The following is a 115343-nucleotide window of genomic DNA, read 5'->3' as shown; positions in this document are numbered from 1 at the left end:
CTTGTCAGTCCAACTTTATCAAACGCATCTATAATGGCCTCTATTGGATTTACGTACAAGCTTGGTCTTACAAAAATCAATGACAAAAATACCTATCTCTTAATACAAACCGGCTCTGATGTAGGAATAGATCCATTTGCCAGCGATTTTTCTATACTTGGACACATCTCCAGAAAGGCAAATACAGACGACAAAGACCAATTTAATCCAACAGAAAACAAACTTAAATTTGATAACAAAAGAAGTACCAATTTTGCATTTTCTGTAGGAACAGGTATCGGTTTAGCTTGGAATACAGATGACGGTGAACAAGAATCATGGTCAATTAGCGGTGATAATTCCTATAATACAAGAATATTTGGAACACAAAACAAAAAATCAGGAATTGGACTTGGAATTACCTATGGAAAAAACCTATATAAACCTACATCTTCAAACAAAATAATACAGGATATCGCTGCAAAATCATTCCAAACTTTTAATGCCGAAATTTCAACTTACGAAGACAACACAAAAGGAATTATTCCTGGTCTTGGATGGATAGCTTCACTTGGAATTTATGATCTACTAAAAGAACAACCTCAATCAAATGATATAATAACTATTCTTACACCAAAGACTAATACTCAAACTCAAACTCAAACAGTTGCATTTACTGAAGCGACTAAGATTGGGGGTGCTTTATACATCGATTACGCAATACCTGTAGAATCCATATCACCAACAACACATATAATCCCATATGTAGGTACCCATATTTTAGGCTCATTTAAAGGTTCAGATAAAAGCATATATCTAAAAGCTGGAGTAGAATTAGACAATTTAATCAAATTGACCAAAATATCACTTGGATGGGATTCAAACAATCTTTTCGCAACAAAAGACCAAATGGGAAGTGTTTTCTTACAATTTGCAGTGGCTTTTAACGAATAAACAAAAACAATCGTTTAAAGGATAGATTTCTACTCTTTAAACGATTTATCAAATCTATTTCAAATAATAAAATCCTATTAATCAAATAAAACTTAATAAGCTAGCTATTTTAAATTTCTCTCTTTGCAGATCTTTTCATAAGCATCTTGAATCTTAATAAATTTTTCATTCGCCTCTCTTTGTTTAATAGGTTCACTTGCAAATCTATCTGGATGGTATTGTATAACCAATTTTTTATAAGCCTTCTTTATGTCATCATCACTAGCATTATATCTTAAACCCAATACTTCATAAGGATTAACAATCTCTATATTAATATTTTTGTAAGCATCATGATTTTCAAAATCGATCTCAAGAAATGCACTAACATAACGAATAAATTTATCCCCTTCCAAGTTTCCATATCTAGCTAAATTATTAATCTCTTTAAGAACTGAGACAAGCCAAACAAAAAGATCTCTATGCTGAAAGTACCCAAGCTTCAGCGTATATAATATTTTGTCTGCATTTCTATTTTGAGTAACAGAAAAATGAAATACATTATAAAGTTCCGTCTTATGTTTTTCGGATAAATTTAAAGAATTAATTATAAAATTAATATAATTTAATTGCTCGCCAGTCATTGACCCCAAAATAGAAATCAATTTGGCCATCAATAAACAAGATAACTTATAAAATTCAAGTTCCCTTGACTTAGAATAAAAGTAATCTCTTGTTGTGTACGTCCTAAACCCACCTAAAATACTGGTGATTATAAAAAAAACAAAAAATATGAAAAACATACTTAAAATAAAGGGACTAAAAATCAAAATAAATGACAATAACAAAAAGAAAATTTGAAACAAATTAGACACCTAAATAAACAAACTGCAAATCAAAATTAAGGCATATTAAAACTACTAATAAATTCTACGACTTCGCATTTTATTTTTTTAAGCTCATAATCAGACTTAGTCTTCAAAGCCCTAATAATAAAACGAGCAACCTCAATAGAATCATCTCTATTTAAACCCCTTGAAGTAATAGCAGCACCACCAATTCGAATACCCGAAGCTACAGAAGGATTTTTTGAATCAAAAGGAATTATGTTTTTATTAAGAATAATGTTTACGCTCTCAAGAACTTTCTCAGCATCAGCCCCTGTAATACCCAAAATACCAAGGTCAACTAAAAATAAATGATTATCCGTTCCACCACTAACTATTCTAAAACCTTCTGAAACAAAATACTCAGCCATAGCTTTGGTATTCTCTATTACACTAGAAATATAATCCTTAAATTCATCCATCAAAGCTTCTCCAAAAGCCACTGCTTTACCGGCAATAACATGCATTAAAGGCCCACCTTGGGTTCCTGGAAAAACACAAGAATTAACAGCATTCTCTAGTGTTCTCTCTTTATTATTAAAATTCACTATCATACTAGATTCCTTACCTGCAAGAATTAATCCTCCTCTAGGGCCCCTTAAAGTTTTATGAGTAGTACTTGTAGTTAAATGTGCAACATCAATAGGAGAGTTATGAAAACCTGTAACAACAAGACCTGCCGTATGAGCAATATCACACAAAAGATAAGCTGAAACCTCATCCGCTATTTCACGAAATTTTTTAAAATCAATTTCTCTTGAATAAGAAGAAGCACCAGCAATTATTAAATTAGGTCTACATTCTCTGGCTATTCTCCTAACATCATCATAATCAATTATCTCAGAATCCCTTGACACACCATAAGAATATGCATCAAAGAGCATTCCAGAAAAACTGACCTTACTACCATGAGTTAAATGACCACCATGAGACAACTCCATTCCAAGAATTTTATCCCCAGGTTTAATAAGCGCCATTATAGCAGCCATATTAGCTTGAGAACCACTATGAGGTTGAACATTTGCATAACTTGCACCAAAAAGCTCTTTCGCTCGTGATATAGCTAAATTTTCAATATCATCAACAACAAAACATCCACCATAATATCTCTTTGAAGGATAACCTTCGGCATATTTATTAGTCAAAATACTTCCAACAGCCTGCCTTACTCCTAATGATACAAAATTTTCTGAAGCAATTAATTCAATATTTTCTCTCTCCCTTTTAGCTTCCCTTTCAATTAAATCAAATAAAATACTATCTATCATTAATATTTTCCTCCAAAGTAATCCTATAATTCAGAGAATAATTACTATTCGTCAAGCTTTTATATTTCAACAATAGTAAATCAAAATAATCATCAAATAGCAAATCATCATAATCTTCCTTATATCCATACTGGATATAATTCTCTGACATACTCAAAAAATAATTAGAGCTATCTCTAAATAATACCGCATTTACTATATCAAAATAAATAAATCCAATATGCTCTAAAAAAAATTCACACCAAGTATGTTCTTTAAGACTAGACGACCTAGTATCAAAATAAAGTCCAACAGCATTTCTTAAAGGTATATTGTTTCGTAAAAATAACAAATTCGTAAGTAAGATTAAATTATCAGCTGAAATCTCCCTCACCTTAATAGATTCATCCAAAGTTAAATCATTATCTATAACCGTAAAATGCAAAATTAAAGCATCAATAATAGATTTTGCCAATTCATAAGCCGAATCTTTGTTGTTTACATTCAAATTAATTGAACTTAAATCAAGTGAATCATAAGATAAATAACGATCTCTCTTATTTAAAACATATGTTTTAAATTCATACATATTACTATCCGTATTTACTTTAATACTCTCCAAAGCTTTTCTATCAAAAATATCTAAATCCAATTTACAAGTCTCAACTTCAAATTTTAAATGATATGTATTTGATTTTAGGCTTTTAAAAAATAAATTATCTAGATCCAATATAGCCCCATTATTATCTGAAAACTTAATTTTTTGTCTTTCATTTTCAATTGGATTTAAATAAAAAACATTAAAATTAATGTCATCTGATGTCAAACTAAGATCCTTACTATAAGCCTGAACGAAATAAATTTCATGAGATATTTTAAAATTTCTAGTTCTCTTTAAATTCCACTTAAAAAAATTTATATTAAAATTAAAAGGAATTTTATTGCTTTCAACCCCGTCAACCTGCAAAAAAATCTCACCATCAATATGCAAAGTCTTCGGCGGAATAAATTTTATTTCTTCTTCACTCAATTTCAATATATCTCTAGGAAGGACTTTATAAAGTTCATGTTTTGTTTGAATAAATATTTCAACACCAGCAAAATTTGACACTAAATTTTTGCCTCTTAATATAACAGGAACATTTGTCATTAAAACCAACTCATCAGTAACAAAAAGAAAAGGTTTATTTTTTTTCTCAAGTTTAATTGGAACTTGTCTACTAATTACAAGAAAAAGTTCGTTACTAATCCCTTTCTCGCTTTTTATAAAAACAAGACCGGAGTTAATTTCATCTGTAATTTTAAAAACTATCTTCTCATTGCTCCAGCTAACAATACTACTCTTCATTAAATAATGATCATTAATATTAATCTCTCCAATCTTATCACCTAAATTACGTCCCTTAATCACAATTACATTTTCATGCGAAGCAGGCATTGGTGATATTTCATAAATTACAGGCTTTAAATAAAACAAAAATCCAGAAAAAATAAATAAACTTAAAAATATTAAAAACACTAAGCTTAAAACAAAATATTGACTCTTAAAAAATACTGCCAAAAATTACCCTCTTTTAACCTTAGTCCCTTCTTCAGTATCAATTAATACAAAACCTTTAGAATAAAAATATTCTCTAATCTCATCAGCACGCTTAAAATCTTTTCTTATCTTGGCTAACCGTCTCTCTTCCAGCAAAGAATTCATAGCATCATCAATATTTATCCTATCCTTCTCAATCTCTCTAAACACTCCTTCTTTTAAACCAAGAGATAAAACTTCATCAAATTTGAATGTAAGTCTAAGTTTTGAGAGAGCACTTAAATTATCATCCTTAATAATATCCCATAACAAGGCTAATGCCTGAGGAATACTTAAATCAAAAGCTATTTTTTCCAAAAAACTGTCATAATATCTTTTCTCTAAAACAGATTCAATATTCTCATAATTCTTACTAAGTAATAACAGATCAAATTGATTTAATGAAGAAAAAACAGCTGTCAATTTATTAAGCATATTTTTTCTAGCCACCTTGCAAGCTCTCAAATTATTAAACGTAAACTTAAGTTGAGTTCTATAATGTGCAGTTAAACAAAAATATCTAAAATCTAAAGGCGAAAATCCATTTGTTTCTAAGTCTTGAATGGTAATAAAATTATTATTTGATTTTGACATCTTTTCATCTTCCATAATCAAAAACTCACCATGAACAAAAATATCACACCACATTCTATTTAAATAACATTCTGCTATCGCTATTTCATTTATGTGATGAACCCCAATATGATCAACTCCTCCCAAATGGATATCAAGAGTACTCCTAAAACAATCTAAATTCATTGCCGCACATTCTAAATGCCAACTTGGATAACCAAATCCCCAAGGTGAATCCCATTTCATTTCCTGATCTTTAAATTTTGAATTTGTAAACCACAAAACAAAATCTGACTTATTCTTTTTTGAAGGATCTACCTCAACTCTGGAAACAGAAGAAAACTCAAAATCATTTAGATTAATACCAGCCATCTGGCCATAACTCTTAAAAAGAGAAGTATCAAAATAAACATTACCATTAACAAAATAAGTAAACCCATTTTGCTCAAGAACTTTAATCACCTCTATCATGCTTGCAATATATTCACTTGCAATAAGTACTTTATCAGGACGCACTATATTTAATTTTTCACAATCACAAAAAAAAGCTTCTGTAAAAAACCTGCTAATTTCATAAACCGTAAGGCCTCTCTCTCTTGCAGCCTTAACCACCTTATCTTCTCCCTCATCAAATTCACCTGTTAAATGACCAATATCAGTAATATTCATTGCATAATTAACATTATATTTTAATAACCTTAGGGACTTAATAAGCAGATCTTCAAAAATATATGTTCTAAAATTACCTATATGGGCATAATTATAAACAGTAGGTCCACAAGCATAGACCTTAATATCACTAAAATTTTTTACTTCAGATAAACTCTTTGTTTTTGTATTATATAATCTAAGAAGCATACACCCCGTGAAAAAACTAACTCTAGAGATTAAAGATTAAAAATGTCAAAATAAATTATAATTAACATAATCTCTACATAACTTATTATACAAGTTTATTATATTTAAAACAATTTGACAAATTTAATAATAATTAAAACTACATATCACTTAAAAAGTTTACTTCAAATTTGAAAAAAATAATAATCCAATATAAAATTAGAAAACATGTTAAAAAACATAAATAATTTTCTTGAAAAGATTAATATTAAACCTAAAACAGAAAACCTTGCAAACCATACAACTTATAAAATAGGGGGAATTTCCAAATTATTTTTAACACCTAAAACAATCAAAGATGCAGAACATATATTTAAAGTAGCAATAAAAGAAAAAGTTAAAATATTTATTTTAGGAGGAGGCTCCAATCTGCTAATAAACGACGAAGTAGAAATCGATTTTCCTATAATATATACTGGGCACTTAAATAAAATTGAACTTCAAAACAATCAAATTACTGCTGAATGCGGAACCAATTTTGACGACCTATGTCATTTTGCATTGCAAAATGAATTAAGCGGATTAGAATTCATATATGGACTTCCTGGAACTCTTGGAGGTGCAATTTGGATGAATGCCAGGTGCTTCGGAAGCGAAATCTCTGAAATATTAGATCGGGTCATTTTTGTAGATGAAAATGGACAAACTATCTGCAAAAAACTTGAAAAAAGTGAATTCTCATATAAAATTTCTCCTTTTCAAAACAAAAACACTGTAATACTAAAAGCAACCCTAAATCTAACAAAAGGCAATAAAAAACATATTGAAGAGATTATGAAACAAAACAAGCAAAAAAGAATAGATAAAGGACATTATCTCTCTCCAAGTAGCGGGAGTACATTTAAAAATAATAAAAAATTTTTAAAACCTACTGGACAAATTATTGAAGAATGCAACTTAAAAGGACTAAACATTGGGGGAGCAACAGTATCACACTACCACGGTAACTTTATTATTAACAAGAATAATGCCAGCTCTAAAGAGATTAAAACACTAATTGAGAAAGTAAAAACTGAGGTTCAAATAAAAACAGGATTTTTACTTGAAGAAGAAGTGATTTATATCGGATTCAACGACAAAAATTAAATTATTTATCCCAAAATTCATTATTAATATTTTCCACAACATCTTTCATTTTAGCAACCTTTTCTCTACATTCATTAACCAATGATACATGTTCACGTAAAGGTTCTAATGCATCTAAACTCATCTTAGAAACCTCAAATTCACTTAAATCATTATTTAAATTATTAAACTTTCCACTAATAACAAAATAACTATTAAATATCTCCTTACACATGTTCTTAGTATCTTTAATCTTAATATCATAAGATAAATATTTATCTTTAAATTCTTCAATTTCTTTTACATGTTTAGCAAGGGTAATATTAATTCTCTCATGCTGTACAGCATTATTATGAATATTTTCCTGGATGTCAATAAAATCCTTATAAATAGCATCAATCTCTGAACTCACAACTGAAATGATATTATTAACCATTTTAAGCTCATCTTTAATAGTTGTCGAATACTTTCCAGAATTAATAGCAAGTTTTCTAATCTCCTCTGCAACAACAGCAAAACTCTTACCAGCATCTCCTGCCTTGGCTGCCTCAATGGCTGCATTCATTGCAAGCATATTAGTCTGAGCCGATATTAATACTAAAAGCTTATTTGCACTCTGAAGACTATTAGTCTGAGATAATAGCTCCGAAAAATTTTTATTAACATTCTCAAAAATAGAATTCAACTCAAAAACCTTATTTTTTACATCATCAATACTTGTAGAATTTAATGCAACAACTTTACTAAAAATCTCTAAATTTTTATCTATTCCATAAAAAGCATTGGCATTCTCTTCAAATTGAGTAGCAATATCCAATATATTCTTATTGTGATCACTAATTGGATTAGATATTGATTCAAAATCCTTTAAAATATTCACAATTGACTTCTCAAATTTAGAAAAAGCATCCCCTATTTTATCATAAGTAGTAAGACTATTATGCACTTTTTCTATATTTTCTTCAGGAATATTTATCTCAGTTAAACACTTTCTTAAGTTTCGTACATAAACCTTAATGCTATCGACAATATTAGTAGTTTTTGAAAAAAAATTATCAAATTCAGCACTAATATAAGAAAAAATAAAAGATTTATATTGAACCTCTAAAATAGGATCAAGACTTAAAATATCTTCTCTTTCCTTTTTATATTTAAGAAGCATTCTAAAATCCCCAATAAAAGGCAAAATAAACCTATTGTAAAGATAAAATATAATGAGATAAGCAAAAAATATAAACCCTAAGAAAAATATTGCATTCGATTGAAATTTAAAGGGAAGATAATCCATATTCAAAATAATACCTTGGACCACACTTCCATCAATCTGAGCAGTACTTAAAACATAAGAAGAAGTCTTATGTTTTAAAATATCTCTAGAAATATTAGGATTGTCCTTAACATGAGATATAACCCTGCTTAACACACTACTTGCATAATTTTCTGCAAAATTATCAGTACTTAAATCATTAAGACTCATCAATAAAGGATTAAACTCCCTATCAATCATAAAAAACTCATAATTTTTATTACTAAACTTGAGATAAGAATCAAATTGATTTGCAATATCAATAAATAAATTATCAAAACAAACTAAAAAACAGATTACACCTAAGATTGCAGAACTATCATTCATAACTGGAATACTTACAACAGAATAGAGCCTATTTTTTATTCTCTTATAACTTGAATAATACGTAACATGCTTCTTTGCAGGAACAAAATAAATCGGATCTTCAATAATGTTATTTATACCTAAAAACGAAAAGTTTTTATTTGAAATCAAAACATTTTGCCCAACAGGAATATAGAAAATTCCTTCTAAAGAATTTTCTTCAAGAGGTATATGCTGAAAAATTTTACTTACCTCATTAAATCCCTTGGAACTTAAAAACAGAGCAATACTTGTATCTAAATCTATGAACCGTAAATCAACACTTGCAATAAAACTATTTGAAACATTATGTAAAACATTTAAAACCCTATCATTCTCAACGAGATTTTTTAAAACACCAACAGCACCATCATATTTATTTTTTATCTGAAAAGCCACATTATTTGAAAAGAGTTTAAAATCAGACTCAACACGCTCTAAATACCCACTTTTATAGTTTAAATAAGCCTGCCCTAAAAACAATAAACCAAAGCAAATAAAAATAAAAAGTATGAAATAAAGCAGAAAACTCATATTTTTTAATTTAACATTTACCAAATCCTCATTCATAAAAAAATTTCTCCAAAATTAAACCCATAAAAACAAATTTTCAAGCTGTGTTAAAATATTACAATATTAATAGTATTATATAAATAACCAACAAATATTCAATAAAATATACATTTTTATTATTCCAATATATGTATATTATTATATAATAAAACATATATAATACTAGTTAGTTATAATGTTTTGTAAAAAGTTTTGTGAGGATTCAAGTGAAAAGAAATCATTCTAGTTCCACTCTTTTTTATAAGTTTAATATTGTTATTGTAATTTATACAATGATTATTGCCACAACCATTTTCTTACTATTAGATCACGGATATAGGAAAATAATAACAAAAGAACTTCAAAGCTTTACAAAATTCGTCAATAATATCATGATAAAAAGCTTCTCTAGAGATACAAGAAACATGTTAATCGCTATTGATGACTTTGTTAAAAATTATAACCAGAATTTGAACACACAAAAAAGTGATCATTTAAATAATGTAATATCTATCGACCAGTTAAGCTTATTCCCATCCTATATAAAAATAATAGAATACACAAATAAAAACGGCAAAATATTGTATTCAAGTGATGAGAGAAGATTAAATACCTACATAAATTTACAAGAAATGAAAACGGATAGTAATATAGATAACTACCACACAGTTATACTAAACCAAGATTTAACAATAATAAATAATAAATCCTATATACCAATGCTTTACAAGATCCCCCAACAAGATCAAAACGATTTGTATAATACAAGTAATGCAAACATAAAGTCAGAAAAAAATATGAGTATAAATCATGATGGATATGTTGTTTTATATGCAGACATACTAGAACAGATAAAACAACTAAGAAAAAACATATTTATGCTTTTAGAAAGATCCTTACTAGAAAAAGGAAATCAACACAAAAGCTCCCATTACTTTAAGATATATGCTATTAACAGTCAAGGAGATATTTTTGGTGAACAAGACGAAGAAACACTTAAACCTATAAAATTATCCTTAAACAGCCTGTTTGAAAACAATCCAAAAATAACAACTCCATTACTCAATGCAATAGCTCAAAGAAAAAGTAATTATAATACTAGCTACAACAATAACATAATCTCCATAACAAGACTTACATCTTCATCTTGGTATTTAGCAATACAAATGAATTATAACAATATATTTTCAAATGAACTCAACAATATCAAATTGATGTCAATATCAACAATAATATTACTCGTAATAATATTTATATTAATCATGATAATTACAATCAAAAAACTAATCATATCAAAAATAGAAAAACTTAATAAGATCATTCCAAAAGTCAAAGAAGGAGATCTCACAATCAAGATTGAATCAAAAGGAAAAGATTCAATAAGTGCCACAATAAATTATTTCGGGTATTTCATTGAAAATTTAAAGAACGTAATAAACTCGCTACAAGGCAGAGTAAAACTATTAAAAGAAAACGGTGATCTACTCTTTAATGAAATAAATAAAGCTTATGATACAATAACAAACTCAAATAAGTACATAGAAAAAACACAAGGGGAAATAGAAAAACAAGTTGAGTTTATTTCAAATACAACAAATACAATTGAGAATTTATCTAAAAACATCGCATCACTTGACAATTCAATTGAAACTCAAGCTGCAAGCGTTGAAGAATCATCTTCAGCTATTGAAGAGATGATAGGAAGCATACAATCAGTCACAGAAATAACACAAAAAGCTGCAAAAAGCACAGAAGAACTTAAACTATTCTCCGATGATGGTAGAAAAAAACAAGAAGAGATTATCATGCAAATTAAAGATATTTACAAAAATTCAACAAGACTACAAGAAGCTAATGCACTAATATCATCCATTGCTAGCCAAACCAATTTACTATCAATGAATGCTGCTATCGAGGCGTCTCATGCGGGAGAAGCTGGAAAAGGTTTTGCAATTGTTGCAGAAGAGATTAAAGACCTTGCAGAACAAGTTACTTCACAATCAGAATCAGTTGCAGCATCAATAAATGAAATCATGGATTCAATCAATCAAACAGTAAAAACATCAGAATTAACAAATAAAGCTTTCAATCAAATATTTAACTCAATCAACCTCGTAGTTCAAGTCATAGAAGAAATCAATCACACTATGCAAGAACAATCAATTGGTAGCCAAGAAATTTTAAAAGCTTTAAACACAATGAGAGAAATAACATATGAAGTAAAAATAGGTTCAAATGAAATGTTTAGAGGAAATAAAGAGATAATTAATACGGTTTCTGTTTTAGAAGAAATTAATGTCACAGTTTCAAATTCAATGAAAGGACTAAAAGAAGAAATCAAAAAACTAATAGAAGCTGTTGAAAGCATCAAAACTTTTGGAACAACAAATTCAAATCACATTACAGAAATTAATACAGATACAAATCAATTTAAAACAAAATAGCTAAAGGTAAATCTTATGAATAATAAAACATTTTATATCACAGATAGATATCTAAAAACATCCTTAATGCTATTTCCAATTTTTGCCTATACAAAAAATTTTTTAGAAGGAACCATAATATCAATTTGGATTTCATTGTGTATTTTACTTCCAGCAATAATTATTAAACAAATAGAATTAAGAAATCAAATATTAGGAATTTACCTATTAATAATAGGAATTGTTGTCAGTTTAACTTACCTATTCATGTACTACATAACTCCTATTCTTTATGAAAATTTAAGATTTTCAATCCCTATTTTAACAGTGATAATAATCTCATTTCACAAAAATGAACCTTTTAAAAGTGTAAAAGACTCATTAAGCATATTGCAATATTCCAAATTACCGATAATAACATTCATATCACTAAGCGCAACAATTTCACTATTTAGAGAAATACTAAATACTGGGGGCTTACAGCTTTTCAATATTAAATTATCAATAATTAAAGATGGTAATATAATAAAAACACCTGTTTATAGCTCAAATATTTTTCTAGCAGCATCCTTAATCTTTCTCTTAATTAACATACTAATAAATATTAAAGGGAAAAAGAATGATCAGTAAAATAAAAAAAGATTTAGAAAATAAAATTAGCAAAACAATAAAAGAACTTGCATTAAAACAAAACATTACATTAGACAAAATAAATATAATCATGAAAAAACCTCCAAAAAGTGAACTGGGAGATTTATCAATACTAATATTCGAATTTAGTAAAATCTTAAAACTCAGTACATCTGTGATTATTGAAGAGATAATTAAACAGATTGGAAAGAAATACACAACCAAATCAATGGGAGCTTATTTAAACATAAAATTCAACAGAAAAGAATATATTAAAGATATAATCAAAAAAGTCAATGAACAGAAAGAAAAATATGGAATAAATAATGTACTTAAAAACAAAAGGATAATAATAGAATTCTCATCACCAAATACAAACAAACCATTGCATGTAGGACATCTTAGAAATGACATTATTGGGGAAAGCTTATCAAGAATACTAAAAGCTTCTGGTGGCCAGGTAACAAAAATAAATTTGATAAATGATAGGGGAACACATATCTGCAAAACCATGCTTGCTTATAAAAAATTTGGAAATAATACAACCCCTGAACTTTCCCTAAAAAAGGGGGATCATTTAATCGGTGATTTTTATGTAAAATACAACGAATATGCTAAAAATAATAAAATGGCAGAAGACGAAATACAACAGTTATTATGTAAGTGGGAAGAAGGAGATGAAGAGACTGTTAAACTTTGGAAAAAATTAAATAAATGGGCAATTGAAGGAATCAAAGAAACTTACAAACTTACAAACATTACATTCGATAAAATTTATCTTGAAAGTGAAATATTTAAGATCGGACGAGAAATTATACTTCAAGGATTAGAAAAAGGTTTATGCTATAAACGAGAAGATGGGGCTATATGTATCAATATACCTATAGAAACAAATGAAATGACCGATCAAAAATTTAAACAAAAAGTACTCCTAAGAGCTAATGGAACCTCCATTTATTTAACACAGGATCTAGGAAATATATTAACTAGAAAAAATGAATTTGATTTCGATGAAATGATTTATGTAGTTGGAAGTGAACAAATTCATCATTTTAAAACTTTATTTTACGTTGCAGATAAATTAGGAATTACAAAAGAAAATAATCTAGTGCACTTATCATACGGCATGGTAAACTTACCTACAGGTAAAATGAAATCAAGAGAAGGTCATGTAATTGATGCTGACAACTTAATTCATGATCTAAGCGAATCAACTATGATAGAGATAAAAAAGAGACATTCAAATGAGCAAGATTCCAAAAAAATTGCATTAAATATATCACTAGGGGCCATTCACTACTATCTACTCAAAACGGCAATACACAAAGATATATTATTTAATAAAGAAGAAAGCTTATCATTTACTGGAAACTCAGGTCCATACATTCAATATGTAGGTGCAAGAATTAATAGCATACTTGACAAGTATGATGAATTAAATTTACCCAGCAAAAATATTAATTTCGACCTCTTAATAAATGAAAACGAATGGGCAATAATCAAAATTATCTCTGAATTTGAAGAATATATAATTAAGGCTGCAAAAGATCGTAATCCTTCAATAATAGTCAACTATTCTTACTTACTTGCAAAAAGCTTCAGTGCATATTATCAAGACACAAAAATAATAGATAAAGATAACCCTGAACTTACACATGCAAGAACTGATTTATCAAAAGCAGTTCTACAAACAATAAAAAATTGTATGCATTTACTTAACATTCCCTACATGAAAAAGATGTGAACTTCTCAAATTCACATTTCAAGCCTATAATCATAATAATTCACAGTCATCCTTATTAAATATTGACATTATCTTCTTATGATATTTTTCAAATATGTAATACCTTTTAAGCTTAAGAGTATTAGTAAGTTCTTCGCCCACAACAAAACTATCTTTTAATAAAACAAATCCAACAATCCTCTCAAAGCTCTTAAATCCAGACTTAAGATTAACTATATCTGAAATACATTTAGAATAGAGTTTGTTAACAGATTCATTAGATAATAAATCATCATGAGAATCAAATATTATTTCATTAGAACCAGCCCATTTCTCAAGAACTTCAAAATTAGGTACAATAATAGCTCCTAAAAACTTTTGATCTTGACCGACAACTACAACATTTTCAATAAATAAAGACTTTGATAAAGCTCTCTCGATAGATTCAGGCTCAATATTTTCTCCACCTCTTAACACAATCGTATCTTTACTTCTTCCAACAATTGAAATCTCATTATTAATTGTTGCACACACCAAATCACCTGTCTTAAACCAACCATCTCGTGTTAAAACTTCCCTTGTTGTAGTGTCATCTTTAAAATAACCACTCATAACTTGAGGGGATCTGACCCAAAGCTCACCCTTTTCACCAGGAGATAAAAAATTACCATCATTACCGACTACTCTATATTCAATATCTGGAAACAAAGGCCCAACAGTATTTGCAACAGGACTCTTAAAACGTCTTACACTTAAAACAGGTCCCGTTTCTGTAAGACCATAACCTTCAAGCACCATAATCCCTACAGCTTTGAAGAAATAATCAACATAATTTACCAAAGCTCCTCCACCAGAAACACCAAATTCAAATCTTTTCCCAAGTGCTTTCTTTATCTTTCTAAAGACTAAAACATGTCCTAAAAATTTAAAAGGCAAAATAAAAATTAATCCAGTAAGACAAGCAACCTTTATAAAAATTGAAACTAAAAAATTTGACCTCTTGTAAACAGGAACAAGTCCCAAAAATTTTTCCTTAAGCTTTATATAAAGAATTCCTATCTTTAGGAAAAAATTAAATAAAAATCTCTTAAAAAAAGACTCCGATACTCTTTTCATAATGCCAATCCTTATTCCTTCCCAAATTCTTGGAACAGAAATAATTGCATGGGGATTTAAAGCTGCAAAATCTTTAAGTAAAACGGGCCCAATAGGCTTTGAATAAGCAATTGCCATACCATTAAGAGCAACTATATATTCACAAGTTCTCTCAAATGAATGCCACAAAGGAAGAATAGATATCATTATTTTCCCTGGTTTAATTGTCGGCAAATAATCACCAATCCTATCTACTTGAAAAATAAAAGATTCATGACGAAGTACAACACCTTTTGGCAATCCTGTTGTTCCTGAAGTGTATATTATAGTAGCAATATCCTTGCCAGAAACTTTTTCAAGTTCAGAATCAAACATCTTAGGATTATCTTTTAAATAATCATACCCCAAACTCAATAATTTTTTATAAGAGATTATTGTAATATTTCCCAATTTATCCTCATAAAGTTTATCATCATCAATAACAACAACATGTTTAACAAATTTAAGCTCATGTTTTTTAGAAATGATTTTTTGAAGCTGTTTAGCATTCTCCACAAAGACAAAACTAGACTCAGAATGATTAATAATATAAACCAACTCATCTTCAGACGAATCATTACCCTTTGGAACATCAATACATCCTAAACTCATAACAGCAATATCAATAATTATCCACTCTTTTCTTGAATCAGAAATAAGAGCAACCCTATCACCTTTCTTAATTCTATAATGCAAAAGACCAGAACCAATACTCTTAACTTCATTCCAAAAATCAGAATATATCTGTCTCTTAAAATCTTTAGACTCATTCTCTTTATAAATAAAGATATCAAGATCACCATAAAGCCTCACAACTTCATTGAAACGCTTAGGTATAGTATCCAGCATAGATCCTCCTTAACTAATTTAACAAAAAGAGCAAAACACTAACAAAAATATTATAAAAACTATGAACAAAAATTGAATAATATATATTTTTATGTATTAAATATATATAAGACAAAATTCCCCCAAAAATTAATGCAAATAAAAATCCAACAAATCCATAATAAAAATGTCCATAAGCAAAAATAAAACTACTAAGCAAGGCTGCAATCAATGAAGTAATCCCTATCTGTTTAAGTTTGGTAATAATAAAAGCCCTGTAAAACAATTCTTCAACTCCTCCTGTAAAAAGAGAAGTAATAACCATTAAATAAAGTGATTGCTTACTGCCTATATTCCACATAAAACCAGAGTTACCTACTTCAACCCACACTCGAACTGATTCTGGAAGACAATACAAAATAAAACAAAAAATAATCAATAGCAAAAAAATACAAATAAGTAACTTAACAAAAATTAAAAATGCTTGCCAAATAAAAATAGGATTAAATTCAGGAATAAAAAACTCATCTCTAAAATTATAAGAACTTGTTAATTTAGAAAAATATACAACAAAAAGAATTAAAAAAGTACTATACAACCAATAATAATAATGATTTTTATCAAAATTCCAAAGATCAACATCAATACTGTCAAAAGGAGAAATACGAGTAACTATAAAATAGGATAATAGAACCTCCAAAAAAACATACCTTAAAGGGTATTTATTTAACAATGTCATAATAAATTATAGATATATAAATATAAGATTGTCAAATTTTGTGATAATTAATCCAAAACTGATTCGATACATTTTTGATATATTTAAAATATACTTCTTAAAAAGAGATTTTCAGTGATTTTATTGTTTATAGTAAGTGCATTAAATTTATTAACAAGATATTACTTAAGACTAAATCCAATATATTTAAATTTAATCTTAATGTCAATTTTTTTAATAAAAAGAAATGCTCATTTGTCACTCACATTCATGATTAGTACAAGTTTGCTAGTCATTTTTGAAATTAGCCTAAACTTTAAAAGACTTGAGGATAATTTTTATCAAATAACAAATATTACCTATTTTGCAAAATATTCAAATACCAAGATTGAATCAATAGATGGATTTGGTAAAAAATATAAATTTATATTCAAAAATATTGAAAATAAATATAAAATCGGAGATATCGTCAAAATTCAAAATAATAAAATGCAACTTATCAAAAAACCCCTGCTAGTAAATATTAGAGAAAAATATAATAAACTAATAAACCGGTTTTTAAACTCAATCAGTACCAAATATTCTCACTTTTCAAAAGCGATTTTAACAAACAATAAATCAGATATAACAAAATATGAGAGTAATTTATTTCAAAAAGCAGGTATATCACATATATTAGTGGTATCTGGCCTACATTTTTACCTAATTTATATTATTTTCTATTATTTACTTCTTATAATCAAAAATGAAAAACTAAAATATTTAATTCTAAGCACAATACTACTCAATTATCTAATCTTAACAGGCTTTTCACCATCTACTCTAAGGGCATTCATCATGATAAAAACGCTTATAATTTACAAATCAACATATGGAAAAATCAATTTGCTTAGTACATTAGCAATTAGCTTTATAATAAATGCCATAATCTTACCACACACACTAAATTCAATAGGATTCAAGTTATCCTATCTTGCAGTACTTGGAATATCAATCTCCCTTGCTCTTAATCAAAGATATAATTTAAATAAACTCATATATCCAATTTTTACAACCCTTATGATTCAAGTTTCAACAGCTCCCATTTTTTATGTTAATGATCTCAACCTTCAACCAATCTCAATACTATCAAACCTAATAGTTACTCCCCTAATGCTAGTATTTTTAATAATAACGATATTAAGCTTAGGAAGCTACATAATCAACGCACACTTATTTTTATTACTTGATCTAATGAACACTTATATCTTTAAGGCAATAAAAGAAACAGCCATTATCTTTAGCAAATTTCCAGTAATTCAAAATTATAACGTAAAAATATTTCTAGTCTTAAGTATTTTAACGATACTTTATATAATCTATAAATTAGAACAAGAAAAGAGATATCTCAACAAAAACATAAAACACCAATGATAGTAATATGCTATATTTTTATTATCTATGAACATAAATTATAACAGCATAAACAGTATAAAAAGTGCACTTGCGAGCAAAAATATAGCTCCACGAAAAATATGGGGACAGAATTACTTAATTAATGAGCATATAAGAGAAAAGATAGTAGACACGCTTGAAATTAAAGAAAATGAAAACATTTGGGAAATAGGTCCAGGGCTTGGAGCAATGACAATCATTTTGCTGAAGAAAACAAATTTTCTGACAGTTTTTGAAATTGATCCTAAGTACTCAGAAATTTTAAATGAACAATTTGGACAATTTAAAAATTTCAAGCTAATAAAAGGTGATTTTTTAAAGACATATAAACAAGAAAGACAAAATATTAACAAAATATTTTCAAATTTACCTTATAACATTGCATCAAAAGTAATATCAATGCTTATTGAAGATGGAATCTTAACGCACATGGTATTTACAGTACAAAAAGAACTGGCGGACAGAATGCTTGCAAAAGAGGGAAATAAAAATTACTCATCATTCACAGTACTAGTTCAATCACACTTTAATGTAATTAAAATAATGGATATTGATAAAAAAAATTTTTATCCAATTCCTAAAGTAAAATCAACAACTCTTAAACTCATTCCTTGCAAAAGAGTAATTAAAGACTTTAAAGCATTCAACAAGTTAGTCAGAACAGTATTTATAAGTCGCAGAAAAAAATTAAAAAATACAATCATTAACTTTACCAAAGACGGGAGCATTCTTGAAGAAGACTTCTTAAAAAGATTTTTAGATAAAAGACCTGAAGAGATTTCTGTCAAAGAATTCATTACAATCTCAAACAAACTAACTACCAATCATCAAGGCACTCGTTAATACGATATCATCTAGAGAACACCCCCTTGAGAGATCACTAACAGGATTTTTAAGTCCTTGCAAGAAAGGTCCATAGGCATTAGCAAAAGCCAATCTTTCAACAAGCTTATAGCCAATATTACCAGACTCCAAACTAGGGAAAATAAGTACATTTGCAGCACCAGCAACCAAGGAATCACCGCACTTTTTCTCTGCAACACCTTTAACCAAAGCTGCATCAATCTGAAGTTCCCCATCAATAAGTAAGTCTGAGCATTTGCTTTTAACAAGCTCTAAAGCACCTTTCACCTTGTCAACTTCTATAGAATTAGCAGACCCCTTTGTAGAAAAGCTTAGAAGGGCTATTTTTGGCTCTGCATTAAAAATATTCTTAAATGAATTTGCACTCTGTATTGCAATTTCTGCAAGCTGAAGAGCATTAGGATTGATTATTACAGCACAATCAGCAAACATTAAAATTCCCTCATACCCAAAACAAGTTTCAGCCCGACCAAGATCATTACCAGTATCCATAATCATAAAAGAAGATATAAAATTAGTCTCTTTAAGCTTAGGAAGTATTTTAAACACACTCCTTAAAACTTTAGCTGAAGACACTAAAGCACCACAAACACAGGTTTTAACTTCACCAAGTCTCACCATCATCATAGAAAAAGCAATTTCATCTAAAAGTTCTTCTCTAGCTTGCTTCAAAGTTAATTTCCTATTATGTTGTAAACTAAAATATTCATCTAAATATCTATTAAAATCTTTAAAAGAACTGGGATCTACAACTTTTACCATTTCTAAGATATCATCTCTAGAACCTGACTGTTCTTTTAATCTTCTAAAAACCTCATCTCTACGCCCAATAAGCACCACAAGTCCTGCGAGTTTTTTCTTTAAAAGATCAATAGTTGCTTCTAAAATTCTAACATCAGTACTTTCAGGAAAAACTATACTGGCCTTATCTCCCTTTTCCCTCACAATTTTTTTTGCTCTATCACATACATAATTTTTAAAATTAAAAGAACCCATATATCCTCCATATCACATTCATCATTAATAAAAGCATAAATTATTTAATAAACAAAATGAACAAAATAACCCATATTAGTATTAAAATATGAATATAATACAACAAAAAAGGAAAAAATAAATCAAGTGAAAAAAAAGAACTTAATTACAGCTGCATTGCCATACGTTAACAACATACCTCACCTTGGTAATTTAGTACAAGTATTATCAGCAGATGCTTTTGCACGATATTCAAGAATGATGGACATAGATACGCTTTATGTCTGTGGAACAGATGAATACGGTACAGCCACAGAAACTAAAGCTTTAATTGAAAAAACTACCCCTGAAGAACTCTGCAACAGATATTATGCAATACACAAATCAATTTATGAATGGTTTAACATTAAATTTGACATTTTTGGACGCACAACCAACAAATCCCACAAACAAACTGTACAAGATTTATTCTTAAAACTAGAAAAAAATGGCTATATCACAGATAAAGAAAGTGAACAATTCTTTTGCCAACAAGATCAAATGTTCCTAGCCGACAGATATGTAACAGGAGAATGCCCAAATTGTGGAAATAATGCAAAAGGAGATCAGTGTGAAAATTGTTCTAAATTATTAGCCCCAATCGACTTAATAAATCCAAAATGTATAATTTGCAAAAATATTCCCATTATAAAGACAACTAAGCATCTCTACATTAACCTACCAAAGATAAAAAATGAACTTATACATTGGATGCAAACAACTGAACACAATACAAACTGGAATACCAATGCCATTAAAACAACAAATGCATTCTTAAGAGATGGTCTTAAAGAAAGAGCAATAACAAGAGATTTAAAATGGGGCATACCAGTACCCAAAAAAGAATATGAAAATAAAGTATTTTATGTATGGTTTGATGCACCAATAGGATATATCTCAATTACAAAAGAAATTTCAAAAGACTGGGAATCTTGGTGGAAAAATAACAAAGAGACTAATTTAGTACAATTTATTGGAAAAGACAATATCTTATTTCACACAGTAATATTTCCTGCCATCAAGCTTGGAAGCAAAGAAAACTGGACAATGTTAGGTAAACTAGCTTCAAGCGAATATTTAAACTATGAACACTTAAAATTTTCAAAATCTGCAGGAATTGGAATATTTGGAAACGATGTCATTACCACTGGCATATCTGCTGATATTTGGCGATTTTACATATATTACAACAGACCTGAAAAATCCGATTTTCAATTTATGTGGGACGACTTTATGGAAAGGATAAACAGTGAACTTATTGGAAATTTCTCAAACCTTGTTAACCGAGTATTAACATTTTATAAAAAATTCTTTGGGGACAAAATAGACACAATAGAGATAAAAGAAGATTTCTGGAAAGAAATCAATCTTAAATATGATAAAACTTTAAATTTCTTCAAACAAATAGAACTAAAATCAGCTCTAAAAGAGATTCTTGATATCTCAAGAATAGGTAATAAAATATTTCAAGATAAAGAACCGTGGAAAACAAAAGACAGTACACCTAAAAAAACAAAAGAGCTATTATTAAACCTAATATATTTAATAAGGGATCTATCCATCTTAATCTCACCATTCATACCGCACACAAGTGATAAAATAAGAAGATTCTTTGGAGAAAGTTATGAAATTTCCAACAAATTTTTAGGAACAAATTTAGGTCTAAATACAATTCAGTTTACAGAAGTATTATTTACAAAGCTAGAAAAGGAATTAATTGATAGTTTAAAATTAAAATATTCAGGGGGCAAAAATATGCAAGATGAACAAACAGAAAATCCAATAAATTTATTTAGCGAAAAAGTATGCTTAAAAGTTGTACAAATAAAAACAATAGAGAGAAATCCAGACGCAGAAAAGTTATTCATTTTAAAGCTTGATGACGGGACTCCTGACGGGAAACAAATTGTAAGCAGTTTGGCAGATTATTACAAAGAAGAAAAATTAATTGGAAAACACATAATAATAGTTGATAATTTAAAACCTGCCAAATTTAGAGGGATCAAATCTGAAGGAATGTTAATTGCAACTGAAGATGAGAATAAAAATTTTAAAGTAATAATTGTAGAAGACTTTAAAGATAATCCCATCCCTGGAGAGCGAATAATACTTGAGAGTGATAGTGATAAGAAATTAAAATTACCATCAAAGATCAGCATAGATAAATTCCTTAAAACTCAAATTGTAGCAGAAAATGGGGAACTTAAAGTAAACGGTATTAACCTTATACTAGAACATTCTAAAGAAAAAATACTATCTAGAGAAATTCCAAATGGAAAAGTATATTAAGTCTCAAATCAAGAAAAATCAATGAATATTAAAAAAATTGAAATAGAAAATTTAAATGAAAATTACCTTCAAAGCAAACTATGGACAACTGTAAAAAAAGTTTCAAGCAATAAAAGTCCATGGAAAGCCATAGCATTTAGTAATAATCATTTCAACAAAATTCTCGTGATGCAAAGAAAGATCTTTGGAAAATTTTACTTAAGCTACATCGCTCATCCAGAATTTTCAAATAAGAAAATCGAAGAAATTAATGTAGACGAGATCAATATCCAAATCAAAAAATTTAGTGAAAATATAAGGCAATATTTACATAAGAATACCATATTCGTACGATATGATTTAATGTTTTATACTTCAAGGGGCTTAAAAGAAGACTATATTCCACTAAAACTTAAATTTAAAAACCTACAAAAATCATTCGATGACATACAGCCAGCAAATACAACAATACTAAATTTGAATGACTCATTAGATGCCATTAAAGCTAAAATGAAAAAGAAAACTAGATATAACATAAATCTTAGCAGCAAAAAAAACATCAAAGTTATAATAGATGATGACTTTAAATATTTTGATGAATTTTACGCACTTCATAAAGAGACAGCCCAAAGAGACAAATTTGCTATTCACTCAAAAGACTATATAAGAAATCTAATAAAAGCATTCAGAGAAGATAAAAATTCCAAAATCAAATTAATAATTGCACTATATAATGAACAACTAATATCTGGAATCATTGTTGGTATATATAAAGATAAGGCCACATATCTTTATGGTGCTTCAAGCAGAGAAAATAGGAATCTAATGCCAAATTATGCGGTGCAATTTAAGACAATACAAATGCTGCAAAGTCTTTCAATAAAAGAATACGATCTTTTAGGAATTCCTCCAAACGCTGATACAAAACACCCTTTATTTGGTCTCTTTCAATTCAAAACCGGATTTGGAGGAAAACTTATCCACAGAATTGGATGTTATGACTTTGTGTACAAAAAATTTTCATATAAAGTTTACAGCATTCTTGAAATACTAAGATACATTTACTATAAAATTATTAAAAAAAGATTTTAAGCCATAATACTCACTAAATTTTTAAATTGAAGTCCTCTATCAAATTCATTCTTAAAAAGTTCAAAAGAAGCACTGGCTGGAGAAAATAAAACTATATCATTCTGAACAGAAATTTTTTTAGCATAACAAACACATTCTTCTAAAGAAGAGAAAATAAAATAATTAATATTATTATCTTCTAAAAATTTAATAATTTTTAAAGTAGCACTTCCTTTTAACAAAATCCAGGTTTTAACTATGCTCAAAATCTCACCAAAAATTGCAAAATCAAGCTCTTTATCAGTCCCACCAGTAATAAGATTAATCAATCCTCCGTAAGCTCTTAAACTTTTAACAGACAAAATTGTAGAATCAGGAATTGTTGACGCCGTATCATTATAATATTTAACACCTTCAAATTCTCTTACAAATTCTAATCTATGCTCAATGCCATCAAAATCAGTCACAATCTTAGATACAACACTCAAATCCAAGCCTAAATAACTTGCAATAAAAATAGTGATCATTTTAGAAATCAATAGCACAATCCTTGACTCACTAAGAGTACCCACTACTTTGTTATTCAAATAAATTTTGCCCTTTTTAAAATAAAAAACATCATTTTCAAAATTTAAAGGCACAGCTTCTGAGAATAAAATGCTCTTAAGCTTAGATTTAAATCTAGAAAAATAATTATAATAAGCTTGATCTTGAGAGATCAAAATTCCCGAATTTTGATTTATAAAAATTCTTGACTTATCTTCTATATAGCTATCAAAATTTGAATAATAATTTTGATGATCAGAGTAAATATTTGTAATAATGCTAATTATAGGACATAAATTCCTAAGATCATGCAATTGCCAAGAAGAAAGCTCTAAAATAATAGGCGATACTCCATCAAGCTCATCTAAAAAACTTAAAGGAGATACCCCAATATTACCTCCAAGCTTAGAATTTGGATACTTAATAACCAAAACCTTATGTAAAAGAGATGCAAGTGTCGATTTTCCCTTAGTTCCTGTAATAGCAATTATTGGATTTTGATTAAACATTAAAAATAAACTAATATCGGTCTCAACCCTTTTTGCAAGTTTTAAATATTTATTATCAAAACTTACACCAGGATTTTTAATAACAATATCTGCCCTCTTAAAATCATCCTCATCATGATATCCTAAAACATATCGAATTTTATCTCTAAATTGTTTCAAGGCCTCAATACTTGGGATTAATTCTAACTCATTCTTTAAATCAGTAATTACCAAATTACCACCATGTTTTAACAAAAACTTCGCAACAGCCAGACCTCCTCCATGAAGCCCTAAACCCATAATCAAAAAATTTTTACCTCTTATCTCATCTAAATACACAGCACAAGTATTATAACAAAATAATTAACCTGTTTTAATAGATTTAATCCACTTAGTACTATAAAAATAAGGGAGAGAAATACCAAATTTAATTACATCTTCAAGAGTTGGAATAAAAACAATAAGTTCAAATGGAGTTTGAGTATAATTTGCCAAAAAGTATGCAACAGGAATTGTATAAATGAAAGTCACAGAACATTCCATAATAGCTCCAAAGTTTGGAGCTGCACCTGCACGAAAAAACCCAAATAAATATTGAAACGCAAGGGAGGTAAAAAAAGCTGAAATAGCATAATATCTTAGCATAACTCCCATAAGATCTGCATGCTCTAATTTATAAAAAATATGGGGCACTATAAATGATAAAGCAAATATTATAAGAGAAGTCAAAAAAGCCAAAACAAAACCTATTTTGCCTAGATATACTGCAACAGACATGATTTCCCTTTTATCATTATTCATCTCATGTCCCATCACAATATTAACAGCAAAGCAAAAAGCATAAGTTATATTAAGCCCGATAAAATAAGTAGAAAAAGTTATACTATAAGCTGCATATTTAGCCGTATCAATTCTTGAAAAGATTGCAATTAAACCAAAATATCCCAAATACCAAATAAAATCATTTAAAAAAATTGGAACAAAGACCTTAATTAGCTCAGAAAATATCACAGGATTGATTTTTAGATTTTTAATCTTAAGGTAAAAATGTGAATTTATATTAAAAACAGTATAAAGAAGATAAAAAACAAGCTCAATCAATCTAACCAATGTAGTTGCAATAGCAGCACCAACTACCCCCATATTAAGCACAAAAATAAATAAATAGTTAAAAACCACATTTAAAACAACTGAAATAACAGAAGTAGCAATTTGAATTTTGGTTATTTTAACAACTTTCAGTGAATTAGCAATAATTCCCTTAACAACTGCAAATATAAAAGAATAAACAGCAATATTAAGATAAGATACTCCATAAAAGATAGCTACTGGATCATCAGATAACAACCCAAGAAAAAAATATGAATAAAATAATGAAATTACTATAAATAAAAAGGAAAAAAATAAAAGAATTAAAATGCTAATAAAAAACGTATTTTTAAAATTATCAATATCACCTTGGGCATATTGTCTTGTTGCCAATATGTTATAAGCTCCCATTACGGTAAAGGCAATAGTACTAAAGAGTTCAAACAATTTATTTGCAAGAGAAACTCCAACAACAGGATAATCACCAAGGTAAGACACCATAATATTATCTGTAAATGCAACAACATTAAATAAAAAGAATTCAATGGCTGTTGGAACTGCAATATTTAAAATATCTTGATACACACTGTTTTTCTTGGATTTGCTTAATGAATACATAACCTCCTACTAAACATAAAAACAGCAAGTTTTCAAATTATCAAAAAAAATAAACAAATTCAACTTAAACAAATACACTATAAAAAAGTAGCGAGAATTCCTTTATTAAATAAAATCAAAATGAATTTTAAATCCACATTGCTCATACAATATCCTAATTGTCATTATAATATATTTTAAAAATTAAGTCAGTTCTTCATAATGAATGTCCTTTATCCAATTATTTTTAAAAAACTCTATTAAAATAAATATATTCTTAAAGATCTCCTCAAGATTGACAATAAAAACTATTAATGGCAATCTAAAATTTGTAAAAAAAACTAAAAAATAAGCAACTGGCAATGTATAAAAAACAATAACTCCCGCCTCAATATAAAAACAAATATTAGGAATTCCACTGGCCCTAAAAACACCAACAAGTGTCTGAGCTGTAAAACCCTTAAAAACAACAATACTTGCAAAAATAGAGATAAAAGTGCTAACAAGCTCAGGAGAATCCAAATTACTAAAAATAATAGGAACAATTTTAGATGTTAAGCAAAGAATAAAGGCCACAAAAAATCCCAAAATAAATCCAATAACTGACAAAAATATTCCCAATGCTCTAACCTGTTCCTTATCATTTACCATCAAATGCCCAATAATAACACCAGTTGCAACTCCCATCCCATGCATCACAACAAAGTATAAATCTAAAATATTAGAAGCTACTGCAAAAGATGCATATTCACTACTTCCAAGCCGAGCATAAAAAGCATGCAAAATAGTTATGCTTAAAACCCAACAGATTTCATGTAAAAAAACAGGAATCAGTATCTTTAAATAAGCCACTTTAACACTATTTGAAACAAAGAAATCACTTATTTTAAGATGATAATAAGATTTTACATTCAAAAAGTTATAAAAAAAATAAAAGACAAATTCACTAATCCTAGCAAGCAAAGTAGCATAAGCGGCCCCCCTTATTCCCATATTAAACCCAAAAATAAAGATATAATTTAAAATAATATTCATTAATACAACAAATATAGTAACAACTAAAGGTACCTTTATATCCTTAATACTCTTAAACCCCATAGCAGATAAAAAAGAATAAGACATAAAAATGTAAGAAATAGAAACAATTTTTAAATAATCCATTCCAAAATTTAAAGACTCATTTTCTTCTATGAATAGCTTAATAAGCTCCTTTGAAAAAACAAAGGACATACAAAAAAAAATAATTCCAATAGTAATTCCAATTATCAAAGCATAAGCAAATGCCTGCTTAACATGTGTAAATTTTCCCTTAGAAAATGCTTGAGAAGCATAAGCACTAAGCGTAGTACCCAATGCAAATATAACAATAAAACAAAGAAAAGTTATCCTATTAGCAAGAGAAGTCCCTGTCACTTGCGCAGATCCTAAATAAGCAATCATATAATTATCAAAAAATGTTACCAATTGAAATAAAAAAGACTCAAAAACCGTAGGAATAGCCAATACCAATAATTCTCTTAGTATTGAACGATACTTGTTAAACTTTGTCAGCATATCTTATCTAGTTTATCACTTTTATCAATAAAAATTACTCACACGACAAAAACAAATTATAATATATATAATATAATTATATTTTTATGAGATCATTAAATATATTTTCACTAATACTATTAGTTAATAACTTAACTTTACAAGCAAACACAATATCAAGAAAAGACTTTAAAAGTTTATTTAAAATTATAAAAATTTTAGATAAATCTTATCAAAAACAAATAAAAGAAAAACCTATTCAATTTATCAAAGAACTTAAACCACTGCTTGAAGCAGAAAAGAATGACCTCTTAATACTTGTAAACAAAAAAATCCCAATTCCTAAAGGATATAACCCAACTGATTTAGTTTATTTGAAAGATTTCAAAGAATTAAAAAATATTGGAAAAAAAAACTTAAAGTTAAGAAAAATATTAATAGACGACTTAACTAATCTTGTAAAGGCAGGAAGAGAAAATGGCTTACAAATAAAAATAGTGTCAGCATACAGAACAAGAGAATATCAAAAATTTTTATTTGAACATAATGTAAAAACTTACGGACTTAAGCTAGCAAAAATCCAATCAGCAATTCCTGATCACTCACAACACCAACTAGGAACAACCATAGATTTCATCCAAATAGATGATAATTTACTAAATACAAAAGCGGGTAAATGGCTTTATGAGAATTCATTCAAGCATGGATTCTCATTATCGTATCCGAAGGATCATGAAATAGAAACTGGTTATAAATCAGAGCCTTGGCATTACATGTATATTGGTAAACAAGCATGCATTTTGCAAAAAAAATACTTCAACAATTTACAGTATAAACTTTTCAAGTTTTGGCATGAACATAAAAAAGAACTTTCAACTTTAATTCAAAAATATACAAACTAATATTAATTCTCTTTACCAACAAATCTTAAATATGAGACCAAAAGACTATCAAGTAATTCAATATCTGCTTTATCATAAAAAGCCTTATTTAAAAAAAACATAGTAAGTTCTTCTCTAATCAAACTTATGACTTCTTTATCTTCAACAAAATCAGCTATCTTAAGTTTCAAATAACCAGTTTGCTCAAGACCAAATAAATTGCCAGGACCTCTTAATTTAAGATCTTCTTCTGCTATTTTAAAACCATCTATATTCTCCTTTATAGTTTTAAGTCTAAATTTTCCCGCTTCTGTTAAAGGTTCCTTATAAAGTAAAAATAAAAAAGACTTTAAGCTACCCCTACCAACACGCCCTCTAATCTGATGCAAAGCAGAAAGTCCAAAACGCTCAGCATGCTCTACTACGATGCAAGTTGCATTTAAGCAATCAATACCAACTTCAATAACACTTGTTGAAACTAAAATATCTATTTTTTTCAAATAAAAATCACGCATAATTTCTTCTTTAACATGAGATTCAAGCTTAGAATGAATCATTGCAACAGAATATTCAACAAAAATATTCTTAAGATTTAAACACATACTAGTAACATCTTTTAAATTAAACTTCTCTGAAGATGATATTAAAGGATAAACAAAATAAACCTGATGTCCTTTTCCAAGCTCATTGTTTAAAAATTCATATACCTTATCCTCATTTCCATGCTTCGCTAAATAAGTAGTAACAGGTCTTCGACCTGCAGGACCTCTCTTAATTAAAGATACCTCAAGATCACCAAAGAGAGTCAAAGCTAAGCTTCTAGGAATAGGGGTTGCTGACATTAAAAGCATATCAACTTCTTCTCCCTTATTTTTAAGCTTCTCTCTCTGCTCAACACCAAATTTATGCTGTTCATCAATAATAACATAAGCTAATTTTTTAAATTTTGTTCTTTGAGAAAAGATAGCATGAGTCCCAATTACTAAACTATAAGTGCCACTTTGAATTTTTTCTAAAACATCATTTCTATTTTTCGTTTTCAAACTACCAGTCAAAAGAGCTATTGAAATATTAAAATCTTTTAACATATTTGATAGATTATTATAATGTTGCCGTGCCAAAAGATCAGTAGGCACCATCAATGCAACTTGATACCCAGCTTCAATTAGAGGAATACTAGAGAGAAACGCAACAAGAGTCTTGCCACTTCCAACATCACCTTGCAATAATCTATTCATTGGCTTATTACTTTTAAGATCATCAATTATTTCACTAATTACAACTTCCTGATCTTTTGTAAGCCTAAATGGCAATTTTAAAACAACTTGATCAAGCAAATTCATAGGTAGATGCTTTTCTTTCCTTAAAAAAACCAAAGAACTTTTCCCTCTTGAAAAAAACTGAAGCAAAAAAATTTCTCTATAAATCAAAGTCTTTTTTGCTCTATCAAGCATTTCAAGAGAAGTTGGAAAATGAATTTCATTTAAAGCGTCATGAAGGGACAATAATGAATACTTATTTATCAAAAAATCAGGGATGTCTGACTTCCCAAACTTTAAAAAATAAATAAGAGCTTCTTTTACATAAGACGATATCTTTTTAGAAGTCAGTCCTTCACCAAGAGAATAAACCGGCATAATTTTTTTAAATCTTTCAGGATTATAACTAAACACTTCACTATCAAAATTAGAACAACTCCACATTTGAGTATAATCACTGTAATTGAATTTAGAATAAATATAGAATTTTTGACCTACCTTAAAAACCCCTTCTAAAAATCCCCTATTAAAAAGAAGAATTTCAAATATTTCATCATTTTCACTCTGAGCTATAATTTTTAAATTTTTCTTAGAATTACTCCCAAAATTTCTATGTTCCAAAACAACAAAAACTGTCATGAGTTCACAACTTCTCACTTCCAGTGGATCTGGAAAAGTTTTTATATTTTGACGATCTTCATATTTTTTAGGAAAATATTCTATAAGTTCTTTGATATTTGTAATGTTCAGATTATGTAATCTATCAATTCCCTTATTACCAAGACCACTTATACCCTGTAAATCATATTGAAATTCATGTAAAAACATGAACAATCCCTAAAAAGGCAAATAAAAGCCCAGAATACTAATAGCCCATATAGCTTGCTCACAAATGATTATAAATGCCAACAACAATGCTCCTGCCACAATTAAATTAATAGTATAAGACATATTTTTATCTGTAACCATATTGCTTATCTTAACAGACAAGGGCATTAAAAATGAATCAACGCTTCTCATGAAATCAGTACCATCAAATAAGTGTAAAAATAAAAATATGAATCTCAAAACAAAGAAAAAGATAAGAGCAAAAAAAACACTTCTCAAGATCCCCCAAACTTCAATAATAAACAATATAACAAATGTAGAAAGTTTATAATCACCGTAAGATAACATTCTCTCAACTATTGAAAGAGTAATTAAAGCTGCAATTGGTGAAAAATCATATATACCAAACCGAAAAAATCGAATCCTTCTAAAAATCGATAAAAATGGCTCTGTTGAATTATATATAAATCTAAAAAAAGCACTAGTATTAATTCCTGAGGATACAAGCCAACTAAGAAAAATTCTAATCAAAATTAAAATTCTATAAATGTTTAAAAACAAAATTAAAGTCTCTATTATCACAACTAATCCTCCTAATCAAACCAAATATCCTCCACTATTTCATGACATCTTAACTCATTAAGTTTAAACTCATCAGGCTTAAAATTTAAGGTTAAATCCATTTTAAGTTTCAAGCTTTTATCATCATTTTTTAAATAAAGATAAACATGTGAAAACCCGGTATGATCTTCAAGATTAAAGATTTTATCCTTTAGAGAATAAAGAAGATGAGAATCACCGAGTCTTTCATTAGAAAATTTAATATGAAGATTATTAATCTTATTCTCATTATTTACAGAAATTTCTTCAATACTTAAAACTTTTTCAACAATTATTGAAAATTTATCTCTCTCAAATCTAAGCTTACCTATAACACCAATCACATCACCTTCAATCAATAAATGATTATATTTTTCATAACTTGCAGCAAAAACTATAATGTCCATCTCACCTTTAAAATCTTCAATAACTCCAAAGGCCATCCTAGCATTATTTCTCTTAGTACGAATAACCCTTACCACATTTAAACTACCAGCAAATTTAACAGTAGTATCTTTTTTCACAGCAAGATCTTCTAAAACATTAAAGTTTGTAAAGCGTTCTAGTTCGGGTTTATAATGGTCAAGAGGATGCCCAGATACATAAAAACCTAAAAGTTCTCTCTCAAATCTTAAAAGTTCAGGATAAGAATATTCCTCAAATACATGATAATTAAAACTTTGCTGAATAGCGTCTTGAGAGCCAATAGAGCCAAACAAACTATTCTGACCAAGTTTTTTATCATTCCTATCTTTTATTACAAAATCTATTAATTTATCAAGATTTTCAAAAAGTGTTTTTCTATTTTGACCAAGACTGTCAAAAAGTCCAGACTTTATTGCAGCCTCAAGAAATTTTTTATTTATAACCTTATCATCCACTCTTCTAATAAAGTCTTCAAAAGATTTATATTCACCATTTTCTTGCCTCTCAGTAATTATAAGATCAACTATTAAACCACCGATATTCTTAATCCCATTAAGACCATAAGAAATATTCAATCCCACTACACTAAATTCTTTAAAAGACTGATTTATATCGGGTTTTAAAACATTGATCCCCATCGACTTCGCTTCTTCAATATAATAAGACAGCTTTTCAGTATTATTAATCTCATTTGTCAAGTTAGCAGCCATAAAATTCTCAGGATAATTGGCCTTAAGATATGCTGTTTGATAAGCTATTAAAGAATACGCAGCTGCATGAGATTTATTAAAGCCATAACCAGCGAAGGGTTTTAAAAGCTCAAATATGTCATTTGCAAGAGTTTCATCATAACCTTTACTAAGAGCACCTTTTATAAAGTCGACCTTCATTTTGTTCATCTCATCTTCTTTCTTCTTCCCCATTGCACGTCTTAAGATATCTGCTTTTCCAAGAGAAAAACCACCAATAATCCTTGCAACTTCCATTACCTGTTCTTGATAAACAATAACTCCATAAGTTGGCTTTAAAACTTCTTTTAAATCTGGATGAGGATATCTAATCCGCTTAGTCCCTGTCTTAGCCGCAATAAATTGAGGTATAAACTGCATAGGACCTGGTCGATAGAGTGCATTTAAAGCAATTAAATCTTCAATACTGTCAGGTTTTGCCTCCCTTAAAACTTGCTGCATACCTTCAGATTCAAATTGAAAAACAGAAGCACTACGTCCCTCAGAAAGCATTTTGAAAGTCTTAACATCACTATCAGAAATATTAGCAATGCTAAAATTAGGATTAGTAATCCTAATAAGATTTTCTGCATTCTTTATTAAAGTCAATGTCTTAAGTCCAAGAAAATCCATCTTTACAAGACCACAATCTTCTAACAAGTCCATGGTATACTGTGTAGAAACTGTGTTTTGCTTATAATCCTTATAAAGTGGAACATAATCTGTTAAAGGAGTTCTAGCAATCACAATACCTGCCGCATGAGTTGAGACATATCGATTCATGCCTTCAAGAACAAGCGCCGCTTCCATCAACTCATTATAAACAACTCCCTTATTTAAATATGCCTTTAGAGCTTTATCTTTGAAAACTTCTCTTAAAGAAACTTTTGGACCATCGGGAATAAGCTTAGTTAGTTCATTAGATTCTGTAAAAGGAATATCTAGCACTCTGCCCACATCTTTAAATACAGCCTTAGGCTTTAAGGTTCCAAAAGTAATTATCTGTGCAACCTTATCCTCACCATATTTTCTTGTAACATACTTTATAACTTCATCTCTACCTTCAAAGCAAAAATCAATATCAAAATCAGGCATGGACACACGTTCAGGATTTAAAAATCTCTCAAAAAGTAGATTATATTTCAAAGGATCAATATCAGTAATTCTAAGAGCATATGCAACAATAGAACCAGCCCCAGAGCCACGCCCAGGACCAACGGGAATACCATTATCATGTGCAAATTTAATAAAATCCCAAACAATTAAAAAATACGCTTCAAATCCCATCTTGATGATTGTTGAGAGTTCATAAAAAGCACGATCTTTAATACTATCAGTTACATTTGCATATCTAAACTTTAAACCTTCAAGTGTTAAATACTCTAAATATTGACTAAGAGTATCAAATTCACTAGGTACTTGATATTCAGGAAAAATAGGACCTGGAAATTTAATCTCAAACTCATTACATTTTTCAGCAATTTTTAAAGTATTTGCTAAAGCTTCTGGCAAATCCCTAAAGAGTTTACACATCTCCTCTTGGGTTTTAAGATAAAACTCATCAGTCTCCATTTTAAGTCTATTAGGATCACTTCTCTTAGCACCCGTTCCAATACAAACAATAATATCTTGAGCTGTTGCATCTTCTTTATTCACATAGTGAGAATCATTAGATACACTCAGTGAAACATTAAGCTCTCTAGAATAAGCAACTAATTTTTCATTAACTATATCCTGTTGTTTAATCCCATGACGCTGAAGTTCAAGATAAAAATCATCACCAAAAACACTCTTAAACCAAAGAATTTCATTCTTTGCATCATCAAATTTATTTGCAAGAATCAATTGAGGAATAATCCCACCAATACATGCAGACGTACAAATAAGTCCTTCAGAATATTTTTCAATATCTTCCTTATCAATCCTTGGACGATAATAAAATCCCTCAAGATAAGAAACACTTGTCAATTTCAATAAATTCTTATAGCCTAATTCATTCTTTGCAAGAAAAATTAAATGATAATAAGGTCTTCCAAGCTCATCATTCTTTTTTATATGCTTTGAGGTACTTGACATGTAAGCTTCCATACCAATGATGGGTTTTATTCCTGCCCCTTTTGCTTCTCTATAAAACTTCATAGCACCAAAAAGATTGCCATGATCTGTTAATGCAATATGGGACATATTACATTTTTTCGCCTTCGCCACAATATCTGTAATCTTGGCCGCTCCATCTAAAAGAGAATAATCTGAATGTACATGCAAATGAACAAACTTAACTTTTAAATCCATACTTACACTTATTTTACCAAAATAAAACTTGATTTTTAATAGATATACCTTAACCTAAACCAAAATATTAAATATAATAAACCTTTAAATATTAAACTTAAACCACTTAAAAAATAAGATTAAAAAGAATAATGAATTACACAATTATTCAAAAATACTAATACCCTGATTTTCACATTCAACCACTATTTTTTTAACAGATTCAAGTTTACTAACAATTTCATCTGATAAACCTTCAGCTTGTACCAAAAAATCCTTTGCGCGCCTCAAATCGATATCATCAGAACTATCTTGTGCAAATACTTTTACTATCTCAACAACAAGTTTATGAATATTTAAATAACAAGAATAAATATCTTCCCAAACTGCTCTAACTTTGGAAGCCCTTGGAATAAGTCCCTTATAAAACAATCCAAATCCATGTTTCATAGGATCAGTTTGAATGGGCATTCTCTTTTGATTTTCAACAATTGCTCTTACGATACTCATCCAAGACATCTGTTCTGAAATGCTAAATTCCAATTCTTTTAAAAATTCATCATTAGAATACATAAAAATTTCAGAACTAGACAAAGAATCACAATTCCTTGCTAAATAAGAAACACTAGCTTCAACATTCTCAAGCTCACCAATTAACGTTGAAAATTCATTTTGCTGACTAATAAAATGTTTAAATAAATCTCCAAGAGAGATAAGCTCTCCAATCAAATTTGAGAAAAAATTATCAATATCTAATTGTAACTCCTTAATATTTTTAGAAATTAAATCCTTAGATACTTGTTCAATTTCCTTAACAGAAATCATACTCATAACACTCTTTGCCTGATCTGAGAGCCGTTTAATCTCATCAGCAACAACAGAAAAACCTTTTCCATACTCTTTTGCTCTTGCTGCTTCAAGCTTAGCATTAAGAGAAATCATATTAGTTGCACCTAAAAAACTATTGATGGTCTCCAAACTTCCTTGCACACCTACAATAACAGCACTAACTCTTTTCAATTTTTCTTCATTATTCTTCTCAATATCTTCAAAAATAACACTCACTTGACTACGAGCATTATTTGTCTTCTCAATAAGCGATTCAAAGATCTTACCAATATTCTCAAAGTTAAAGAATAAGTTTTTATATAAAAATTCAATACGAACTAATACATTACTAATAGAAGACCTAGCATGATAAAATCCTTGTATCATCTCTTTAACAGGAACCTTATATTCACACATATTTAAAGATTGATTATCATTTTCTATATTTTTCAAAGATTCATTCTTAAATGAATTAGACATATCAGATTTTTTCTTACCAAAAAATGAAAATTTATACATGAAAAGATTTTACCACAAAAAATAATTTTCTAACAACATCAAAACAACTTAATTTAATGATCCTTTAAAAGATAATAAATTAAGAAGAAATACTGACAAAAAATATTTTATCACGAATTTTTAAAATTAAATTTAATATATAAATTATATTCTCCATATCTCCAAGAAAATTGCATATATTAAAAAATAACAAATTTTACTTATTTTTAACTAAAGAATACTTACCGTGCAGTTTATTATACTCAAATAAAACATCTTCATAAGAGAAAAATTTCATAAAAATATTAATAAAATTTTCTAACTTCTCTTTAATCACTGGCAAATAAAAATCATTATCAAGTTTAAAAATATCATCTGCATCTAATATAATTAAGTCTCCATCTTGCTTTAAAATAGTTCTTTTGGGTTGCCAAAAAAGAACATTAACCTTACCACTTCGAATCACAAACCGCTTAAGTTCATACTCAAGATCAACATGCTCTGCTCTTGCCTCAATAATACCAGTAATAACACACCTCTCATAATCTAATCTCTTAATAAGAACTGCATCTGTAAGTATGCCTTTCCCTGAAATATCAAGGGGAAATTGTTCTTCAATTTCATATTGTTTATTAAATGGCAGATTAGCTATTTTTCTTAAAAGATTAAGAAGTATATACTTTTTACTCATACTTCTACTATTTGGTCTAAGACAAGGTATTTTCATTCTATATTCAAGCTCATCAAAGAAATATTTAACTAATCTTTTCATCGAAATTGCCTTTTTAATATCACTTTCCTTCATCTTATCCCCCTAACAAAATATCTTAAAAGAATTCACATACCAACTATACTAAATATATGAAATACATTAAATAAACCAATCAAAATAAAATGACTTAAAAATTAAAGACATGCTTTTACTAAACCTACAAAAAGCTTAGACGGATTTTCCAATCTTGTAATAAGCTCAGGATGAAATTGACAACCCACAAAAAACTTATTCTTTGGTATTTCCATTATTTTCACTATTCGAAAATCTTCAGAAAATCCAGACACAATAAGTCCATGATTATTAAACGAATCAAGATAATCATTATTAACTTCATACCTATGCCTAAATCTTTCAACGATCATCTCACTTCCATAAAGTTTAAAAGCAAGGGTATCTTTCTTTAATAAAACAGAATAACCTCCAAGTCGCATTGTAGCACCCTTATCTGTAAATTCCTTTTGCTCAGGCAATAAGTGAATAACAGGGGTTATAGAACTGCATATAGAATTACCTTCAGATAAAATCTCTTCAGTATCAGCATCAAATATTCCACAAACATTACGCGCAAACTCAATTACTGCAAGTTGCATGCCAAGACAAATACCAAGAAAAGGAATATCATTCTCACGAGCATATTTAATTGCACGAATTTTACCTGCATATCCTCTCCCCCCAAATCCACCAGGCACTACTATACCATCTATACCCTTTAACATCCTTTCATCAAAATTAGTACTATCAATTACAGTTGTTTTAACTAAAATATCTAAATTAGCAGACACATGGGTTAAAGACTCAAATATTGATGCATAAGAATCACCAAGCTCAGTATATTTACCACAAATAGCAATATTTACAATCCTTTGAGGAGAAACAAGATTCCTCTTTATTATACCTACTAATCGCTCAAGCCCATCCACCTTAGGCTTAACATTTATTTTTAACTTTGAACCCAAAATTTCGTGTAATCCCTGTTTATAAAAAGATATGGGTATTTCATAAATAGTTGAAACATCAGTATTATCAATAATGGATAAAGTATCAACATTACAAAACATTGCTATTTTTTGTCTCATCTGTTTTGTTAAGAGTTGAGAACTTCTTGCGATAATTAAATCTGGAAAAATTCCAGCTTTATTTAAAGTCTTTACACTCTGCTGAGTAGGCTTAGACTTTTGCTCATTTATTCCAACAGGACTTGGAATATAAGTTAAGTGCACAAAAGCAATATTATCACTCCCAATCTCATATCTTATCTGTCTCATTGTTTCAATAAACAAAATATTTTCCATATCCCCTACAGTACCACCAATCTCAATTACTAGAAGTTCACTGCTCTCTTCTTTGGCAATTTTAAAAATTGTCTCCCTAATCTCATCAGTAACATGAGGAATAAGCTGTACAGTTCTCCCTAAATATTTCCCATGCCTCTCATTTTCAAGAATATTCTTATATATTTTACCCATAGTAATATTCCAATTAGACTTAGAATTCAGATTTAAAAATCTTTCATAATGACCAAAATCCATGTCAACCTCTCCACCATCATCAAGAACAAAAACCTCTCCATGCTCAACAGGATTTATAGTACCAGGGTCAGTATTTAGATAACCATCGCATTTAATTGGTGTTATCTTCAAATTATCCTTAAATAACCGTGCGATACTTGCAGATGTAACTCCTTTACCTATTCCAGAAATCACACCACCTGTTACCACCAAAATTTTTAAATTATCTATCATTAAAATCCTCCAAAAAAAATAAGTTTAAACAACCAATACCAATGATTAAAAATCACATTAAATCAAAATCTTTAACACCACAACAATCTTGTAAGGTTAATGTATAATTACAAAAAAATTTATAAATTTAAGAATAATATTCTCTTTATCCTTACAAAAATAAATTTCCCACATAATACAATTTATGAATAAACAAAAATTACTTTTAAAATATCATTTTAATAAAAAATAGTAGCTATGAAAATCAACATTCACTCAATTCAAATAAATATATAACTACTAAATCTTAAAAACGAAATACGTACACAAAAATAGTTAAAAATGCCAACAAAAAAAAGAACAACACTGCAAAAAAAGATATGACTCCCGCTAAAATGCTCAAATTAACTTTAGTATTTAAGTTTCCTAAATTTTTAAGAATGAAATATGCACAAAAATAAATAAATCCTGCAAAAAGCATACAAATAAATTTAATAAAATAATACTCACCCCAACCACCAAAATCGTTCCCAACTTTAAATAAATAGGTATTAACAAAAAATATAACAAAATAAAAAAAGACAACCAATAATGTAAAAAACAAGCTTCCAATGACAATAGCTCTAAAAAAAGGATAATTTTTAAATATAATTCTAGATAACAAAAATATAGGAAATCCGACGAAATAGATAACACAAGTCTCTTTAAAAAATGAAAAAACAAAATATAAGGAAAGATAATTTATTTGATTTCCCACAAAAAAATTCTTATCCAATAACACAGTTAAATTTAGACTTATATAACAACAAATAATTAAAAACAAAGGTAAAATAAATAAAAATTTAACCAAAACAAACAAATATCTCTCTAGAGTAGAAACAGGCAGAGATAAATAAAATACATCTTTAAGCAAATCATGAATCGGCTTATAATGATCAAACATATTGTATATTGACACAATATACACAATACAAAACAAAACGAAAAAAAATAATTTGCTATTAATAAAGACAAAATTAATTAAATTAGTAAATCCATAAATTTTTAAAAAAAAATAAATTAAAGGAAAAACTAAAAAAATTGAAAAAACAAAATACAAATATAATTTTCTATGATAGACAAAATCAAAATTAAATAACAAAAAAAATCTTTTTAAACTAAACATTAGCTAAATCCTTTAATTTATTGCTAGTGATATATAAAAAGAAAAACTCAAGGTCAACATTATCATCGCAAAAACCACTCTCAAAATAAAGCGCCTTAAAACCACCTTTTACTTTCTCATAATAAAGCTCTTCCCCTTCTAATTTATCTACAATCTTAACTTTATAGCTATTATTAATATAAGAAACTGAATTCGAAAAAAGAATATTATTATTACCAATAATGGTTAAATGATCTACAATATCTACTAAATCTCTAACATTATGCCCTGTAACAAAAACTATTTTGTTTTTAAAATTACTTATAATATCTCTAAAAACATTCTTTGAAGCAATATCAAGACCATTTGTTGGTTCATCAAATATCAAAATAGGAACATCTGTAGCCAAAGAAAAAGCAATAATACTCTTTTTTCTTTGGCCGTAAGAAGAAGAGCCAAACTTTAGATTAATATCTATCTCAAATTTCAACAAGTACTCTTTAAAATCTTTTTCACTAAAATTTGGATAAAACTTACACAAAGACCTATAATAATCATTTAAAGAAACACTGGGTAAATCAAATTCTTCAGGCACAAAAAACAAATTCACTAAATTTAAAGGATTTCTTGGAAAAACTTTTAAAGAATTAAATAAAACTTCTCCTTTTAATGGGTTTAAAAGCCCACTAATAAGCTTAAGTAAAGTAGTTTTTCCCATTCCGTTCTTGCCAAGAATCAAGTAAGTCTGTGGCTTTGAAAAAGCTAAATTCAAGTCCAAATAAACTTTGATCTTACGATAAGAAAATGAAACATCTATAAATTCTATTTTCAATAAAAATTCTCCTTTATGTTAAATTGTAAAAAGAGTCCATAATAAATACAATAATAAAACACTAATTTTTCAAAAAAGATTTATAAATAAATAGAGAAAAATTAACATAAAGTCTCGCGCTAAGATGCCAAACTTTTAACATAATTTTTGGCAAAATCTGAATCTCACTAAACCTAGCTCCCTTAAGACTTGCATAATAAATTTGAAATTCCTTAGAATTTTGAACCTCATTAAGAACAGAAATAAGTTTTGCTTTATGCGCCTTATAAACAAGTCGATCTTTAATGTGCCAACCTATAATATAAATCTGCTTAAAAGAAATATAATAATAAAGCTGCAAATAAAATCTTTTATAATATTCAAAATACTTCTCAAAAATTCCTTCTTCCTTTAAAAAACTTTCCACAACCTTAAATGATAAAGAAACCTTACTAATTACATTAATTGATGAACTGGCACTTCTCATCCACTGAAAGTTAGTATAAAAATAATTATTTACAAAAGAAACTTTATCTGCCTTTAAAAAAACATGAAGCATGAAAACTATATCTTCTAATATTATATCATTTACTATGATATCATTTTTTACAATTAAATCTCTTCGAATCAGTTTATCCCACAATGTACCCACAACAAAATTTTTCTTAGAAAAGCTAGCAAAAACAGTTAATAATAAATTTTTAAAAGCCTCTTCCCCAGTTATTGGATAATTTGGAAAAGGAAGTGCAGATCTTCTTTTAATATTTCTTGCAATAAAGTAAACGTAAAATTGAGAACAAACAACATCTGAATTATCGGCCTTTGCCCTATTATATAATACCTCAAGCATAGTATTCTCAACAGAATCATCACTATCCCAATAAATTATATATTCTCCTTCTGCCTTTTCAAGGCCATTATTCCTAGAGGCAGCTATTCCTAGATTTTTTTGATTAATAATTTTCACACAATCATACTGATCAGCATATTTTTGAGCTATCTTTAAACTATTATCGTAAGAACCATCATTCACAAGTATAATTTCTTTATCTCTTAATGTTTGATTAAGAGCACTCTTTATCATAACTTCAAGGGTACTATCAGAATTAAAAAAACAAATAATCACAGAGACCTTGTACTTACACATAAAACCCTCCAAATAAATACCAATCTTAACAAAAAGCCTGGATTAATAACTAAATATACTAAATATTCTTAATTACAAGATATAAGGAAATATTGCATAGTATAGTTAATAAGCTTACATGATTTTAAATATATTTTCCAACAAATTCGATATAAATACTATATAATACAAAATACAAATTAAAGAAACAGATAATCGACTCAAAGAATAAGGAGTTTAAATGCTAAAAATAATTAGCCTTGGAGGTGGAATAATCAATCCTGACAAAATTAACATAGAATATATTAAAAATCTTAAAAATCTTATTTTCAAATGGGTACAAGAAGATAATAGAAGAAAAATTATCTTAATTACAGGAGGAGGAAAAACGGCAAGAGAATATCAAGATGCTTATAAACAAATTAATCCTAAGTTTAAAAATCATGAACTTGATGAGATTGGAATAATGGCAACCAAACTAAATGCCAAACTTATCAGCAAAGCAATGCAACCACTCTGCATTGACAATATTGTAAGCGATCCAACTCAAGATTTTCATTTTAAAGGACAAATAGTAATTGCATCAGGATGGAAAGCAGGATTTTCAACAGATTATATTACTGTAAAGTTCGCCGAAAAGTTTAAAGCAGATGAAATAATTAATTTAACCAATGTAAATCAAATTTATGATAAAGATCCAAAAAAATTTGATGATGCAAAAGGATTAAGCAATATTACTTGGAATGAATTACAAAATATTGTTGGAAAAAACTGGGAGCCTGGTTCAAATTTACCGTTTGACCCAATAGCAACGAAGCTAGCACTAAAGCTTGGTATCAAAGCTTACATATTAAATGGAACTGATCTTCAAAACTTAAAGAAAGTTTTTGATAAAAATGATGATTTTTTAGGAACTATTGTAGTAAAATAAAAACTATTGCCGGTATGGCGGAATTGGTAGACGCGTCAGACTCAAAATCTGATGAGGGTAACCTTGTGTCGGTTCGACTCCGACTACCGGTATTAATTTATTTTAATAAGAAACAATATTTACCAGCGGAAAGACTACAAATAAAAACCAGCTGCTAAATAATATTAATAAATCTAATAAAATAAACCTGAATTATTGATACTAAACCTTTTAAAGATAAAATTTTAAGTATTAAGTCTCTTAATAGCATCCTTATAAATTAAAACAAGATTCATAAGTTCACTCTCATCAATATACTCATTGGTTTTATGAGCTGTATTATCTGAGCCTTTAAATAATGGACCAAAAGCAACGCAATTTTTTAAAGCTCTGGAATAAGTTGCACCACCAATAGCAATAGGACTAACATTACTCTCACCTGTAAAGGCTTTATAAACTTCAATCAAAGACTCAATAAACTTTGAATCAGAATCAACATAAAGAGGATCAAGAAAAGAAACTTCATGATAATCTAAAGAATATACATTTAAAGTTCTTTTTATCAAATCCACTAATTCTTCTCGTCTACAACTTACAGGATATCTCATATCAAAAGATAAAATTTGATTAGATGTCTTAGACAATTTAACCTTTGTCAAGCAAAGAGTAAGTTGTCCAGATTTCGAATCTTCTAAAACTTTACCGAATAGTTTCTCACCATTAATAGTAAAACTGATCCTATCTTCAAAAAAGTTAATAAAATTGGCTTTTACACCTAAAGATTTAATAATCTTTAGTGCATAAGGAGCAACATTAACACCAAGTTCAGGTAATGAAGCATGGGCAGAAATTCCATGAATTAAAACACTGTTCTCAAAAAATTTATATCTAATCTTACCACCAAAACTGTCAAGTAAAATTCTAAAATCATCTTTATTAAAATCACCAAGCTCAAAAGAACACTCATCAGGAATCACATTATATCCAGTTCCAATCTCAAAATCCATAAAAAACTTCTCATCACTAATAATATCGAATTGCAATAACCCTTTCTCAGCATTAACAACAGGAAAATCACCATCGGGTGTAAAAGCAAAATCAGGAATCTCTTCCTTAATTTTATATTGCTCAATACAACGCCATGCCACCTCTTCATCTGTTCCAAAAATTATCCTAAACCTTTTATTAAAAAAAATCCCCTCTAAGACTAATAATTTAAAAGCATAAAGAACAGCCATCAAAGGCCCCTTATCATCTAGAATACCCCTAGCATATATTTTGCCATCTCTAAAATCAAGTTTAAAAGGATTTGAATTCCAATTAGACACATTGCCAGCATCAACAATATCAATGTGGGCTAAAATACCTATAAGTTCATCACCCTGCCCTATATCAGCAAAACCATAATATCCATCACGATCCCTATAAACTTTAAAACCAATATTTTTAGCTATTTCCAAAACTTTATCTAAACATAAATCAATTTGTTCCCCAAAAGGCCTATTTTTCAAAGCAGAAGCGTTAACACTATTAAATTTTATCAACTCTCCTAAATGGAAATAAAATTGTTTTTCTAACTTAAAATCCATAAAACTAAACCTTGAGCACAAATTTAAGACAACTTAAAAATAAAAGCTAAAATATTTTTGATATTGTTCGCATAAGAGTGTCGGGATTGAAAGGTTTAACAAGCCAACCAGTAGCACCAGCTTTACGCCCCTCATCAACTTTTGACTGTTCAGATTCAGTAGTTAAAACAAGTATTGGAACAAAACTTCCAAACTCCCTTATCTGTTTAATCACCCCTATTCCATCCAAGTTAGGCATATTGATATCCGTAATAATTAGATCAAAATCTTTATCACTCTGTCCAACGGCTTCCTTAAACTTAGATACACCCTCTAACCCATCTTGAGCCTCAGAAACTCCAAAACCATTCTGCTCTAAAATGTAAGCAACACTTTGCCTAATGGCCCTATTGTCATCTATAACCAAAATCCTTTTTTGCATGTAACGCTCCTAAAACCACATAAAAAGTATACAAAAGTTAGAATAAAATTACACTACCCTCATCAAATGAATGAACATCCTTTTCATCCTCGATAAGAGACAATAAATATTTTTTATGAATAAACAAAGTAAACCTATTAGCAATTCTGCGAATAAATTCCTTATCTTCAATTTCAACACACTTAAGACCATTTTTCAATAACTCTAAATCAAGAGTACTATTAATATCATTGTCCATTTCCATTAAAGTCTTTTCAAGATTTAAAAGATCCATTCTCAAATTCTTAATATTATGAATACCTAACTTTACTTCTTCAAATATTTCTAAAAAATCAACTGGAAAGATTTCATAGGATAATACCTGATCAAGAGCAATCTTTTTTATCTCAAAAATATTATTCTTTATCTCCATAAAAAGCTTTTTAAATTTGTTAAAATAATTTCTTTCAAGATAAAATCTATTATCGCAATCTTTCACAACTTTTTCAAAGAAAAATATTATTTGGGACAAAAACTCTCGTCCTTTGGTAATATTTAGCTCAATATCACTAATAATTTTTGACATTTCAGAAATATTACCTTCCATATCCTCAAGTTCAACCCTCTTTACAACCTCTATTTTGGAAGCTATATTAATATTTTGAAACCTAGAAGAGATAGCTGAAATATTTGAAAACATTAATTCCAAAGATTTAACAAGCTTAATCTGTTCATAATAAAGATTTAAAAAATTAGAATTATTTTTTTCAACATCATCAATCCTTTTAAGTAAATTCGATAAAATCACGGAAAAAGATTCAACTGATCTTGAAATATCAATATATGAAGAATTATCTGACTTTAAATCATTAATGACCTGAATAGAAGAAATCGATGTGTCAATAAATTCTTCAAAAGCCCTCAAATTTTCATCCAACTTAGCAATAACATCTCCAACTATCATTTTGGATGAATTTGTAAAAACAGATAAGACTTTTAACTTCTGAACCTCACTTGTATCTCTAAACTTAAAAACATCAATGCTTGAATACATAATATTTAGATGATACAAAGACTGAGTAAGTCTATCTTGAAACTGTAGATAAGACACAGCATTTACAAACTTAAATTTAAACTCACTAAGTATACCTAATATGTTATCATAAAAGGCAATAACTTCGCCAATACCCCCTGAAAATTCATCTATATTTTTAATCAAATTATCTTTAAATTCTTCAAGAATTTTATTCTCAGCCGTATTATTTTCAAGTACCTGATCCTTAGCACGATCAAGTCCAACTTTAATATCTCTACCCCTACTAGTTAGCTGATCTGCTTGCTTAATCATAGATTGAGTTAAAGTCTTAATCTCATTTGTAATATAAGAAAAAGCACCTCCTGCTCTCCCAGCCCTCATGGCAACAGTCAATGTATTAATCGACATTATTTCCATATCAATAGAACTTTTTTTCATCTTTTCAATTACATCTTCAAGAATCTCTATATCTTTAACCTTATCTCTTATCACGCCAAACTGTGCTTCAAGCAATTCAGTTGAAGAATTAAAATAAGATACAAAATCATTCAATACCCTTATTACTTTAGAGATAAAGTTATTCAAAGAATAATCATTATCAATATCAAGATTAGAAATAAACCCAATATTAAAAGATAAATCTTTAATATCTTTGGAAAGTTTTTCTATTAATTTAGGAATTGATTTACTTAAACTGGCATAAACTTGCCTTGAACGACTATCAAAAGCCTCAAGTTCAACAAATAATTTATTAATATGCGGATTAATATCCAGAAATTTACCATCATCTTCCATTAAGATCTCCTTAAAATATATTCAGATATTTTATTTAAAGGAAGAACCTTATCTACAGCACCTATTTTTATTGCCTCCATAGGCATTCCAAATACCACAGACGTTACCTGATCTTGCGCGATGTTATATGCACCACTTTTCTTCATCTCAAGCATACAACAAGCACCATCATCTCCCATTCCCGTAAGCATAACCCCAATAGCATTTTCTCCAGCATACATAGCCGCAGAACGAAACAAGACATTAACAGAAGGCTTATGTCTACTAACTAAAGGACCATCTAATAAATTAACAAAATAGTTCCCATTAGCATACTTCACAATTAAATGATAATGACCATTGGCAATTATTACAAGACCAGGCCTTAAAATATCTCCATCTTCAGCCTCTTTTACATCAATTTCAAGCTCATTATTCAAACTCTTTGCAAAAGATGTTGTAAAACCCCCTGGCATATGCTGAACAATAACAATTGGAGGAGAGTCTCTTTTAAAAAACTTTAAAAATACTCTTAAAGCCTCAGTACCACCAGTTGAAGAACCAACAAAAATAACTTTTCCGGTTTTATTTTTATTAATAACACCTTGATATTTCAGAATAACATCTGGATCATTCTTAGGAGCAACATTAATCACATCGGCAACCTTATAGCTTCTTGTTATACCAGAAATACTACCTTCAGATTTTTTACTCTCAGACTTAACAAAAGAATCAGGGGCTTTTATTCTCTTAGTCTCAAAAGAAACAATAAATTTATTACCAGCTAGTTTCTTGATCTCAGATTTTATTAAATCCAAATAATCACTTCTAAATAAATTAACTGTAAGTTTAAAGTTAAGTTTATTTATTATTAGTTTAATTTTATCTCTCTTAGATTCAAGAAAACCAAATTGTGGATAAACTTCATCTTCTGCTATAAAAATAACAGGAAGTGAGATATTATTAAGAACATTATTAAGAGCATTTCCAAAATGAGACTTGGCAGAATTTTCATCAACAATAACCAAATCAGGAAATTTTTGTAAAAAAACATTAATAAGGTTTAAAGAATTAGAACCTGGATTTAATATCTCAACATTTAAATCCTTAGAAAAAGCTCTAACAAAAACCTGTCTTATAAGACCTTGAATATCAATGATCAATATTTTCATTATAAAAGCCCAAAATATATTATGTTAAATATATTATGTTCAATCATATTACCTTATAACCTTGGTTATTGTATCAATATCAACTACTAAGGCTAGACTACCATCTCCAAGTATTGTAGCTCCAGAAACCCCTTCTACTTTAGAATAAATTTTACCTAAAGTTTTTATAACGGTCTGATGTTGTCCTAATACCTCATCCACTACAATTCCTATTTTACCACTATTTGCATTAACAACAACAACATGCTCACTATCACTTTCTTCATCAGATATTTCAAAAAATTCTCGCAAACGTATAAAGCTAATCATGCTTCCTCTATAATTCATAACATTACTATTATTTTCAAACCCACACACCTTAGACATCAATTTATCAGCTTCAAGACAAGACTCAACACTAGAGAGAGGCACAATAAAATGTTCATCTCTTACCCTCACAAGCCACCCTTCAATAATTGCCAAAGTCAAAGGAAAAATTAACTTTATGCGAGTATATTTGCCAAATTCACTCTCAAGAATCACATTCCCTCTAAGAGACTCTACCTGTTTTTTAACAACATCCATTCCAACACCACGACCTGATACATTTGTCACAACATCAGCTGTTGAAAATCCCGGTTCAAAAATTAAATTATAAATATCCACATCTGATAAAGTCCTTGAAACAGCATCAGATATTATATATCTCTCTATAGCTCTCTTAATTATTTTACGCTTATTAAGTCCTCTACCATCATCTTCAATAATAATAATCACAGAATCACCTGATTGATGCGCAGAAAGCTTAATGACACCTTGCGGATCTTTTCCTGCCTCTATTCTCTCTTCTGCCGGTTCAATTCCATGATCAATTGCATTCCTTATTAAATGCACTAAAGGTTCATTTAATCTTTCAATAATACTTTTATCAAGAACAGTATCACCACCTTGTGAATGATAACGAATTGATTTGCCAAGTTGAGCAGATAAATCTTTAACTATTCTTTGAAATTTGACAAATAAAATCTCAATAGGAACTGTTCTAAGTCCTGTGGTATAATCTCTAAGCTCATTAATAAGCAAAGAAAATTCAGCTGAAATTGAATTTAAAATATTATTATTACTACTCTCAGCTTCCTTTGCAAGCTTAGATTGAATCGTAACAAGTTCACCAACAAGATTGACCAAATGATCCAATTTTTTTGAATCAACCTTAATACTTGCAATGTTTACTTTACTTTTAGCAGTATCATCATTAAAATTAGCTCCACCCTTAAGAGCCGTTTTATTAAATATCTCTTCTGTTTTTGATGAATTCTGTTTTTCTTTAGAGCAGACTTCATCAACACCTTTATCTAAATTATTTACTAAGGAATCAAGCTCAAAGGCCTCAGGCATATCATAAGATGAATCAACTTCTTCAACAACAAATTTTGACTGTCCATCCAAAAACATAAAAATATCTTCTATAGAACTTTTACTCTCTTCTGTCTCTAGCTTGACTTCCCACTCAACATAAACATTATCAGGAGACATTAATTCCAAGTCGGGAATGTTTTTTACCCTAGCCCTAACTTGTCCATTTCCTAAATTTAATAATTTTTTTAAAAAATTGATTGGTTTGTGCCCATGAAATAAAATTCCCCTTGAAGGCGAAAAAAGAATTTTATAAATTTTAGTCTCAACATTTAAAGCTTCATCCTCAAATTTACCTTGCTCCAAAGATGCATCCAAGAAAGCTCCTTGTGAATCCAAATCATTAGATAAACTTATCTGATCTCCTCCAGTAGAACTTAAAACTGAATCAGTATTTAACCCAACATCAACACCAAGTCCAAATCCTTTTTTGATTGTATCTATCAAAATTTTTTCACGATTTTTATATGCACTCTCATCAATAGCCTCATCTCCTTCAATTAGTTCACGAATAAAATCAACTGCCATTAAAGTAGCATCAACAGTATCCTGATTAAATTCATCAGAACCTTCCTTTATAGGATCAAGAACCGTTTCTATTTCATGAACAAGAGAAGCTGTTAAATTAAAACCAAACATTCCTGCACTACCCTTGATTGTATGAAAATTTCTAAAAATAGAATTGACAACCTCTTTTCCCGATTCAAACTCAATATTAAGAAGTGCATGCTCAATATCTGAAATATTCTCTATAGACTCCTCTTTAAAAGAATCTTTAAATTTATCTATCATATCACTACTATTCATAAATTGCCCTTAAATACATAAAACTAAAATTCAATTAAACTAAGGCCTAAATCTAAGTGATCAATATCCTCAATATCATTTAAAAATCCACCATATATCAATGAACTTAAAACTTCATCAGATGGATATTCTATCTTTATAAATAAATTTCTATCTTTAGCATATTTATTTGAAGCATACAAAATTTGTATAAAAGTAACATCTATTTTCTCTACATTTGAAAGATTCATTACCAGCGTCTCTTCTTCTTTCATCTCTTTAAGAATATTTAAAAGATCTTCTTTAACTTTAAAGATGCTGTTTACTACAAGTTCTCCTTCTGGATTATAAATCATAACACGTAAAACTCCTATTGATCACAATCAGGATCATATATTGTAGTATTTTTAAAACTGGAGAGTTCTTTAATATCAAACAGATTCTCTACATCAAGAATAATAATAAATTTATTATTACGCTTACCAATTCCAGATATAAATCTCGAATTAAATCCCGTACCAATCTTTGGAGCCTCATCAATATCGGATAAATTTAGTTCAAGAACCTCATTAACATAATCTACCAAAATTCCAAGATTCAATTCATCACCTTCATATATCAAATTTAATATAATGATATTCGAAATATCAACGTCTTTTTTCTTAAGCCCATCATCACTAACTTTACGATCTTGCATACCAAATTGCTTTCTAATATCAATTACTGGAACTATTTTTCCTCTATTATTGATTATCCCTGCCATATAATCAGGGGTTCTTGGTATTTTTGAGATTTTAGTATACTCTAAGACTTCAACAACATATTTAATTTCAATCGCATAAAGCTCATCTAAACTAAACAAAAGATACTGATTTAATGTACCCTGTAAATCGGTTTCTAATTCCATAAATGCCTCTTAATAATATAACTAATAATATAAATAGAACACTCCATAAGTTTTATTCAAACTTCACATATCTCACATATTCACATGTATCAATTATAAATCAAAAATTTCAATACTAAACAAATATAAAACAATGTTCAAACATCATACATAATATAAGTAAAAATATAAATGTTCATCACTTTAAGTTACTAGAAACAATAATACCTGATAACTTGGTTTCTATAAACAACACTCACAAAAGGACATTTGAAACAATCCAAGCAAAACCATAATCAAACTTTCACAATGGTCATGAATTATTAAAATTCACTCTTATTAGTCAAATAATAGCAATTTTCCATAAAAGGAAGACTTGGGTATGGACAACAATTGGATAAACAATAAATGATAAGAAACGCTTTCTATTTATTACAAACCTATTGAATTACATCAATCCAGAATTAAAATTTATATTAAAATTTATAATAAAGGAAAACAACTTATGAAAACAAAGAACATGCTTGCTTTAATGTTTATGTTAGTATCAATATCTGCTTTTGCAAATTCAACATCAACAGCAAGAAACAAATTTGGTATGGGAATTTTACTGCCATTTCCAATTGCATTAGAATTCAATATTGGAAATTTTGACATAGACTTAGGTGCCTACAGTGGGACAAACAACTTTTTTAAGGATTGGAAAACTTTATTCCTTGCAATAGACTACATCTTTTATATACATACTTTTGCAGGAGCAGATAACATGCTAGACTTTGCTGTTGGAGGCGGTGGATATGGAACAATATGGTTCTCAAGATGGAGCAATAATAAAATAAATAGTGGACCAATGAGCTTAGGAGCAAGATTACCACTGATCCTAAATCTTGCAATAGCCAGAAAAAAATTTGATATATTCTTAAAAGTAGCACCTGGTCTTGGATTAAATATTTGGAGTAGAGGAGTTGGATTTAGATGGGAGGTATTTGCCGGACTTGGTATGAGACTTTGGTTTGCATAAAAATAACTGCTTATCACATCAAGAGAAGTACTTAAGTATTTCTCTTGACAAATTAAGTAAAATATCAAAATAAAATTTCAACATATGCTCAAAAACATCAAATGATCCCACTCCCAAAAAACTGATATTATCCCAAAACCATACACGATTTAAATAATATGTATATTGAAAATCATCAATAACAAATTTCATTTCATAACTTAAAACCAAACTGAAATTATAAAGATTATTGACATTAGAACAATATTTGACAAAACGCTCACAAATCATAAATATTTAACTTACTGAAATTTTTAAATATATAATTTGATTTAAAAATGACAATTCATACTATTACTTCCCTTTAAAAACAATCGAGTATATACTTAAAAAATGAGAGGATTTATCAGTACATGAAAAAAATAATCTTAATCTTATTACTAATAAACTACTTTAATGTTTCAGCAAAAGAGTCTCACACAAATAAAGGCTATTTCGGAATTGGAATACTAGGGCCATTATCAAACGCATTTCAACTAGTTTTAGGTAAAAACATCACAATAGAAATTGGAATTTATAACGGATTAAAAAATTTATTCAACAATTTCAATACATTATTTGCTTCCCTAGAGTTTACTGCACTCTCATCAGATTCGTCAGAACAATCTAAAGCGATAGATGCTTCACTGGGAATCGGAATTTATGGGTTATGGTGGATACCTGAATGGCAAAATACCCGCAAAACGTATAATTCGACAAATATAGGAATTAGAATATCGCTCACCCTAAATTTACCAATTATCAAAAAAAATTTTGACATATTTTTAAAAACAGGACCGGGTATCAATATTTGGGGTATTGGTGGTGGAAATCCAAAACAAAAATGGGAAGCATTTGCTGGGCTTGGTATGAGACTTTGGTTTGCATAAAAATAAACAGAATTATAAACACTTCAAATTTTAAATAAAAATTAAATCAACAGAATTCATCCTATAAAATTTTATTAATCATCAAAAATCAAATATAATGATATAGAAACATTAATTATTGGAGATTTAATGCAGAAATTAGTGCTAATAGCAATACTAACACTAAACATATGGGGCGGTGCATTTGGAAAAAGCTCATATTCAGATAGAAAAATAGGATTTGGAGGAAGCATTGGAAACCCAATATTTAATTATATTATGTCATTCCCATTTATAGATCTTGAAATAGGTTATGGAGGAACTAATGGTATTAATCTGTCAGAAGACAAACTCAAATCAAAAAAATATGATTTTAACATATTTGTACTCTCAGCCTTAGATCTAATATTAACAATACCATTAATAGAAAAATTATCTATTGGTACAGGAATTGGGGGAAACATACACATATCATCTAACAAATCAAATTTCATAAACATGGAAATAGGATTTGGATTTCGAATTCCAATAGCTATTTTTTATGATTTAACAGAACAAATAGAAGTAGGTCTTAAAATAGCACCTTCAATAGAATTTGTATCAAACGCAAAATCCATTGCATATCACTACCTCTATGCAGGACTTAAAACAAATATAATAGGTGGAATATTCATTAAATATTATATTTAAACACCAATCTCAAATTATTCCCAAGTACTATGAAAAAATTCACCTCTCTTTGAATCAATTCTTTCAAAACTATGTGCACCAAAGAAATCTCTTTGGGCCTGAATTAAATTGGCTGGTAAATAATTAGTAGAATAAGAATCTAGAAAAGACAGACTTGCATAAAATGCTGGCAAAGGTATCCCAATTTCACTAGCCCTTGAGACTATTCGCCTTAAAGACTTATGATAATTTCTTATTATATCTAAAAAATAATCATCAAAAATTAAATTAATAAGATGTGGATTCTTATCATAAGCCAATTTAATCTTCTCTAAGAAAACACTTTTAATTATACAACCCTCTCTCCAAATCAAAGAAATCTTTCCCAAGTTCAAGTCCCAAGAATAATTAACAGATGCACTCTTAAGCATCATAAAACCCTGAGCATAAGCTAGTATTTTGGAAACCAAAAGAGCATAATAGAGATCTAAAATCCAATCACTCAAATCAAATTCAACAGAATCCACGTCCATTTTAAGAATGTCACTAGCAATTACTCGTTCATGTTTTAATCCCGACAAAAACCTTGCAAACACAGACTCAAAAATTAAATTTGCTGGCACATTTAATTGCAAAGCTTCAATTGATACCCACTTCCCAGTACCTTTTTGATTTGCAACATCTAAAATCTTATCAAGTAAATATTCATTATTTTCCTTATATTTTAAAATTTTAGATGTTATTTCTATTAAATAACTAGAGAGATCACCTTCTCCCCACTTGTCAAATACTTCGGAAATTTTTAAATTATCTAAATTAAAAGCTCTCTTCATAAAAAAATATGACTCACAAATAAGTTGCATATCTGCATATTCAATTCCATTGTGAACCATCTTTACATAATGTCCAGCTCCACTCTCACCAACATAAGCAGAACAAATATCTCCCATATTTGTCTTAGCAGCTATCTTATTTAAAATAGGCTCAATTAATCCATAAGCTTTTTTGCTCCCACCATACATCAACGAAGGTCCAAATCTTGCACCCTTTTCACCACCTGAAATTCCAAGTCCAACAAAATAAACATCCTTAGAAGATAATTCTTTCTCTCTCTTTATTGTATCTTTATAATGAGAATTTCCACCATCAATAATAATATCGAATTTTTCAACTAAAGGTAAAATTTGTTCAATGACTTCATCAACAGCTGAACTTGATATCATTAAAATGATCTTTCTAGGTTTTTTTAAACTTCCAATAAAATCCTCAATATTTTTAAATCCATTAATCTTTTTATGAGCATCGTTTACAAGGAAAACTTCTGTTTTATCATTATCTCTATTATAAACAGAAACATTAAAACCGCTATCAGCAATATTTAACGCCAAATTACTTCCCATAACTCCTAGCCCATAAATACCAATATCCATTGCACTATCCTCTACCCTAATTTTTTTATTACAGACAAATTTACTTTATTCATTATTTTTAGATTATGTTATATTATAAAAAAAGTAAAGATTAAAACAAATGCAAGACAGGAGAATTCTATGAAAAAACAATTTGATACAGAGGTTAATGATTTACTTTATTTAATCATACATTCTCTTTATTCTCATAAAGAAATATTTTTACGAGAATTAATATCAAATGCCTCTGATGCCATTGATAAGCTTAAATTTTTAAACTTAACAAACGAAAAATTCAAGGATATCAAACTAGATCCAAAAATAGAAATAAGCTTTGACGAAAAACTCATTAAAATAAAAGACAATGGTATTGGGATGAACAGAGAAGACCTGATTAATCATCTTGGTACAATTGCAAAATCAGGAACTAAAGAATTTATAAAAAACCTAAAAAAAGATGAGAAAAATACAGCAAGCTTAATTGGGCAGTTTGGAGTTGGATTTTACAGTGCTTTTATTGTCGCAAACAAAGTTGAACTTGTAACAAAAAAAGCATTGGAAGATACTGCCTATCTCTGGTCTAGTGACGGCAAAACAGGATATGAAATAAATAAGGCAGAAAAAGATGAATATGGAACTGAAATAACCCTTTATCTTAACGAAGAAGGAATTGAGTATACCAACAAATGGAAAATCCAAGAGATTATCAAAAAATATTCAAATCACATAAGTTATCCTATCTTCATCAAGTACAAAGAACCCTTGATGAAGGATGGTAAACAAGAAGGATTTGAAGAAAAGGAAGATAAATTAAATGATACAACAGCAATTTGGATAAAAAATAAAAATGAAATCACTGATGAAGAATACAATGAATTTTATAAAAATCTAACCTTTGATTATGAAAATCCATTAATTCATATTCATACAAAAGCAGAAGGAAGTATTGAGTATACAAATCTTTTTTATGTTCCAAGCAAAGCTCCCTATGATCTGTACTACCCAAACACTAAACCTGGTGTAAAATTATTCATAAATAGAATTTTTATCACAGATTCTGCAGACAGCTTACTTCCAAATTACTTAAGATTCATAAAGGGAATAATAGATTGTCAAGACTTGCCCCTCAATGTAAGTAGAGAAATTTTGCAGCAAAACAAAATATTAGCCAAAATAAAGGCATCTTCTGTAAAGAAGATACTTAGTGAACTTGAAAAGCTAAGTGAGTCAGATAATTCTAAATTCAATGAATTTTCCAAAGAATTTGGAAGATGTTTAAAAGAAGGGGTTTATTCTGACTTTGATAACAGAAGCAAACTTATATCCTTAATTAGATTTAAGTCTTCTCACGTAGATGGACTTGTATCTTTAAGAGAATACAAAGAGAGAATGCCTGAGGAACAAAAAAGCATATACTATATAACCGGAGGGAAAGAAAATATACTTAAAATCAATCCAATTGTAACTGCTTACAAAGAAAAAGGATATGAAACTCTCATTATGGATGATGAACTTGATGAGGCAATTTTAAATTTCATCACAGAATATGATGGCATAAAATTAAAAGCAATAAACAAAAACGAAACAAGTGACGAACTAAAAGATGAAAATTTCAAACAAATGGAAGAAGAATTCAAAGACATCCTACTTAAAGTAAAAACAATACTTAAAAATCATGTCAAAGATGTATCACTATCAGCAACGTTAACACAAGAACCATCAGCAATAATAATTGATAGTGCTGACCCCACTTATCAAATGCAAAGAATTATGATATCAATGGGACAAGAGGTTAAAGAAATAAAACCTATTCTTGAACTCAATCCAAACAATAAAATCATTCAAAATTTAAAAAATCTAGATGATATAAACTTGGAAAAAATAAGCATTATTCTTTTTGAAGAAGCAATGATAACTTCCGGTCTACAAAGCAAAAACCCACGTCAATTTATAAACATAATAAATGAAATGTTAGAACAAAACATATAATGAGAGTAAGTTCGCAAGCATAAGCTTGCGAACTTACTTTTTAACTCTAAGAACCAAATCTTTGCCTGCCTCAACAGGATTAGTCTGAGATATCTTAGTTTTAATGTCCTCAGTTAAAGTAGTAGAAGAAGGTACAATATATTCAGAACCATCATCAAGCTTTCCAAACACATACTCAATGCTTGAAACTTCATCAGAATTTGCAATAACAACAGGCGTAACTACTGACTCTGCATGAGCCTTTAAATACTCAAGGTCCAATCTAATAATAACATCACCTTGTTTGACGCTCATACCCTCCTCGGCAACTCTTGTAAAACCCTTACCATTCAAATTAAGAGTATTAATACCAAAATGCACAAAAATTTCAACACCCTCTTTAGTTTCAAGGCTAAAAGCATGATTAGTTTTGAAAATTTTACCAATATTTCCATCACAAGGTGCAACCAACTCACTTCCAGTTGGCATAATTGCAATTCCGTCGCCAACTATCTTCTCAGCAAAAGCTTCATCTGGCACTTTATCAATTGAAACAACTTTTCCACTAACAGGCGCTATTAAATCCAAAGTAGCGGACTTTTTAAAAAAACCCAAAAAACCCATAAACTAATCTCCTATATATTTATCTAAAAATTTTAAAGTCTCTAATTCTGACTTACTATTTAATACCTTGCTTGCCAATTCACTTAAATCAGACATTGTATATTTGCTTAGCAAATACTTAATTCTAAGTGAAGCACTAGGAACCATACTTAAAGATCTAAATCCAAGCCCAATAAGAATTAAAGCTCCAGCCTCATCTCCCCCAAGCTCACCACAAACAGAAACATCAATATCAAAATTATTACCAGCATCAAGAACATTCTTAATCAGCCTTAATACAGCAGGATTATATTTATCGTATAAATTTGATATCTTTTGATTACCCCTATCTACAGCCAAGGTATATTGGGTTAAATCATTAGTACCAATACTAAAGAAATCCAATTTGTCAGCAAAGTCAGATGCCATTAAAGCCGCTGAAGGAACTTCTATCATACAACCAACTTCCAAATTTTCATCAAAAGGCAAATTCCTAGACTTTAAATTTGTTTTAGCTTTATTTATAAAATAATTCACTATATCAAGTTCCTCATATCTAGTAAGCATAGGAACCATGATTCTTATCTTGCCATAATGACTAGCCCTAAAAATCGCATTAAATTGACTTTGTATTAAATCCTCATAGTCCATATACATCCTAAGAGCACGATACCCTAGAAAAGGATTATCTTCCTTTGGGAATTTAAAATATGGAATCTCCTTATCTCCTCCAATATCAAGAGTACGAATAGTAACAACACCTTTTTTCTCAATAGTGTCTACAACTCTCTTATAGGCCTCAAATTGTTCATCCTCCGTTGGAGGCTTTACAGACTCCATATATAAAAATTCTGTCCTAAAAAGCCCTATACCATCAAGCCCATATTTATTAACATAAAAAACATCTGTAGGAGTTCCAATATTAGCCTTCAGAGATATTTTAATACCGTCTTTTGTCTTTGCATCTTGGTTTTTTAATGCGAAAAGCTCTCGCTCATACTCATTATACTCTAATATCTTATGTGCATATTTATCTAGTTCACTGGATGAAGGATTACCAATAATTATTGAAGACAATCCATCAATTATCAACTGCTCACCTTCTTTAATTTTAGCAATATCCAAAGGTGTCATCACAAGAGCAGGAAGTCCCATTGTCCTTGCCAAAATAGCAGCATGAGAAGTCTCACCACCAACTGTAGTCACAAACCCCTTAACATAACTTAAATCAACCTGCATTGTATCAGAAGGCGTCAATTCTTCAGTAATCAGAACCACATCTCTTTTAACCTCAGAGAGATCAGTCACCTGATCTAAAATATTTGAAATAAGCCTATTTCTAATATCTTTAAAATCAGAAGCTCTCTCTTTTAAATAAGCATCTGTATATTCTTCTACACTCGCAATTAATTCTTTAAAAGACATATAAACAGCATAAGCAGCGCAATAATTTTCATTCTTAATAAAACTTGTAACAGAATCAGAAAGTTCATCATCCTCAATCACTAATATCTGTCCTTCAAAAATACCTTCCTTATCAGCACCAAGTTGAGCCACAGCCTTCTTTGTAAGCTCTTTAAGTGCAGATATAGCTTTTGATTTAGCATCATTAAATTTTTTTATCTCATCATCAATTTGTAAAGAAGCAATTTTTGATTTATCAATAAATTTATCAAAATCCTTTTTAATAAAAAGAGCCTCTCCTACACCTATTCCTTTAGATATTCTTTTCCCCGATAAAGTCATATAAACCTTCCATACCTATTCTTTAAAAGATTCAATGAGCTCAACAAGTTCAGTAACAGCCTTTTCTTCATCATCACCATCAGCACAAACCACAAGCTTCTTACCAGAAGATAATTCTAGTGTTTGTAATCGAAATAAACTTTTTCCACTAACAGATTTTCCATCAGCTTCAATAGTTATATCACTAGCATACTCCTTAGCTTTTTTGACAAACGTTGACGCTGGTCTAACATGCAAGCCATTAACGGCATTAATTGTAGCTTCTTTTTTTACCATAAACTTAAGCCCCTTATTTGAATAATTATTTTTTGATTAAGTTATTAACAAATAAATATTATAATGCATAAAAACAAATTGATAAATTAATTCTATTGCTTTTACATTAAAACTATGCCAAAAAACCAGCAATTATTTAATAATGCTAACTTTTACAAGACTAAAAACTAGATAATATATCGAAATAAAAATTTTTTATAAGTCTTAAACTTCTCTCCCCTAAACTAAAGTTTTTAACATCACGAATATTTTTATCCAGCATCTTAAGAGAATCTTCAATTTCAATTAAAGATAAAGGTAAAGATTTATTAAGAAGTAAAACTTGAAAATCCCTTAAAGTAATAACCTTGTCATTATAAAATATCTTCATCAAAAAATCACTTATAATATCTCTTTTAATATTTAAAAGAACGCAAATAAAAATAATGTTTGCCTCTTCTAAAATATCAAATGAAAAAGTATCAACAAATATTCTGCTACAAAAACTCTTATTCCATAAATTTGTGATTGGAAATTTTAATTTACTTAAAAATAAAGTATGGCGACTTTGTATATAATCATCCCTGTTAATACTGTAAGCATTATAAGTATAAGTTTTTTTGGTTAAAATATTTTTAAATTCAAGCTGAGCATCAAGACTTAACAATAAAGGATATAAATCAAATACTGTGTTTTTATAATAAAATCCATTAGCAATATTAATACTATTCAGATATATCCTATCATTTAGTCTTGAAATAAATTCATAAAACAACCTTGGAATATTTCTCTCTCCAAACTGCAATATTGTATCATAAGTAACACATGGCCCCATTTCTAAAAAATTACTCTTAAGAGAAACTTTATTAAATCTTTCAAAGTTATTAATTATAAAAAAATTATCAGAAATTTCATTTTTCATAAAAATTTCAGCATTTTTATGAAAATCAATCTCATTATAAACTATATAATTGTTTGAATCTTCCTTAAATAAATTAACAAGTGTATTAAAATTTTCTGGATAATATACCTTCACACCTCTCATTTCCTCTCTAACTCTTCCAATCTCAAATAAAGATCTAAAAAAGTATTAACATCAAGACAATTACACTTTAATGTATTATAATACCCTAAAATATCAGCCCTAATTATAACTTTACGTTTTAAAAGATAATAAAATAATAATGCATTAGATGAAAAACAATTTGTACAAAACCCAAAATCATTTTCTAATAAAACCTTAACTAAGGTTTCATAAAAAGTTGTATTTTGCAATCCCTCAACAGTAATGATGCTACGCCCATTTAACATAAAGGCTGAAACTAAAGACGAATATACAGGCTTTAAGTCTAAGAGCACTAATGAGAATTTTTTATTCATATTTTCAATAAAACTTTGATTGCCTGAATAAAAAATACTTATCAAAAGCTCTTTAGTACTTAAAGGAAGCTTAATACTTTTTGAAAGAGTCTCTCCATTTAAATTAAAGCTAATTAGTATCAATTCGTATACTCCAATTATCTAAAATATCCTTAAGATCAATAGGGGTCTTACAGATATTGAAGTCAAAAGCCTGGATTAAAGCTGTTTTTATTGCACAAACAGATGCAATAAATAATATTCTAAAAGAAAAAACAAATTCACCATCTTCAATAAACTCAAGATCCACAGAATCAACAATATCATAAGTAATATTTCCAAAAACATAATCAACTGCCAAACTAAAAATTGAAAATATACGCTTATTATTTATCCTAAGTTTATCAAACTTACCGTTTTCAACAAAAAAATTCACATTACTAAACACAATATTAAAAGAATATATTTCTATATCAATTTCAAGAGAACAAGCAACATTAAATTTCTTATCTATATCCATAACAAAATCTTGACCAGCTACAACAGGATATTCTCCCCTAAAATTCTCACCGATCATCATGACAAGCACATCCTTAATAGCCAAAACTTCTCTTTCAATAATGTAAGATTCTTTAATCAACGTACTATAAAGTCCAACATCATCTATAAAAACATCACTAACAATAAAATTTACATTACTATAAGATAAGCTAAAAGTCCTAGCTAAAGTATTCCTTAAATAGTTCATTAAGTTGATATCCATAATTTTATAAGGAATAAATACATCTAATTTATCCTTATGTAAACTCATAGAAACAGTTTGATTCCCACCTAAGAGAGCAGAATCTCGATAAGGGTCCAGATTTAAAAAGGCAAATCCTATACCTTTTCTTCTCACATCAAAAATATTATATTCATTCTTTAAACTTATAGCAGATGACTTGCGCATGATAGAATTTTTCAAATCCATCTCTTTAAAAAGTTTGAAAAAAACATTATATTCACTCTTAACATAGCTGAGTAAATAACTAAGAGGTTCAATTGACAAACTAACTGCAAGATTATAAAAATTTGAATAAATAAAATTATAAACAGCAATTCCAAATAAAAAATAATTATCATAAAAAAACACAGCATTACTTGTAGTCGATATAAAATTAAAATGTATACACACATCAAAAAATAAATTATCAAAAATATGCCTGAGGTAATCAAAATAAAATTTATATAAAAAGTGTAATGGTCTGTTGATTTCAAGATCTAACATAATCTTATCAAGCTTATTTTCTGATGATAAATAATTAACAGCTGAAAACTTTAAGTTTAAAGATTGTGCCATTAAAAAATGTCTCTTATAATAAAGAACATTAACCTTCAGCCCAAGTTTTTTAGCAATTATTATGCCTTGTAAGACGGCATTAAACGAAACTGAAAACAAAACATTAACACAATTATTATTAATAGGATTGATAATGATCTTATCTTTAGCAATACAAAAATTATCACTAATAATTTGCTTTACAAGTGCAATATTATCAAGGTCTGCATCAATGACTAAACTATCATCCTTAAAGCATACTTTAACTAAAATAACATCACTGCAATAATTCAAACAGTCTGAAAACTCATAATAAGAATTATAAATTTTAAACTCACCCAATTCTTTTAATCCTGAATCAAAATAAACACCGTTTTGCTCAATGACTTTTAATTCAAAAACAACACTTGCTTCTGCTTCTACTAAAGAGTCTAAGCTATCAGAATATAAAACCAAAGGAATTTGTCCTTCAAAATTTATTTTATTATCAAAAAGTTTTAAATCAAATTCATTAGAATCAACAGCATCGATGACTTTTAAGGTAATATCATCTTTATAACTTATATTAAAAACCTGATCTTTATATTTATCTAAAATCTTAAAATCTTCAATGATAGAATTCTTGATATTACAACAAACTGGCAAAGCCCAAACTTCTTCCATATTCTTTAGCTTCATAAATAATTAAATAAAATAAGGAGGCAAAAATTCATAATTTATCTTCTATTTGTATCATTATGGCACAATACCAACAAAATTACTATTGAAACCAAAACATGATGTAACAATTTAATTTACTCAATTAATGATATCCCAGAAATTAAAGTATAGGGCTCAACGATTATATTATTTTAATGTTATTATATATATATATATATTTTCTTTTGATAAATTTTATAAAGTATGATAATATCAAAATTAAGAATGAATATCAAATAATATTAACAACAGGGTGTTTATGAGTAAAAAGATACTTTCAATGCTCTCTAAAACTTTTATGTTGCTCTCTTGTACATTACTTTTTGGGGAGTCCAAAAAAAATATAACTCACTATATAATGAATCACTCAAAGGTTTATATTCCCAAAGAAGACTTAAGTGAAGATTTTGACAACGAAGAAGAGATAATCTATCATAAGAAAAATGAAATTTCAAAAGATAACAACTCAAATGCACCAAGTAAAAAATCAAATAAATTTAAAGTTTCAGATAACAGAAAAACAAGAAATAATATCTTAACAAATGAAGAGTTACAATATCCACAAAGTTTAAACACAAAAAATTTTTACTCAGAACAAGAAAATATAGACGATTGGTTCATAAAAGATATAGATAACTTAAAACTTAGAATTGAAAACTATGAGAAAAAAATAGAAAATATAGAAAATCTTTTAAGTCACACAAATATAAAATCAATAAAAAACAAGAATGAAGAATACGAAATTTTAACAAAAAGCTTAAAAGAAATCATTGAAAAGATAAAAAATCTAATTAACACAAAAGAAAACTTATTTAATCATGCTCCTCAATCAAAAAACAATCATTACAACAATGATCAAGAATATGAAGAAAACCAAAATGAATATATATCAAATGAAGAATATAATTATCCACCTGAAAAAAACACATATGATATGCATGCTCAAGAACAGGAATATTTCAATTCAGAAACCCAAATCCTAAGTGAACTGGACAATAAAATCAATAATAACAAAGATACTCTTAACAACAATACTCACAAATTAAGTGAACTGGACAATAAAATCAATAATAACAAAGATACTCTTAACAATAATACTCACAAATTAAGTGAACTGGACAATAAAATCAATAATAACAAAGATACTCTTAACAACAATACTCACAAATTAAGTGAACTGGACAATAAAATCAATAACAATAAAGATACTATTAACAACAATACTCACAAATTAAGTGAACTGGACAATAAAATCAATAACAATAAAGATACTATTAACAACAATACTCACAAATTAAGTGAACTGGGTGATAAAATCAATAACAACAAAGATACTCTTAACAACAATACTCACAAATTAAATGAGCTGGGTGATAAAATCAATAACAACAAAGATACTCTTAACAACAATACTCACAAATTAAGTGAACTGGATGATAAAATCAATAATAACAAAGATACTCTTAACAACAATACTCACAAATTAAGTGAACTGGATGATAAAATCAATAATAATAAAGATACTCTTAACAATAATACTCACAAATTAAGTGAGCTGGATGATAAAATCAATAATAATAAAGATACTCTTAACAACAATACTCACAAATTAAGTGAGCTGGATGATAAAATCAATAACAACAAAGATACTCTTAACAACAATACTCACAAATTAAGTGAGCTGGATGATAAAATCAATAATAACAAAGACACCTTATTAGCATTTCAAAAAGAATTAATAGACTTAAAAAATAATCATGATACTAGCTTAAAAAATATAGAAAACAATTTATCTTCAATAGAAAAAGTAATCAATGCACTAAAAGACAAAATTGATAAAAATGCAGAATTATATGAAGAGAATAAAGATACAATTCAACAAAAGCAAGACAAAATAAATATATTAAATGAAAAATTAATGAATAATGAAAATGCTATTTTAACACTTAAAGAAGAATTTACAAAATACAAAAACAAAGACCTCTTTACACATGACAACGGAGAATCACAATATACAAAAAAAGAATTTTATCCTAACAATGAAAAAAAAATACACAAAAGCAGTGTAATAAAAACTGCTGAATTTACAATATATCCAGATACACATTCAAACAATTATAATTTTAAAGATCAAAGCAGTGAGTTTGATTTTAAAAAATCTAACGGATACTACATTGAAATAGAACCAACAAAAAATTTATATAGAGCACAAGAAATTTACAAACTAATCCCAAAATATAATGTTAAAACCCATTTCATTAATCCATCACTCAAACATAAAGAAAAATTTTTCAGAAACTTAATAAAAATAGAACATGCAAATGAGATAGGAACTCTATACAAAAACCTAGCATCCGAATTTAAAAAGATAAGAATAATAAAATAAATTTAATTATCTAAATCCACAAAATCTTTAATATCAAAAAGACCAAAGGTTTTAATTCCCAAATTATTAGCCTTTTGCAATTTTAATCCGGGTTTCTCTCCAACAAGTAAAAAATCTAAACGCTTAGTAACTGCCCTATTGAAAATAGCACCTTTTTTAGTAATCTTTTCAATAAGAACATCTCTAGAATGCCCTTCAAAAGAACCTGTAATACAAAATTTTTTGCCAAACAAAAAAGAATCATCCACAACATAATTAGTATTATATTCTTCCAATTTAAACCCTAATTCTTTAAAAAAATTAAACTTATCAAGAATAATCTTATCATTAAACGCTTCAATAATATTTAAAGCTATCTTCTCACCTATTCCCTTAATCTTTAAAAGTTTGGCAAGAGCAGCCTCTTTATTTTTACAAAGAGTACTAATTATATCAAACGAATTTAAATTATTATTAATTAAAACCAATATTGTATTTGCTCCAAGCTCCTTAATTCCCATACCAAGAAGCAACTTTCTAAATGGCCTACCTTTACTATCGCTAATTGAACGCTTTAAATTATCTATTCTCTTAAGATCAAAACCCCTTAAATTAATAAGTCTATCAAAATTAAAAGTATAAAGCTCAATCTCCGAAGATATAAACTTCATTTCAAAAAGGAACTCTATTGTTTTTCCTGAAAGTCCTACAATATTCATGCATTTTTTACTACAAAAATACTTTATCTGTTCAATTATTCGATAAGGACAATGTTTATTTACACAAAAAAGATGTGAACCCTCTTTAATTAAAGCCATTTTACATGAAGGACAATTACTAGAAATTTTAAAACTACCAATCGAAAGCTTTTCTACCACCAATTCAACAGCAGGAATTACATCTCCACGTCTTGAAATTGCAACAACATCTCCAACATTTAAGCCAATAGAGTCTATATAATCTTGATTATGCAGACTTGCATTAGTAATAAAAGCCCCCGCAACAAATACCTTCTCCACATGTGCAACAGGAGTAATTTTGCCACTGCGGCCAACCTGAACAACTATGTCAACAATTTTGCTTACGCCTGTGCAAGATTCAAATTTATAAGCTACTGACCACTTCGGATGATGAGAAGTATATCCTAAAATATCCCTTAAAATAAAGCTATCAACTTTCAACACAACACCATCAATCTCATATTCTAAAGAATTTCTTTGCATCTCTATCTTTTTAACATGATTAGTAATTTCTTCTAAGTTTTTACCACCAAAAAATTTACAAAAAGGATTAATTTTAAATCCAAATTTCTTAAGTTTATCAAACGCATCATGATTAGTACTCAATCCAAAACTAGAATATAAAATATCATAAACAAAAATATCTAAAGGAAAACTAGCAACTTCTCTACTATTTATTCTTCTCAGTATACCTGAGGCTAAATTTCTAGCATTAAGGTAAGGATTCTTTAATGTGTGATTTATTTTCAAAAAATTTTCCTTAGTAATATAAATTTCACCCCGCAATACTAATTCAACCTTTTCATCAATAGACAAAGGAACATTTTTAATTGTTCTAACATTCTCAGTAACATCATTACCAACCCTTCCATCTCCCCTAGTCAAAGCTTTCTGCAATATCCCATCTTTATAATAGAGAACAATTGAACACCCATCAATTTTGGGTTCAACTGAGATACCAGTATAAGATCCCAAACTAGAACCTTCTAAGACCATTTTCTCAATCCACAATAATAATTCCTTAATATCATAAGCCTTATCCAAACTTAATATAGGAAAAGAATGTGTAACCTCTTCAAAATTATTTAAAAGATCGCTTCCAAACTTAAGAGTGGGAGAATCCAAAGTTTTATATTCAGGATACTTACTTTCCAAATCTTGAAGTCTTAAAAGAGCTTTATCATAAGTCAAATCACTCACACTGGGTGAGGAATCAACATAATACTCTTTATTCCATTTTCTGATATTATCTCTTAAACATAAAATTTCATCTTCTATATCTTTGATCATAAATTTAACATTGAATCTACCCAAAATTTACATTATATTTTAACAAAATAATGTAAATAAAAATATAAATTTTCAGGGATAAGTTATTGAGTAATAAACTCATTCATTTTAAAATCTAAAGTAAAATACAAAATAGATAATTATGCATGATATCTTTATTTATATTAAATGATATTTAATATGTTATCATGTTAAAATTAAGTAAGGAGTGGGGTTTGGAAGAAAATAAAAAGGCCTTAATAGTTGATGATTCTATTTTTATGCGAAAAAACTTAATCAAGATATTGAAAAAACTAGGCTTTAACGAATTTCTTGAAGCAGAAGATGGAATACAGGCTATTAAAGAATTCGAAAAACAGGAAGAAATCCATCTGATAACTCTTGATATAACAATGATGAGCATGGATGGCATTACAGCCCTTGAAAAAATAAATGAAGTTAACGAAAAACTTGCAAGAAAAATGAATGTATTGATGGTTACAGCACTTGGAAAACAAGAACTCATTGCAAAAGCTTTAGAACTTGGAGCAAAAGGATATATTACAAAACCTTTCAAAGAAGAGCAAATAGCAGAACAAATAAAAAGATTAAACTAGGAAAAAATCCTTGATAGCAAAAGAAGAAATCTATAAAAAAACACAAATCAATACATCAAGTCCTATATCAATATTGGTAATGCTTTATGAGAAAGCAATACAAGATTTAGAGCTTGCCAAAGAATTTTATAAAAGTAAAGATCCAACTAGTACAGCAAAAGCAGATGAAAAAGTTTACCATGCACAAGATATCATCATTGAATTAATGTCTACACTCAATTTTGAAGATGGTGGGGATATTTCAAATAACTTATTCTCAATATATTCTTTTTTAAACAAAACATTAGAAAATGTTATATTAGAAAAGAATAGGGATAATATTCAAGAAGTTTTAAAACATCTTAAAAATCTGCACACAGCTTGGAAAGCATTGCTTAAAAAAGATAATAATATTATTAACAAGAAATTAGGAATCAATATTGTCAACTAATAGAATATTAAAAATATATTTAAAAGATTTAATACTTGAACTAAAAAAATTAAAAGCTATTCTAGAATTTGAAAATGAAGAAATCAATAAAGGAATGCTAAACATATTAAATATTACAAATCCTGCAAAGGATTTAATCTTAAATTCAATCAATAATTATTATATAACCATAAATTCATGGCTAAAGGAACAAGAACAAATGCAAGAAGAAATTAAAAAATTAATTGAGGACACTTGCTTGTTAAAAGAAAAAATATGCATTCAATATCACAATACACACAAAACTTTAAAAAGGCTATTTGCTCAAAAGACAACAATACCAAAGACACAATTATCTAAAACTCTCTTTAAAGACAATAACCCACTTTTAGTAGATGTAAAAATATGAAAGAAATTTACCTAATTGATGCCTTAAATATAATATTTAGAAACTATCATGTAATGAAAAACAATCCTTTAACAAATAAAAAAGGAGAAAATGTCAATGCATTTATTGGATTTTTCAAAACTCTTTTTTTCATAATAAAAGAGAAAAATCCAGAAAATCTAATTGTAACTTTTGACTCAGAGACACAAACATTTAGACAACAAAAGTATCCAAGTTACAAAGCAACAAGAGATGCTCCTCCAGATAATTTAATTCCACAAATTTACTGGATCAAAGAAAGTCTAATAAAAGCAAATATCCCAATGTTCGAAATACAAGGATACGAAGCTGATGATCTTATAGCCAGCTTTGCAAAAAAAGCAGAAATCAACAATTACTTAACTTATATCATTTCTCCAGACAAAGATTTATTACAACTGATGTCGGCTAAAACCAAAATACTTAAAATCGAGAATAGCAGCTTTGTGGAAATGGATAATGATTATGTGATGAAAAAATTTGGAGTAAATAAATCCCAAATCAAAGATTATTTATCCATTGTTGGAGACAGATCAGATAATATACCGGGTATCAAAGGAATTGGGGAAAAAGGAGCTGCTAAGCTACTAAATGAATTTCAAACATTAAATGGAATATACGATAATTTAGATTCTATCAACAATAAATATAGAGAAATATTACTAAAAGAGAGAGAAAATGCCTTTTTAAGTTATGAACTTATCAGTCTTGTAGAAGATCTAGAATTGCCAGCACTTGAAAAATTTAAACTGGAAAACTTAAAAGAAGACATCCTTTTATTATTTGAAGAATATTCTGCAACAACCCTAATTAAATCTTACAAGACTATATTAAAAAAAAGATATGCTACAAATCAAACACAAAAGTCGCTCTTTGAAACCAATATAAATCAAACAGACACAGAGATTTTACAAACAACAACATCACATTCAAATGCTCTTAAAACAATACAAGAAGAAAATATCAAATATGAAACAATATTAAAAAAAGAACAACTTGACTTACTAATAGAAAAACTAAAACAAGCAAACTATGTAGCAATAGATACAGAAACAACTTCTCTTAATGTCCATGAAGCGCAAATAATAGGAATTTCGGTTTCATTTAAAGAATTTGAAAGCTACTATATTCCTATAGAAACTAAAGAAAAAAAAACTATTGAAAAAGCATACATAATCCAAAAATTCAATGAATTTTTTAAAGCACAACCTAAGTTAATTGGTCAAAACTACAAATTCGATTACAAAATACTTAAAAAACATGAATTTAATGTAATCCCACCTTACTTTGATACAATGATAGCAGCATATGTTATCGATCCAAACACAAAAGTATCTCTTGATTTCTTAGCAGAAAAATATTTAATGCATAAAAATATCAGGTACGAAGAAATAGTAGCACAAAATGGCACTTTGAAAGATATACCACTTGAGATGGTCTCCAATTACGCTGCTGAAGATGCTGATATTACTTTCAGGTTATTTAAAATTTTTACAAAAAAACTCAAAGAAGACAACCTTGAAAATCTAATGACAGATATAGAAATGCCATTTAGCAATGTCATTACAGAAATGGAAGAAAATGGAATTTATCTCGATAAAGATTATCTAAGACAATATGGCTATGAACTTGATAAAGAATTAAAATTAATTGAAAATGAGATAATAAAAAGTATAGGTATTGAATTTAATCTAAATTCAACGAAACAACTACATACGGTTTTATTTGAAAGATTAAATCTAGTACTACCCCAAAATGTCAAGCAAGATTCAACAGACATTAAGGTACTAGAGACAATAAAAGAGCAACATGAATCTATACCAAAACTCATACAATATAGGCAAATCGCAAAACTAAAAAATACATATACAGATAATTTAATAGAGTTTGTAAATGAAAAAACAAACAAAATACATACAAATTTTATACAAACAAAAACAGCAACGGGTCGCATTTCAAGCACCTCACCTAACCTACAAAATATTCCAATTAAAGATGAAAAAGGACGTAAAATAAGAGAAGCATTTAAACCTGAGAAAGGCAATATTTTTATTTCTGCTGACTATTCACAAATTGAACTTGTCATACTAGCCCACCTCTCAGAAGACGAATCATTAATTGAGGCATTTAAAAATAAAAAAGACATTCACATAAAAACAGCATCACAACTCTTTAAAGTAGATGAGGAAAAAGTAACATCTTCCATGAGAAGAATAGCAAAATCAATTAATTTTGGAATAATTTATAGAATGTCAGCCTTTAGGCTCTCAAAAGAACTGTCTATTAAAAGAGAAGAAGCTCAAAAGTTCATCGATTCATACTTCAATCTTTATTCTAAAATAAAAACTTTTATACAAAATCAAATAGATTTTGTCAGAAAAAATGGATACAGTGAAACTCTTCTTAAAAGAAGGAGATATATAAAAGAAATTAATAGTCAAAATTACTCAGAACGCTCAGGAGCTGAACGAATAGCAATAAATAGTACAATTCAAGGCAGTGCATCTGATATAATGAAAATAGCAATGATTAAAGTATATAATGAACTTAAAAGTAAAAACTTAAAGTCAAAAATACTCTTACAAGTACACGATGAAATGCTAATCGAATCGCCCGAACAAGAATGTGAAGAAGTAAACAAAATAATCAAAACAATGATGGAAAATGCCTATCCTTTAAAAATTCCTCTAAAAGTAAATATTGAGACTGGAAAATCATGGGGAGAAATTCATCGATAATTGGCATAACTGGTAGAATATCAACTGGCAAAGATACCGTTTCAAAAATTATTAGCAGTGAATATGGTTTTCACGAAATAAATGTAGATAAAATTGGACACACAGCCCTACAAGCAAAACAAGACACAGTAGTCAAGATATTTGGGAAACAAATATTAAATAATAAAAACGAAATAGAAAGAATAAAACTGAGAAATATTGTATTTAATGACAGGAAAAAACTAGAAAAATTAGAAACAATCACACATCCCCTTATATATAAAGAAGTAGAACAAGTAATATTAAAGAAAAAATTTGATAAAATCATAATTAATGCTGCACTACTTTTTAAATTAAATCTTGCAAAATTCTGCGGACATATATTTATAACAAAAGCAAATGATGAGATAATAAAAAATAGACTCAAATCAAGTCGCAATATTGATGAAAATTTGATTATAAATATTCTTAAGTGTCAAAAAGATATTTTTTTAAATAAAAATATTCTAAATTCAAAAATAATAAATATAATTAACAATAAGAGCTATGAATATCTAAAAAATGAGATTAGAAAAAAGATGAAAGAGGTAACATAGATGAGAGATTTTAATGAAAATAATAACAAAGGATTTTTAGTAGCATTAACTTCAATTGTAACTGTTTGTACAATTATATTTCTTGGAATAATTATTTTCTTCCCAAATAAAAACTTAGCCTCCGAAATCGCAGGTAAAAATATTATTTTACAAGAAACAAAAGATGAAAACGTCATAGAAAGTGAAAATAATGAAGATACTTTAGCAATAACTGATAAGCCAAATGAAATCATAATTGACCTCACACAAGATATCAAACAAGATAAAAGTTTCAATAGTAGTATAAATCAAAATAATAAAAAAATTATTAACAAAAAAGAACCACAAATCATAAATCAACATCAAACTACAAACACACACACAAAAGAAGAAAAATTACAAAAAACACAAACAATTGCAAAGACAAAACAAGAAAACAAAAAAAAACAAAAACACAATAACTTTGAAAACAAATATGACCCTCGAAAAGAATACTACATACAATTTGCATCACTCGCAGATCCAATCTCTGCTGATAACAATATTCAAGAATTGATGAAATATAAAATAAATGCAAAAATCTATTCAGCAACAATAAACGATAAAGACACCTATAGAGTCAGATCTGGACCTTACAAAACCATATCAGAGGCAAAACTCGATCTCAATAAAATATCAGGCTCAAGTGAGTTTAAGGATGCTTACATATTAACTATTAACAAATAAATCAAAATTAGAGACATACTTATGATATTTCTCTAAATAAACATCATGCATACTGGCACTAAAAGATATAACCTGTTTAAATTTAGCAAGCTTTTTAAATGCCTTATCCAAGCTATCGAACTCCCCTAAGCAACAAAAAGCCAAGATTGCATTACCGATAATCTCAGCATGTTTAAATTCAAATATCTTTAAATCTTTACCAATAATATTCGATTTTAGTTCATTTAAAAACAAATTATCTGAATTAGAACCACTCACAAAAATGTCTAAAACATCCCTTTTAAAAGATTTAAGCTGAAGTATTTTATTGTAAAAGGAAAAATAAGCGGCTTCAAGAATTGCAATTCCTATCTGTAAAGGATTATCTACTTTTCCAAAAATACCTTTGTTCAAATTATCTCTTATTTGCGAATCTATTAAAATATGATCAGAAAAAAGCTCCCTCTTGCTTAAATAAAAATAAACATTACCTGAATCATATACTCTAGGGATCTCTTCAAAAAATTCCTCAAACGATTTTTTCTTTTTAAATAATCTATCTTTAAACAATTGCAATAAGTATCCAGAAGGAACTATTCTTCCAATAACAAATAAATTATCTAAAAAATAAGGATACACCAAAGAAAAGTCTGACAAATATGCATCTGAGATAAAATTAAAACCCTCGCTTGTACCTGTTCTATTTGAGACAATTCCAGAAAAGAATGCCCCACTTCCAATAAGAACGCTTAAATAATCCATTCCAGCATTAATTACTTCTATCCCACTATCAATGCCAAATTCAATACTAGCACTATTAGTAACCCGACCAGCAACCTCTCCCATCCTTAAGAAAGGGGGAAATTTATTTGTATCAAGATTATGCTTTCTTATTTCAATATCATTCCAAATAAAAGGAATATAAGACAGACTTGGATAGCTTGTAATCAGATTATCTGTAAGCAAATAAATAAAATACTCAAAACAAGATACAAAATATCTAACCTTGTCATAAACTCCCCTCTCAACTGTGCTAAGCACAAAGGGTAAGAAAGATGATTTCCCTCTAAAGTTACTAACCACCTTAGAAGAATTCCAATGTAAAACTTCCAAAGGAACCAAATTTGAATCAAGAGCTATTAGACATGGAGAAATACCACTAACAGAAATACAATCTATTTTTTTATACTTAAAATTAGAAATTATTCTCTTGAAAGCAAAAAGCCATATTTTATAATCAAAGTTTTCAAAATCAACATTGAAATGATCAAAATAATTTACATCAAAACTCTCTAAAACCCCATGATGAGAATTAATTAAAGCGGATTTTAAAGTACTAGTACCAATATCAATACTGAGTACATCCATAAAATTAACTCTTAGAAATCAAATTTTGAATGTCATGACTTCTATCAAGAATTTTTTGCAAACTAACCCTATTGTGAATGGCAAAAATTGCACCTGCAAAAAGATGTGCAACATTAGCTTCATAATACCAAGGTTTACTTATAAGCCTATCATCATGATACACAGCATTTGTCCCAATTATTTTATAAAAATAGCCTTCCTCATAAGCTTTATCAAAATATCTAATTGCATCTCCATTAAAAAATGGGAGACTTATTGCACATATAATCTTCTTAGCCCCCATACTTTTTAAAAGTTTCACAGCCTTAATTAAGGTTCCACCAGTAGCCAAAATATCATCACTCATAAAAACATTTTTACCCTCAACATCTCCTAAAAGTTTAGTAACAGAAATATTAGAATCGTTAACATTATGCGTTACCTTTGAATAATCTCTTTCCTTATAAAGCAAAGCTAAAGGCCTTTTAAGATTAGATGCAAAAAATTTGTTCCTATTAACAGCACCTGTATCAGGAGAAACAACTACCAAACTTGAATCTCTAATATCTATTAATTCAGCTAAAGCATCAAAAATTTCATAAGACGCATTTAAATTTTCAAAATACGTTTTTCTAAAAACATTTTCAATCGCTTTTGAATGAATATCTAGTGTTAAAATATGTTTAACTCTCAATTCTTCTAAAAATCTCCCAAAAAGACTTGCTGTTAAACCTTCTCTTGAATGCTTTTTATCTTGCCTCGAGTAAGGATAAGAAGGAATGATAACACTAACAGAATTAGCCTTAGCCTGCATGCATGCATCTATTGTGGTCATCAAATTCATTAAATGATCATTAATTGTCATTACTACTTTTTCATTATTATTTACATTAACTGGATAAGTATTAGAAACATCTTGCACGATAAAAATATCTTTATTTCTTATGGTTTTTAAAATTTCTGCCTTAAATTCACCATTAGCAAACTTAACAAAATTTACAGGAATCTCCACCGACTCATCAAATCTTAAGTTAGAAAATTCAAGTCCTTCTAAAAAAGGAGACAAAATTTCTTCAAGCTTCAAGACATCTTCTTTGAAACAACTAGAAGTTTGCGAAATTTTTTCAATAACTTCACTCTCACTATCTAAAAATATTTTTTTAAGTTCTTCCATTATTTTATCTGCAAATACCCTTCCACCGGGACAGGCAATAATTCCTATTGATTTCTTAATAAGCAAACCCAATTTTAAAACTCCCTACTTCAAACAGAAACTCTTTACTTCATTGTACATCAATACAAATAATTCACACAAGATTAAGGAAAATCTCTAAAGTTAAAACAGTAACAATTTTAATCATTAACAAATTAAAACTAGCCAATGCAATAAACTTAAAAACGCAAAAATTTATTTATTATCCACCTAAATAACTCCAAACTCAAAACCTATACCAAGCTTAAAATCAGAAAATTTATTATTCTGAATATTCCAACAATAATATCCCTCAAGTACCAAAAAAGCAAATGTAGATCTTGCACCAAGATCCCAACCAAAAATATCATATTCATCCATGATGGAATCCCTAAAAGCAGTAGCCATATTAACTCTAGGCCCAGTAAATAATGCAACAGATCCAATAAAAAAATCTAACCTTGTATAAACTCTAGATTCAATGGCTGCAATGAATGAAAAAATATCACTCAACCGTCCCTTACGATTAACATACCTCAACACATTAAAACTAAATCCAAGTTCAAAACCAAGTGAAAAAAAATCATCAAATTTTGCTCCCATTTGAGCATATCCCCCATAAGTTAAACCGGTCTTAGCAATGTTAACCATATCTGCAAAATCTGTAACAATTTTTTCTCTAGCTAAATCAGACATATTACTCTCAAGTTCTTCACCAATATATAAAGCTGTATTATAAAAGTTTGAAATAGTACTAACCGGAAAATCCAGGCCAACCCCCAAATTAAGTTCAAAATCAACATCTGAGAAAGCATTACTTGTAATAAATATCAATAAACTCAAAAATAAAATCTTTATCTGCATAACACTTAAGTCCCCCAAAATATTTAAATGAATTTGCACATTAAGATCATTAAAAAACAAATGCCAAAATTATCATAAAACAATCTTTAACCTTTAATCCTCCAAAACGGACGAGACTATCTCACTTGCATTAGAAGGAACTGAATATTTTAATTCCTTATATTTTAAAATATACTTCTTTGCGGTTTCCATGTCCTTCTTTAAATGATAAATATAAAAAACATTAAATAACGCTTCTTGATTAGCAGGTGCGATTTCCAAAGTTTTTAAATACAATTTTAAAGCCTCTTCTAAATTTTCCTTCCTAAAATATAGATAAGCTTTTAAATTAATCAACAAAATATTGTCCTGATCATTTTCCAATAAAGATTCAAGCTTTAATCCAGCTTCATCATATTTCTTCAAATTGATATAAGCCAAAATAAAATTATAAGTAGACGCATCATTCACATTAGAATTAAATTTAATAGCTTGTTCATAAAGTTCAACGGATGCCTGATTATTACCAAGCTCCTCATTTAATTTGGCAAGCTTATAATATTCATCTGAAATAGTTTGATAATCTTTAGCAAGAGTTTTACAAGACAATACAAAATAAAAAAGGAAAAAAAATAACCCCTTATACATTAAAGCAAAACCCAAATACTAGACTAAAATAAACATTATAAATTTCAATCAAACATCAATCAATGTCTAAATAACTACCGGTATCTCAAATCCAAGTCCAGCCCTTAAATCTCTATATTTAAAATCATTAATAGAAAATAATAATGACGATTCAACACTAAGAAAGGCTAATCTCAATCTAAAACCTGTCTCAATAACATTAAAAGGATTGGTTACTCTGCCATTACCAATTAAATTCCCTGTATAAACAGGATCTACAACTAAAGATCTATCACCAAAACCTGAAAATAAAGTAGCTGCTAAATAATAAATATCATATTTTATGAATAATCTCGGAACTATCCCTGAACCCAACTTAACAGGATAGGAAGCCTTTAACAGGTTTAAATTAGGAAACATCATCCTTCCAAGATTTACACCAAATCCAAGTTCAAATCCATAATAAAAATTACTGGTAGCAATAGGAAGACCAATTTGAAAATAACCCTGAAAACCAGTACTAAATAAAGGTGACAATTTTTGCCGCAAAGCATCATTTAAAACAGTCCCTGGTGTAGAAATTTCTTCACATAATCTCAAAAAATCATCTTGATTACTAATTCCAAACTCATTTAATTGACTAAATATTACTTCCTTTAACTCAATAGCTCGTTTTGCCGTTTCTTCTAAATCAACTAAGAGTTTTCTTATACTCGATCCAGTCTCACCTAATTTTTGAAGCGTAACCTTGTTGTTTAACTTACTCAATTCACGCAAAAATTTCTTCAAATCATGAGTACTATTTACAAGTGAGTCTAAATCACTCAAATCCGAATCATCCACATTATCCAACTGTGAATCTGAATTCTTTCTATTCTTAAACAGCCTAATGAGAAGATTTAAATTGTTTTGAAAAGAACTATATAAAACAGCTGCACTGTTCTCAAATTCACTTAAACGATTGAGAAAATTATTTTGAAAATTTGTCAAGATAGTAAATAATTCAAAACTTATCAATTTATCTAAAACTGTGCCAGTTTTTCTATTAAATAAAGAAAATGACTCAAGACTAATTTGTGTACTAAAACCCGCTGAGAAATATACAAACTTGGCATAAGATGTACTAAAAGATAAAAATAATATTATAATAATTAAAAATTTTTTCATATCCTAAGCCCTTACAAGATAATTATAAGATGATAACATTTATTGCAAAAAAATACAATCCAATTTTACTTTTTAAATCAAATTATATTGTCCCCCATTATCAATTTAAAGGAAAAAAATTAAGAAGGATTCCTATACATTAAGAACCCTTCTTAAATAACTAAGTCAACAACTAAAATTAAAGCTTTTCTTGGTCATACTTATTAAATATATGTTCCGTTAAATATTTACCAACTGACCTTTTCTCTTGTACAAGCTTAGATATTATATTAAAGTGTCTTGGTTCAATCTTAAAATATTTATAGGCTCTTCCGTCCTTAAAAAATACAGAAAGTTCAGACAAAGCAGAATCATAATCAACCTGACATATTTTACTCAATTCATGAGATATTGTTAAAGTATTCAAACTTATATCCTCCAATGATTAATTCTTAGGAGTATAAAATATAAAGTAAAGAAAGAGTAAATTCATTAAATATTAAGCATTTTTAATCAATGAAATCAAAATTTACTAAATGATATATTCCTTATAATTAACTGTATATGTTTAATACAATTTAGTCAAGCAAGTCTATAAATAACTGGACTTTCTCACAAGCTACAATTGAAAAATAATTAATTTAATTTTATAAATTCAATACGAAAAAACCCCTGCTAAAAAAAGCAATTAAATATATTACTTAACATTTAGACAATGAAACTCCCTTAAGTCAAAATCGACCAAAACAGTTTAAAATAGACTTTTTTTAAAAAATTATGTAGAATAGTTAGGATAATTAGTGTTCTAAGTATACATCATTCAGGAGGAAAAATATTCCATGGACTATAAAAAATTGCGAAACATAGGTATTAGTGCCCACATTGATTCAGGAAAAACAACACTCACAGAACGTATTCTTTTTTATTGCAACAAAATTCACGCCATTCATGAAGTAAAGGGAAAAGATGGAGTTGGAGCAACAATGGATTCAATGGAACTTGAAAGAGAACGGGGAATCACAATTGCATCTGCTGCAACTCACGTTGAATGGAAAAACCATCCAATAAATATTATTGATACTCCGGGTCACGTTGACTTCACAATTGAGGTTGAACGTTCACTTAGAGTGCTAGATGGCGCGATACTTGTTCTCGACTCTGTTGCAGGAGTTCAATCTCAATCAATTACAGTTGACAGACAATTAAAAAGATATAATGTACCACGTCTTGCCTTCGTAAATAAATGTGACAAAACCGGAGCCAATCCTAACAATGTAAAAGATCAACTTAAAGATAAGCTTGGTTTAAACTCAGTTTTAATGCAAATTCCAATAGGACTTGAAGATAAACACATGGGCGTTGTGGATCTTGTTTTAATGAAAGCCTATTACTTTGAAGGCAAAGATGGAATAGAAATTATAGAAAAGGAAATTCCTGCTGAGTTAATCAATGAGGCTGAAGAAAAGAGAAAAATAATGCTTGATGCTTTATCTGATTTTAATGATGAACTTATGGAACTTCATATGGAAGGAGAAGATATAGCTGTAGAGACAATATATGATGCCATTAGAACAGGTACTTTGGCTTTAAAATTTTGTCCCGTATTTATGGGTTCTGCTTATAAAAACAAAGGTGTTCAACTTTTACTTGACGCTGTAAATAGATTTTTGCCTTCTCCTCATGACATCAAAAATGTGGCTCTTGACCTAAACGAAAACGAAAAAGAAATTGAACTTAAAACTGATGAAACCTTACCAACTGTAGCACTGGCTTTTAAACTAGAAGATGGACAATACGGACAATTAACTTATGTAAGAATATATCAAGGGATTTTAAAAAAAGGACAAGAACTAATAAATTCAAGAACTTCTAAGAAATTCAAAGTTGGCAGACTTATTAGAATGCATGCTAATAACACTGAAGACATTGAATTTGGAAGCAGTGGTGATATCGTTGCATTATTTGGGATAGAATGCGCATCAGGAGATACATTCTGCGACCCTTCAATTAACTATTCAATGACATCAATGTACATTCCAGAACCAGTAATATCTTTATCAATAAAACCTAAGGATAAAAAATCAGCTGACAACATGGCAAAAGCTCTTGCAAGGTTTACTAAAGAAGACCCTACATTCAAAACTTATGTAGATGCCGAATCAAAAGAAACAATAATACAAGGAATGGGTGAACTACACTTAGAAGTTTACATTGAAAGAATGAGAAGAGAATTTAAAGCAGAAGTTGAAACAGGGATGCCTCAAGTAGCATACAGAGAAACCATTACAGACAAAGCAGAATTTAACTATACTCACAAAAAGCAATCAGGAGGTGCAGGTCAATTTGGAAGAGTTGCTGGCTTTATGGAACCACTTGAAAGTGAAGGACAAACTTATGAATTTGTCAATCTTATAAAAGGTGGAGTAATTCCAACGGAATACATTCCATCATGTGACAAAGGATTCCAAAAGGCTATGGAAAAGGGAACTTTAATCGGCTTTCCAATTGTCGGGATTAAAGTCACAATTAATGACGGTCAATATCACGTTGTTGACTCATCAGACATTGCATTCCAACTTGCAGCAATAGGAGCATTCAGAGAAGCTTATAATAAGGCAAAACCTACAATACTCGAGCCAATAATGAGAGTAACTCTTGAAGGTCCAACCGAATTTCAAGGCAATATGTTTGGTCTCTTAAACCAAAGAAGAGGAATAATTTTGGGCTCTGTTGAAGAAGGAAATTTTTCAAAAGTTGAAGCTGAGGTACCTTTAAGTGAAATGTTTGGATTTTCAACCGTTTTAAGATCTTCCACACAAGGAAAAGCTGAATTTTCAATGGAATTCCTAAGATACGGGAAAGTTCCAAGTACAACATTTAATGAATTATGCAAAAAATTTAACGAACAAAAATAAGGAGGAATCATTATGTTTGAATTAACGCATGAAAAACAAGAAATAAGAATAAAAAACAAATTTTTGGCTCAGGTTTTTGGATTAATGGCAATTGGTCTCTTAATATCTGCAATATTTGCATACACAACATCTGAAAATCCTGCAATGCGAGCTATAATATTCACAAATCCAATGTCATATATAGCAATGATACTTGTACAATTTGGACTTGTTTATGCAATAAGCGGAGCAATCGAGAAAATATCAAGCGGCACAGCAACAGCTCTTTTTCTAGGATACTCAGCTTTAACAGGAGTAACACTATCTTCTGTATTTATGATATATACTCAAAGTTCAATATTCTATACATTTGGAATTACTTCTCTAACTTTCCTTGCAATGTCCTTTTACGGATACACAACAAGCACAGACCTTACAAAAATGGGAAGCTATTTTATTATGGGATTATGGGGCATCATTATTGCATCTATTTTTAACATATTTTTTAGAAGTTCGGGGCTCAATTTTTTAATCTCAATTTTAGGTGTCATATTATTTACAGGTCTAACGGCTTACGATGTTCAAAATATTTCTAAAATGAATAGAATGTTAGAAGACGGTACCGAAATTAAAAGTAGAATGGCAGTTGTAGCCTCTCTAAAGCTTTACCTAGATTTCATAAATTTATTCTTATATTTACTAAGATTTTTAGGAGAAAGAAAAGATTAAAAGCCAAAATACAAATTTAAAGCTAACGTTAAAGTAAAAATGAATGCTTAAGTCAAGCATTCATTTTTAGGAGTTAAATTGAGCATAGATACTCTAGAATTTGAAGAAAACAATACCCAAAATGTTATAAAGGGTAATTTTGAATTTGAAGGATATATAGAAAGCAATAAACCAATAATCATTGAAGGGGTACTTAAAGGAATCATAAATTCTACAAGTTCAATATACCTAAGAGAAAAAGCTAATGTAGAAGCAGAAATCAAGTGTAATAATTTCCTAAATCATGGAACAATGAAAGGTAATGTAAAGGCTTTAGAAACAATAAAAATTTATAAAACTGGAAATTTAATCGGAAACATTAAAACAAAAGAACTCTTCATAGATTCAGGGGCACTCTTTAACGGAAATTGTGAAATGGAGGAAAAAAATGGTAAATAAAAATTTTTGCTCAAAAATAATTCTCATATTACTCTCATGCCTAAGCCTCCTAAATGCACAAGGAAAAGAAGATTCGCTTTTACTCTACAGACAAGGCAAATTTCAAGAAGCTATTCTCAATACCCAAAACGAAATAAAATACAATCCAAATAATTTAGATGCAAGAGTAATACTTATATGGAGTCTAATAGCAACAGGCGAATACAAAAGAGCAGAACTAGAATCCATCAAAGGACTTGAAATAAATAAACATGATGTAAGAATAATCCAAGCATTAGGAGAAGCCTATTTTTTTCAAGGACAATATAAAAACGCTCTTAAACATTTTCAAAAATATATTGGTCTTGAGCCTAATGGAGCAAGAATAGCTAAAGTATATATTTTAACTGCAGACTCTTTTTACAAACTTGAAAGATATAATGAAGCTGATTTCGCATATGAAAATGCTTTAAGATTTTTGCCAAATAATCAAAACATACTATTAAAGCTTGCAAAAGCAAGGTTTAATGCAAAAAATACAATCTTAGCAAAAGGAATTCTAACAAAATTGCTAACCTTAAATCCCAATCATTTAGAAGCAAAAAACCTGCTAAAAAAGATAGAAAAAAACAATCATAATCCTTGACATTATATTTGTAAGCATTTATCCTATTTATTAGTTTATTAATAAACATAGGGCTGCTAGCTCAGGTGGTCAGAGCATCGGATTCTTAACCCGCAGGTCACAGGTTCGAGTCCTGTGCAGCTCACTTGCATGGATTAAGCTAAGAATCTTGTTTATTTCAAGGTATTGACATACTATGAAATAAATGGTATAATTAGTTTTGGCAAATTTAACTATTTAAGGGCTCATAGCTCAGCTGGTAGAGCATCGCCCTTTTAAGGCGAGGGTCGTAGGTTCAAGCCCTACTGAGCTCAATTTTTTGTCCTCTTCGTCTAGTGGCCTAGGACTCCAGGTTTTCATCCTGGCAACAGGGGTTCAATTCCCCTAGAGGATGTAAATAGAGAATCTCATGGGGTTCTCTATTTTTCATTATTATATACAATTGTAGCAATTTATAGTAATTGTACATAATAATGAAAAATATCCTAGCGGTATTAATTTTATTAACAAGTTTTTATATAATATACGCAAACAAAAAAGAAATAAAATTCTCGATCAGCCATAACAATCAAAAAAAAATATACTATGATGAAGATAAAATAAATCACATTGTACTAAATCTTCAGATCAATGAAAATGCAAGCATAGAAATCAACACTCAAGACAAAAATTACTCATATAATATTCCAAAAATCATTAATCAAGATAAAATATTAACAATAGAAATCAAGATGAATAATATCAAATCTATCAATCTAAATAACATTATAATAAAAAATTCAAAGAATAAAACAGCAAGATCAAATCCTCAGAAATTTAAAATATTAATCAATCAAAATGAATATTTTATTAAATTTAATCTTAACAACAATATGTTTCCCATCATAGGCTTTAAAGCAAAAGAAATAATATTAAGTCCCATGATCACAAACTTATGTTCAGAAAAAGAATCTCAAAAAATAGTATTATCTAATTTTGTCAAGTACACATCACTAAACAATAAGAATGATGAAATAAAATCTACTAAAAATAACAATATGATTCAAATAAGCGAAATTGGATATATTGACATGAATGCTTACTACGATATAAATAAACCAATAAATTCTGATTTAAAATTCATTTTTAATTATAAAAAAGAAAACTATAGAAGAGATTCATTTGAGCTATTTAAGCTAATAGCAGAACCTGACATATATGTACTCAAATTCAAAAACTTAAACGATCAGTCTTTAATGTTAAAAAGAATTGCATTTTTTATCGAAAAAAAAGGATTTAGAGGAATGTTATTATCAAACAACGAGCTAAAAAATAAAGTAGGATGGAAAGGTCATAATTACAGACTTAAAGATATAATTACATTCTTCAATGTAGCACAAAAATCAAATATCAAACTAAATAAAGAAGAAATAATTTTAAAAAACTTAATTATAATTAATAAATTAGCACATATTGAAAACAATACAATTAAAATAAAAGACAAATCAAGAAATATTGCATTTGCAACTTATGCAGAAGATGAAACTATGTCAAAAACAGCCCAAATGACAATATTTATGCATGAAATCTTACACATGTATTTCTTTACAGACAATAATTTCAATAAAGCAATCTTTAATTTCTGGAATAAAAATGTCTCATCTAAAGACAAAAAAGCCTGGATCAAATTTTTAGACAATAAAGGTTATGATGTTAAATCTCAATATTTAATAATAAACGAATTCTTCACCTATACCACGCAAATTTCAAAAAAAGATATTGCAAAATATTTGACTAACAGCAAATATTTTTCCAAATTTGGACTAAAGAGATATGAAAAATGGGCTATAACATTAGAAGAATTATTATGGAAATCAAAAGGACTAATAGCCGGGGAACTATTAATCCTTTTTGAAGGCAAAATATGATATATGCTAACAAAACTTCAAATTAATTATCCTTTTCTGGAAGTAAAATAATCTCTGCCCCTTGCTTAAAATCTATTTTCTTAAACAACATATTTATGATGTCTTTACTTAAATTATTTTCAATAAATTTATCACTGAAAGTATCTTTTAAAGCACCATACCAAAGAATTGAACCTAATATCTTTGAAAGCCAATACCCATTAGATTCAGAACGAATACTATTATTTTTAATAATATTTTTCTTAATATAATCAAAATCTTTGTCTACGAAATCTGATTTTTGTTTTTCTAAGATATACTCATTAACAACCTGCAATACACTATCTAAAACCTTAGGTTCAACCGTAAAATACACAGTCATAAAACCATCTGAATTAGAATGTTTTCTAAGCAAATACTCAAAAGAGACTCCTATTGAATAAACACTAGACATCTCCCTTCTAACGGTTTTAATAAGATTTTCAGTTAATAGCGATGCTAAAGCCTCATAATTTAAAATATTCTCAGGTGTATAATTGAACTTAAAAGGATACAAAATGTACACTAGACTACTTGAATCCTCACCCTTTTTTATAACTATTCTATCCGTGCTTTTTTTATAAGAATAATCCAAATCTCTAAACTCATTCAATTTTTTTGAATTTAAATTACCTAAATACTTACTTGAAAGATTTTTTATTGTCTCTAAATCAACATCTCCTACAAAGACAAATTTGAAGTTGTTTGCATAAGTAAACCTTTTTTTATAAAAATCTAAAAGAACATCTTTAGATACATTTTTCAAATCAGATTCTTTAATATCTCTCAAACGATAATCATCATTGTTATAAAATCGCTCAACAGCACTATAAAAAAGATGTTTAGAACTATTTTCTCTACTCTTAATTCTTGCTTGTATATCATCAATGATACTTTGTAAAACAACATCATCTATCTTTGGCTCATTAAAGGTAAAGTATATAAGCCTAAAAAGAGTTTCAAGATCTTTAATATCAGCACTACCATTAATGCTTGTCATTTGATCACCAACTGTTGGTGACAAACTTACAATTTTGTCTGACAAATATTTTTCAATTTGAAGCTGAGAATAATCTCCATACCCTGAACTAGAAACTACTCTTGGGGCCAAAGACAAAACAGGTATAAGCTCAGCATTCTCACTTAACAAACCACCCCAAGAGGATGCACTAAAATTGACTACATTTTGCTTATTCTCATTATGTTTAAAATAAACTTCAACTCCATTTTCCAGAATAAAGGATGAAATTCCATCTAACAATTCTTGCTCATCAATAATATCTTTGCGTTCCAAAGACTTTTTAAAGAATTCCCCTTGAATCGATACATCATCATAAGGTTTAATTTCTCTCTCTAAAGCAAAATTACGCAATTCTTTCATCTCTTCAAAAGTTAAATTGGGATGAGACTTATTAGAATAAGAATAAATAATAGCCATATCATCTATAGATGCTTCATTCCTGGCAAAATCTGATATTGTTTTTAAACTAATTTTACTTAGATGATCAATAAAAATATCAAAATACTCATCCATATCAAACATCAAATAACCTTGAGACGCCACATCTACTAAAGTATGCGCAATACTAGATGAATATCGCTTATTGATATTATCCTTGTTTAGTTTAGCAGAACTTATAAGCTTAGATTTGATCTTATCGATTTCCCCCTTCGTAAAACCAAACCTCTTAATCCTCTCAATCTCATAAAAAAATCCTTCAATAGCTTCTTTAAAATGCTCTGGATTAATTTTAAAAGAAATTTCATTAATTAAAATATAATTATTATCTGATTTAAATTGTGAATCAAATTTATCAAAGGACATAAAATAATTTGTTCCAGCAATCTTTAACTCATAAAATCTATTTACAAAAAGCTCGTCTAATAAGGTTTTTTCAACTAATCTTTTAACATCATCAATAGTATTAAAATTATTCTCAATCTTCTTTTTAACAACAAAATTCATACTAGGAAATGGGGTCTCAATATCTTCTATACTTACAAAAGTTTTATCAATAATAGTATCCAAACTTATTTTAACCCTTTCAGGCTCACTTACTGGTTTTTCTAACGATGCAAATCGTTCTCTTACTTTCTTTTCAATTTTCTCAGGGGCAATATCTCCCACAATAATGATGCTAGTAAGATCTGGTCTATACCATTTCTTATAAAATTTCTTAAAGTCTTCTGATTTAAAAGATAAAATTCTCTCTTCAAGTCCAATAGGAAATCTGACTGCATATTTACTATTATTAAAAATAACCCCAAATATTTTTTCAGCTACCCTACCAGCATAATTCTCTCTACGCTTTTTCTCTTCAAGAATAACATTACGCTCTTTATCTATTTCTACTTCATCAAATTTAACTTGGAAAGCCCAGTTCCTTAACACATTCAAAGCCTCATCAATCTCTGATTCATTACCACCATCTGGCAAATCAAGATGATAATAAGTTTTATCAAAACTAGTATAAGCATTAATATCAGCTCCAAATTTCATCCCAAATTTTTTAAGAACTTCCAACATACCCTCACTACCAGGATAATCCGTTGTACCCTTAAAAGCCATATGTTCAAGATAATGCGCCAAACCTCTCTCATTTTCCTCTTCGTTTAAAGAGCCAACATTAAACAAAATCCCCATATGAACAGCCTTACTTGGAAGTTGATTGCCATAAATATAATATTTAAGTCCATTTTTAAGTTGTCCACTTACTAAGTTTTTATCGACCTTTAACTTAGAAGATGAACAAGATAAAAAAAGAAAGACCAAAATTAAAAAGATAAATTTTAATATGCTAATATTGTCAATATGTTCATATTTCATTTTATTTTCCTTGAGTTGATTTTTACGTTATAAATTTTTTTAATTTCTTTAAGAATAGATGAAAATCCAAAATCATACCAATCATTGACACCCTTTAACCTAGCAAGAGGAAACAATTCATAAAATAAAAATAAAAGTTCTCCTTTAGATAACTTTGAAATATCATCAAGGTAAACTCTCTTATTCAATTCCCCAACATAAACAAAAGGTTTCAATTTATCTAAAACAAATTTACTGAAATCAGGATTTACAATACTCATCTCATAAATTTCGATAGTAGTATGCTCATTTGATAAGCTATCATAACTTTTAAAGGATACTGGCTCTAAAATCATAAACTTACCATCTTGAATACCTACATTGCGCCCATCTAAAGTTTTCAAAAACCCATCATTATCATCAAAGTAAACAAAAATGTCTAAAGCTTTCGAGGCCTTTAAGACAAACTTCGAACTATTATAATTTTCTGGAGGTTGTAGAGTATTAATATGTTGAATACCATCCAACTCATTACCACCACTTAAAACCTCAAAACCCATTTCAGACAAAACCTGCTTAGCTAAATCAATATATGTAAAAAGCTCATTCTTTTGAGTTAAATATCTCTCTCGATCCAATAAGTGGATCACAAATAATAGATCTTTCTTCTCAAGACTGCGATAAAAATCAATACTCTCTAAATTAATCCCAAAACTAAAACCATGAACAAAAAAAATCAGAATAGTTATAAAATACCTACCCATATATATCTCTCATACATATCACTTTACTACTTTAACTCCAAAAAAACAGGACAATGATCACTACCCATGACCTCTCTTAAAATTAAAGCATCTTTTACCTTTGATTTAAAAAATTCATTTACAATAAAATAATCAATTCTCCAGCCTATATTACGCTCTCTTGCCCTTGTTTTATAATCCCACCAGGTATAGTTCCCCGGATCCATGTTAAACATTCTAAATGTATCCACATAACCTCCATTTAAAAAGTTATCCATCCAAGTAGTCTCCTCAATGTAAAAACCAGCAGATTCTCTGCTGGTCTTAGGATTAGCCAAATCAATCTCCGTATGCGCAATATTAAAATCACCACAAATGACAATATTTTTTCCAGAAGTTACAAACATATTTGCAATAGACTCAAGACTCATTAAAAATTCAAGCTTATAAGGAAGTCTTTTTCTTAAAGATTGAGAATTAGGAAAATATGCATTAATAAGAATAAAATCACGATAATGAGCAATAAGACATCTTCCTTCCCTATCAAATATTTCCATATTCATATTTTCTAATTTAATAGGCTTAACCTTTGAATAAAGACCAACCCCGCTATAACCCTTTATTATGGATTTTGAAAAATATGAATAATACCCTTCAATATTAATAAGCTCCTTTGGTAACTGTTCTTTGAAAGCCTTAGTTTCCTGAAGACACAAAACATCCGGATTATATTTCTCAATAAACTCAAGAAAACCTTTACCAAAAATAGCTCTTATTCCATTGACATTCCAAGAAATCAAATTCATAATTATTTACCAATTCAAATCACATATGTATCTGAAGACCATCATAAGCCAAATAAATATTATCTCTCTTTAGATAATCAAATTCTTCATGCATTACATCATGTGAAATATGTGTAAAATAAGCAATCTTAGGATCTATTTTTTTAACCTCAACAATAGCATCATCAAAATTCAAATGTCCAGGATGAGGTTTAAGCCTTAAAGCATCTATTACTAGTACATCCAATCCCTTTAAATAATTGTAAGAAATTTCAGGAATAAATTTAACATCAGTAAGATATGCTAGATTGTTTATTCTATATCCTAAACTAATTATATCCCCATGTAATAAAGGAATGGGCATTATCTTTATTCCTCTAAAAAAAATTTGCTGTAAATCCACCGCCAAATTAGGAATAATATTTGCTTTCCCACTTATAGACACTTTTGATGAAAAATTATGCGGAAAAGCATTTCTAATATGTTGCATTGTACTCTCTCGCGCATAAATAGACAAAGGAGCACCTCTTGTATAAAATTTAATATCATCAAGACCCATAATATGATCATAATGCTCATGAGTATACAATACCAAATCTAACTTAACGATATTTTCTCTTAAAAGCTGTTCTCTGATATCAGGACCTGTATCAATTAACAAGTTCATTCCATATAAATTGATTAAAAATGAACTCCTAAGCCTCTTGTTTTTACCAAAGTTTAAACTGCATACCCTACAATCGCAACTCAACATAGGAACACCACTTGAAGAACCGGTTCCTAAAAAGATTCCCAACATGTACCACTATTGCCTCTTAAAGAATCCAATTATACCACACTAAAACCAAACAATAAAAGAAAATAATATATCAAACAAGAAATAATAAACAAAAAAGACAAAATTGAAACCATTTACAGTTAAAATTCTAAGGTATTGTATCACAAACCATTCAGAAAAAGAAATTATAAACTATGTCAAGTATAATTAATTATAACTCCAATTTTATATTTTCAAATAAAAATTTAAAAAGTTATAATCAATACTTAAAGTTAAACAAAATAAATACCAACTCACTAACTTATTGAGTTATAAATTATATTATATCATTATAATCTACTTTATAACTCAATAAATTATTTTGTAAATAGAGTTTTTATGCTTATAATTATTTAAGGAAAAATTATTTTTTATGCATGAACAATCTTATGAAACAATATTTTTAATAAGCTTTAGTATATTTTTAATAATAAATTTCTTCAATTTTAAAAGAGAATTTTCTTACGAAGATTATTTCATAATTTTCCCAGGAATATTTTTTATAATTACTCTATATCTCATAGAGGTTAGACCATTAATGTTCTATACAGGATCCATATTTTTATTTTTCTTAATAACAACTACCATGAAAACCATAAAAACAATAATTCTTAGAAGACAAACAAAAAAGAAAGATAATAAACTTAGAAGAATTATTTTTACTATTCCATTTAAAATAATGATAGTACTACCATCAATAATGGTAGTACTAATTGCAACAATATTTTCATACCTTGGATTCTTTACAGACTACCAAAAAGATGTCAATTCCACCTACAAAATAGGATTTACAAAAGTTAAAGATCACAAGAATAATTTAAATCTATCAGTTTGGTATCCAATCAGTCTTACCCTAGGCTTTAAAAGCCAAAATCCTTTTTTTTATTACGATTTTAATCCATTTTTCATAAATGAAATGAACTATCTGCCAAAATATGAAAATGTATATAAAGATGCCCCAATTAGTGACAATCAAAAACTATATGATAGTATCTTAGTTATACTTCCCTTTTATTCTCATGATTCAATGTTTAAATCATTTGTAAACAGATTAGTTAAAAAAGGAAACATTGTATATCTATATGCTCCACAATACAGACATATAAATACTCATAATTTTATTAAAAATAAAAATGCAGGATTGTTAGCTCACATTTCTAACACAACTATTAAGTATCTAATAGAGCCTATTAAAATTTTCAGCGACAGAAAAGACAAAATATCTGAAGTTACAGAGATTCAAAATATTCTTGAACTTATTAAATCAACTCAAAAATTAAAATTTCTAAATCTAAGAACAGATCTAAATCAATTAACTCTAATTACAATGGGAAATCAAGCAAATATTGCAAATGAAATCATTAGTAAAAACAAACAAATAAAAAAATACATAAACATCGGTGGCAAACCTCAAAGCTCAAAAATAAAAGCATTGCAACTACTAATAAAGCAAGATGAAAATGAATGGCAAAAAACAGACATAGATCCATCCTCTATAAAAGTAATCAACATGAATCATATTGGTGAAATTTCTGATTTCATCTTTAGTAGAAGTTATTTAGAAAGTTTCAATTTCTTTAAAGACAAAAAATTAATGCTACCAAGATTTGATTTTATAACCAACGAAATCAATCAATTTATTGAGGACAGAGGATCTTAAAAATGCAAAAAAAATTTATACTGTTAACAATATGTTTGACATTACTAACAGTAAAGAGTTACTGCATTGAAGAAATAATTGAAATAAACACTGAAATACAAAAAGAAAAATACATTCCCTTTTTACTAAGTAAAGGAATAAGTCAAGTAGAAGATCTTGTAAAATACACATTGAAAATGAATCCTTACCTTGAAGCAGAATATGTTAAAACAATTGCACAAACTTATATAGATGAGGCCATAATTGAAGGAATAAATTATGATATTGCCTATGCTCAAATGCTACTTGAAACGGGAATTTTAAAATTCAATGGTATCGTCTCTAAAGAGCAACACAACTTCTCAGGTATAGGAGCTACTGACAACTTTACAAAGGGAAGTTCTTTTTCTAATATTAAAGAAGGAATAAGAGCTCATATTCAACATTTAAAAGCTTATGCCTCAAGACAAAACATAAAATCCAATATGGTTGATCCTAGATTTTATCTAGTGCAAAGAGGATCTGCTCCAACAATATACGATCTTACGGGAAAATGGGCCAAAGATAAGTTTTATGACAAAAAGTTAAAGAAAATATTGCTTGGACTATTAGAATCTGATAATGCAAAAAAATAAGGATACTATATTAGACATATTAGAATGGATATACAATAAATACAATAAACGCGAATTTGTTCATCCAGATCCACTAGAATTTTTATACAAATATACAGAAAAAGAAGACATCGAACTGGCAGGTCTTATTAGCTCATCACTCGCACTAGGAAGAGTTGAGAGAATATTAACAGCAATTGAGTCTGTTTTAAAACCACTTGGAAATAAACCTTCAAAAACACTTAAAACACTTAAAAAAGAAGAATTAGACATAATATACAAAGATTTTACTTATAGATTTTTCAAAACAGAAGATATTGTAAGACTATTAATGTCCTTTAAGAAAGTAAAAGAAAAATACTTAACAATTGAAAATTTACTTCATAACATTTACAAAAAAAATAAAAATTTCATATCAAGCCTAGACGACCTAATAACACAAATGGAAAACATCAATGGACACCAATTTGGCATAATACTTCCAAAACCTTCAAGAGGAAGTGCCTGTAAAAGACTATTTCTATTCTTAAGATGGATGATAAGAAAAGATGATGTTGACTTAGGAATTTGGAATAAATTTAGCCCATCAAATTTAATAGTTCCAATGGATACTCACATGACAAATATCTCATCGAAACTATTTAATCTCAAAAACAAAAAAAATGTAAGTATTCAAAGAGCAATAGAAGTAACAAAACATTTTGCAAAAGAGAATAAAGATGATCCTGTCAAATATGATTTTTCTTTAACCCGGTTTGGAATAAACAGAGAATTTAATAAAGAAGAACTATTTACAAATATTTTCAAACTTTAAATACTAGGCATTAAAATATTAATACTGCAAAAACTTATGAAAATTTCAGAAAATTTAAATAAGAGCAAACATTTTAATTGCAAGTAAATGTTATTCAACAATTACTCAAGGAGGTTTTACCTAAAGAAAAAATGAAAACAAATTCAGTGATAATAAAATATAAAAGTCAAAACACAAAAGCATCTCTAAATTTATTTAATAAAAAAACTTAAATTTATCTTACGGTACAATAGTATTTAATAATTACAGCACAAAAATTTTTATCAAGAAAAACATATAAAAAAAACATTAATAAACAACTTTAAAAGCATTGCCCAAAATCCTAATGCCTTCAAGGGTTAAATACAAATTTGATACAAAATCTAAACTTATTAAAGGTAAAACCAAATAAGAATTGCCACCTGTAATTATCAATTTAAATTTCCTATCATAGTTACGCATAAGATCATGATAAACACCTTCTATTAAATATTTATACTGATAAATCACACCACTATTTACACTATCAACAGTTGATAAGCCTAGCAATTTCTTTGGTACTGCAAGATCAAAATCAGTTAAAAGATATGCATTCTCAATTAATGCATTCAAACTTGTGAAAGGCCCACCATTAATAAGGCCACCAAGTATGCCTTCCTTTCTGCTAATCGCAAAAATAGTACAAGCTGTTCCAAGATCTACTACTAAAGCATCATTAATATTATAATACTCAATAGCTCCAACAAGATTTGCAAAAACATCCGACCCTAATACAAATCGATTGGTATTATAAAGATCAAAACTTAAGTCATAATTTAAATCAAATCTAATGAATAAAGGATTCACCTTATAAAGAGCAACAATTACATTAATGAGTACTTTATCAATAACTGGCACAACACTACTTACAAAAACTTGATCAACCTTGCAGTCAAATTTAAATTTAAGAAACTCATAAAGCTCCTTAAAACTCAAATCACGTTTTGTGCTAAGCTTACAAAATATCTGCATTTTATCCAGTCCATATAACGCAAAAGATATACTGGTGTTTCCAATATCAATGATTAACTGAACTGAAGCAACAAGTTTACTCATCAATATCCTTAAGTACCTTTATATCATCAAATCTTAAGAGAATTTTCATATCATCTGGCTTCTTAGGTGTTATTTTTAAAACCAATATCTTATTATCAGAATAATATCTCCATCCATCAGAATATATGTAAAACCGAGGATCTGTAAACCAACTAATATTCCTAAACTTAACCAAGGTAGGATTTGAAATACCTTTAAAAAAGAAATACCCAGGAGAATTTAAATTACGATTAAAATCAATAGAATAAAACGCATTAGAAAAATTAAAATTTACAATCTTTGACGCACCATATATCCAATGTCCAATCCCAAGATTTGGAAACAAACTAAATTTCGGAATATAATCATTATCAACAATATCAGCATAATAATTTTCATAAGGAATCTTCTCGATATCAGGTTTAAGTAAAGAATAATAAATAGCATTAAAAGCAAATTCCAAAATTAAATCATCACCTAATTGGAAAGCAAGTCTTTTAAGTAAGCCGGCAATCTTAAGTGTATATTCAAAATCCCAAGACAAGTCATCCTTATTATCAGAAACATACGCTTCTCCATGACTAGTTACAGAAAATAAAGTAGATACAAATTTAGTTAACTCTTCCCTAAGTCTCCCAAGCACAAAACTATCATTATCAAATTGCAAGAATATAATATAATTAGAAAGCACATTATAAGCCTGGGTTAAACTAAATCCAGAAGCCAATATTACTTCCGGTTTCCTTAAAATATCTAATGCACCATTTAAAATGGAAATATTTTCAGATAAAAAAATTTTCTCCAAAAGATATGCATCTTCTTTTAAATATCTTAAAAGCTTATCCGACTCAAGCGAATTAATAAAAGTTTTATTTACAGATAAATATCGAAAAAATTTACCAAGTCTTTCTGCATTAACATAATAACTTGCACTTAAATATGTTAAATGATCTTCATTAAGGTCAATTAAAGACTTAAGATTTAAAAAAGTAGCTTCATAATTAGGTCTTCTCAAAGACTCAGCTAAAAGATAAATAAATATATCCTCATCAAAAGAATATACATTACCTCTACGCCATCCACCCTTTTCAACACTAAAGTTTGATTTATGACTCCATGCATCATAGGCTTTATTTCTAAATTCAAGCAATGCTGAGTCAAAAAAACTTTTATCTACCTTCTTAATTAATGAATAAACAACCGGTGAATTTATATCTAGAGGAATATCCCTAGAAGGTTCTCTAGAGATCAATTCATCTGAGGTCTGAGATTCTTCAACCAAATTTCCGATCTGAAAAACTTCCTGAGGACTAACTGAAATTTCTCTCTCATTCATTTGACTATGTTTTCCCAAAGCAACCTCAAAATGACCATCTGTACCCTTAATAATAATATTTTCATCAAATAAAACTTTATAATCACTCTCAATTTCATAACTAATTAGTAGTTTTTTAGAAAGATTTGAACTAACATTAAAATTATCATTTGAATCAAATGAAAATAGTAAGAAAATATTATTTTCAAAATAAACATGAATGGCATTATCCTGCACTTTATAAGAAATGGGATAAAGATGAAGCCCATTTGCAGGAATAATAATCGGTTTGGTTTTAGATAAATTTATCTTAATACCCCTTATACTAAGGATAAGACTATCTAAAACATACTGACTATCTTCAACTTTATTATTAACTAATAATTTTAAATCCTTTAATAAAAATACATTTAAACTTAAATCTCTAAACTGAATAAAAACAATCAAAAATAAAAATAGAATACCAATTAACAAGTAAAAAAAACTTAAACCGCAATATTTATTCATATCATTAAATATTAATAATAAAGAATTAAAATATCAACATCGGTTGTATAAAAGCAAAAAACTTAATAAACTTAATAGAAGTATGTACAGTCAATATAAATAGGAGTAAAAAAATAAATGAAGATTCCAAAAAACTATATCCCAGGAACAAATCCATATAAATCTCTTCCCAAGAAACCTATTATTGAATCAAAAAAATTATCAAAAAAACAAGAACAAATAAATGCAGAAATAATGAATTCACAAGAAAGAATACTAAAACTATACATGAGAAGATTACAAAAAAAAGATCAAATAATTCTTCAAAACTTCATCATGGAAGGACACAAAGTTGGCTCTAAGATTTTTAACAACTTGTCAAGAATTTTAAAAGAAATAATAACTATAATGAATATAGAATCTCTAAAAGTACTACTTAGAAATACAAAAAATCCTATAAAAAAACTTTATATCAAGTTTTCAACTTGGACACTAAACAAACTATTAAAATCTATTAACAGCTCAAACATAACACAAGATAAACAAACATCTAAAAAAAATGTAAAAAAATAAGAAACTAAAAACAAATAATCCAACTTTCCTGAATAACTAATAAAAATTTTTAAAGGCAGTTTTTCACATACATAAAAGCTCAAGCTATTAAATTCAAAAGTCACAAAACTTTAAAAACTTACCCATTAATTAAGAATAAATTCCAAAATAGAAAAATCATCTCTAAACGCATTATATCTTGATAAATTTAACATCTTCTTATAAAGACGTACTAAAATAAAATCATCTAAATCATATGTATTGTCTTTCAATATCTTATAAAAATCATCAATAGCCATTATTACATCCTGCTCATTTTCAACCTCATAAACACCATCACTAAAAAGTAAAAGGTGTGAGAATTTACTCAATATACATTCATTCTCCTCACAAGAATACATCTCTTTAATCCCAAGGATTGCTCCTCTTGTTTGAAGATAGACATTATCCTTAGCATTTAAAACAACAGCAGGCGGTGCTCCTGCTGATGCAAACCTTAGATGTCTTGTTTTTACATTTAAAACACCATACCATAATGTAATAAACATATCACTTTTAAACTTAACAAAATACCTGTTAACATATCTTAAAACTTCAGAAGGACTTATATCATTATTATTCATGATATAAGAATTAATAACACTTGAAACACTAAGAGATAAAAGTGCAGAACCTATCCCGTGACCTGAAATATCTATCAAATAAATTATTAGATTATCATCATTAACAAAATAATAATTAAAAAAATCTCCTCCGATTCTTTTTGATGGAACAAAAATCCAATTAGAATTAAAAAATTCGTTTTGCATCTTCTTGGGCAATAAATTCTCAATATAATTTCCAGCTTCTATTAGTTCACTCTCAAAATATTTTCTACCACGAAGTACAAAATCTAAATATTTTTGTCCCTGCTCTATAATCTTTTTCTTTTCAATAAAACTACTTATCCTAATACCCAGTACCAAAAAATCTAAACTTTTCAAAAAATAATCATCAACTCGCTCTTCAATAAAAATCTGAATAATATCTTTTTCACTTATTTGAGAAATAACAATAACAGGAATCATCTCATAAAGACCATTATTTTTAATATTCTTAAGCAAGTTTAAAATCAACTGTATATCTTCATCCGAACTTAAATCAAGAATAATTAAATCATAAAAATCATTACAGAGTAACTGATTGAACAAGTCAACAGCATCTGCAGATACAACAATATAGTCTCCTAAAATCAAATAATCTGTAAGTCTTTTACTATAAATACTATCACATGAAAAAATCAATATCTTATGTCCATCTTTATTTAAAGCTTGTCTACTTGCAAGAGAAGAAGAGAGAAACACATTTTCAAGCTCAATTTCTATATAAGATATTATCGACGAGATCTTATAAGCAATTGCCTTAAAAAAAGCAATACCAGCATCTCTAATCCCACTATAATGCATAGAATTGTCTATTAATTCCAAAGATAAATACAAATAAGAAACCAAATCACATTTCATGCTTCTAATCAAAAATTTACCTAAGCTTAAGTCTTGAGAACCTTCAAACTCTCCTTGAAATTTATTAACAATCTCTAAAGTTAACTCAAGACAATTTGTAATATCATCATAAAAATACCTAGGGGTTTCTTTATAAAGTTCATAAGAATAAGTATTGATAAGCAAGAAAATATCTTCTAATTTTAAACTAAATTCATTTAATATACTAATAACATTATTACTATTCATCCTCAGTCAACGCAACTTTTGAAATAGGAAGTAAAATATCATCACCAAAAGCTTTCCTAGAAACTTTAACTATCATAGAACCTTGCCTTCTTTTATACTCACTACTAGAATAAAGATCTAACACCTTTGCAACCACTTCTTTTCCAAAAGATTCATAAAGCAACTCCAAAGGTTCATTCTCAAGCAAATATCGACTTAATATCTCATCAAGAATTTCATATTTGGGAAGAGAATCACTGTCTTTTTGATCAGGTCTCAACTCAGCAGAAGGTTCTTTTGAAAGAATATTAACAGAAATCACTGATCTACCTTCTCTTAAATTAATATATTTTGCAAGATTATAAACATCTCGTTTAAATAAATCGCCAATCAAAGCAATTCCACCACAAGAATCACCATAAAGAGTGCAATAACCAACAGCAATTTCACTTTTATTTCCAGTATTTAAAAGCAAAGACTTGTTTGCATTACTATAAGACATTAAAAAAAGCCCCCTAAGCCTAGCTTGCAGATTTTCTTCAGTAACACCCTTTGTATTAAAATACCCATTAAAAAACTCTAAAACAAATTGAAACATGCCCTCAATAGGCATATCAATCAATTTAAATCCCAATCCCCTAGCAAGTTCCTTTGCATCAAAAACAGATCCCTTTGATGAAAACCTACTAGGCATAGAAATACCAACAACTCTATGAGCCCCTAAAGCAGCACATGCAATATAAGCAACAACAGCAGAATCAATTCCTCCAGAAACACCTAAATGAACTTTATCAAAACCAGAAAGATCAACATATTCTCTTAAACTACTTATCAATGCCTCAATAAGTTTATCAAAAATTTTAGACTCACAGTCAAGTTCTAAATCATGAAATCCTTCATTAAATAAAATATCGTCTTCAAATTTCTTAGCCTGTTTTATTTTTCCGTACTCATTAATAAAAAAACTCAGACCATCAAATACAGTAGAGCCATAAACACCGCATAAATTGGCATAAACAACTTCCAAATTATTTTTCATAGCTACTTCTTTGAAAAATTTAAGCCTTAAGTTATTCTTCTCGCCAGTAAAATAAGACTTTGATGGAACTAAAAGATAGTCAGCTTTACTGAAAGACCCATTAAATTTGTCCTCAAGTCCTTGAAACAAAAGATCATCGTCCAAATTCAAGACAGCAATACTTTGACCCTTATAATTAAATAAGAACGGCTTATTGACTTCTCTAGTTGTCAAAACAAACTGATGATCATTTACCACTGATACGCAATCTAATAATTTGCCCTCATAAAAACTATAATGTCCAAATACAACACAAAGTCTATCATCAACCTGATCTTTTATAAAATCAAGGCCATCAAGAATTTTTTTCAAATATTCTGCTCTATGAAACAAATTCTCATACTCAATGCCCCCAACAAAAATAAAAGGAAACACTAAAATATCAACTTTATTTTGAAGAGCATACTCATAATTTTTCTTAAACACACCCAAAATATGCTTAAACTTAAAAACTCTACATTTTGTCTGCGCTATACATATTTTCACAAAGTAAATAATAAGCAATAACAGAAAAAATTACAAGAAAATGCTGAACCACACTTAACAGTTTTTTAATCTCATCATTTGTTCCAGGCTCCTAAAAACTAAACTGATTACAAAAAAATCTCAATATTAAAAAACCCCCGCTTATATATACTGTAAAGCACTTCCAAATCCTGATATTGCTCTATTATAAGCACAGTAACTTGCTACATTAACTATAAGTAATATCTTAAGAATGTAATCTGAGAGAGAAATTTAAAAACCTGATGAAAGCTTTACTCCAAAACCACACAAAATCATAAAAACCCCTCAAACATATTCAAAACAAATCTTTAGACACAACTTTAAACAAAAAAATAACCAATATATTTTTTTTATTTTGACAAAAAAGTACACATAAGAATTTACTAAACTCGAAATATGTATCAATATTATACTATTATGGCTTAATAGTCAAAATTGACTCTTTTAAAGATAATTAAAACGAACCAAATTCAGAAAAAATTCTTTAAAGAAAAAATTTGTAAAATATTTTCTTTAAAGATAAAATGCTTTATAAAAGGAGGCTAAAGTGAAAGAAAAGGAACAATGTGAAGAACCCGAAAAAATCAAAGAACAAAAAAATGACATACTACCAAATGAAGACAGTCCTAACATGGAAAGCAAAGTTACTGAATTAGAAAATGAAATTTCAAATCTAAAAGATTTGTATTTAAGGAAACAAGCAGAATTTGAAAACTTTAGAAAAAGACTTGAAAAAGATAAAGAAAATTTTATTAAATTCGCAAACGAAAACATAATGAAAGATATAATTAATTTTCTTGATAATTTAGAAAGAGCAATAGACTCATCAAAACAATCAAGGGATTTTGATACTCTATTATCAGGAATTAGTATGATTGAAAGTGAAGTGCTCTCAAGCTTTGACAAAAAATATAATCTAAAAAAGTTTGGCAAACCGGGAGAAACCTTTGATCCAAGTCAACATGAAGCAATAAGCATAGAAGAAAAAGAAGGGGTTAAAATCCCTGAAATCGTAGAAGTATACCAAAAAGGATACTGCTACAATAATCGAGTATTAAGAACTGCAAAAGTTAAAGTTGCACAAAGCAAAAATTAATATTAGAAATCAAAAATACAAAAGGAGGTTTTATATGGGAAAGATAATAGGAATTGACCTTGGAACAACAAATTCATGTGTGGCCATAATGGAACACGGAAAACCTGTTGTAATACAAAATTCAGAAGGAGGAAGAACTACTCCATCAATTGTAGCTTACACAAACAAAGGTGAACGACTTGTAGGACAAGTAGCAAAAAACCAAATGGTTACAAATCCTGAAAACACCATATACTCAATAAAAAGATTTATGGGAAGAAGATTTGAAGAAGTTGCAAGTGAAATCAAAATGGTTCCTTATAAAGTAGAAAAGGGACAAAATGGAGATGCTCGTGTAAACATTTCCAATATAAAAAAACAAATGTCACCACCAGAAATATCAGCCGCAACTCTTACCAAAATGAAAGAAACAGCTGAGGCCTATTTAGGAGAAACGGTTACTGAAGCTGTAATCACGGTTCCAGCATATTTTAATGACGCTCAAAGACAAGCAACAAAAGATGCCGGAAAGATTGCAGGACTTGATGTTAAAAGAATCGTTAATGAACCAACAGCTGCTGCTCTTGCTTATGGAATTGAGAAAAAAAATGAAGAAATAGTTGCTGTTTATGATCTTGGTGGTGGAACGTTCGATATCTCAATACTTGAACTTGGGGATGGTGTTTTTGAAGTTAAATCAACAAATGGAGATACCCATCTTGGGGGAGATAACTTCGATGATGAAATCATCAAACATTTAATTACCGAATTCAAAAAAGACAGTGCGATTGACCTATCAAACGACAAGATGGCACTTCAAAGGCTCAAAGAAGCAGCCGAGAAGGCAAAAATAGAACTCTCAGGTGCTCAAGAAGCATCAATAAACCTTCCATTCATCACAGCCGATGCAAATGGACCTAAACACCTACAATACACTCTCACAAGAGCAAAATTCGAACAAATGGTAGATCATTTGGTTCAAAAAACAAAAGAACCATGCCTTAAGGCTATTAAAGACGCTGGGCTTAAGGCTTCTGACATCAACGAAGTAATACTTGTTGGAGGCTCCACAAGAATACCAGCCATTCAAAAAATAGTAAAAGAAATATTCGGTCAAGAACCAAATAAAGGTGTAAACCCTGATGAAGCTGTTGCAATAGGAGCTGCAATTCAAGGTGGAATATTGACAGGAGAAACTAAAGATATGGTGCTCCTTGATGTTACACCTCTCTCCTTAGGTATTGAAACCCTTGGTGGAGTTATGACAAAGCTAATTGAAAGAAACACTACAATTCCTACCAAAAAGAGTCAGGTATTCTCAACAGCAGCAGATAATCAAACTTCTGTAGACATTAAAGTCTTGCAAGGTGAACGTGAGATGGCATCACAAAACAGAGTACTGGGCAATTTTATTCTTGACGGAATACCAGCAGCACCAAGAGGAGTTCCACAAATAGAAGTTAGCTTTGACATTGATGCTAATGGAATAGTTCATGTTTCTGCTAAAGATATGGGAACTGGAAAAGAACAAAAAATTCGAATTGAATCATCATCAGGACTATCCGAAGACGAAATTGAGAGAATGGTTAAAGATGCTGAGGCTCATGCTGAGGAAGATAAAAAACTGAAAGAGAGCATAGAAGCAAAAAACATAGCTAATTCCTTAATTTACCAAACAGAAAAATCTCTAAAAGAATACGGAGAAAAAATAACAAGTGAAGACAAGGAAGCTATTGAAAATAAAATAAAGGAACTTAAAGATGCACTAGAAGGCTCAGATATAGCCTTAATTAAATCAAAAACAGAAGAACTTCAACAAGCTTCTTATAAAATAGCTGAAATGATGTACAAAGATGCTCAATCCAGTTCATCAAATCAAGACAATGCTCAAAACAATGCAAGTAGTGAAAGCAAAGAAGCTGATTACGAAGTTGTTGATGAGGATAAAAAATAGTGAAAAGAGATTATTATGAAATTTTGGGGCTCTCAAAAGGAGCCTCAAAAGATGAAATCAAAAAAGCATATAGAAAAATAGCAATCAAATATCATCCTGACAAAAATAAAGATAACAAAGAAGCTGAATCTATTTTTAAAGAAGCAACAGAGGCTTATGAGGTCTTGGGCGATGACAATAAGCGTGCTCAATACGATCGATTTGGACACACAGCTTTTGAAGGTGGAGGGGGATTTAGTGGGTTTTCTAATGGCTTTAGTGGATTCTCAGACATTTTTGAAGATTTTGGAGATATCTTTGATTCATTCTTTACTGGAAGACGAGGACAAGATAAAAATAGACAAAATGAAAAGGGTCAAGATATAACATATCAAATAGAAATATCACTTGAGGATGCTTATTTAGGTTATAAAAATAACATTAATATCGCAAGAAATATGTTATGTGAATCTTGCTTAGGGAAAAAATCTGAAAAAGGAACCAGTCCTTCAATATGCAACATGTGTAATGGTAGTGGCCGAGTAATGCAAGGAGGGGGCTTTTTTAGAGTAACAACTACATGCCCCAAATGCCATGGAAATGGAAAAATAATATCAAATCCTTGCAAATCATGCAAAGGAGCTGGTAGCCTTAAATATAAAGAAACAATAGAACTTAAGATTCCAGCAGGAATTGATGATTCTCAACAAATAAAAATGAGAGGAAAAGGCAGCGTAAATCCCGATAATCAACAATACGGGGATCTCTACATAAGAGTATCAATCAAACCCCATAGAATTTTCAAAAGAAATGGAAAAGATCTATACGCAACTCTTCCAATAAGTTTTACTCAAGCAGCACTTGGAAAAGAGATAAAAATACAAACAATAGCAGAAAAAAAGATTGAAATAAAGATTCCAAAGGGAACAGAAAATGACGAACAAATCATCATTAAGAATGAGGGCATGCCAATACTACATACAGAAAAATTTGGAAATCTCATTTTGATTATTAAGATCAAAACTCCTAAAAATCTAAGTTATAATGCCATTCGTCTACTGGAAGATTTAAGCAAGGAAATTAATGATATTGATAAAGTTACTTTAAATAAAATTTAGTATGTATATTACACACGCCAATTCAATAATTGAAAGCATAAAAAATAACAAAGGACTTGAATTATACATTTCAAAAATAAGTCCAAAAAGCATAAATATTGAAAAAATAGCCAGAGAATATAATACTCAAATAATAAAAGTGAATGATCTTGCTAAGATAATTGGCAACAACAATCATAGGGGTTTTGCATTAAAATTAAAAATTTCTAAATCTAACAATACAAACAAACAAGATAAAAATTTAGAAGAATTCTTAGAAAAATTTCAATATAAAAATAATGTATTTATCTTAATACTTGATGGAATAGAAGATCCTCAAAATTTTGGAGCAATTCTTAGAACATCAGAACAATTTAACATTGATCTTGTAATTACTAGCCAGAGACGCAGTGCAAAAGACAACGCAACCACCTTACGCACTAGCTCTGGCGCAAGTCAATATGTTAATAAATTGATAGTCCCAAATATAAATAATGTAATAAAAGATTTAAAAAAAAATGGATTTTGGATATATGCCAGCGATATCAAAGGTAAGGCAATAAACACCATAAAAATAAATGATACCAAAATTGCACTTATTATGGGAAATGAGGGCAAAGGAATACACAAATTAATAAAAGAAAATTCAGATTTTTTAGTAAAAATCCCAACTACAGGCAAAATAGATTCATTGAATGTATCGGTTTCAACAGGAATTTTAATATTTGAAATAAAAAGACAACTTAACTTACTTTAACATATTTTTTAGAATCAATGTAATCTAATTATCCCAAAAAATTTCTCAGCTCAACAGAAGCTAGGAACCCTTCAGCAGCAGCTGTAATAGCCTGTGCATAAAGCTTGTTACTAACATCACCACACGAAAACACTCCCTCAACACTAGTCTTAACGAGATCTTGAGTAGAGATATATCCATCCTCATCCAATTCCAAAAATCCTTTTACAAACTCCGTATTTGGCTTATAACCAATAGCCACAAATATCCCATTTACACTCAACTCAAAAGTAGAATTATTCTTATTATCAATAATTTGCACCATAGATACAATATTATCTCCATTAACTTCTATAGCCTCACAGTTATATAAAATCTCAACATTAGGTAATTTTTCAACATTCTGTCTTAACATAGCAATAGCTTTCAAATAATCCTTTCTCACAATAACATATACCTTTTCTGATAATTTGCTTAAATAAATAGCTTCCGAGATTGCTGTATTACCCCCACCAATTACTGCAACTGTTTTTCCCTTAAAAAGATGCCCATCACAAATTGCACACACAGAAATACCTCTATTCCAAAACAAATCTGAATTCTTAAGAGTATTAAGTTTTTTAGGTACCGATCCCGCTGCAATAATAACAGCTTTGCTTTTATAAATATAATTATCAGTAAAGAGATAAAAAATATTATCTCTTTTTTCTATAGATGTTACAGTCTCAAGATAAGTGATAGCACCCAGATTGATCACCTGATCTTTCATATTTAACATCAATTCTCTTCCATTTACACCGTTTTTAAAACCTGGATAATTATATACTTCCGTAGTCGTTGTAAGCTGCCCTCCAGGCTCAGGTCCTTCTAAAATAACTGTCTTATATCCACTCATAACAGTATAGATTCCAGCCGTAAGCCCCGCAGGTCCTGAACCAACAATGATTACATCCTCAATGGAATTCATCTCTGTTCTTAAAACCTTTTTATTACTCTTTTTTATATCCAGTACTTCAAACTTTAACATAAATATCCCTCAACTCCTATTTCACTCATTAAAATACACTACATAAAATGTTTAAATATAACTTCATCCAAATGTTACATCAATAAAAAATATTTGTATTAATTTAAAAGTTTATTAAGGTTAATCTCTAGGACGCAACATGGAACCATAATTCCAAAATTTCTCAATATGTAAGGCGATACTTCACCAAAGCCACCTAAAACGGTGTCATTGATTAAAATGTCAACTCCTCTGCCATCTATATAAAGAGATTTACTTGATTCTCTTAACTTAAATTCAATATTTAAATAATAAAAAAGAGATGAAACTAAAGAATTAATCTCATTAAATGAAAACTCCTTATCAGCCATCAGAAAAGCCAAATTATCATAAGTAATAGTACCATCAACACTATTTAAATCTTTTAAAGCTACCTTCCCAATCTCAAAAATCTTATGTGGATAAGGAAAATTGGAACTAATACTCTCAGATTTAAGCAAATCAGACACTATTGAGCCCCTAATATACTCATACCCCTCTGTCATTGGATTAGCAACACTTAAAAAGTCATCACCTTCAATATTCATCTTTTCAATAAAATCTGTCCTAGATCCCAGATAATTATAAATCATTTCCTGAAATCCCATTCCAATCATTAAATTTTTAATTTTTCTTGAAAACTCTTCTATCTGACTCAGTCTTCCTAGAGTAAAATCTTTGGGAAGCTCTGGCTTAAAACTATCCAGTCCCATACCTATCATTATTTCTTCAATAACATCTACTTCATGAAGAAAATCATTTCTATAAACAGGAGGAATAACATAAAATTTATCTAATTCTTTAAAGTAAGCTGATATCCCTAATTTTTTTAAGTCAAGACACATATTATTTGCCGTAAAATTACTACCAAGCATTTTATTAACATTATCAACATTAACCTCTAGCATATTTTGAAAATAATAAGGACAAATTATCTCCTTCCCAAATAAAGTTTCATTAGGAAAGATGGTCTTTACTGGTAAAATTTCAAAACCCATATCATGTAAATCACAAGCAGTCACTGACAAAGATAACAAAGTAGCCTCAAGATTAGTTCCCGTAACTTCAATAAACAAATCGGTATCACCTACCTTTAAAGCTCCAATATCATGAGAATTGATTACCGGAGGATAAGAGAGAACCTTATCCTTATCATCTAACAATAAAGGATATTTATTAAAACTTGCAAGAATAGTTGAATATTCTATTCCTTTAGAATGTACCCTATTGATTTCCTCAATAGACATTTCTCTATCCATACCTAGAGGAATAAATCTATAATCAGAATTACATGCAGTATAACTTAATGGAAACTCAATTAAATCTGATGAGTACATCCCCATCGCAACCCTTTTACGCTTTTGTCCATAATTATGACAAAGCTTTTCCTGCAACTGAATTAAAGTTTCAAGCATTCGTTCATTGCAAATCACACCTTTGGCCAAAAATCCAAAAATAAAAGGCCTAATACTAAATACTTCAGGACTGACCAAAATTTCACCATAAAATTCTTGCAAATTATCTGCCATTGAAAAAAACTTAAACAAAGGTAAATGACCAAAAAGATATGTCTTAATTTGACGCGCAAGCCCCGCACAAGACCACAAATCAGGTCTATTTGTATCATTAAATTCAATTTTGATCTTATCATTAACCGTATCAAATTCACAAATTTCAGCCTTAGCCATTTCAAGAACAGATACAAGTTCAGATTTCGTTAAAATTTTTCCTATCTTTTCTAATAAAATACTCTTATAAATTTCAACCTTAGGCATTGACTTTTCCTCGCCTCAATACAACATCACCAATATTATGGGTAAAAAGCTCCCTTAAATCACTTAAACCTAAATGCATTAAAGCCATTCTATCAATGCCAATACCCCAAGCAATAACAGGAACATCAATTCCAAAAGGTTTTGTAACCTCTGGTCTAAAAATACCGCTCCCGCCTAACTCAAACCAACCAAGCACAGGATGTTTCACATGCACTTCAATTGACGGCTCTGTAAATGGAAAATAAGCAGGAACATATTTAACCTCAGTAGCACCGGCCAATTCTTTAGCAAAAATTTCAAGAAGACCTAATAAGGTTTTAATATTAACATCTCCAATAACAATCCCTTCTGTTTGATAAAAATCGGCTCCATGAGTAGCATCAACTTGATCATATCTAAAACACCTAACAATGCCAAAATATTTACCAGGATTTTTTGCATCAATTAATTGCTTTGCTGAAAGCACTGTACCTTGACTTCTAAGCACTAATCTTTTTGAAATACTCTCGCTAAAATCATATCTCCAACCTCTTGAACCTGTAGTGTAACCATCCTCATGAACAGCTTTAACATTAGAAAAATAAGGCTCGGGCAAAGATTTAAGTGAACTTGGTTCCTTGATATAATAAACATCCCTTATATCACGTGCAGGATGAAACTGAGGCATAAAAAGAGCATCATTATTAAAAAATTCACTCTCGACTAAAGGACCATCAAATTCTTCAAACCCAAGACTTACAAGCTTATCCTTAACTTTAGCAATATACTCTGAATAAGGATTTGCACGCCCAATAAAGGTTTTATTAGATGAAACATGAATATTATAAGCCCTAAAATTTTTATTTTCATAAGTTTTATTTTTTAACATTTCAGGGGTCAACTTTACAATCTCATCACCTGTTAGATTGCTTCTTCCAAGTTCAGATTTTACTTCTAACCCAAATTTGGAAAATTCAAATTTTAGGTCCAAGCTCTCTATCACCTTAAATAACACATCACCAGCGCCTTTTTTCTTAGAATAATTAGAAATGACTAATAATTCATCCTGAGATAAATCATCTTCTAAAAGATCGCTGTTTTGAGCTTTGGAAAGTAATTCTTTAACTATATTGTAACTAGAACGATTTAAATCTTTAACAAGGATTTCTTTACCTAATCCCAAAGATAGAACTCCCTCTTTAGATAAATTACCAAATGCCTTACCAGCATCTCTGGCATCAATTTCTAACTCTGATGGCAAATTGGCAACTAGAACTGTTTTTCTAGATACAAGATTGATTATTCTCTCCTCAACTAAACCATTAGCTAAAGCATCAACACCTCTTTCAGTTAGGCGATAAAACACATTAAGTTTTCTAAAAGTTTCTCTAAGAATACCTTTAGAAACAAGCCATTCAATTGTTTTATTTGATTGTCCTTCATTATAAAGTAAATCCGCAACAAGCCTTAAGGCAAAAATTTCATCTCCCTCTTTATAATTTAAAATCACTTTTATCTCAAGAGGATGTAATGTCCTTACCACCTCAAATCTATTTTTCACAAAATTATCCCTTTAATCATCACTTTTACTAATAATTCCAAGTTCTAAGATAAGCTCAACCTCTCCAATAGATAATTTAGTAGCCCTAGAAATTTCCAAGGCACTCCAACCTTGTCTCATAAGTTTAATGACAGAATCTCTAACTGTTTCGTTATTAAGACCAACATTATCTTTATACTTAGATTCTGTTTTTACAAGAATCCCAAGAGTTTTGATTCTCTCTTCCGCAGCAATATTTAAATTCTCTAACCGAGTCTCAGATTTTGCAACCTTTTCTCTTATATTTCTAGTATGTTCCAACTTGCTCTCAATCTCACCTAGCATTTCTTTGAGCGTTTGAACATTATTTAGCACTTCCTGTGATAAATCTTTATTTACCAATAATTCTGACATAATTCCTTTCAACTCACCAAGACTCTGCTGAAACCCAGAACTCTCTTTAAATAATACATGCATCTTACTCTCTATTTCATTTATCAAATCAAAATTTTTATCAACAGATTCTAATGTAGACTTTAATATGCTATCTTTATTACTAATCCTATCATAATTATCAAGAATATTACTTTGTGCTTCTTTTATCTCCTTAAGTTTAGTTTTGTAGATCTGCATTTCATCATAAGATTCTGTAAATTTCTTATACCTCTCCTTAAAAGAAGTATAAAATTCAAGGAATTGAGTAAGATCTTTTTTAATTCCCTCAATATCCATTTGATGGACCTTTAAATCATTAAATACCTCAATAATATCTGATGATTTAGATTTAATGTCTCCAATTTCTCTAGTAATACCTTCAAAATCACCTTTATATCCTTGAATAAGATTTATTTCACTTGCTAAAGTTTCCCGTAACTCTTCTAAGTTATTCTTGAAATAATAAACTTCTTTCATCAGTTCATTATTTCTCTCTAACTCAACTTCAAGTCTCTTAAAATTTTCAAGCTTAGCACTCATGACAGCATAACGACTATCAAGTTCTTCTCTCAAATCAGCCTTGTATACAATTAAATTATCCTTAACCTCATCTATAAAATGATTAAGCTCACCATCATAGTTTAATACTTTCAACTTAAGTTGGGACACATGATCATCAATACCTTTAATCATTAGATCATATTTATCCTTAAATTCAGATTCTATGCTATTAACTTGAACCTTCAAGCTATCCCTTAAAGCCTGTATCTCTTCTTCTGAATAATTCAAACTATTCTTAACTTCATTCTCAAACACAGTATATTCCTCTCTTATAGAACTGGAAAAAGAATCATAATTTTCTCTAATTGTTTTTTCAATATCAATTCTATATGCATTCACTTTCTCAGTAAGCTTTAAAACATCATCTTGCATCAATTGAACTTGAGATTCAAAACCGCCTGTATCATTTAAAAATTTACTTACAATGTTTTGTTTTTCCTCATCAAGCCTAGAAGCCATTGAATTGAATTCATATTCTAACTTGTCATTAGCTTCAATAATTTTATCTTCAATATCTTTTTGCTGACTTAAAAATTTAATTTCCACTTGTGTTGCAAGCTCTTCAATATGTGAGTCTATCTTATCATTTATAGATTTAATCTTAAAATCCATGAAATCTTCAATATTTAAAACTTTACTCTGAACCTCATCTGAAATATTCTTCAAGTTAAGATAAGATCTATTTTCAAAGTCCTTAATATCTGATTGCAAACGATCAAAAATTTCTTTTGCTCTCTGATTAACACCATCTTTAACAACTTCCAAGCCACTCTCAATAGCAGAAACATCACTTTTAATTTCATCTAAATTCCTTTTTGTAATGCCCGCTCTTTCTTCAAGCTCTTTGTAAGCATTTTCTTGCCAATTTATCATATCATCTTTAACTTTTAAAAACCAAGAATCAACATTATTTTGACGATTATCTACAAGTTTAATAAACTCATCTATTCGATTAGTAACATTAGTTTCCATTACAACTATTTTACTCTCTGTATCTCTTTTTCTAACATCAAACTCTTTATTAAATTCTGAGTAAAAACTTTCTTTATTAAGCATAAGTTCCTGTTCAATCTCAACTCTAAAATTCTTCATAAGGATTTCTTTATCTTCCAAGTTCTTAATTATATGTCTCTCTAAATTTTCAATTCTTTGATCTGAGGATGCCACAAAATTTTCTAAAGAATTTTTTAAATTATCACTTCTTTCTTTCAAATCTTTAAAAAAATCCTCTTCAAGAAGTTTGAGATGGGATGACACATTGTGATAAGAATCCTCTTTAAGTTTTAATACATCCCCTTCAATATTACTCAAACTTAACTTAAGTTCACCAAGATTTTTTAATTGTTCTTCAATCTCTTTATCCATCTTTTCACTTGAACGAGCAAGTTCTATACCTAAATCAGAAATACATGCATTGAATCTACTTTCCATATCAAGGTGCATATTAGAATATTTACTATCAATCTCAGCATATTTATTTGCAATCAGCTCTTCAACTGAATTAGTCTTTTCATTTATCTTCTTCTCTACAAGCAAATGCTTCTCATCATACTTACCTTCAAGCTCAGCATATTTACTTGCAATCAGCTCTTCAACTGAATTAGCCTTATCATTTATCTTCTTCTCTACAAGCAAATGCTTCTCATCATATTTACCTTCAAGCTCAGCATATTTACTTGCAATCAGCTCTTCAACTGAATTAGCCTTATCATTTATCTTCTTCTCTACAAGCAAATGCTTCTCATCATATTTACCTTCAAGCTCAGCATATTTACTTGCAATCAGCTCTTCAACTGAATTAACCTTGTCATTTATCTTCTTCTCTACAAGCAAATGCTTCTCATCATACTTACCTTCAAGCTCAGCGTATTTATTTGCAATCAGCTCTTCAACTGAATTAGTCTTTTCATTTATCTTCTTCTCTACAAGCAAATGCTTCTCATCATACTTACCTTCAAGCTCAGCATATCTCACATCAAGAGTCTCGTCTAATTTATTATGATATTCGCTAATTTTATCCTTTAAATTTTTCTCTATCATCTCAAAATTATTTTCAATTGACTTAAGAGCAGATATCTTTTCATTAATCCCATGCTCATATTTTTCAATCTCTTCATCAATTGCAGCAGTGGCTTTCATCATATACATATCAAAGTGATCTTTTATTTCCTTCTCAAGACCAGACTTAATGACATCAAATTGATGATGTATGTTATTACTATCTTCCTGTATTCTCTTTCTTAAATCTTCTTCAAGCTCTAAAATTTCTTTTGACCTTCCATCGATTATCTCAAAATTAAGATCCATCTCAGAAATTTTTGCTCTCAAATGTTCATCATTATCTGTAAGTATCTTATATATTTCATCTCTAATCTTTGAAATAGCCCCTTCGCTCTCAATAAAAAATGTTGAATATCTCTCTTCAAAATTATTTTCAATAATCTTGAATCTTTCTTTATAAAGATCATTTAAAAACTCAGATTTATCCTCAATATTATTCTTAAGTTCATTAATTACTCCTATAAACTGTTCTCTTAACTGAAGAATATCACTATCTATGGCCTTCTTGTAATCAATTGCCTCGTCCCATCTAACTCTATACTGTCGCTCAATTTCTCTGAGTAATTCACCAAGTCTTAGCTCTTCTTTTTCTATTATATCCTTAATTTTAATTTCAAAATTTTCAACCTGATACTTTGATACATCAAAAGATGACTTAAAATTTTCTAAATTTTCATCCATATTCTTGCTAAGAATATCTATTTTGTCTGTTAACCTTCTATTTACATTTTCAATCTCATATCCTATCTCATTCTCTAATTTATTTGCAAGGGTTTCTGAATATCCTCTAGAATCAGATATTACCTTACTATATTTTTCATTAATTTCTCTATTCACATCATTAAATCGTGAATTAAGAGAATCAATGGTAATATCAATACTTGCCTGAAATGAAGCAATATCTGTCCTTTTATCCTTAAGCAAACTATCAACTTCCTTAACAAACTCTTCTGACCTTTCTAAGACTGTAGCAAATTTCTTAGATAAACTTTCCTCAAGGTCCTTAGTATCCGTATCAAAATGACTCATAATGTTTTTCAGGAGTTCATCTGCATATACATTTCCTTGATTTCTAAACTCATCTATTTTTTCAAGATAATAACTCTCAAGCCCTTCAAAAGTACTCTTAAGATCCTTAATCTTTAAAGTCATCTCAGAATCAATTGAGTTTATATCAATCTTTCCTGAAGATAACACATTCTCAATATTCACTGATATTTCACTTAACTTACCTTGCCAATCATTAAGTTTATTATCTATTTCACTATTAAGCATATCTCTTTTACTTAAGATGTCTTCTGATATTCTATTTAAAAAATTATCTATCTGCTTCTGATTATCTATCTTAATTTCAGAAACTTTTTGCATCCTAGATTCAATAAATCCATCAAGCTCCGATCTAAGATTATTTAAAACATCTTCACATCCAACTTTGAAATCTTTAAGTCTATAATCAAGTTCTTCTATATTGCCTTTAATTAACTCTTCTTTATTAGAAAAGTCCTCATTAAGTCCATTAAGCATCATAATAATTTTGTCATGAATTATTTCGGCTTGATTATCAATAAATTCCTTAATCCCTGATAAAGTCTCTTCACTGTTATTATATGACATATCTCTTAATTCTTTATACTTATCTAATACTGAACTTTCAAAGTCCTCCGTCTTTGATGTAACATATTCAAGTCTCTCATTAACATCTTTTTCAAAAGAATCGATCTTTGAAGAAGCTGATAAAAGTAATTCTTCACTTGAAATCTTAATATCAAGTAAAGATTTATTTAAAATAATAAGCTCATCTTTCCAATTAGTATGCATATCCATTGCTTTTTTTTGAATATGTTCTGAAAGTTCATTGAAAATATTTTCACTAAGTTCCTTTCCCTTAGTCCTTTGGTTTTCAATCAAATTTAAAAATTCTTCATTAGTTTTATTTAAATGAGACTTAATATCCTCTAAATTCAAACCTACTTCCCTTTGCCAATGTTCATATTGCAATTTGTCAGCTTCCATCTGCTTAATAAATTCACTTATATCCTCTCCATAATGACTTTTTAAATTAAACACTTCATCATTAATATCAACACTCATCTTACTCAACTTGGATTTAAAATCTCCTTTTAAAGTCTCAAAGTCTTGTACTAACAAATCATTTAAAGAACTTATACTTTCTTTTAGCTTTGTACTAGTAATCTCAAAATTTTGATAATCATAATCTGATTTTTCAGAAATTTTACTAAAATTTTCATCACATTTAATGGTAAGATCATCAATGTCACGCTCAAATTTATCTGCAATATTTTTATACTTGTCCTTCAGTTGGGTTTCTAATTCACCACTTTTTAAATTCAGAGCTTCTAAGAGAGTTTCATACTTTAAGTTAATGCTACCATCTAAACACGAATAATCATTAACAAATTTTTCATTCATTTCTTTAAGCTCTGAATATAAGCTACTATCCAACTTGGCAATTCTATCTTGAATATCTGTACTGATATTTGAAAGTTTCAATTCCAACTCACTTCCAACATCATTCATTCTTGAAAATACATTTTCACTAAAACTATCAATATCCCCTTTAACTTTGTCCTTAAATTCAACATATATCTTATTAGAATCCTTTTCAAGATCATCAAGCAAAGTCCTAACTCCACCCTGGACACTCTCTATCCTAGAATTAGCATCCTTTAAACTACTCTCTATCCTATCTCTTATGTCTTTATCAAATTGATTTATCTTACTATCATATTCTTTATAAATATCACCAACACTAGATTCAATTTGAACCCTAAATTGTTCCAAAATATCTGCTAATTGCTCTTCATACTGTCTCATCTCTTGTCTTATAGTCTCTTCAAGAGAATTCAGCCTAGAATAGGTATTATCTTTAAAAACAGAACTCAGAGAAGAAATTTCATTGTCTATTAATACCAATTTGCCTTCGAGTTTATCTCTCATCTGATGAGAACGCTCATCGACGTACATAAAAACTTCATCAAATTTTATCTGTAGCTCCTCATTCAGTCTAGTTAAAATAAAATCTTCCTTATCATTAATTTTAGTCTTAGCTTGCTCTACAATAAGATCAAGAGAATTTTCTATTGATTTATATTTAGTTTCATATATACCAAAAGAATCTTCCATTGATTTATTATAATTATCTATGCTAGATTCAATTTTAAACACAAACTCCTTAAATTCATTCTCAAGCTTTTCATTACCCTTATCTAAAATTTCTCTTTTTTTCTCTTCAATCATTACCAATGATTCTTGATAAGATATAAGCTCTCTATCCAGATTATCCATTCTCACACTAAAATCTTTAATAGTGTTATCAAACTTATCCCAACTCTCAATCTTGATAGTCTCAAGATTTTCCTTATTTGTCTTATCGAATTTTTCAAAAACTGTACTCAACCTAGAATCGATAGAATCAATCTGAGTATTAAAATTTTTTAAAGTTTTTGAAAGTTTATCTACTATTTTTCCATCCACTTGAAGTCGTTGTATATTATCTTGCACTTTAAGGGCCATGTCATCTAGCTCTTTAAGCATAGAATCATGATAAGCAATCTTTTTTTCAACTTCTGCAAAATCATTACTTTTATCTTTAATCTTTCGCTGAACTTCATCTATTTTTTTTATGATCTCTATACTAGAACGTTGATACGCTTCCATATCAACAGCAAGATTATTGATTTCTTTTGTCTTCTCATCAATAAAATCTTCAAGGTTATCCTTAGCAATATCAATAAATTTTTTAATCTTATCTAAAGCCCTTGAACGTCTATCATACTGCCTATAAATAAATAAAATCACGAAAACCAATAAAAGATTAACCAAAACGGTTACAAAATCTATCATAAAATATTTTACCCACACTCTATATATTTAAAAGTATATATCTTTGCAAGTCTTTATAATTACTAAAGATAAAATCACATTTCATATCTTTAAGCAACTTTTTTTTAGAAAGATAAGCCGTTCTCATACACACACCACTAGCACCTAAAATATCATATTCATAAGAATTACCAACATATAAAATATGATTACTATCTATACCTAATTCATCCATAATCCTTAAAAAAGCTATTTTGTTTGGCTTTAAGTAACCG

90 protein-coding genes and 4 tRNA genes (2 of these 94 cut by a window edge) are annotated in these 115343 nt (G+C 28.8%); 39 read left to right on the top strand and 55 right to left on the bottom strand.

Annotated features, from left to right (window positions below):
- Positions 1-933, top strand: the 3' portion of a protein-coding gene (locus BT0_RS03030) for an integrin-binding adhesin P66 family protein (protein ID WP_011772544.1). 861 nt of this gene lie to the left of the window's left edge; only the last 933 of its 1794 coding nucleotides appear in the window; the start codon falls outside the window, past its left edge; its stop codon occupies positions 931-933.
- A 104-nt stretch (positions 934-1037) separates the two neighbouring features.
- Here the strand turns inward: BT0_RS03030 and BT0_RS03025 are convergent, their stop codons facing one another.
- The 4 genes from BT0_RS03025 to BT0_RS03010 are packed head-to-tail and all read right to left on the bottom strand — an operon-like array spanning position 1038 to position 6056.
- Positions 1038-1787, bottom strand: coding sequence for a J domain-containing protein (locus BT0_RS03025; protein ID WP_011772543.1), 750 nt, complete (start codon positions 1785-1787; stop codon positions 1038-1040).
- A gap of 26 nt (positions 1788-1813) precedes the next feature.
- Positions 1814-3067 carry a serine hydroxymethyltransferase gene (gene glyA, locus BT0_RS03020; RefSeq protein ID WP_011772542.1) on the bottom strand — a complete coding sequence of 418 codons (1254 nt, stop codon included), beginning with the start codon at positions 3065-3067 and terminating at the stop codon, positions 1814-1816.
- A complete protein-coding gene (locus BT0_RS03015; RefSeq protein ID WP_011772541.1) occupies positions 3057-4607 on the bottom strand; it encodes a DNA-binding protein in 1551 nt (516 codons plus the stop codon). Before BT0_RS03015 ends, glyA begins: the two co-directional genes overlap by 11 nt.
- A 3-nt stretch (positions 4608-4610) precedes the next feature.
- Positions 4611-6056, bottom strand: coding sequence for a cysteine--tRNA ligase (locus BT0_RS03010; RefSeq protein WP_011772540.1), 1446 nt, complete (start codon positions 6054-6056; stop codon positions 4611-4613).
- A 207-nt stretch (positions 6057-6263) separates the two neighbouring features.
- Here BT0_RS03010 and murB point away from each other — a divergent pair, with 207 nt between their 5' ends.
- Positions 6264-7181: a UDP-N-acetylmuramate dehydrogenase gene (gene murB / locus BT0_RS03005; protein WP_011772539.1), complete on the top strand. Its 918-nt coding sequence runs from the start codon at positions 6264-6266 to the stop codon at positions 7179-7181.
- Position 7182: 1 nt separating this feature from the next.
- On the opposite strand, the gene BT0_RS03000 is transcribed toward murB, so the two are convergent.
- Positions 7183-9381 carry a methyl-accepting chemotaxis protein gene (locus BT0_RS03000; RefSeq protein ID WP_011772538.1) on the bottom strand — a complete coding sequence of 733 codons (2199 nt, stop codon included), beginning with the start codon at positions 9379-9381 and terminating at the stop codon, positions 7183-7185.
- 209 nt (positions 9382-9590) lie between these two features.
- Between BT0_RS03000 and BT0_RS02995 the strand changes: the two genes are divergently transcribed.
- The 3 genes from BT0_RS02995 to argS are packed head-to-tail and all read left to right on the top strand — an operon-like array spanning position 9591 to position 14160.
- Positions 9591-11807, top strand: coding sequence for a methyl-accepting chemotaxis protein (locus tag BT0_RS02995; RefSeq protein ID WP_041178500.1), 2217 nt, complete (start codon positions 9591-9593; stop codon positions 11805-11807).
- 15 nt (positions 11808-11822) lie between these two features.
- Entirely contained in the window at positions 11823-12416 is a 594-nt protein-coding gene (locus BT0_RS02990) for a hypothetical protein (RefSeq protein ID WP_011772536.1), read from the top strand.
- Positions 12406-14160, top strand: coding sequence for an arginine--tRNA ligase (argS, locus tag BT0_RS02985; RefSeq protein WP_011772535.1), 1755 nt, complete (start codon positions 12406-12408; stop codon positions 14158-14160). Before BT0_RS02990 ends, argS begins: the two co-directional genes overlap by 11 nt.
- A 30-nt stretch (positions 14161-14190) precedes the next feature.
- Here argS and BT0_RS02980 read toward each other — a convergent pair whose 3' ends face one another.
- Entirely contained in the window at positions 14191-16122 is a 1932-nt protein-coding gene (locus BT0_RS02980) for an AMP-binding protein (RefSeq protein WP_011772534.1), read from the bottom strand.
- Positions 16123-16135: 13 nt separating this feature from the next.
- Entirely contained in the window at positions 16136-16840 is a 705-nt protein-coding gene (locus tag BT0_RS02975) for a CPBP family intramembrane glutamic endopeptidase (RefSeq protein ID WP_011772533.1), read from the bottom strand.
- 114 nt (positions 16841-16954) lie between these two features.
- Between BT0_RS02975 and BT0_RS02970 the strand changes: the two genes are divergently transcribed.
- Together BT0_RS02970 and rsmA are read left to right on the top strand one after the other, a co-directional pair.
- Complete coding sequence (locus tag BT0_RS02970; protein ID WP_011772532.1) at positions 16955-18232, top strand: ComEC/Rec2 family competence protein; 1278 nt, start codon at positions 16955-16957, stop codon at positions 18230-18232.
- 27 nt (positions 18233-18259) lie between these two features.
- Positions 18260-19096 carry a 16S rRNA (adenine(1518)-N(6)/adenine(1519)-N(6))-dimethyltransferase RsmA gene (gene rsmA / locus BT0_RS02965; protein WP_011772531.1) on the top strand — a complete coding sequence of 279 codons (837 nt, stop codon included), beginning with the start codon at positions 18260-18262 and terminating at the stop codon, positions 19094-19096.
- On the opposite strand, the gene pta is transcribed toward rsmA, so the two are convergent.
- Positions 19067-20113 carry a phosphate acetyltransferase gene (gene pta / locus BT0_RS02960; protein ID WP_011772530.1) on the bottom strand — a complete coding sequence of 349 codons (1047 nt, stop codon included), beginning with the start codon at positions 20111-20113 and terminating at the stop codon, positions 19067-19069. The two genes, rsmA and pta, sit on opposite strands and share 30 nt — an antisense overlap.
- Before the next feature lie 117 nt (positions 20114-20230).
- On the opposite strand from pta, the gene metG reads away from it, so the two are divergent.
- Together metG and BT0_RS02950 are read left to right on the top strand one after the other, a co-directional pair.
- Positions 20231-22420: a methionine--tRNA ligase gene (gene metG, locus BT0_RS02955; protein WP_119024211.1), complete on the top strand. Its 2190-nt coding sequence runs from the start codon at positions 20231-20233 to the stop codon at positions 22418-22420.
- Positions 22421-22441: 21 nt separating this feature from the next.
- Positions 22442-23491 (top strand): lipid II:glycine glycyltransferase FemX, encoded by a 1050-nt coding sequence (locus BT0_RS02950; protein ID WP_011772528.1) that lies wholly within the window; start codon positions 22442-22444, stop codon positions 23489-23491.
- Here BT0_RS02950 and murD read toward each other — a convergent pair.
- The 3 genes from murD to BT0_RS02935 form a co-directional block, all read right to left on the bottom strand.
- A complete protein-coding gene (gene murD, locus BT0_RS02945) occupies positions 23488-24843 on the bottom strand; it encodes a UDP-N-acetylmuramoyl-L-alanine--D-glutamate ligase (protein WP_011772527.1) in 1356 nt (451 codons plus the stop codon). The genes BT0_RS02950 and murD overlap by 4 nt on opposite strands.
- A gap of 24 nt (positions 24844-24867) precedes the next feature.
- On the bottom strand, positions 24868-26211 hold the full coding sequence (locus BT0_RS02940; RefSeq protein ID WP_011772526.1) for an MATE family efflux transporter: 1344 nt from the start codon (positions 26209-26211) through the stop codon (positions 24868-24870).
- A 183-nt stretch (positions 26212-26394) separates the two neighbouring features.
- Positions 26395-27744 carry an MATE family efflux transporter gene (locus BT0_RS02935; protein WP_011772525.1) on the bottom strand — a complete coding sequence of 450 codons (1350 nt, stop codon included), beginning with the start codon at positions 27742-27744 and terminating at the stop codon, positions 26395-26397.
- Positions 27745-27830: 86 nt separating this feature from the next.
- Here BT0_RS02935 and BT0_RS02930 point away from each other — a divergent pair, with 86 nt between their 5' ends.
- Complete coding sequence (locus tag BT0_RS02930) at positions 27831-28625, top strand: M15 family metallopeptidase (protein WP_011772524.1); 795 nt, start codon at positions 27831-27833, stop codon at positions 28623-28625.
- A gap of 2 nt (positions 28626-28627) precedes the next feature.
- On the opposite strand, the gene recG is transcribed toward BT0_RS02930, so the two are convergent.
- From recG to BT0_RS02885, 9 genes are all read right to left on the bottom strand, one after another.
- On the bottom strand, positions 28628-30691 hold the full coding sequence (gene recG, locus BT0_RS02925; RefSeq protein ID WP_041178499.1) for an ATP-dependent DNA helicase RecG: 2064 nt from the start codon (positions 30689-30691) through the stop codon (positions 28628-28630).
- A gap of 9 nt (positions 30692-30700) precedes the next feature.
- On the bottom strand, positions 30701-31273 hold the full coding sequence (locus tag BT0_RS02920) for a YggT family protein (RefSeq protein ID WP_011772522.1): 573 nt from the start codon (positions 31271-31273) through the stop codon (positions 30701-30703).
- Between the two features lie 11 nt (positions 31274-31284).
- Entirely contained in the window at positions 31285-34737 is a 3453-nt protein-coding gene (gene dnaE / locus BT0_RS02915) for a DNA polymerase III subunit alpha (RefSeq protein ID WP_011772521.1), read from the bottom strand.
- A gap of 144 nt (positions 34738-34881) precedes the next feature.
- A complete protein-coding gene (locus BT0_RS02910; RefSeq protein ID WP_011772520.1) occupies positions 34882-36063 on the bottom strand; it encodes a methyl-accepting chemotaxis protein in 1182 nt (393 codons plus the stop codon).
- 196 nt (positions 36064-36259) lie between these two features.
- Positions 36260-36847: a hypothetical protein gene (locus BT0_RS02905; RefSeq protein ID WP_011772519.1), complete on the bottom strand. Its 588-nt coding sequence runs from the start codon at positions 36845-36847 to the stop codon at positions 36260-36262.
- A gap of 101 nt (positions 36848-36948) precedes the next feature.
- Positions 36949-38559, bottom strand: coding sequence for a glutamine hydrolyzing CTP synthase (gene pyrG, locus BT0_RS02900; RefSeq protein WP_011772518.1), 1611 nt, complete (start codon positions 38557-38559; stop codon positions 36949-36951).
- A gap of 286 nt (positions 38560-38845) precedes the next feature.
- Positions 38846-39496 carry an ABC transporter permease gene (locus tag BT0_RS02895; RefSeq protein WP_236842848.1) on the bottom strand — a complete coding sequence of 217 codons (651 nt, stop codon included), beginning with the start codon at positions 39494-39496 and terminating at the stop codon, positions 38846-38848.
- Positions 39497-39695: 199 nt separating this feature from the next.
- Positions 39696-40514 carry an ATP-binding cassette domain-containing protein gene (locus tag BT0_RS02890; RefSeq protein ID WP_011772516.1) on the bottom strand — a complete coding sequence of 273 codons (819 nt, stop codon included), beginning with the start codon at positions 40512-40514 and terminating at the stop codon, positions 39696-39698.
- A gap of 61 nt (positions 40515-40575) precedes the next feature.
- Entirely contained in the window at positions 40576-41640 is a 1065-nt protein-coding gene (locus BT0_RS02885) for a glycosyltransferase family 2 protein (protein WP_041178498.1), read from the bottom strand.
- 220 nt (positions 41641-41860) lie between these two features.
- Between BT0_RS02885 and pyrH the strand changes: the two genes are divergently transcribed.
- A complete protein-coding gene (gene pyrH / locus BT0_RS02880) occupies positions 41861-42550 on the top strand; it encodes a UMP kinase (protein WP_011772514.1) in 690 nt (229 codons plus the stop codon).
- 8 nt (positions 42551-42558) lie between these two features.
- A tRNA-Leu gene (locus BT0_RS02875) sits at positions 42559-42642 on the top strand.
- A 132-nt stretch (positions 42643-42774) separates the two neighbouring features.
- On the opposite strand, the gene BT0_RS02870 is transcribed toward BT0_RS02875, so the two are convergent.
- From BT0_RS02870 to BT0_RS02840, 7 genes are read right to left on the bottom strand one after another with little or no spacing between them, the layout of a single operon-like run.
- Positions 42775-44118 (bottom strand): Sapep family Mn(2+)-dependent dipeptidase, encoded by a 1344-nt coding sequence (locus BT0_RS02870; protein ID WP_041178497.1) that lies wholly within the window; start codon positions 44116-44118, stop codon positions 42775-42777.
- Between the two features lie 46 nt (positions 44119-44164).
- A complete protein-coding gene (locus BT0_RS02865) occupies positions 44165-44539 on the bottom strand; it encodes a response regulator (protein WP_011772512.1) in 375 nt (124 codons plus the stop codon).
- Positions 44540-44576: 37 nt separating this feature from the next.
- A complete protein-coding gene (locus tag BT0_RS02860) occupies positions 44577-46349 on the bottom strand; it encodes a hypothetical protein (RefSeq protein ID WP_011772511.1) in 1773 nt (590 codons plus the stop codon).
- Positions 46349-47500, bottom strand: coding sequence for a CheB methylesterase domain-containing protein (locus BT0_RS02855; RefSeq protein ID WP_011772510.1), 1152 nt, complete (start codon positions 47498-47500; stop codon positions 46349-46351). Before BT0_RS02855 ends, BT0_RS02860 begins: the two co-directional genes overlap by 1 nt.
- A gap of 48 nt (positions 47501-47548) precedes the next feature.
- The gene (locus BT0_RS02850; protein ID WP_011772509.1) at positions 47549-49702 is read right to left on the bottom strand and encodes a chemotaxis protein CheA; all 2154 of its coding nucleotides are present in this window, start codon (positions 49700-49702) and stop codon (positions 47549-47551) included.
- A 23-nt stretch (positions 49703-49725) separates the two neighbouring features.
- Positions 49726-50037 (bottom strand): STAS domain-containing protein, encoded by a 312-nt coding sequence (locus BT0_RS02845; protein ID WP_011772508.1) that lies wholly within the window; start codon positions 50035-50037, stop codon positions 49726-49728.
- 14 nt (positions 50038-50051) lie between these two features.
- Complete coding sequence (locus BT0_RS02840; RefSeq protein ID WP_011772507.1) at positions 50052-50588, bottom strand: chemotaxis protein CheW; 537 nt, start codon at positions 50586-50588, stop codon at positions 50052-50054.
- A 484-nt stretch (positions 50589-51072) separates the two neighbouring features.
- Here BT0_RS02840 and BT0_RS02835 point away from each other — a divergent pair, with 484 nt between their 5' ends.
- Complete coding sequence (locus BT0_RS02835) at positions 51073-51588, top strand: DUF3996 domain-containing protein (protein WP_011772506.1); 516 nt, start codon at positions 51073-51075, stop codon at positions 51586-51588.
- An 18-nt stretch (positions 51589-51606) separates the two neighbouring features.
- Here BT0_RS02835 and BT0_RS02830 read toward each other — a convergent pair whose 3' ends face one another.
- Positions 51607-51858 (bottom strand): hypothetical protein, encoded by a 252-nt coding sequence (locus BT0_RS02830; protein WP_041178496.1) that lies wholly within the window; start codon positions 51856-51858, stop codon positions 51607-51609.
- A 122-nt stretch (positions 51859-51980) separates the two neighbouring features.
- On the opposite strand from BT0_RS02830, the gene BT0_RS02825 reads away from it, so the two are divergent.
- Entirely contained in the window at positions 51981-52496 is a 516-nt protein-coding gene (locus BT0_RS02825; RefSeq protein WP_011772505.1) for a BAPKO_0422 family outer member beta-barrel protein, read from the top strand.
- A 129-nt stretch (positions 52497-52625) separates the two neighbouring features.
- On the top strand, positions 52626-53165 hold the full coding sequence (locus tag BT0_RS02820; RefSeq protein ID WP_011772504.1) for a BAPKO_0422 family outer member beta-barrel protein: 540 nt from the start codon (positions 52626-52628) through the stop codon (positions 53163-53165).
- Between the two features lie 14 nt (positions 53166-53179).
- Here BT0_RS02820 and gnd read toward each other — a convergent pair whose 3' ends face one another.
- The gene (gene gnd, locus BT0_RS02815) at positions 53180-54574 is read right to left on the bottom strand and encodes a decarboxylating NADP(+)-dependent phosphogluconate dehydrogenase (RefSeq protein WP_011772503.1); all 1395 of its coding nucleotides are present in this window, start codon (positions 54572-54574) and stop codon (positions 53180-53182) included.
- Positions 54575-54694: 120 nt separating this feature from the next.
- Between gnd and htpG the strand changes: the two genes are divergently transcribed.
- Positions 54695-56542 (top strand): molecular chaperone HtpG, encoded by a 1848-nt coding sequence (gene htpG / locus BT0_RS02810; RefSeq protein ID WP_011772502.1) that lies wholly within the window; start codon positions 54695-54697, stop codon positions 56540-56542.
- Positions 56543-56575: 33 nt separating this feature from the next.
- Here the strand turns inward: htpG and crr are convergent, their stop codons facing one another.
- From crr to BT0_RS02780, 6 genes are all read right to left on the bottom strand, one after another.
- Positions 56576-57145: a PTS glucose transporter subunit IIA gene (crr, locus tag BT0_RS02805; protein ID WP_011772501.1), complete on the bottom strand. Its 570-nt coding sequence runs from the start codon at positions 57143-57145 to the stop codon at positions 56576-56578.
- A gap of 3 nt (positions 57146-57148) precedes the next feature.
- Positions 57149-58870 (bottom strand): phosphoenolpyruvate--protein phosphotransferase, encoded by a 1722-nt coding sequence (ptsP, locus tag BT0_RS02800; protein ID WP_011772500.1) that lies wholly within the window; start codon positions 58868-58870, stop codon positions 57149-57151.
- 15 nt (positions 58871-58885) lie between these two features.
- Positions 58886-59146: an HPr family phosphocarrier protein gene (locus BT0_RS02795; RefSeq protein ID WP_011772499.1), complete on the bottom strand. Its 261-nt coding sequence runs from the start codon at positions 59144-59146 to the stop codon at positions 58886-58888.
- Between the two features lie 160 nt (positions 59147-59306).
- Complete coding sequence (locus BT0_RS02790; RefSeq protein ID WP_011772498.1) at positions 59307-60170, bottom strand: consevred protein; 864 nt, start codon at positions 60168-60170, stop codon at positions 59307-59309.
- A complete protein-coding gene (locus tag BT0_RS02785) occupies positions 60167-60628 on the bottom strand; it encodes a hypothetical protein (RefSeq protein WP_011772497.1) in 462 nt (153 codons plus the stop codon). The genes BT0_RS02790 and BT0_RS02785 overlap by 4 nt, the downstream gene beginning before the upstream one ends.
- The gene (locus tag BT0_RS02780) at positions 60615-62480 is read right to left on the bottom strand and encodes a hypothetical protein (RefSeq protein ID WP_011772496.1); all 1866 of its coding nucleotides are present in this window, start codon (positions 62478-62480) and stop codon (positions 60615-60617) included. The genes BT0_RS02785 and BT0_RS02780 overlap by 14 nt, the downstream gene beginning before the upstream one ends.
- A gap of 280 nt (positions 62481-62760) precedes the next feature.
- On the opposite strand from BT0_RS02780, the gene BT0_RS02775 reads away from it, so the two are divergent.
- On the top strand, positions 62761-64887 hold the full coding sequence (locus tag BT0_RS02775) for a coiled-coil domain-containing protein (RefSeq protein ID WP_049752270.1): 2127 nt from the start codon (positions 62761-62763) through the stop codon (positions 64885-64887).
- A 2-nt stretch (positions 64888-64889) separates the two neighbouring features.
- Here BT0_RS02775 and ligA read toward each other — a convergent pair whose 3' ends face one another.
- Positions 64890-66896 (bottom strand): NAD-dependent DNA ligase LigA, encoded by a 2007-nt coding sequence (gene ligA / locus BT0_RS02770; protein ID WP_041178495.1) that lies wholly within the window; start codon positions 66894-66896, stop codon positions 64890-64892.
- 215 nt (positions 66897-67111) lie between these two features.
- Here ligA and BT0_RS02765 point away from each other — a divergent pair, with 215 nt between their 5' ends.
- From BT0_RS02765 to BT0_RS02740, 6 genes are read left to right on the top strand one after another with little or no spacing between them, the layout of a single operon-like run.
- A complete protein-coding gene (locus tag BT0_RS02765; RefSeq protein WP_041178494.1) occupies positions 67112-67492 on the top strand; it encodes a response regulator in 381 nt (126 codons plus the stop codon).
- Positions 67493-67502: 10 nt separating this feature from the next.
- Entirely contained in the window at positions 67503-67922 is a 420-nt protein-coding gene (gene fliS, locus BT0_RS02760; protein ID WP_011772492.1) for a flagellar export chaperone FliS, read from the top strand.
- Entirely contained in the window at positions 67912-68310 is a 399-nt protein-coding gene (locus BT0_RS02755; protein ID WP_011772491.1) for a hypothetical protein, read from the top strand. The genes fliS and BT0_RS02755 overlap by 11 nt, the downstream gene beginning before the upstream one ends.
- Positions 68307-71066 carry a DNA polymerase I gene (gene polA, locus BT0_RS02750; protein WP_011772490.1) on the top strand — a complete coding sequence of 920 codons (2760 nt, stop codon included), beginning with the start codon at positions 68307-68309 and terminating at the stop codon, positions 71064-71066. The genes BT0_RS02755 and polA overlap by 4 nt, the downstream gene beginning before the upstream one ends.
- A complete protein-coding gene (gene coaE, locus BT0_RS02745; RefSeq protein ID WP_011772489.1) occupies positions 71045-71641 on the top strand; it encodes a dephospho-CoA kinase in 597 nt (198 codons plus the stop codon). The genes polA and coaE overlap by 22 nt, the downstream gene beginning before the upstream one ends.
- Entirely contained in the window at positions 71642-72346 is a 705-nt protein-coding gene (locus BT0_RS02740) for an SPOR domain-containing protein (RefSeq protein ID WP_011772488.1), read from the top strand. It begins immediately after the preceding gene.
- Here the strand turns inward: BT0_RS02740 and BT0_RS02735 are convergent.
- The 6 genes from BT0_RS02735 to BT0_RS02710 form a co-directional block, all read right to left on the bottom strand.
- Positions 72329-73693 carry an FGGY-family carbohydrate kinase gene (locus BT0_RS02735; protein ID WP_011772487.1) on the bottom strand — a complete coding sequence of 455 codons (1365 nt, stop codon included), beginning with the start codon at positions 73691-73693 and terminating at the stop codon, positions 72329-72331. The genes BT0_RS02740 and BT0_RS02735 overlap by 18 nt on opposite strands.
- A 4-nt stretch (positions 73694-73697) precedes the next feature.
- A complete protein-coding gene (locus BT0_RS02730) occupies positions 73698-74918 on the bottom strand; it encodes a ribose-phosphate pyrophosphokinase (RefSeq protein ID WP_011772486.1) in 1221 nt (406 codons plus the stop codon).
- 177 nt (positions 74919-75095) lie between these two features.
- A complete protein-coding gene (locus tag BT0_RS02725) occupies positions 75096-75728 on the bottom strand; it encodes a hypothetical protein (protein WP_041178577.1) in 633 nt (210 codons plus the stop codon).
- A 93-nt stretch (positions 75729-75821) separates the two neighbouring features.
- Positions 75822-76355: a tetratricopeptide repeat protein gene (locus tag BT0_RS02720; protein WP_041178493.1), complete on the bottom strand. Its 534-nt coding sequence runs from the start codon at positions 76353-76355 to the stop codon at positions 75822-75824.
- Between the two features lie 66 nt (positions 76356-76421).
- Positions 76422-77501 carry a hypothetical protein gene (locus tag BT0_RS02715; RefSeq protein ID WP_011772483.1) on the bottom strand — a complete coding sequence of 360 codons (1080 nt, stop codon included), beginning with the start codon at positions 77499-77501 and terminating at the stop codon, positions 76422-76424.
- Positions 77502-77679: 178 nt separating this feature from the next.
- Positions 77680-77907 carry a KTSC domain-containing protein gene (locus BT0_RS02710; RefSeq protein ID WP_025375539.1) on the bottom strand — a complete coding sequence of 76 codons (228 nt, stop codon included), beginning with the start codon at positions 77905-77907 and terminating at the stop codon, positions 77680-77682.
- Positions 77908-78319: 412 nt separating this feature from the next.
- On the opposite strand from BT0_RS02710, the gene fusA reads away from it, so the two are divergent.
- The 8 genes from fusA (at position 78320) to BT0_RS02670 (ending at position 84052) form a co-directional block, all read left to right on the top strand.
- On the top strand, positions 78320-80395 hold the full coding sequence (gene fusA / locus BT0_RS02705; protein WP_011772481.1) for an elongation factor G: 2076 nt from the start codon (positions 78320-78322) through the stop codon (positions 80393-80395).
- A 12-nt stretch (positions 80396-80407) separates the two neighbouring features.
- Entirely contained in the window at positions 80408-81103 is a 696-nt protein-coding gene (locus tag BT0_RS02700; protein ID WP_011772480.1) for a Bax inhibitor-1/YccA family protein, read from the top strand.
- A gap of 78 nt (positions 81104-81181) precedes the next feature.
- Entirely contained in the window at positions 81182-81541 is a 360-nt protein-coding gene (locus BT0_RS02695) for a bactofilin family protein (protein WP_011772479.1), read from the top strand.
- Positions 81531-82166, top strand: a complete 636-nt coding sequence (locus BT0_RS02690; RefSeq protein WP_041178492.1) for a tetratricopeptide repeat protein — start codon at positions 81531-81533, stop codon at positions 82164-82166. The genes BT0_RS02695 and BT0_RS02690 overlap by 11 nt, the downstream gene beginning before the upstream one ends.
- 50 nt (positions 82167-82216) lie before the next feature.
- Positions 82217-82290 (top strand) — tRNA-Lys (locus BT0_RS02685).
- Between the two features lie 96 nt (positions 82291-82386).
- Positions 82387-82459: transfer RNA gene (locus BT0_RS02680), tRNA-Lys, on the top strand.
- A gap of 7 nt (positions 82460-82466) precedes the next feature.
- A tRNA-Glu gene (locus BT0_RS02675) sits at positions 82467-82539 on the top strand.
- 79 nt (positions 82540-82618) lie between these two features.
- The gene (locus BT0_RS02670; RefSeq protein WP_041178491.1) at positions 82619-84052 is read left to right on the top strand and encodes a hypothetical protein; all 1434 of its coding nucleotides are present in this window, start codon (positions 82619-82621) and stop codon (positions 84050-84052) included.
- A gap of 22 nt (positions 84053-84074) precedes the next feature.
- Here the strand turns inward: BT0_RS02670 and BT0_RS02665 are convergent, their stop codons facing one another.
- Genes BT0_RS02665 through BT0_RS02650 form a run of 4 tightly spaced genes read right to left on the bottom strand, consistent with a single transcriptional unit; the run spans position 84075 to position 89203 of the window.
- Positions 84075-86897, bottom strand: coding sequence for a M16 family metallopeptidase (locus BT0_RS02665; RefSeq protein ID WP_011772476.1), 2823 nt, complete (start codon positions 86895-86897; stop codon positions 84075-84077).
- Entirely contained in the window at positions 86894-87640 is a 747-nt protein-coding gene (locus tag BT0_RS02660; protein WP_011772475.1) for a hypothetical protein, read from the bottom strand. The genes BT0_RS02665 and BT0_RS02660 overlap by 4 nt, the downstream gene beginning before the upstream one ends.
- Before the next feature lie 26 nt (positions 87641-87666).
- On the bottom strand, positions 87667-88425 hold the full coding sequence (gene xth, locus BT0_RS02655; protein WP_011772474.1) for an exodeoxyribonuclease III: 759 nt from the start codon (positions 88423-88425) through the stop codon (positions 87667-87669).
- A 19-nt stretch (positions 88426-88444) separates the two neighbouring features.
- A complete protein-coding gene (locus tag BT0_RS02650; RefSeq protein WP_011772473.1) occupies positions 88445-89203 on the bottom strand; it encodes an MBL fold metallo-hydrolase in 759 nt (252 codons plus the stop codon).
- 391 nt (positions 89204-89594) lie between these two features.
- Here BT0_RS02650 and BT0_RS02645 point away from each other — a divergent pair, with 391 nt between their 5' ends.
- The 3 genes from BT0_RS02645 to BT0_RS02635 are packed head-to-tail and all read left to right on the top strand — an operon-like array spanning position 89595 to position 92288.
- On the top strand, positions 89595-90881 hold the full coding sequence (locus BT0_RS02645) for a hypothetical protein (RefSeq protein WP_011772472.1): 1287 nt from the start codon (positions 89595-89597) through the stop codon (positions 90879-90881).
- Positions 90882-90883: 2 nt separating this feature from the next.
- Positions 90884-91495, top strand: a complete 612-nt coding sequence (locus BT0_RS02640; protein WP_011772471.1) for a glucosaminidase domain-containing protein — start codon at positions 90884-90886, stop codon at positions 91493-91495.
- Positions 91482-92288, top strand: coding sequence for a TIGR02757 family protein (locus BT0_RS02635; protein WP_011772470.1), 807 nt, complete (start codon positions 91482-91484; stop codon positions 92286-92288). The genes BT0_RS02640 and BT0_RS02635 overlap by 14 nt, the downstream gene beginning before the upstream one ends.
- Before the next feature lie 288 nt (positions 92289-92576).
- Here BT0_RS02635 and BT0_RS02630 read toward each other — a convergent pair whose 3' ends face one another.
- A complete protein-coding gene (locus BT0_RS02630; protein WP_041178490.1) occupies positions 92577-93362 on the bottom strand; it encodes a type III pantothenate kinase in 786 nt (261 codons plus the stop codon).
- Positions 93355-95163, bottom strand: a complete 1809-nt coding sequence (locus BT0_RS02625; protein ID WP_011772468.1) for a hypothetical protein — start codon at positions 95161-95163, stop codon at positions 93355-93357. Before BT0_RS02625 ends, BT0_RS02630 begins: the two co-directional genes overlap by 8 nt.
- Before the next feature lie 117 nt (positions 95164-95280).
- Between BT0_RS02625 and BT0_RS02620 the strand changes: the two genes are divergently transcribed.
- Positions 95281-95715, top strand: coding sequence for a hypothetical protein (locus tag BT0_RS02620; protein ID WP_011772467.1), 435 nt, complete (start codon positions 95281-95283; stop codon positions 95713-95715).
- Positions 95716-95840: 125 nt separating this feature from the next.
- Here BT0_RS02620 and BT0_RS02615 read toward each other — a convergent pair whose 3' ends face one another.
- Together BT0_RS02615 and nadE are read right to left on the bottom strand one after the other, a co-directional pair.
- Positions 95841-97424, bottom strand: a complete 1584-nt coding sequence (locus BT0_RS02615) for a PP2C family protein-serine/threonine phosphatase (protein WP_011772466.1) — start codon at positions 97422-97424, stop codon at positions 95841-95843.
- On the bottom strand, positions 97417-98967 hold the full coding sequence (gene nadE, locus BT0_RS02610; RefSeq protein WP_041178576.1) for an NAD(+) synthase: 1551 nt from the start codon (positions 98965-98967) through the stop codon (positions 97417-97419). Before nadE ends, BT0_RS02615 begins: the two co-directional genes overlap by 8 nt.
- A 568-nt stretch (positions 98968-99535) precedes the next feature.
- On the opposite strand from nadE, the gene BT0_RS02605 reads away from it, so the two are divergent.
- The 4 genes from BT0_RS02605 to rlmB are packed head-to-tail and all read left to right on the top strand — an operon-like array spanning position 99536 to position 103850.
- Complete coding sequence (locus BT0_RS02605) at positions 99536-100084, top strand: nucleotide exchange factor GrpE (RefSeq protein ID WP_011772464.1); 549 nt, start codon at positions 99536-99538, stop codon at positions 100082-100084.
- 34 nt (positions 100085-100118) lie between these two features.
- Positions 100119-102017, top strand: a complete 1899-nt coding sequence (gene dnaK, locus BT0_RS02600; protein ID WP_041178489.1) for a molecular chaperone DnaK — start codon at positions 100119-100121, stop codon at positions 102015-102017.
- Positions 102017-103114: a molecular chaperone DnaJ gene (dnaJ, locus tag BT0_RS02595; protein ID WP_011772462.1), complete on the top strand. Its 1098-nt coding sequence runs from the start codon at positions 102017-102019 to the stop codon at positions 103112-103114. The genes dnaK and dnaJ overlap by 1 nt, the downstream gene beginning before the upstream one ends.
- Before the next feature lies 1 nt (position 103115).
- Positions 103116-103850 (top strand): 23S rRNA (guanosine(2251)-2'-O)-methyltransferase RlmB, encoded by a 735-nt coding sequence (rlmB, locus tag BT0_RS02590; protein ID WP_011772461.1) that lies wholly within the window; start codon positions 103116-103118, stop codon positions 103848-103850.
- A gap of 28 nt (positions 103851-103878) precedes the next feature.
- On the opposite strand, the gene trxB is transcribed toward rlmB, so the two are convergent.
- From trxB to BT0_RS02565, 5 genes are all read right to left on the bottom strand, one after another.
- Complete coding sequence (gene trxB, locus BT0_RS02585) at positions 103879-104856, bottom strand: thioredoxin-disulfide reductase (RefSeq protein WP_011772460.1); 978 nt, start codon at positions 104854-104856, stop codon at positions 103879-103881.
- A 98-nt stretch (positions 104857-104954) separates the two neighbouring features.
- Positions 104955-106649 carry a phenylalanine--tRNA ligase subunit beta gene (pheT, locus tag BT0_RS02580; RefSeq protein WP_011772459.1) on the bottom strand — a complete coding sequence of 565 codons (1695 nt, stop codon included), beginning with the start codon at positions 106647-106649 and terminating at the stop codon, positions 104955-104957.
- A complete protein-coding gene (locus tag BT0_RS02575; RefSeq protein ID WP_011772458.1) occupies positions 106642-108189 on the bottom strand; it encodes a phenylalanine--tRNA ligase subunit alpha in 1548 nt (515 codons plus the stop codon). Before BT0_RS02575 ends, pheT begins: the two co-directional genes overlap by 8 nt.
- Positions 108190-108201: 12 nt before the next feature.
- On the bottom strand, positions 108202-115089 hold the full coding sequence (locus tag BT0_RS02570; protein WP_041178488.1) for a SpiroCoCo family coiled-coil protein: 6888 nt from the start codon (positions 115087-115089) through the stop codon (positions 108202-108204).
- 19 nt (positions 115090-115108) lie between these two features.
- Positions 115109-115343 carry the 3' end of an HAD family hydrolase gene (locus BT0_RS02565; RefSeq protein WP_011772456.1) on the bottom strand. The gene runs 452 nt beyond the window's last position, so 235 of the gene's 687 nt are visible here — the last part of the coding sequence; its start codon lies off the right edge, out of view; its stop codon occupies positions 115109-115111.

This window comes from Borrelia turicatae 91E135 (assembly GCF_000012085.2).
Taxonomy (GTDB): Bacteria; Spirochaetota; Spirochaetia; order Borreliales; family Borreliaceae; genus Borrelia; species Borrelia turicatae.
Note: the sequence above shows the minus strand (reverse complement) of the source record. Positions and strands in the feature narration are given on the sequence as shown.

Coding starts and splice junctions, on each gene's coding strand:
- glyA (WP_011772542.1), bottom strand. CDS start 3,067: ATGATAGATAGTATTTTATTTGATTTAATTGAAAGGGAAGCTAAAAGG.
- BT0_RS03010 (WP_011772540.1), bottom strand. CDS start 6,056: ATGCTTCTTAGATTATATAATACAAAAACAAAGAGTTTATCTGAAGTA.
- murB (WP_011772539.1), top strand. CDS start 6,264: ATGTTAAAAAACATAAATAATTTTCTTGAAAAGATTAATATTAAACCT.
- BT0_RS03000 (WP_011772538.1), bottom strand. CDS start 9,381: ATGAATGAGGATTTGGTAAATGTTAAATTAAAAAATATGAGTTTTCTG.
- BT0_RS02990 (WP_011772536.1), top strand. CDS start 11,823: ATGAATAATAAAACATTTTATATCACAGATAGATATCTAAAAACATCC.
- argS (WP_011772535.1), top strand. CDS start 12,406: ATGATCAGTAAAATAAAAAAAGATTTAGAAAATAAAATTAGCAAAACA.
- BT0_RS02980 (WP_011772534.1), bottom strand. CDS start 16,122: ATGCTGGATACTATACCTAAGCGTTTCAATGAAGTTGTGAGGCTTTAT.
- BT0_RS02975 (WP_011772533.1), bottom strand. CDS start 16,840: ATGACATTGTTAAATAAATACCCTTTAAGGTATGTTTTTTTGGAGGTT.
- rsmA (WP_011772531.1), top strand. CDS start 18,260: ATGAACATAAATTATAACAGCATAAACAGTATAAAAAGTGCACTTGCG.
- pta (WP_011772530.1), bottom strand. CDS start 20,113: ATGGGTTCTTTTAATTTTAAAAATTATGTATGTGATAGAGCAAAAAAA.
- BT0_RS02950 (WP_011772528.1), top strand. CDS start 22,442: ATGAATATTAAAAAAATTGAAATAGAAAATTTAAATGAAAATTACCTT.
- BT0_RS02940 (WP_011772526.1), bottom strand. CDS start 26,211: ATGTATTCATTAAGCAAATCCAAGAAAAACAGTGTGTATCAAGATATT.
- BT0_RS02935 (WP_011772525.1), bottom strand. CDS start 27,744: ATGCTGACAAAGTTTAACAAGTATCGTTCAATACTAAGAGAATTATTG.
- BT0_RS02930 (WP_011772524.1), top strand. CDS start 27,831: ATGAGATCATTAAATATATTTTCACTAATACTATTAGTTAATAACTTA.
- recG (WP_041178499.1), bottom strand. CDS start 30,691: ATGTTTTTACATGAATTTCAATATGATTTACAGGGTATAAGTGGTCTT.
- dnaE (WP_011772521.1), bottom strand. CDS start 34,737: ATGGATTTAAAAGTTAAGTTTGTTCATTTGCATGTACATTCAGATTAT.
- BT0_RS02910 (WP_011772520.1), bottom strand. CDS start 36,063: ATGTATAAATTTTCATTTTTTGGTAAGAAAAAATCTGATATGTCTAAT.
- BT0_RS02905 (WP_011772519.1), bottom strand. CDS start 36,847: ATGAAGGAAAGTGATATTAAAAAGGCAATTTCGATGAAAAGATTAGTT.
- pyrG (WP_011772518.1), bottom strand. CDS start 38,559: ATGATAGATAATTTAAAAATTTTGGTGGTAACAGGTGGTGTGATTTCT.
- BT0_RS02885 (WP_041178498.1), bottom strand. CDS start 41,640: ATGTGTAAGTACAAGGTCTCTGTGATTATTTGTTTTTTTAATTCTGAT.
- pyrH (WP_011772514.1), top strand. CDS start 41,861: ATGCTAAAAATAATTAGCCTTGGAGGTGGAATAATCAATCCTGACAAA.
- BT0_RS02870 (WP_041178497.1), bottom strand. CDS start 44,118: ATGGATTTTAAGTTAGAAAAACAATTTTATTTCCATTTAGGAGAGTTG.
- BT0_RS02865 (WP_011772512.1), bottom strand. CDS start 44,539: ATGCAAAAAAGGATTTTGGTTATAGATGACAATAGGGCCATTAGGCAA.
- BT0_RS02860 (WP_011772511.1), bottom strand. CDS start 46,349: ATGGAAGATGATGGTAAATTTCTGGATATTAATCCGCATATTAATAAA.
- BT0_RS02855 (WP_011772510.1), bottom strand. CDS start 47,500: ATGAAAATATTGATCATTGATATTCAAGGTCTTATAAGACAGGTTTTT.
- BT0_RS02850 (WP_011772509.1), bottom strand. CDS start 49,702: ATGAATAGTAGTGATATGATAGATAAATTTAAAGATTCTTTTAAAGAG.
- BT0_RS02845 (WP_011772508.1), bottom strand. CDS start 50,037: ATGATTTATAATCCAGAAGGAGAACTTGTAGTAAACAGCATCTTTAAA.
- BT0_RS02840 (WP_011772507.1), bottom strand. CDS start 50,588: ATGGAATTAGAAACCGATTTACAGGGTACATTAAATCAGTATCTTTTG.
- BT0_RS02835 (WP_011772506.1), top strand. CDS start 51,073: ATGAAAACAAAGAACATGCTTGCTTTAATGTTTATGTTAGTATCAATA.
- BT0_RS02830 (WP_041178496.1), bottom strand. CDS start 51,858: ATGATTTGTGAGCGTTTTGTCAAATATTGTTCTAATGTCAATAATCTT.
- BT0_RS02825 (WP_011772505.1), top strand. CDS start 51,981: ATGAAAAAAATAATCTTAATCTTATTACTAATAAACTACTTTAATGTT.
- BT0_RS02820 (WP_011772504.1), top strand. CDS start 52,626: ATGCAGAAATTAGTGCTAATAGCAATACTAACACTAAACATATGGGGC.
- gnd (WP_011772503.1), bottom strand. CDS start 54,574: ATGGATATTGGTATTTATGGGCTAGGAGTTATGGGAAGTAATTTGGCG.
- htpG (WP_011772502.1), top strand. CDS start 54,695: ATGAAAAAACAATTTGATACAGAGGTTAATGATTTACTTTATTTAATC.
- crr (WP_011772501.1), bottom strand. CDS start 57,145: ATGGGTTTTTTGGGTTTTTTTAAAAAGTCCGCTACTTTGGATTTAATA.
- ptsP (WP_011772500.1), bottom strand. CDS start 58,870: ATGACTTTATCGGGGAAAAGAATATCTAAAGGAATAGGTGTAGGAGAG.
- BT0_RS02795 (WP_011772499.1), bottom strand. CDS start 59,146: ATGGTAAAAAAAGAAGCTACAATTAATGCCGTTAATGGCTTGCATGTT.
- BT0_RS02790 (WP_011772498.1), bottom strand. CDS start 60,170: ATGAGAGGTGTGAAGGTATATTATCCAGAAAATTTTAATACACTTGTT.
- BT0_RS02780 (WP_011772496.1), bottom strand. CDS start 62,480: ATGAAGCTAAAGAATATGGAAGAAGTTTGGGCTTTGCCAGTTTGTTGT.
- BT0_RS02775 (WP_049752270.1), top strand. CDS start 62,761: ATGAGTAAAAAGATACTTTCAATGCTCTCTAAAACTTTTATGTTGCTC.
- ligA (WP_041178495.1), bottom strand. CDS start 66,896: ATGATCAAAGATATAGAAGATGAAATTTTATGTTTAAGAGATAATATC.
- polA (WP_011772490.1), top strand. CDS start 68,307: ATGAAAGAAATTTACCTAATTGATGCCTTAAATATAATATTTAGAAAC.
- coaE (WP_011772489.1), top strand. CDS start 71,045: ATGGGGAGAAATTCATCGATAATTGGCATAACTGGTAGAATATCAACT.
- BT0_RS02740 (WP_011772488.1), top strand. CDS start 71,642: ATGAGAGATTTTAATGAAAATAATAACAAAGGATTTTTAGTAGCATTA.
- BT0_RS02735 (WP_011772487.1), bottom strand. CDS start 73,693: ATGGATGTACTCAGTATTGATATTGGTACTAGTACTTTAAAATCCGCT.
- BT0_RS02725 (WP_041178577.1), bottom strand. CDS start 75,728: ATGCAGATAAAGATTTTATTTTTGAGTTTATTGATATTTATTACAAGT.
- BT0_RS02720 (WP_041178493.1), bottom strand. CDS start 76,355: ATGTATAAGGGGTTATTTTTTTTCCTTTTTTATTTTGTATTGTCTTGT.
- BT0_RS02715 (WP_011772483.1), bottom strand. CDS start 77,501: ATGAAAAAATTTTTAATTATTATAATATTATTTTTATCTTTTAGTACA.
- fusA (WP_011772481.1), top strand. CDS start 78,320: ATGGACTATAAAAAATTGCGAAACATAGGTATTAGTGCCCACATTGAT.
- BT0_RS02700 (WP_011772480.1), top strand. CDS start 80,408: ATGTTTGAATTAACGCATGAAAAACAAGAAATAAGAATAAAAAACAAA.
- BT0_RS02690 (WP_041178492.1), top strand. CDS start 81,531: ATGGTAAATAAAAATTTTTGCTCAAAAATAATTCTCATATTACTCTCA.
- BT0_RS02670 (WP_041178491.1), top strand. CDS start 82,619: ATGAAAAATATCCTAGCGGTATTAATTTTATTAACAAGTTTTTATATA.
- BT0_RS02665 (WP_011772476.1), bottom strand. CDS start 86,897: ATGAAATATGAACATATTGACAATATTAGCATATTAAAATTTATCTTT.
- BT0_RS02660 (WP_011772475.1), bottom strand. CDS start 87,640: ATGGGTAGGTATTTTATAACTATTCTGATTTTTTTTGTTCATGGTTTT.
- xth (WP_011772474.1), bottom strand. CDS start 88,425: ATGAATTTGATTTCTTGGAATGTCAATGGAATAAGAGCTATTTTTGGT.
- BT0_RS02650 (WP_011772473.1), bottom strand. CDS start 89,203: ATGTTGGGAATCTTTTTAGGAACCGGTTCTTCAAGTGGTGTTCCTATG.
- BT0_RS02645 (WP_011772472.1), top strand. CDS start 89,595: ATGCATGAACAATCTTATGAAACAATATTTTTAATAAGCTTTAGTATA.
- BT0_RS02640 (WP_011772471.1), top strand. CDS start 90,884: ATGCAAAAAAAATTTATACTGTTAACAATATGTTTGACATTACTAACA.
- BT0_RS02635 (WP_011772470.1), top strand. CDS start 91,482: ATGCAAAAAAATAAGGATACTATATTAGACATATTAGAATGGATATAC.
- BT0_RS02630 (WP_041178490.1), bottom strand. CDS start 93,362: ATGAGTAAACTTGTTGCTTCAGTTCAGTTAATCATTGATATTGGAAAC.
- BT0_RS02625 (WP_011772468.1), bottom strand. CDS start 95,163: ATGAATAAATATTGCGGTTTAAGTTTTTTTTACTTGTTAATTGGTATT.
- BT0_RS02620 (WP_011772467.1), top strand. CDS start 95,281: ATGAAGATTCCAAAAAACTATATCCCAGGAACAAATCCATATAAATCT.
- BT0_RS02615 (WP_011772466.1), bottom strand. CDS start 97,424: ATGAATAGTAATAATGTTATTAGTATATTAAATGAATTTAGTTTAAAA.
- dnaK (WP_041178489.1), top strand. CDS start 100,119: ATGGGAAAGATAATAGGAATTGACCTTGGAACAACAAATTCATGTGTG.
- rlmB (WP_011772461.1), top strand. CDS start 103,116: ATGTATATTACACACGCCAATTCAATAATTGAAAGCATAAAAAATAAC.
- trxB (WP_011772460.1), bottom strand. CDS start 104,856: ATGTTAAAGTTTGAAGTACTGGATATAAAAAAGAGTAATAAAAAGGTT.
- pheT (WP_011772459.1), bottom strand. CDS start 106,649: ATGCCTAAGGTTGAAATTTATAAGAGTATTTTATTAGAAAAGATAGGA.
- BT0_RS02570 (WP_041178488.1), bottom strand. CDS start 115,089: ATGATAGATTTTGTAACCGTTTTGGTTAATCTTTTATTGGTTTTCGTG.